The 115,343-nt window shown below is 43.9% G+C and carries 84 protein-coding genes and 2 pseudogenes (1 of these 86 cut by a window edge); 14 read left to right on the top strand and 72 right to left on the bottom strand.

Features of this window, described 5'->3' with window-relative positions:
* From QFZ81_RS09760 to QFZ81_RS37290, 16 genes and pseudogenes are all read right to left on the bottom strand, one after another.
* Window positions 1-439, bottom strand: the 5' portion of a protein-coding gene (locus QFZ81_RS09760; RefSeq protein ID WP_307444996.1) for an ATP-binding protein. It extends 767 nt beyond the left edge of the window; the window shows 439 of its 1,206 coding nt (coding positions 1-439); it begins with the start codon at window positions 437-439; its stop codon lies off the left edge, out of view.
* Window positions 440-588: 149 nt separating this feature from the next.
* Complete coding sequence (locus QFZ81_RS09755; protein ID WP_307444998.1) at window positions 589-1,308, bottom strand: ThuA domain-containing protein; 720 nt, start codon at window positions 1,306-1,308, stop codon at window positions 589-591.
* Between the two features lie 32 nt (window positions 1,309-1,340).
* Window positions 1,341-2,399 carry a Gfo/Idh/MocA family protein gene (locus QFZ81_RS09750; protein ID WP_307602541.1) on the bottom strand — a complete coding sequence of 353 codons (1,059 nt, stop codon included), beginning with the start codon at window positions 2,397-2,399 and terminating at the stop codon, window positions 1,341-1,343.
* A 28-nt stretch (window positions 2,400-2,427) separates the two neighbouring features.
* Window positions 2,428-3,459 carry a LacI family DNA-binding transcriptional regulator gene (locus QFZ81_RS09745; protein ID WP_307602539.1) on the bottom strand — a complete coding sequence of 344 codons (1,032 nt, stop codon included), beginning with the start codon at window positions 3,457-3,459 and terminating at the stop codon, window positions 2,428-2,430.
* Between the two features lie 33 nt (window positions 3,460-3,492).
* The gene (locus QFZ81_RS09740; protein ID WP_307602537.1) at window positions 3,493-4,047 is read right to left on the bottom strand and encodes an HAD family hydrolase; all 555 of its coding nucleotides are present in this window, start codon (window positions 4,045-4,047) and stop codon (window positions 3,493-3,495) included.
* A complete protein-coding gene (locus QFZ81_RS09735) occupies window positions 4,040-5,056 on the bottom strand; it encodes an ABC transporter ATP-binding protein (RefSeq protein ID WP_307445004.1) in 1,017 nt (338 codons plus the stop codon). The genes QFZ81_RS09740 and QFZ81_RS09735 overlap by 8 nt, the downstream gene beginning before the upstream one ends.
* Window positions 5,057-5,058: 2 nt before the next feature.
* Entirely contained in the window at window positions 5,059-6,102 is a 1,044-nt protein-coding gene (locus QFZ81_RS09730) for an ABC transporter ATP-binding protein (RefSeq protein WP_307445005.1), read from the bottom strand.
* A gap of 29 nt (window positions 6,103-6,131) precedes the next feature.
* A complete protein-coding gene (locus QFZ81_RS09725) occupies window positions 6,132-7,277 on the bottom strand; it encodes an ABC transporter permease (protein WP_307445006.1) in 1,146 nt (381 codons plus the stop codon).
* Between the two features lie 3 nt (window positions 7,278-7,280).
* Window positions 7,281-8,279: an ABC transporter permease gene (locus QFZ81_RS09720; protein WP_307445007.1), complete on the bottom strand. Its 999-nt coding sequence runs from the start codon at window positions 8,277-8,279 to the stop codon at window positions 7,281-7,283.
* Window positions 8,280-8,368: 89 nt separating this feature from the next.
* Window positions 8,369-10,333, bottom strand: coding sequence for an ABC transporter substrate-binding protein (locus QFZ81_RS09715; RefSeq protein WP_307602534.1), 1,965 nt, complete (start codon window positions 10,331-10,333; stop codon window positions 8,369-8,371).
* Between the two features lie 520 nt (window positions 10,334-10,853).
* Window positions 10,854-11,750 carry a GGDEF domain-containing response regulator gene (locus QFZ81_RS09710; RefSeq protein WP_307602532.1) on the bottom strand — a complete coding sequence of 299 codons (897 nt, stop codon included), beginning with the start codon at window positions 11,748-11,750 and terminating at the stop codon, window positions 10,854-10,856.
* A gap of 5 nt (window positions 11,751-11,755) precedes the next feature.
* Window positions 11,756-12,202 carry a response regulator gene (locus QFZ81_RS09705; protein ID WP_307445017.1) on the bottom strand — a complete coding sequence of 149 codons (447 nt, stop codon included), beginning with the start codon at window positions 12,200-12,202 and terminating at the stop codon, window positions 11,756-11,758.
* Window positions 12,199-14,007: a sensor histidine kinase gene (locus QFZ81_RS09700; protein ID WP_307602530.1), complete on the bottom strand. Its 1,809-nt coding sequence runs from the start codon at window positions 14,005-14,007 to the stop codon at window positions 12,199-12,201. Before QFZ81_RS09700 ends, QFZ81_RS09705 begins: the two co-directional genes overlap by 4 nt.
* A 13-nt stretch (window positions 14,008-14,020) precedes the next feature.
* Window positions 14,021-15,307 carry an ABC transporter substrate-binding protein gene (locus tag QFZ81_RS09695; RefSeq protein ID WP_307602528.1) on the bottom strand — a complete coding sequence of 429 codons (1,287 nt, stop codon included), beginning with the start codon at window positions 15,305-15,307 and terminating at the stop codon, window positions 14,021-14,023.
* A gap of 17 nt (window positions 15,308-15,324) precedes the next feature.
* The gene (locus tag QFZ81_RS09690) at window positions 15,325-15,588 is read right to left on the bottom strand and encodes a discoidin domain-containing protein (protein ID WP_307602526.1); all 264 of its coding nucleotides are present in this window, start codon (window positions 15,586-15,588) and stop codon (window positions 15,325-15,327) included.
* A gap of 36 nt (window positions 15,589-15,624) precedes the next feature.
* A pseudogene (locus QFZ81_RS37290) lies at window positions 15,625-15,828 on the bottom strand (discoidin domain-containing protein); the annotation flags it as partial.
* Between the two features lie 787 nt (window positions 15,829-16,615).
* Here QFZ81_RS37290 and QFZ81_RS09685 point away from each other — a divergent pair.
* The 3 genes from QFZ81_RS09685 to QFZ81_RS09675 all read left to right on the top strand — a co-directional run bounded on the left by QFZ81_RS09685 (window position 16,616) and on the right by QFZ81_RS09675 (window position 19,238).
* Window positions 16,616-17,827: an MFS transporter gene (locus QFZ81_RS09685; protein WP_307445028.1), complete on the top strand. Its 1,212-nt coding sequence runs from the start codon at window positions 16,616-16,618 to the stop codon at window positions 17,825-17,827.
* Between the two features lie 18 nt (window positions 17,828-17,845).
* Complete coding sequence (locus QFZ81_RS09680; RefSeq protein WP_373463662.1) at window positions 17,846-18,325, top strand: LLM class oxidoreductase; 480 nt, start codon at window positions 17,846-17,848, stop codon at window positions 18,323-18,325.
* A gap of 73 nt (window positions 18,326-18,398) precedes the next feature.
* A complete protein-coding gene (locus QFZ81_RS09675; protein ID WP_307445031.1) occupies window positions 18,399-19,238 on the top strand; it encodes an aldo/keto reductase in 840 nt (279 codons plus the stop codon).
* Window positions 19,239-19,348: 110 nt separating this feature from the next.
* On the opposite strand, the gene QFZ81_RS09670 is transcribed toward QFZ81_RS09675, so the two are convergent.
* From QFZ81_RS09670 to QFZ81_RS09655, 4 genes are all read right to left on the bottom strand, one after another.
* Window positions 19,349-20,221 carry a LysR family transcriptional regulator gene (locus tag QFZ81_RS09670; protein ID WP_307602524.1) on the bottom strand — a complete coding sequence of 291 codons (873 nt, stop codon included), beginning with the start codon at window positions 20,219-20,221 and terminating at the stop codon, window positions 19,349-19,351.
* A gap of 300 nt (window positions 20,222-20,521) precedes the next feature.
* Entirely contained in the window at window positions 20,522-21,316 is a 795-nt protein-coding gene (locus tag QFZ81_RS09665; protein WP_307602522.1) for an SDR family NAD(P)-dependent oxidoreductase, read from the bottom strand.
* Between the two features lie 63 nt (window positions 21,317-21,379).
* Entirely contained in the window at window positions 21,380-22,039 is a 660-nt protein-coding gene (locus QFZ81_RS09660) for a type 1 glutamine amidotransferase domain-containing protein (RefSeq protein WP_307602520.1), read from the bottom strand.
* Window positions 22,040-22,214: 175 nt separating this feature from the next.
* Complete coding sequence (locus tag QFZ81_RS09655) at window positions 22,215-22,871, bottom strand: YheC/YheD family protein (RefSeq protein WP_307602518.1); 657 nt, start codon at window positions 22,869-22,871, stop codon at window positions 22,215-22,217.
* 193 nt (window positions 22,872-23,064) lie between these two features.
* Between QFZ81_RS09655 and QFZ81_RS09650 the strand changes: the two genes are divergently transcribed.
* A complete protein-coding gene (locus tag QFZ81_RS09650) occupies window positions 23,065-24,429 on the top strand; it encodes an MFS transporter (RefSeq protein WP_307602516.1) in 1,365 nt (454 codons plus the stop codon).
* Between the two features lie 326 nt (window positions 24,430-24,755).
* Here the strand turns inward: QFZ81_RS09650 and QFZ81_RS09645 are convergent, their stop codons facing one another.
* From QFZ81_RS09645 to QFZ81_RS09620, 6 genes are all read right to left on the bottom strand, one after another.
* The gene (locus tag QFZ81_RS09645; protein ID WP_268613448.1) at window positions 24,756-25,640 is read right to left on the bottom strand and encodes a carbohydrate ABC transporter permease; all 885 of its coding nucleotides are present in this window, start codon (window positions 25,638-25,640) and stop codon (window positions 24,756-24,758) included.
* Between the two features lie 17 nt (window positions 25,641-25,657).
* Complete coding sequence (locus QFZ81_RS09640; protein ID WP_173186227.1) at window positions 25,658-26,548, bottom strand: ABC transporter permease; 891 nt, start codon at window positions 26,546-26,548, stop codon at window positions 25,658-25,660.
* 74 nt (window positions 26,549-26,622) lie between these two features.
* Window positions 26,623-28,338: an extracellular solute-binding protein gene (locus tag QFZ81_RS09635; protein ID WP_307602514.1), complete on the bottom strand. Its 1,716-nt coding sequence runs from the start codon at window positions 28,336-28,338 to the stop codon at window positions 26,623-26,625.
* 160 nt (window positions 28,339-28,498) lie between these two features.
* On the bottom strand, window positions 28,499-29,620 hold the full coding sequence (locus QFZ81_RS09630) for a response regulator (protein ID WP_307602512.1): 1,122 nt from the start codon (window positions 29,618-29,620) through the stop codon (window positions 28,499-28,501).
* Window positions 29,613-31,373 (bottom strand): sensor histidine kinase, encoded by a 1,761-nt coding sequence (locus QFZ81_RS09625; RefSeq protein WP_307602511.1) that lies wholly within the window; start codon window positions 31,371-31,373, stop codon window positions 29,613-29,615. Before QFZ81_RS09625 ends, QFZ81_RS09630 begins: the two co-directional genes overlap by 8 nt.
* Before the next feature lie 57 nt (window positions 31,374-31,430).
* Window positions 31,431-32,327, bottom strand: coding sequence for a helix-turn-helix transcriptional regulator (locus QFZ81_RS09620; RefSeq protein ID WP_307602509.1), 897 nt, complete (start codon window positions 32,325-32,327; stop codon window positions 31,431-31,433).
* Between the two features lie 128 nt (window positions 32,328-32,455).
* Here QFZ81_RS09620 and yicI point away from each other — a divergent pair, with 128 nt between their 5' ends.
* Complete coding sequence (gene yicI / locus QFZ81_RS09615; protein ID WP_307445059.1) at window positions 32,456-34,777, top strand: alpha-xylosidase; 2,322 nt, start codon at window positions 32,456-32,458, stop codon at window positions 34,775-34,777.
* Between the two features lie 153 nt (window positions 34,778-34,930).
* Window positions 34,931-35,539 (top strand): TetR/AcrR family transcriptional regulator, encoded by a 609-nt coding sequence (locus QFZ81_RS09610; protein WP_307445063.1) that lies wholly within the window; start codon window positions 34,931-34,933, stop codon window positions 35,537-35,539.
* A 162-nt stretch (window positions 35,540-35,701) separates the two neighbouring features.
* On the opposite strand, the gene QFZ81_RS09605 is transcribed toward QFZ81_RS09610, so the two are convergent.
* The 23 genes from QFZ81_RS09605 to QFZ81_RS09495 all read right to left on the bottom strand — a co-directional run bounded on the left by QFZ81_RS09605 (window position 35,702) and on the right by QFZ81_RS09495 (window position 68,163).
* Window positions 35,702-36,346 (bottom strand): FMN-dependent NADH-azoreductase, encoded by a 645-nt coding sequence (locus tag QFZ81_RS09605; protein WP_307445065.1) that lies wholly within the window; start codon window positions 36,344-36,346, stop codon window positions 35,702-35,704.
* A 387-nt stretch (window positions 36,347-36,733) separates the two neighbouring features.
* Complete coding sequence (locus QFZ81_RS09600) at window positions 36,734-37,705, bottom strand: Gfo/Idh/MocA family protein (RefSeq protein WP_307602507.1); 972 nt, start codon at window positions 37,703-37,705, stop codon at window positions 36,734-36,736.
* A 5-nt stretch (window positions 37,706-37,710) separates the two neighbouring features.
* Entirely contained in the window at window positions 37,711-39,399 is a 1,689-nt protein-coding gene (locus QFZ81_RS09595; protein WP_307602506.1) for a glycoside hydrolase family 2 protein, read from the bottom strand.
* A 24-nt stretch (window positions 39,400-39,423) separates the two neighbouring features.
* Complete coding sequence (locus tag QFZ81_RS09590; RefSeq protein WP_307445075.1) at window positions 39,424-41,748, bottom strand: helix-turn-helix domain-containing protein; 2,325 nt, start codon at window positions 41,746-41,748, stop codon at window positions 39,424-39,426.
* Between the two features lie 111 nt (window positions 41,749-41,859).
* The gene (locus tag QFZ81_RS09585; RefSeq protein WP_307445078.1) at window positions 41,860-43,404 is read right to left on the bottom strand and encodes an extracellular solute-binding protein; all 1,545 of its coding nucleotides are present in this window, start codon (window positions 43,402-43,404) and stop codon (window positions 41,860-41,862) included.
* A gap of 34 nt (window positions 43,405-43,438) precedes the next feature.
* Window positions 43,439-44,305: a carbohydrate ABC transporter permease gene (locus QFZ81_RS09580; protein ID WP_307445080.1), complete on the bottom strand. Its 867-nt coding sequence runs from the start codon at window positions 44,303-44,305 to the stop codon at window positions 43,439-43,441.
* Window positions 44,305-45,240 carry an ABC transporter permease gene (locus QFZ81_RS09575; RefSeq protein WP_307449947.1) on the bottom strand — a complete coding sequence of 312 codons (936 nt, stop codon included), beginning with the start codon at window positions 45,238-45,240 and terminating at the stop codon, window positions 44,305-44,307. The genes QFZ81_RS09580 and QFZ81_RS09575 overlap by 1 nt, the downstream gene beginning before the upstream one ends.
* A gap of 648 nt (window positions 45,241-45,888) precedes the next feature.
* Complete coding sequence (locus QFZ81_RS09570) at window positions 45,889-46,398, bottom strand: hypothetical protein (protein ID WP_307445083.1); 510 nt, start codon at window positions 46,396-46,398, stop codon at window positions 45,889-45,891.
* Between the two features lie 196 nt (window positions 46,399-46,594).
* On the bottom strand, window positions 46,595-49,744 hold the full coding sequence (locus QFZ81_RS09565) for an alpha-mannosidase (RefSeq protein WP_307602504.1): 3,150 nt from the start codon (window positions 49,742-49,744) through the stop codon (window positions 46,595-46,597).
* A gap of 211 nt (window positions 49,745-49,955) precedes the next feature.
* Window positions 49,956-51,428 carry a glycoside hydrolase family 32 protein gene (locus tag QFZ81_RS09560; protein WP_307445089.1) on the bottom strand — a complete coding sequence of 491 codons (1,473 nt, stop codon included), beginning with the start codon at window positions 51,426-51,428 and terminating at the stop codon, window positions 49,956-49,958.
* Window positions 51,415-52,383, bottom strand: coding sequence for a carbohydrate kinase family protein (locus QFZ81_RS09555; RefSeq protein WP_307445092.1), 969 nt, complete (start codon window positions 52,381-52,383; stop codon window positions 51,415-51,417). The genes QFZ81_RS09560 and QFZ81_RS09555 overlap by 14 nt, the downstream gene beginning before the upstream one ends.
* 38 nt (window positions 52,384-52,421) lie before the next feature.
* Window positions 52,422-54,665 (bottom strand): GH32 C-terminal domain-containing protein, encoded by a 2,244-nt coding sequence (locus QFZ81_RS09550; RefSeq protein ID WP_307445094.1) that lies wholly within the window; start codon window positions 54,663-54,665, stop codon window positions 52,422-52,424.
* Window positions 54,666-54,688: 23 nt separating this feature from the next.
* Entirely contained in the window at window positions 54,689-56,353 is a 1,665-nt protein-coding gene (locus tag QFZ81_RS09545) for a type 2 periplasmic-binding domain-containing protein (protein ID WP_307602502.1), read from the bottom strand.
* Between the two features lie 120 nt (window positions 56,354-56,473).
* Window positions 56,474-57,370, bottom strand: a complete 897-nt coding sequence (locus QFZ81_RS09540) for a carbohydrate ABC transporter permease (RefSeq protein ID WP_307449950.1) — start codon at window positions 57,368-57,370, stop codon at window positions 56,474-56,476.
* A 12-nt stretch (window positions 57,371-57,382) separates the two neighbouring features.
* On the bottom strand, window positions 57,383-58,297 hold the full coding sequence (locus QFZ81_RS09535) for an ABC transporter permease (protein ID WP_307602500.1): 915 nt from the start codon (window positions 58,295-58,297) through the stop codon (window positions 57,383-57,385).
* A gap of 85 nt (window positions 58,298-58,382) precedes the next feature.
* On the bottom strand, window positions 58,383-59,387 hold the full coding sequence (locus QFZ81_RS09530; protein WP_307602497.1) for a LacI family DNA-binding transcriptional regulator: 1,005 nt from the start codon (window positions 59,385-59,387) through the stop codon (window positions 58,383-58,385).
* Between the two features lie 152 nt (window positions 59,388-59,539).
* A complete protein-coding gene (gene rhaS / locus QFZ81_RS09525; RefSeq protein ID WP_307602495.1) occupies window positions 59,540-60,598 on the bottom strand; it encodes a rhamnose ABC transporter substrate-binding protein in 1,059 nt (352 codons plus the stop codon).
* A 212-nt stretch (window positions 60,599-60,810) separates the two neighbouring features.
* A complete protein-coding gene (locus QFZ81_RS09520; RefSeq protein ID WP_047677831.1) occupies window positions 60,811-61,803 on the bottom strand; it encodes an ABC transporter permease in 993 nt (330 codons plus the stop codon).
* A 4-nt stretch (window positions 61,804-61,807) separates the two neighbouring features.
* Window positions 61,808-62,842, bottom strand: a complete 1,035-nt coding sequence (locus QFZ81_RS09515) for an ABC transporter permease (RefSeq protein WP_307445110.1) — start codon at window positions 62,840-62,842, stop codon at window positions 61,808-61,810.
* A 46-nt stretch (window positions 62,843-62,888) separates the two neighbouring features.
* A complete protein-coding gene (locus QFZ81_RS09510; protein WP_307602491.1) occupies window positions 62,889-64,388 on the bottom strand; it encodes a sugar ABC transporter ATP-binding protein in 1,500 nt (499 codons plus the stop codon).
* Between the two features lie 187 nt (window positions 64,389-64,575).
* Window positions 64,576-66,063: a sugar ABC transporter ATP-binding protein gene (locus QFZ81_RS09505; protein ID WP_307602489.1), complete on the bottom strand. Its 1,488-nt coding sequence runs from the start codon at window positions 66,061-66,063 to the stop codon at window positions 64,576-64,578.
* A gap of 50 nt (window positions 66,064-66,113) precedes the next feature.
* A complete protein-coding gene (locus QFZ81_RS09500) occupies window positions 66,114-66,890 on the bottom strand; it encodes a DeoR/GlpR family DNA-binding transcription regulator (RefSeq protein WP_307445119.1) in 777 nt (258 codons plus the stop codon).
* 124 nt (window positions 66,891-67,014) lie between these two features.
* Window positions 67,015-68,163 carry an MFS transporter gene (locus tag QFZ81_RS09495; protein WP_307602487.1) on the bottom strand — a complete coding sequence of 383 codons (1,149 nt, stop codon included), beginning with the start codon at window positions 68,161-68,163 and terminating at the stop codon, window positions 67,015-67,017.
* A 191-nt stretch (window positions 68,164-68,354) separates the two neighbouring features.
* On the opposite strand from QFZ81_RS09495, the gene QFZ81_RS09490 reads away from it, so the two are divergent.
* Entirely contained in the window at window positions 68,355-69,008 is a 654-nt protein-coding gene (locus QFZ81_RS09490; protein ID WP_307606861.1) for a putative bifunctional diguanylate cyclase/phosphodiesterase, read from the top strand.
* 112 nt (window positions 69,009-69,120) lie between these two features.
* Complete coding sequence (locus QFZ81_RS09485; protein ID WP_307602485.1) at window positions 69,121-71,535, top strand: beta-propeller domain-containing protein; 2,415 nt, start codon at window positions 69,121-69,123, stop codon at window positions 71,533-71,535.
* 6 nt (window positions 71,536-71,541) lie between these two features.
* Here the strand turns inward: QFZ81_RS09485 and QFZ81_RS09480 are convergent, their stop codons facing one another.
* From QFZ81_RS09480 to QFZ81_RS09455, 6 genes are all read right to left on the bottom strand, one after another.
* On the bottom strand, window positions 71,542-72,759 hold the full coding sequence (locus QFZ81_RS09480; RefSeq protein ID WP_307445130.1) for an MFS transporter: 1,218 nt from the start codon (window positions 72,757-72,759) through the stop codon (window positions 71,542-71,544).
* A 263-nt stretch (window positions 72,760-73,022) separates the two neighbouring features.
* Window positions 73,023-74,660 (bottom strand): type 2 periplasmic-binding domain-containing protein, encoded by a 1,638-nt coding sequence (locus tag QFZ81_RS09475; protein WP_307602483.1) that lies wholly within the window; start codon window positions 74,658-74,660, stop codon window positions 73,023-73,025.
* 29 nt (window positions 74,661-74,689) lie between these two features.
* Window positions 74,690-75,559: a carbohydrate ABC transporter permease gene (locus QFZ81_RS09470; protein WP_307445134.1), complete on the bottom strand. Its 870-nt coding sequence runs from the start codon at window positions 75,557-75,559 to the stop codon at window positions 74,690-74,692.
* A 12-nt stretch (window positions 75,560-75,571) separates the two neighbouring features.
* Complete coding sequence (locus QFZ81_RS09465; protein WP_307602481.1) at window positions 75,572-76,534, bottom strand: ABC transporter permease; 963 nt, start codon at window positions 76,532-76,534, stop codon at window positions 75,572-75,574.
* Between the two features lie 111 nt (window positions 76,535-76,645).
* The gene (locus tag QFZ81_RS09460) at window positions 76,646-82,609 is read right to left on the bottom strand and encodes a rhamnogalacturonan lyase family protein (RefSeq protein ID WP_307602479.1); all 5,964 of its coding nucleotides are present in this window, start codon (window positions 82,607-82,609) and stop codon (window positions 76,646-76,648) included.
* Between the two features lie 288 nt (window positions 82,610-82,897).
* Window positions 82,898-83,518: a glycoside hydrolase family 183 protein gene (locus QFZ81_RS09455; RefSeq protein WP_307602476.1), complete on the bottom strand. Its 621-nt coding sequence runs from the start codon at window positions 83,516-83,518 to the stop codon at window positions 82,898-82,900.
* Window positions 83,519-84,097: 579 nt separating this feature from the next.
* Between QFZ81_RS09455 and QFZ81_RS09450 the strand changes: the two genes are divergently transcribed.
* From QFZ81_RS09450 to QFZ81_RS09430, 5 genes are read left to right on the top strand one after another with little or no spacing between them, the layout of a single operon-like run.
* Window positions 84,098-85,510 (top strand): GMC oxidoreductase, encoded by a 1,413-nt coding sequence (locus QFZ81_RS09450; RefSeq protein WP_307602474.1) that lies wholly within the window; start codon window positions 84,098-84,100, stop codon window positions 85,508-85,510.
* Between the two features lie 34 nt (window positions 85,511-85,544).
* The gene (locus QFZ81_RS09445) at window positions 85,545-87,794 is read left to right on the top strand and encodes a GMC oxidoreductase (protein ID WP_307445148.1); all 2,250 of its coding nucleotides are present in this window, start codon (window positions 85,545-85,547) and stop codon (window positions 87,792-87,794) included.
* A 29-nt stretch (window positions 87,795-87,823) separates the two neighbouring features.
* A complete protein-coding gene (locus tag QFZ81_RS09440; RefSeq protein ID WP_307445151.1) occupies window positions 87,824-88,426 on the top strand; it encodes a DUF3298 and DUF4163 domain-containing protein in 603 nt (200 codons plus the stop codon).
* Between the two features lie 53 nt (window positions 88,427-88,479).
* Complete coding sequence (locus tag QFZ81_RS09435) at window positions 88,480-90,111, top strand: GMC oxidoreductase (RefSeq protein WP_307602471.1); 1,632 nt, start codon at window positions 88,480-88,482, stop codon at window positions 90,109-90,111.
* Between the two features lie 34 nt (window positions 90,112-90,145).
* Window positions 90,146-91,627: a GMC oxidoreductase gene (locus QFZ81_RS09430; RefSeq protein ID WP_307445157.1), complete on the top strand. Its 1,482-nt coding sequence runs from the start codon at window positions 90,146-90,148 to the stop codon at window positions 91,625-91,627.
* A gap of 24 nt (window positions 91,628-91,651) precedes the next feature.
* On the opposite strand, the gene QFZ81_RS09425 is transcribed toward QFZ81_RS09430, so the two are convergent.
* The 5 genes from QFZ81_RS09425 to QFZ81_RS09405 all read right to left on the bottom strand — a co-directional run bounded on the left by QFZ81_RS09425 (window position 91,652) and on the right by QFZ81_RS09405 (window position 96,725).
* Window positions 91,652-92,755: a GerAB/ArcD/ProY family transporter gene (locus QFZ81_RS09425; protein WP_307445159.1), complete on the bottom strand. Its 1,104-nt coding sequence runs from the start codon at window positions 92,753-92,755 to the stop codon at window positions 91,652-91,654.
* A 62-nt stretch (window positions 92,756-92,817) separates the two neighbouring features.
* Window positions 92,818-93,060, bottom strand: coding sequence for a hypothetical protein (locus QFZ81_RS09420; RefSeq protein WP_307445162.1), 243 nt, complete (start codon window positions 93,058-93,060; stop codon window positions 92,818-92,820).
* A gap of 38 nt (window positions 93,061-93,098) precedes the next feature.
* Entirely contained in the window at window positions 93,099-94,271 is a 1,173-nt protein-coding gene (locus tag QFZ81_RS09415) for a Ger(x)C family spore germination protein (protein ID WP_307445164.1), read from the bottom strand.
* 3 nt (window positions 94,272-94,274) lie between these two features.
* Entirely contained in the window at window positions 94,275-95,864 is a 1,590-nt protein-coding gene (locus tag QFZ81_RS09410) for a spore germination protein (RefSeq protein WP_307602469.1), read from the bottom strand.
* 99 nt (window positions 95,865-95,963) lie between these two features.
* Window positions 95,964-96,725: a GerAB/ArcD/ProY family transporter gene (locus QFZ81_RS09405; RefSeq protein WP_307606859.1), complete on the bottom strand. Its 762-nt coding sequence runs from the start codon at window positions 96,723-96,725 to the stop codon at window positions 95,964-95,966.
* Window positions 96,726-96,986: 261 nt separating this feature from the next.
* On the opposite strand from QFZ81_RS09405, the gene QFZ81_RS09400 reads away from it, so the two are divergent.
* Window positions 96,987-98,117 (top strand): NADH:flavin oxidoreductase, encoded by a 1,131-nt coding sequence (locus QFZ81_RS09400; RefSeq protein WP_307602467.1) that lies wholly within the window; start codon window positions 96,987-96,989, stop codon window positions 98,115-98,117.
* Window positions 98,118-98,256: 139 nt separating this feature from the next.
* Here the strand turns inward: QFZ81_RS09400 and arfA are convergent, their stop codons facing one another.
* The 12 genes and pseudogenes from arfA to QFZ81_RS09340 all read right to left on the bottom strand — a co-directional run bounded on the left by arfA (window position 98,257) and on the right by QFZ81_RS09340 (window position 115,335).
* On the bottom strand, window positions 98,257-99,759 hold the full coding sequence (gene arfA / locus QFZ81_RS09395; RefSeq protein WP_307445170.1) for an arabinosylfuranosidase ArfA: 1,503 nt from the start codon (window positions 99,757-99,759) through the stop codon (window positions 98,257-98,259).
* Between the two features lie 59 nt (window positions 99,760-99,818).
* On the bottom strand, window positions 99,819-100,778 hold the full coding sequence (locus tag QFZ81_RS09390) for a glycoside hydrolase family 43 protein (RefSeq protein ID WP_307449956.1): 960 nt from the start codon (window positions 100,776-100,778) through the stop codon (window positions 99,819-99,821).
* A 45-nt stretch (window positions 100,779-100,823) separates the two neighbouring features.
* Window positions 100,824-101,651 (bottom strand): annotated as a pseudogene (locus QFZ81_RS09385) (glycoside hydrolase family 43 protein); the annotation flags it as partial.
* A gap of 102 nt (window positions 101,652-101,753) precedes the next feature.
* Window positions 101,754-104,201 carry a right-handed parallel beta-helix repeat-containing protein gene (locus QFZ81_RS09380; RefSeq protein WP_307445173.1) on the bottom strand — a complete coding sequence of 816 codons (2,448 nt, stop codon included), beginning with the start codon at window positions 104,199-104,201 and terminating at the stop codon, window positions 101,754-101,756.
* 150 nt (window positions 104,202-104,351) lie between these two features.
* Window positions 104,352-105,455 (bottom strand): peptidylprolyl isomerase, encoded by a 1,104-nt coding sequence (locus tag QFZ81_RS09375; RefSeq protein WP_307445176.1) that lies wholly within the window; start codon window positions 105,453-105,455, stop codon window positions 104,352-104,354.
* A gap of 9 nt (window positions 105,456-105,464) precedes the next feature.
* Window positions 105,465-105,671, bottom strand: coding sequence for an aspartyl-phosphate phosphatase Spo0E family protein (locus tag QFZ81_RS09370; protein WP_307445180.1), 207 nt, complete (start codon window positions 105,669-105,671; stop codon window positions 105,465-105,467).
* 129 nt (window positions 105,672-105,800) lie between these two features.
* Window positions 105,801-107,117, bottom strand: coding sequence for a carbohydrate ABC transporter permease (locus tag QFZ81_RS09365; RefSeq protein ID WP_307445182.1), 1,317 nt, complete (start codon window positions 107,115-107,117; stop codon window positions 105,801-105,803).
* Between the two features lie 21 nt (window positions 107,118-107,138).
* Entirely contained in the window at window positions 107,139-108,047 is a 909-nt protein-coding gene (locus QFZ81_RS09360; RefSeq protein ID WP_307602465.1) for a carbohydrate ABC transporter permease, read from the bottom strand.
* A 67-nt stretch (window positions 108,048-108,114) separates the two neighbouring features.
* Window positions 108,115-109,485, bottom strand: a complete 1,371-nt coding sequence (locus QFZ81_RS09355) for an extracellular solute-binding protein (protein ID WP_307602463.1) — start codon at window positions 109,483-109,485, stop codon at window positions 108,115-108,117.
* A 129-nt stretch (window positions 109,486-109,614) separates the two neighbouring features.
* Window positions 109,615-111,243 (bottom strand): response regulator, encoded by a 1,629-nt coding sequence (locus tag QFZ81_RS09350; RefSeq protein WP_307602461.1) that lies wholly within the window; start codon window positions 111,241-111,243, stop codon window positions 109,615-109,617.
* A gap of 22 nt (window positions 111,244-111,265) precedes the next feature.
* Window positions 111,266-113,026 carry a cache domain-containing sensor histidine kinase gene (locus QFZ81_RS09345; RefSeq protein WP_307602459.1) on the bottom strand — a complete coding sequence of 587 codons (1,761 nt, stop codon included), beginning with the start codon at window positions 113,024-113,026 and terminating at the stop codon, window positions 111,266-111,268.
* A gap of 338 nt (window positions 113,027-113,364) precedes the next feature.
* Window positions 113,365-115,335 carry a glycoside hydrolase family 127 protein gene (locus tag QFZ81_RS09340; RefSeq protein ID WP_307602457.1) on the bottom strand — a complete coding sequence of 657 codons (1,971 nt, stop codon included), beginning with the start codon at window positions 115,333-115,335 and terminating at the stop codon, window positions 113,365-113,367.
* Window positions 115,336-115,343: the final 8 nt, after the last annotated feature.

Here is a 115,343-nt window from a genome sequence, read left to right as displayed (position 1 = left end):
TTTTATTCGTAACCTCATAGGTATCCAAATTTTTCGAATGAATACGAATGGTATACGTATTTTTAAGAAGGCCATCCAAATAGGTCGTTTTCCATGTTGCATCTGAAGCAAAGTGATGGAAGGTTAATCGACCGATTCCATTCTTTCCATGCATGGCAGAAGTCGTTCTGACTCGCTTTTCAGGATCAACTTGCTTCTCTGATTCAAAAAATGGCGTAAACTTCCGATCTAATTCTCTCCTATCTATGCCATAACCATTATCAGCAATGACAATTTGATCTATGCCGCCTAGAATATTCTTATGAAGCTTAACATCTACAACAGTAGCTTGAGCGTCGAATCCATTCCAAATATATTCAGAAATTGCTTGCAAATAATCAAACTTACGAAGAGTTTTTTCGATACCTTTTGAGGATATTTCTATTTTGCTTTTGCCCAAAACGATCAACCCCTTCAATGATTAATTAATCACTCCATTATCTACAAATCTATCATATTCCAAATCTTTCATTCCGTATGTCGATTCATGCTTACCTGAAGCAAATCTTTTTCGACAAAAAAACGACACCTCAAAGGTGTCGTTATCAATTACTTCTTAATTTCCTCCAGAGGAGAATGATGTCCGTAAAACGTTTTTTCTCTTATAACCGGGGCTGTCCATTTTACCGCATTGGCGATCACGCGCTGAACATCTTTGTTGTGATAGGTAGGATAAGTCTCATGTCCTGGACGGAAATAGAAAATTCGGCCTTGACCGCGACGGTACGTACAGCCGCTGCGGAACACTTCGCCACCCTCAAACCAACTGACGAAGATTAATTCATCAGGTACGGGAATATCAAAATGCTCTCCGTACATCTCCTCTTCTGGCAAATCTATGAAGGGGCCAATTCCTTCTACGATAGGGTGCGATGGATCAACAACCCAAAGCCGCTCTTTCTCATCCGCTTCTCTCCAAAGCAGATCGCAAGAGGTCCCCATTAGCTTGCGGAATAGCTTGGAATGGTGGCCTGAATGCAGGACAACCAGCCCCATCCCCTTATGTACACGGTCACAAATGCGATCGACGACATCATCCTGAAAGCCCTTATGATCTACGTGGCCCCAATAAATGAGCACATCGGTAGCATCCAGCTTTTCTTGGGTTAGTCCATGCTCAGGCTCATTAAAGGTTGCAAAACCAATCTCAAAGCCATCCTGCCCGATACCATCAGCAATGGCTCCATGCATTCCTTTGGGATATATCCGGGCTACCTCTTCTTTTCTTTGCTCTTGCAGAAATTCATTCCATATCGTTACTTTAATCATACAACTCGCTCCTTTTTTAACAATGAATGCAGTTATATGCTTCTCGTTACTCCGTCTTTAGCTGATTCTATGATCGCTTGCAGCACTTGTTGATTACGGTATCCGTCTATGATTGTCGGAAGTAATCGAGAGTTAGCCTGTTCCAAATAATCCACAAAATCCTGCAGCATGGGTTTCATCGTTTTCTCGTCCAAGTGAATTACTTTTTCTGTAAGCTCCAGCTTTTCGCCTTCTCTAACCGTTAAATGAACTTCATTCGGTTGTTCGACTGAAATCCTGACGGTGCCCAGATCGCCAAACAACGTAACATGAAATTGGTTTTTCGCTCCAATTGCATTTTTATGGGTATAAAACGTTCCCATTACACCACCTTCAAGCACACACTGGAATCCGGTAAAGTCATCAACGTCTACTTCAACGAGTTGCTGCGTTCGCAGATCCGTTCGGTGATCGATAAAGGTGCTCATCATACCGGCCACTTGCGTGAATTCTCCTACAAAAAAGCGTGCCGCATCCACCATATGAGAGCCTATATCCGCTAATATACCTGACCCTGCCATCTCTTTATTAAATCGCCAGGTGTACTCCTTATTAAACATTGGCGCGTTTTCCTCTTGCAAATAGTGAGCGGCAATATGCCGAATACGCCCTAAAGTCCCTTGTTCTACAAGCTGTTTAACGTATTGAAAGCAAGGTCTGTAGCGGTAGGAAAATCCAATCATGCAAGGTATCGGATTTTTTTCATACAAGCTTAATAATTCATCTGCTTCTTCCATCGTTCGTGTGAAAGGTTTTTCAGAAAATATCGGTTTACCGCATTCTATCGCATATTTTAAGATGTCATAATGGAATTTATTCGAGACACCGGATATGATAAAGTCAACATCGGTATCAGCAATAATGGCTTTATAATCGCTATAGCGCTTCTCAGCCAATAAGTTCAATCGATCACCGACCTCTTGAACGGCCTTCGTATTCACATCACAAATGGCTGCTACTCTCGTATTCGCGATTCTCGAAAGATGGTTCATATGATAATCGCCAATTCCTCCAAGGCCAATAATGCCTACGTTCCATATTTCTTTATTCATCCTGCTGCCCTCCCGATATAGTCTTCAACTACTTATCAATCGTCAGACAAGAATTTCTTTCTATAATTTTGCTTTCAATAATCATATTTTCCGAGAAATCCCCTTGCAGAACACCTAGTTGGTGCATTAACAATCGGACAGATTGAGCCCCTAATTCCGAAGGCTGCAAATCCATGCTAGTCAAAGATGGGTTCGATTGAACCATCATGGAGAGATCTCCGCATATGACAAACAAAGATACGTCTTCTGGTACTCTGAGATTCAAATCCTTGAGTGCCTTAAGGACACTGAATGCCGTGCGGTCGTCATCTGCAATAATCGCGGTTACTTTCATCTTCTGGTTACCAAGGATTTCAATTGTTTCTGCATAGCCATAGTCCATGTATTCACTTGTATGTAGGGCGGGCTTATGATGAATCATGTGTTCTTCCACGTCAAGCTGATGATCTTTCATCGCCTTAATGAAGCCTGCTTTTCTATCGATGGACACGGTCATAAGTTCATTTGCATTTAGAAACATAATGGCTTTATGACCCTTGTCGATCAAATACTTGCAGATGCTGTCAATAATCTTGTGATTGTCGTTATCCACGCTGAAAGCTTTATGAATATGGGTATTCATGACTCTACCGACAGTAACAAAAGGGATTTGTTCACCATGCATAAGGTTGATACGGTCATCATCGGTCGTTGGACTCATCACAACAGCACCATCAATCGGATAACTCGACAGGAATGGTGTTTTCACCTTTTGCACAGGAATCATATCAAGCAGAACCCTATATCCATAAAAGGAAGCTTCCAAAATAACGCCATTGATGAACTGCGTATGAAATGCGCTAAAAAAGAAGCTGCCATGCGGGATGGTCAACCCGATCGCCATGGTTTTCTTCGTAGCCAAGCTTCGCGCAATATGATTAGGCACATAATTTAATTGTCTGGAGACCGTCATGACTCTCTCTTTCACTTCGTCGCTTGTAGGTCTTTTTTGGCTAAAAACATTCGATACTGTCCCTTTTGAGACTTTCGCTAATTTTGCTACTTCATCAATTTTAGCCATATATGATCAAACATCCCTTCAACAACCATCCATTTATCCTAACTCTTCGTTGAGTTTTTCCACCAAGTCGATTAATTCCAGCGGATGGTTGATCGTATAATCAGGTATTTCACTTTCGTCTGCGTGCAATTTCGGGTATCTAGGCGTCCAGCTAAGGAAGATACTCGTAATCCCCATAGCATTGGCTCCTTTAATATCGCGGTTCAGGTTGTTGCCAACCATGACAATACGGGAGCAATCCTGCTCACTGAGATCCAATGCTCCAATCGCGGCTTTAAACATACGGGAACTTGGTTTAGAAGCTTTAATGGTCTCTGAATAAATCATCGTAGTAAAATAATCATACAATCCATTTTGTGTTAAAATATTTTTGAACGATTGCGCCCTACCGTCGGCTACGATGGCTAGTATATATCCACGTTCGGCAAGCGTCTTCACCATAATATCGGCCCCTGGAATCACATTGGCACTAATGACAATATCATGGTCATCTCTAATTTCGGTTCCTTCATCAATGATGGTATCTCCGCAGTCCAGAAAAACAATAAGCTTCTTAGCATTAGGATCAATCGTTGTCGTATCACTCATGAATTACACCTCGTAAGTTTAATTGACTCGCATAGTGGCAGGCAGCATAATGATTTTCGCCGACGGCCTGCATCTCTGGTTCTTCCTGTATACATTTATCGGTCTTATACGTACACCTTGGATGAAAGTGACATCCGCTTGGAGGATTAGCTGGATTAGGAACTTCTCCTTCGAGAATAATTCGATCCTTTTTATAATTCGGATCAGGCTCAGGTACAGCCGACAATAACGCCTCTGTATAGGGATGCTTGGGATGATCAAATAACGAATCCACCGGCGCCAATTCCACAATTTTCCCTAAGTGCATAACAGCTACTCTGTCGGATATGTTTTGAACGATGGATAAATCATGAGAGATGAAAATATAAGTGATCTGCAGCTGCTCTTGCAGGTCCTTCAGCAAATTAATGATTTGTGCTTTAATGGACACGTCTAACGCTGAAACAGCTTCATCACATACAATTAGTCTCGGTTGAGAAATAAGCGATCTCGCAATAGCGATACGCTGTCTTTGCCCTCCGGAAAAGGCATGAGGATACCGTTTGAGATAGCTGACATTTAATCCGGTCTTCTCTGCGATTTGGGTAACTTTGTCGTCCAATTGTGCTTTCGACAGCTTAAAGTTGGCAAGCAGCGGCTCAGCAATAATATCGTATACGCTCATTCTCGGACTGAGAGATGAATAGGGATCCTGAAAAATCATCTGAATATCTTTCCTATATTTCTTGAATTCTTTGCCTCGCAGCCCTAAAAAATCTACTTGGTCTTCACCTTCAGGTTGATACATCACTTGCCCTGAAGTGGCATCCATCCCTCTCACAATACAACGGCCTAGCGTCGTTTTTCCACAGCCTGATTCGCCGACAATGCTTAGGGTCTCCCCTTCCAACAGTTCAAAAGAAACGTTGTTCAAAACACGAATAGATGAAGGCTTGCTAAACATCTTATTCTTCGATTTCACTTGAAAATCCTTATTTAGATTATTTACTTTCAGTATAGGTTTAGACATCCTTATTCTCCTTCACCCTCATCCTTATAAAGAAAACATCTAACCATATGGCTATCGGATATTCGAGTTTTCGGCACGGCCTGTTTATTGCATACACCATCAATCCGATCCTTACACCGTTCGTAAAATCCGCACATTGGAGGCATATTGAATGCCATCGGAACTGTTCCTTCGATCGATTCTAGACGTGTATGTCTATTTCCGCCTAATCTTGGCATCGATTTGAGCAGACCCTTCGTATACGGGTGTTTCGGATTATTGAAAATTTCTTCTACTGTCGATTGCTCAACAATTTTCCCCAAATACATGACCGCTACTTCGTCACACATCTCTGCTATGATCCCAAGATCATGAGTCACCAGCAGAATGGCCATACCAAATTCCTGTTGGAGTCCCTTCATAAGCTCTAACACTTGTGCTTGAATGGTTACATCCAGCGCAGTCGTGGGCTCATCGGCAATTAACAGTTCCGGATTGCAGGATAAAGCCATGGAGATCATCGCACGCTGGCGCATGCCGCCGGAAAACTCATGCGGAAATTGGTCAAACCGCTTCTCTTGATCGGAGATCCCAACTTTACTGAGCATTTCTAGCGCTATCTTTTTGGCCTCTTTTTTATTTTTGGTGCGGTGGATCAAAATGGATTCCATGATCTGATTCCCGATTGTATACATCGGCGAAAATGCCGTCATGGGTTCTTGAAATATCATGGCTATTTTTCGTCCGCGAATCGATCGAATCTGTTTTCCTCGCGAATCTAGAGCTAACAAATCCAAATCGTTTAACGCCTTCTCAGAGGTAGAGTGATAAACAATCTTCCCTGAGGTTTCACATTCTTTGGGATTAATACCGATGATAGCTCGACTGGTCAGACTTTTTCCACAGCCGGATTCGCCAACAAGACCCAATGTTTTACCCTTTTTTATTTCAAAATCAACGCCATCAACAGCTTTCATTTCCCCATTATCCATTTGAATGCGAATTTTGAGGTCTTGAACGGATAGCAGGGGCTGTTCGGATTGTGAAACAGAAGCTTGAGATGTCATAATATCTCCTCGCCTTACGCTAATATGGATTATTTCTTGTATGGATCGGCTGCATCGCGCAATCCATCTCCTAGAAAGTTAAAGGTTAATACGGTAACGATGACAAATCCTAAGGGGATTAGCTTCCATGGATACAAAGCGACATTCTCGATCTGTTGAGCTTCCTGAAGCAGAACACCCCAGCTGGTAGCAGGAGAGCGAATACCGAGTCCAAGAAAGCTCATTGCTGTCTCCCCGAGAATCATACCGGGTATGGCTAGTGTCGTTGCCACAACCAAGTAGCTGATAAAACCAGGCAGCAGATGTTTAATAATGATTTTTGCATCGCTAACGCCGGCTATTTTTGCTGCTAGCACATATTCTTCATTTTTCAACGAAATAAACTTTCCTCTTGCTACCCTGGCCAGCTCCGTCCAACCAATAAAGGCAAAGATAATGACAATATAGATATACATCGTTACGACGGGCACACGCGGTGGTATGGCAGCCGATAGTGCCATCCATAGAGGAAGCGTCGGAAATGAACGAATAATTTCAATGAAACGCTGAATGAGCGAATCGAGCCATCCTCCGAAATACCCTGATACACCCCCGATAAACAAACCTAGGACAAAGCTGATCGTTACGCCAATGAGAGGGATACTTAATGAAATCTGACTTCCCATCACGATTCGCGATAATAAGTCTCTGCCCATCCCGTCCGTACCGAATATAAATACACGACCAGGTTGATCTACGCCAAATAGATGTCTATTCGTTGGAATCAAGCCAAGAAATTTATAGCTTTCACCCTTGACAAAAAAGCGGATCGAATGGCGAACCTTCTCATCTGGAACAAAGACTTTACGAAGTGTAACCGGGTCTCTGGCTGACTTTAGGTCATATACAAACGGTCTAAATTGAAACTTGCCCTCGGCATCTATGAAGCTTACTTTAGCAGGAGGCGCATTCACATATTTACTGTCGTAGCTCTCCAACCCGTAAGGCGCTATAAACTGAGCAAAGATGGCTGCTATGTAGAACAAGGCTAGAATCACTAAGCTGATACGGGCTAATTTATGCTTCTTTAACCTGTGATACATAAGACGCCACTGTGAACTGTAATAGACATCGCTGTTTTTTTGAGGCTTGATCACGTTTAATTTCTGTTTCCCTGCTATCGGAATTGTTTTCATAGGTTATGTACCTCTGAACTCTGTGCGAATTTTTGGATCGAGCCATGCCAATAAAATATCCGAAATTAATGTCCCTATAACCGTTAACACAGCCATAAACAATAACCAGGTGCCAGCCAAATACATATCTTGGGCTAATAATGCGTTATACATAACGGGGCCTTGAATGGGTAGATTCAATACGATTGCCGTAATCGTCGAACCTGTGAAAATGGAGGTTAGTGACCACCCAATAGTACTTACGATCGGATTCATAGCAGCGCGCGTCGGATATTTAAGCAATATTTTCGTTTCCGATAAGCCCTTTGATCTTGCTGTCACCACATTCGGCTTATTCAATTCGTCCAGCATTTGACCTCTCATGACTCGAATCAACTCTGCCGTGTTCGCCAAGCCAATCACAAGAATAGGGATAATCATATGCTTCAGCAAATCAAGAACCTTGTCCATCGACCATCCTGCATTGACGAATTCACTCGAAAATAGTCCTAGTAAGGGATCGCCAAAATACACATAAGAGAGGTACATTAAAATAATAGCCATCAAGAAGTGAGGGGTAGCCATGCCAAGAAAGCCTATGGCTGAAAAAATATAATCACCAATCGAATATTGTCTTACCGCACAGTAAATACCGATCGGGATCGCCACCGCATAGGTAAAGGCCATCGTTACCAAAGAGACGATGATCGTTAACCCCATGTACTGCGATATGACGTCCATAACAGGCCTGTTATAGCTGAACGAATACCCGAAATCGAAATTAAAAACAATATTTTTCATCCACGCTAGGTATTGCATAAACCATGGTTGATCCAATCTTAAGCTTGCTCTCATTTCATCCATATCCTGCTGCGTCATGACATCGCCAGCCACAGACATCTTAGCCGCATAAGTCGATACATAGTCACCGGGCGGCAGTTGAATGATGTAGAAAACGATCATTGATATAAAAATAACGACGGGTATTACCAATATGATTCTTCTTAAAATATATTGGAGCATCTCTATCCAATCCTCTCCGCTTCATTCGAAGATGCTGCTGAAGACAATAAGGGGGAAGTTAAGCTCCCCCTATTGGTTACAGGTTTAACTTATGGTTTGATATAAAATTGCGAAGGATGACCATGCCCTAAAGTGCGGAATTCATCGGCATGAACCAAATCCTTCGGTACGTTACCCATTTTATTGGAAGCGACAACGAGCTTTGGTGTTGGACCGGCATAACCAATAATCCATTGATTTTTTTGGTGAAGCTTAATGATCTCATTACTCCATTTATTGATTTCTTCTTTGCTTGGAGATGATTTTACTTTGTTCCAGTAGTCAAGAATTAAGGCTACATCACCTTCTGGTTTGACGCCTTCTTTTCCATTGGAAGATGTATACAATCCGTAATGTCCGAACCATGGGGTCAGCACTCTCAGAGGAACAAGCGTGTCAGGCCGGAAGGCTAAATTGACTAACGAAATATTTTCCGTGGTTGCTGGGATCTTATTCGAGTACTTAAGTTCCTGGTGTGTTCCTTTATCCACAACCTTTACATCCATCTTAACGCCGACTGCTTGATAATACTTTTTAACTAATTCTAGAAAAGTTGCTGTATTCGTATCGCCTTCAATAACCGTGATGGTTAAATCCGAGCCGTCTGCATGTAAACGGAAATTATTTTTATCCCGCTTGGTCAGTCCTAACTCATCCAATAATTGATTGGCCCGATTCACATCGAATTTACTCCACTGGTCCGCCCAGCCTTTTTGGAAGCCAACTAAGCCATCCGGAACAGATGCCTGCTGAGGTAAACCTAACCCATTCGTAACGATCTCGGATATTTCTTTACGGTCAACTGCAACGGACAGCGCTTCTCTGAATTTAATATCCTGGAACAACTTGCGCAGGTTAGGATCTTCAATAGTCTGATTGAGTTGAAGGCCAGCACTTGACCATGTTGGCGTGGTCCACGGCAATACGCGGAACCCTGCTTTCTTCTCATTTTCTTTCAATACGGTGAAATCTTTAAAATCAAAATCAAGAAGATTATAATCTCCTGCTAGTGTGCCAAGAACTCGTTGAGCAGGATCCTGAACTTTGGTAGCGACAATGCGGTCCATATAGGGTAGTTGGTTGCCTTCGCTATCCACTTTCCAATAGTAGGGATTGCGTTCCATAATAAATTGATCACTATTCGGATCGTTTTTAGCGACCCAAGCTCTTAAAGTCGGGATTTGAGGGTTTACCCAATAATAATAGCCCGTTGCTACCAAGAAAGACTTAACATCCTCAAAGCCCCATTTTTTTGCGATCTCAAGAGCTTTCTCTTGACCTACAAATTCGGGCAGTATCGTTTTTTGGAAATGTGCCGGTGCAAAGAACCATTTGTTGTCAATGGCAACGCGCTCCAGGAACAGCACACTTGGATACTTATGTACAACCTTAAAGCTGTAATCATCAATTTTCGTAACTTTAGCTAAAGCTTTTTCCCCTGTCACAGGATCGACGGAGTAATAAGCGTCATATATTTTTTTGCCGAAGGTTTCTTTCGTTAGCATGTGCTCCCAGTAGAACAGGACATCATCGGCTGTGAATGGCATGCCGTCAGACCACTTCATGCCCTTCCTTAAATAAATAGTGAATTCGGTTGAATCTTTATTCACGTCAAAACCTTTGGCCACATTAGGTTCAACAGCGCTTCCATCCTTGTTAAACCGGAAAAGCGACTCCTCTGTCGGTTGACCGACTGTCCAACGATCATTAGGTCCGGTCCAAGGCAGCTTCCAATCGCCGCCGTATTTGCCGATCTCATCGGTTACTTTTTCCACCATGATATCTTCCTTAACTGGCATACGTTCAATCACAGATTTCAATGTGCCTGCACCGACGAGCTTAGTTAACATGGGGGCCTCTTTGTAGCCGTCAGCCTTTACTGATGCAGATGCCACAGGCGCTTTCGTTGCCTGAACATCTGAACTTGGCTTTGGATCACCTTCACTCTCACATGCTGCAAAAACAACGGCAAAGATCAACATCATCCCTACAAAAAACAACTTATTCTTGTTCAAACCTATCCCCTCCATGATTATACTGGTACTTCAATCTTCTTCACCAAGCTCTGAAAATTGTTTCCCTTCACCTCCTAGCTAAATCACGCATTAAACCGGTTTAATACAGATAAATGAGCAGAACGGTCGTAATCAAGTTAAGTATATATGGTGTTAAACCGGTTTAATTGAATTTACAAAAATAATAATTGTAAGCGCTTAATAATTTGTAAGTATAGGGGACATAGTCCCCTTACTCTTAAACCGGTTTAATACAGGAGCGGCGGACGTGTAAGCGCTTTATCATTTGTAATATCGTACATCGGATTTAACTCTGTTGCAACACTTTTTTTGGAAGAAATTAGGGGGAGTGAAAAGCATGGATCTCACGTTCCGAAGCCTATAACAAGTAAACGCGAAAACCGCGCTTACAGCGAGAGCTCTGCGAGCCGACAGAGTCTGAGAAGCTGAAAATCGACTTCTCAGCAGTCCCATCCTGCTCGTTCGCACTCAATAAGCTCGGAAATCAATCCTACTTAGATCATAGGACTTTGACTTTTCCTTTTTTATGGGTATACATGCGATGATCCGCTTGGATAATTAATTCGCCTAAGGTTACTGGCATAGCAGGATTATAATGAAATAATCCGAGACTAATCGAAAGATGATAGATTCGGCCAGCGCTCAAATTAAAGCTATGTATCATTTGCTGGATTTTCAAGATGATTTGCTGTTCAAATACATCTAAGCTGGGTGAATGTCCATGAGTATCCGGTAAAATAACGGTAAACTCATCTCCACCCATACGGGCAATAATATCAGAATCGTAGAAAACTTCTTTCAATATACTCGCCGTATCTATTAAGGCCAAGTCCCCCATATGATGACCATAGGAATCGTTGATTTGTTTCATGCCGTCCAAATCGGCAACAATCAAATAAAAGCCATTGCCTTCCTGAGCACTCGCATTCATAACTTGCTGTGCCTGGTTAAAAAAACCTCGACGATTGTAGAGACTCGTCAGCTCATCAACAATAGATAAGTTATAAAGCTCATCCTGAAGACGATGACGTTCAATTGCATAACGCATTGAACGCATAATCACCGAACTGTTGACTTGTCCTTTAATCAAATAATCCTGAGCGCCATGCTGTACGGCATTTATTGCAACCTCCTCATCATCAAGCCCGGTCAGTACAACAATTGGGATTGCAGGCGCTTGCTCCCGAAAGCTGATGATCGTTTCCATGCCATGACTGTCCTGAAGTGAAAGATCAAGTAAAACAACGTTAAATTCATCCTTGGTTATCAGTTCAATGCCCGTCTCCAACTGATCGACCCATTTCAACTCAATATTCTGATTATCTGTATCCGATAAAACTTCACGAATCAATCGAGCATCTCCCGGATTATCTTCAATTAATAAAACCCTGATCACTAGTTTTACCTCCTGGGGAGCTTAACAAGCGTAAGCCAAAAATTTTCAATCGATCTTACAACTGTTAAAAACTGCTCTAGATTGACAGGCTTGGTAATATAACAATTCGCATGCAGATCATAAGCTCTTAAAATATCTTGCTCTGCTTCGGACGTCGTTAAAATAATGACTGGAATATACTTCAGCAGCGGATCATTTTTGATTTCGGCAAGAACTTCGGTGCCATTGATTTTGGGAAGATTTAAATCTAATAATATAATGTCCGGCACAATCGCTTCCTGGTAGCTGCCTTCGCGCCTGAGATAAGCCAAAGCCTCCTCACCATCTTCAACCACGCTCAAATTATTGTTTATTTTCCCTTCCTTCAGCACTTCGACAATCAAACGAATATCTCCGGGATTATCTTCTACTAAAAGAATTTCTACATTTTGACTCAGCTTATTTTCGATCATGTTATATGTTCTCCTCTATCTGGCAGCGTGAAGTAGAAGGTTGTCGAATGACCCGCTTCTGAATCAACCCAAATTTTCCCGCCATGACGTTCTACAATTTTTTTACAAATGGATAACCCTATGCCAGTACCCTGGTATTTTGTTTTATTATGGAGCCTTTGAAAAATGAGGAAAATTCGGTCCCGATACTTCGGCTCAAAACCAATTCCATTATCACGAACTGAAAATAACCACTCATTACCCTGCTGTTTAATCCCGATATGAATGATGGGTGCTCGGTTGGAATCGCGAAACTTAATGGCATTACCAACTAAATTTTGTAATAATTGCACCATTTGTGTAGGATCAGCCAGCAATGTAGGCAAAGGATCATGCGTGACCAACGCATCACATTCTTGAATCGCATGCTGTAGATTCGTAGAAACATGTTGCAGCACCACTTCAAAATCAACCGACTTAAGCTCCTTCCCCTTCGTACCCACCCTGGAAAAAGCCAATAAATCGTTGATCAAATTCTGCATGCGCTGCGCACCATCAACGGCGTAATGAATAAAATCATCCGCGTCCTGATCTAATTTACCTTGGTATCGCTTCGCCAATAGCTGTACATAACTGGCTACCATACGTAAAGGCTCCTGTAAATCGTGCGAAGCGACATAAGCAAATTGCTCCAATTCCGCATTGGAACCAGCCAAATCTTCCTTTTGCCGCTTAAGCTCAAGCTCATTGTCATGAATATTTTGCGCCATTTGGTTAAATGCCTCACATAGCTGCAACAGCTCGACGGGAGCTGACTTCATACTGCTGTAATCGATTTTATAATGATAATCGCCTTGCTTCAGTCGCTGAACCCCTTTCAATAAACGCTGAACGGGATGTTCAATGTGATACGATATTCGCAACATCACGATAAACCCAAAGGTAAGCACAATACAAATGATTATAATCATAACAATTAATTGCCTGTTAAAGGTTCGATACACTTCATCTCGCTCAATTTCGTTAACAGCGATCCATTTTCCGTTATTCACCGACTGGTAAGTCCCGAAAACTTGCTTGCCGCGGTAGCTCTCATAAGTCGAGGTTGCTTGTATCCCTTGCTTCGCTCGTTCGAGAATATCGCTGTTCAATTGAAATTCTAACCGTTTCCAATTTCCCTCGAACCGTAATTCAGTGATCAGATAACCGTTTCGATCAATTAAATAGGATTCACCGCTATCTCCATAGCGAAATTGCTCCATGAGCTTATCGATTGTCTTTAACGTAACTGTTCCATAGATAACACCCTCAAATTGCTTCTTTCTATTCATAACAGGAGCAGAAAATAAAATCATCGGTTGATTGGTAACCTTACCGAGCAGCACATCAGAAATATATTCACTGCCTTTGGCGGCTTCTTCCAAATAGGTTCGTTCGCTAAAATAAGCGCCAATTTGGTTCATGGTGCTAAATTCCACAATACCCTCTTTATTAGCAAAAGAGACCGCTTCAAACTCCTGTTGATGTGACGCAAAAAAAGTAAAGTTGTTTTTAATATCGTCAATATCAAGCTCTATGGTCGATTGTAAATTAGCTAGATTGCGGATTTCGGAAGCTCTTGCAGCTACCCAACTATCTATGGCTGTTTGCTGAATCGCACTATCTTTTCGCATCGAATTAATCTGATTGCTTTCCGTTTGGCGATACTCTAAAAAGGAATAAGATGAAATTGTAAGCAGTCCAACCATAAGCACTAAGGTAATTCCCAAAAACCGCAATCGTGCTTTTAAGCTTTGAAGTCGAAGTAATCGCAATAAGAGGTTCATCGGTTCTTCACCATCAATCCAGAATAAGGGTCGCCTTATCCTTTATATAGTTCACATCGGCTTCTTTCAATTCATTTTGAAGTACTTTCCCTGACAAAATATGATTTAACGCTGCATTTATGGCGTCATTCGCAGAATTGGTAAACAAATGTCCCGGGTTGATTGATGTGGGATAAAGCTGCAGTGCTTTCTGCACATCTTTCATCGCCGGATTGGTGTATTCAGCAATCACATCTTTAAAAGCAGATAAGGCAACGTTTTTGCTATAAATCGCCAGCATGTCTTTATCGAGCAAAAGGGACAATAAATATTTAGCTTTTACTGGGTATAGTGTCTTTGCATTAATCGACACCTGTTTGTCCGGAGCTGCTGCCATTACCGTTTTTCCATTCTGATCTGGAAGGGCGAAAAAACCCATTTTGAAATCAGCCGTCTTACTATCAACAACCCCTGGCGTCCAACTGCCCATCAACTGCATAGCGCCTTTTCCATCAATAAATTGCTGAGTCGACTCCTCATATCCTATTTGTAAAGCATCCGAATTATAAAAACCTTTATGTGCGAGATCGGTAAATTTCTTCATCGCGTCGTTGACCTCAGGACCGTCAATTTTCACTTTGCCCGCATATAAATCCAATTCGAAATTAGGGTTTTGGAGAAATTCTGACGTTGCGGCAATGGGTATGTAAACACCCTGAATCGTCCATACATCTTTAAATCCACCTATGATCGGCGATAACCCAGTCTGCTTAATTTTGACGTTCAAGGCCATAAATTGATCCCATGTTTTGGGCGGCTCCAACTGCAAACGATCAAAAATAGTTTTATTGTAATACACGCCAAAGGTGCTCACATCAAGAGCCGCTCCATAGGTTTTCCCCTTGTAGGCAACCGTTTGCTTAGCGGAATCAATCATTCGCTGGGTCCAAGGCTGATCCGATAAATCCAGCAAATAACCCGCTTTGGCATATTCTTTGATCTTCTGATTAAATAGGATATCGGCGGCTTGGCCTGATTTCAACTGGTTTTCTGTGACCTCGGCAAAATTTTTCTCATCCAATTTGTCCCAATGGATAGTAGCTTTCGGATATTTCGCTTTAAACTTCTTTTCTACCGAATCAAAATATCCGTTTTTATCTTGAGCCCAATAGGATACGCGCAGCGTAAACGCCTCATCGGTTCGATCTTCCTGCTTTTGAGCTTGTCCATTCGATGGAACTGGTTGGTTAGCCGCTTTGCTGCACCCTGCCGTAGTAATTATAAAGGACAATGCCGTCAGACCAATGATCCATTTACGCATCCGTTCATTCCTCCTGATTAGTTATAAACTTCGATCTCATAAATTCTGGCGTACCCGTCAAATCCTGACTGCGTCCCCTGTGTAATGTACAGTCTGACGTATCTTCCGGTTGCATTTACATTGCGATCCGTAGAGTTCGCTGTATTCCCAGTCACCGTATCGGCATATGTAAAGTTAGTGCCGTCATTACTCACCTGCAATTTGTAATCCTTGGTATTGAAATTGACGGATTCTCCATTAACAGCGGCGTGCTTGACGACCCAACGGCTTATATTAGTCACAAGCCAGGGTCCATCTTTAACCAATTCGGGGATGTCGCCATAACCGACTTGTGTTCCTTGCTTTATATACAGTCTAACATATCTGGCGTTCGTATTGATGCTGCGATCTGTAAAATTTGTCGAATTTCCTATTACCGTGTCGACATCCGTGAAACTAGTGCCGTCGTTGCTTACCTGCAGTTTAAAATCACGTGTATTATAAATCGCTGATTCTAAACCATGGACTTCGAAATCGACAATTACTTTATTAAATGTCTACTGGGGATCACATAGTACAGATTCCTTTATCAGAGCTCTTATGTAAATCCATCCAAGCCATGTCCGCCCCTCGAAATGAGGCTGTCCCAAAAGTAAATAAATTAACTTAGTGGCACAGAAAACAAAAAAAAATGAGGCGGCAAGTTATTGCCTTCTCATTTTTTTGTTTTCTGTCGATTGCAAAGGAAAGTCACCTGACTCTAGTAAGCGGAACGTCGCTATTTCGGGAAATCTGTGCTTGAAATCGAATGAGAGGAACGTGCATGCGCTATTTGATCAAAGAAACGATCCAGAGGAAAAAAAACGGCCAAAAAAGGCATTGTCGTTTCTCTTCAACATGATTTCGGGTGTTTTCGTCCAAATAACGGATAGACGTTCCCTCGATAACTTCTGGTTATCATAGCAAAAACGCTTCCAAAACTCGTTTTTTTCTAGAGATTATTAAACAGGATCCTTTTTATTTACAGCAGCTGATTCAAGTGCATTTGGGCTGCGCTAAGCTGTAGTATTCCCCGAATTTATAGCACCATACTTTGTTTTACCTGCCTAACCACTTCGTATATGAGTAGTACCTTTGAAGCAGGACAAAATAAAGCTTTAACTTATTCGCTCCGAAGGGTACTTCTAAGTACCTATATACCTTAAAAGTCCCTATAGTACTTAAAAGTACGTACTTATCAAAAACATCTGAATGGTTTTATAATAGCACTTGTGAAGCGTAAGTAAAGCATTACTTCCGTTCAAAATACATGTAATTAGGAGGCATAATATGAACCAGTCCTTATCACAATCTCCAGCACAACATAAAGTGAAGCAAGATACAGGAACATGGGCACTTCTTGCCCTTGCAATTAGCGCATTTGGTATCGGAACAACAGAATTTGTTCCAGTAGGACTGCTCGCGTCCATCGCGAATGATTTAAATATTGGCATTACGCTAGCTGGCCTTCTTATTTCTGGTTATGCAATTGGCGTCGCGGTCGGAGCCCCGATCCTTACCGCGCTTACTAATCGGATGAGCCGGAAAACTTTGCTCATGTCGCTGATGGTTGTTTTCATCATCGGTAACGCTGTCGCGGCACTTTCACCGTCATTTGAAATATTGCTTATTGCACGTTTCATCACAGCATTTTCTCATGGTGTCTTTTTCTCCATTGGAGCGACCATTGCTGTTCAGCTCGTATCTCCAGAGAAAAAGGGCAGTGCCATTGCTCTCATGTTCACTGGTCTTACCATCGCCATTGTTACCGGCGTTCCTTTGGGGACGTTTATCGGGCAAGCCTTCGGCTGGAGAGCGACTTTCTGGGGCGTTGCCTTACTGGGTGTAATTGCGATCATTTCCAGCGCCGCACTCATCCCTAAGAATCTTAAGCAATCACCACCTGCTAAATTTTCAGATATGTTCCGTCTGCTCACTAATGGCCGTTTGGTCCTGGGCTTTCTTATCACGGCATTCGGTTATGGAGGGACGTTTGTTGCTTTCACTTATTTAACTCCACTCCTGCACGATGTGACTGGCATAAGTTCTGGCATGATTAACTTTATCTTGATCATTTATGGCGTGGCTGTTGCATTCGGTAACTCCGTTGGTGGTAAATTAGCCAATAACAACCCTTTACGCGCACTGTTTTGGATGTTTATTATGCAAGCAGCCGTTCTAATCCTTTTAACATTCCTTGCTCCATTTAAAGTGGCTGGCGTGATTGGTGTTATCTTAATGGGCTTGCTTGCTTTCATGAATGTGCCTGGTCTTCAATTATATGTCGTCCAACTTGCTGAAAAGTATGTACCTTCAGCGGTCGATGTTGCATCAGCGATCAATATTGCAGCATTCAACGTCGGTATTGCTATTGGCTCGATCGTCGGTGGGGTTGTTATCGACTCCATGGGACTTGTTCATACCCCATGGGTTGGTGCTTTAATGGTTCTCGTTGCCATCCTACTCACTGGCATTTCTGCTAAGCTGGAACGGAAATCATAATAGGAGGCATTTATATGTTTGAGCATTATCAAACAAATTGACTCCAGCTATGGTCATATCGAGCAAGCGACATTCGTGCCAAAACTGGAGAATAGAATTCCTACAATGGTCACAGGTTTTGCACAGCAAGAGCTCGATTGGCTTGGACAGAACGGCGATGGATGGATGTACTATCCACAAGGACCTATGCGGCAGCTAGAAGCCATAACGGCATGGCGAGAGTCTGCTGCCCGCCAAAACCATACGGTGTTTAGTCCATTCTCTATGCCTATACATCTCGATTTAGCAGAAGATCCAGATGAACAAGCAACACCAATACGGCTTGGTTTTCGAATAGGAAGGAATAAACTAATCGATTTGATTGATGTTTACAAAACTATTGGTGTTAATCATCTCTTTTTCGCTCTCTTTGACAGCCATCGACCAGCTGACGAGGTCATACATGAACTTGGAGAATACGTGCTGCCGCACTTCCCACCGCATCCAAAAAGTCTTTGAAATCATAGGTCTAATCAATAAAACAGAAACCCGGTGGACATTGTTTTCACCCCAACATTAGGAGGATAATCAAATGAAACACTTACAAGATACAATTCAATTAAGCCATGGTAAAGCTTTTCCTTGGCTAGGTCTAGGCGTCTTCCAGGTAGAGGATGGCGATACCGTCATTGCAGCCGTTGAAGAAGCCATTGTTGTTGGCTACCGACATATCGATACTGCAGCTATTTATCAGAACGAAGAAGGCGTTGGAGAAGGTATTCGACGTGGCTTGAAACGCACCGGTCTTCAACGTGAAGACTTGTTTATCACCTCGAAATTATGGAATGCAGACCAAGGCTACGATAGCGCAATAGCAGCTTATGAGAACAGCTTAAAGAATCTAGGATTAGATTCCCTTGATTTATACCTTATTCACTGGCCGGTTGAAAATAAATATCTGGAAAGCTGGAAAGCGCTCGAGTTTCTGTATCACGAAGGGCGTGTCGGGGCTATTGGGGTTAGTAACTTTAACATCCACCACCTTGAAAATCTGCTTAAACAAGCAACTATGAAGCCGGCTATTAATCAAGTGGAGCGCCATCCGCGACTCGTTCAGAATGAACTTAAAGCTTTTTTAGATAACAACGGGATTCAAGCCGTCGCTTGGGCACCTCTGATGCAGGGAGAGATTTTGCATGAACCCGTCATCCAAGCCATCGCAGACCGCGCGGGAAAATCAGTTGCCCAAATCGTACTGCGTTGGCAGCTGCAAAGCGGGTGGGCAACGATTCCAAAATCCATTCAAGCTAAACGCATTCAGTCCAATGCAGAAATTTTTGATTTCTCATTAAATGATACCGATATGGCAGCTATTTCTGGCCTTGATCAGCATCGCCGTGTGGGTCCAGACCCTGATAATTTTGATTTTTAAGTTTAAATTGAATAAGATTTTATATTAGATTTAACAAGCACCCGGATATTATTGATATTCGGGTGTTTCATTTTCTTAATTACTTTGACCCGAGAGTTAGATCAATAAATTCACATATATCCTTTAAGAGCTTCTATCATCATTCTTAATTTTGGCATTGCTGAATTTTTGATTTTATAGGCAAAATATAAATCATTAGTTACTTTATATGGTTCACAAATTATTTTCACTTTGTTTTCACGCAAGGAGTTCGCCAGCATATACGTTGGCAATAAACTAATTCCAGCCCCATGCTCGATAGCTGACAAAATAATATGCAAATCAGGCAATACGTGTTCTGGTTTCATTTGAGGACGTTTTTGAAAGTTCTCTCTCCAAAATCTTCGGATAATGGGCAATTCTAGACCGTAACTAAGCCATGTTTGTGAACACAGCCAAGCTTCTAGCTGCTTCGAGTCATTGAAATCAGGTTCCTCATAATCAAAGGGTGCAACTACAACAAACTCTTCTTCTACATAATGCAGATATTCTATACCAGGTGTTGAAAACTTTTGTGAGGTCACGATGATGTCGACCTTGTCTTCCGTTAATAGGTCTAAAATATACGCTGCAAGCCCGTAATAGGCAATTACACGCATATTAAAGTTACGGAGGTATGGAGCCATTCTTTCTCTAAAAAACTCTTGCGCTGTGCCGATTTTTACAACCGGAAGCGTAGGCGATGAGACGGCTTTGAAACTTAACGTTGTCTCCTCAAGTGACTCAATAAGAGGTGCCAATTGTGTATAAAGTTCTTTGCCGCGTTCAGTCGGAACCATTTTCCTCGCAGTCCTTGTAAACAAAGGTTCACCAACCTCAGCTTCTAATGAAGCCAGATGTTGACTCATGGCAGGTTGTGTCATAATCCGCGTTTTTGCTGCTTCCGATACGGAACTATGTTTGTAAATAGTGATAAAACTTCGATACCATTCAAAATTCGCCATGAACAAGATCCCCTCATACAATACTTTCTCTTTACCCTCTATTATATATCCACTTCGTTCTGTTTTTCCTGTTTTCTTATTCTGTCAATGACAGACGGATTAACAAACTATAGTGTGATCGACAAGTTTAAGGGAGTGCCCACTTAAAGTCCGAGAACTTTAAGTGGGCACTCCCTCATCTCGCAAACGCTTTCCTTCCAGAGTTCTCTAGCTTAAAGATACCCTACAACTGACTCAGCAATTGCTGGCTCCTCTAGCATTGAAATGTATTCATTGGTACTCCTCCATTTGTTTTTTTTATTATAAGATACTTTGGATAATCCCACCCTCTACTCTTTGTGCTGCACCGTTGATGGCTGATGCTTTATCGGATGCAATGAATACAACCGTATCAGCTACTTCCTCAACTGTAGCGAAACGTTGTATCAGAGAAGTCGGTTGGTCTTTTTTAAAGTATTCTTCTATAAATGTATCCAAGTCTTTTCCGTTCTCTTTAGCAAGGTCTGTAATGAATGTTCCGAACCCTTCTGTCCATGTAGGTCCAGGAAGAACTGAATTGACAGTTACATTTGTTCCTTTTGCCACTTCTGCTAAACCTCTTGATAACGTAATGAGAGCTGTTTTAGATACACCATAAGGAATGAGTTCCGGATATGGTTTGATTCCGGCTTCACTTGCAATGTTAATGATTCGTCCTGCATTGCGTTCCATCATTTTTGGTAGAAATGCTCTAGATAGTCGAACGGCGCCCATTACATTGATTTGATAGTACTCGAGCCATTCTTCATCCGTCACATCAGCAAAAGGTCTTACGGTAAAAACGCCTGTGTTATTGATCAATACATCTAAATTACCGATTTCGTTCACTTTGTTAATTAGTTCATCACTTTCTGCCTTAACAGCAACGTTTGCTCTAATTCCATAAACGGTTCCTAATACAGAAAGTTCTTTAACCGTTGTTTCTACATTTTCCTCAGATCGACCATTAATAATAACTTTAGCTCCTTCTTTCAAAAAACTAATGGCTATTGCTTTACCAATTCCAGCAGTAGATCCTGAAATGAGGACTAATTTATTTTTTAAGTTTAATTCCATTTCAACCATCTCACTTTCAAAATATTGTACTGACTAATATAAAATTTATAATGGACAATTGCGTTATTTCAATTTGGCAATAACTTCTGTCGTCACACTAAGTGTTGATTGCGGATTTTGACCTGTAATTAAATTTCCGTCAACTTCATAATGATCGCTCCAATCAGGTGCGACAACAAAGATCGGGCCCGCCTGACGAAGCCTGGACTCTAATAGGAAAGGCATAACTCGATCCAAACCAGCCGCTTTTTCTTCCGTATCTGTAAAGGCTGTAATTCGTTTACCTTCCACTAAATATTTTCCATTTGATAACTTTGCATTAACTAAACCTGCTGGTCCATGACATACCGCAGCTACAATTTTTCCGGCCTCATAAAATTCACTGAGTAAGGATTGAAGCTTTTCGTTATCCGGTAGATCAAACATCGTTCCGTGACCGCCTGGTAAGAAAATCACATCATAATCCGCAGCCTTAACCTCATCTAGTTTGATAGTATCCGCTAGAAATTGTTCAGTATCCAATATTTCTTGATGCAAATCAGCACTCAAACTATTTATATCGATAGGAGTTTTACCGCCTAAAGGACTAGCTACTGTGATATCAAATCCTTGCTTTGAAAACTCAATATAAGGCTCAGCAAATTCCGAAAGCCAAAGTCCTGTAGACTTTTCACTGTTTATTTGATTGGCTGAAGTGACCACGATTAATATACTTTTTTTCATTTTGTTTCCTCTCCTTTGTATCTGTTTTCTTGTTACAAGCCCTATTGTATCTTTAGATAATCTATAAATCCAATTAGATATTTGAGGTTAATCCATAAAAATATTTATATCATAACCATGCAATCAAAACAAAACAACCTGAGCCCAATTAATAACTTGGCTCAGGTTGTCGATTCTAATGAGGTTTTGTATTCACTTCAAAAATCCATACATTTCCCCGCTTATCGATACCGAAATCGTAACCGAGCATTCCAATGCCTGGATAGCGAGATTCAAGCAGCATCGTACATGTTCGGGCCACTCCGCACATCGTGTCAATTTTGGATTTGACTAGCGAAGCAGGGAAAGTCTGCCGCAGCGCATGAGCACCTTTAAGTAACGTGCCACCTCGGCAAAGGTTTGTGACGAACAGTCCTGGGCGCGCTAATCGGCCGACAACGGCTCGGATGACCCAAGACCGACCTGCTTTTTTCAGTTTAACACGATAATCTACGGGCCTACCTTCAATCGTAGCTAAGTCAATGCCCTGCTGCAGCATAAACGGGCGGTTTTTACGAATCTGGTTTAACGTGGAAAATAGCTCATTCCAAGTGCGAAATGTTCTTTTCGTCCCGGAGTCGTGCAGTAAATAGCCGTTGCCCGTTTTTTGGATTTTTACTACACTGCTTCCCCCAGTTCCAATGATCGGCTTTGCCACAACAAATACATATTGTCGCAGCATGGCCTGCAGGTTCGAAGCGCTAAAGCGGCGCATGTCAGGAATATGCTTGGCAACGCCGGCATGCCCCAACAAAACGGAGAACTTCGACCATTTATTAGCAACCATACGCATGAGGGATTCCTCCTTCCGTACAAGGCTTCCTCTATGCTAGAGTATTCCTCTTCCGTCAGAAGGGACAGGGACAATCAATTGAGTGATAACTTATTTTTTCACATTCTTCTTAAAATCCCAACCGCCCGTAATCGCATGCAATCCAACTTAAATAGGACTATAATCAATAAAAAAAGAGAAAGAGAGATATGATATGTTTAATAAGAACAAGCAGCTTTGGCTAATTACAGCCGTAGGCCTTGGAGTTCTCTTAAATCCGCTGAATACGTCGATGATTTCAGTTGCATTCTCACGGCTGCAGGCCGAATTTCATGTCACTTATAGTGCTATCTCATGGCTGATCGCTACTTATTATGTGGCAAGCGCCATTGCTCAACCAATTATGGGTAAAATAAGCGATATTTTTGGCCGCAAGCGTATCTTCCTATTTGGACTTGGACTCGTTACAGTATCATCCTTGTTAGCTCCACTGGCACCGAGCATTGGCTGGCTTATTGGCTTTCGCGTCATTCAAGCGATAGGAACATCTTCGCTGTACCCAGCCGGCATGGGTATTATTCGTAGCAGCATCACGGATAATCAAGCTAGGGCACTAAGTGTGATGTCGATTTTTTCTTCCACGTCGGCGGCCCTCGGTCCATCTATTGGCGGGTTTTTGATCCAATATGGGGATTGGCCAGCCATTTTCGTTGTTAACTTTCCAGTTATCCTCATTGCTTTTCTGCTTTCTATCAAAATTCTTCCGAAAGACGGCCCGCGCAAGTTACTCGCCAAAGGCGGACTGGACTTATGGGGAATTGCCTTTTTTGCAGCACTTATCATCAGTTGGCTATTTTTCTTCCTTTTCTTCGAAAAGGGGGTCAACTTCTGGTTTCTTTTAACCAGCATAGTGCTGAGTTATTTATTCTATAAATTTGAGTTAAAGCGCACCCAGCCATTTATTGATGTGATCTTTTTGAAAAAAAATCTCAACGTTTGTCTGGTCTATATCCAGTTTATTTGTGTCAACATCGTGTTCTACTCGATCATGTTCAGCATTCCCTCGTATTTACAGCAAGTCAGGCAATTTGATGCGCAGCAGGTTGGCATGATGATGCTGGCCTTATCCGGATTAGGGATATTCACTACGCCGCTGGTTGGCAGATGGATTGACAATTCCGGTTCCAAAACACCGCTAATCACAGGCTCGCTTATCGTTATAGCGGGTTCACTGCTTATATTACTGATTCATGAACATTCCGCTTCCTTGGCGATATTTGCAGTCCTATCCGTGTTCGGCTTGAGCAGCGGGTTCCAAAATCTCGGATTGCAGACGGCTTTATATTCATACGTATCCGCAGCAGAGACTGGGATAGCTTCGGGCTTGTTCATGACTTCCAGATTTATGGGAACGATCCTCTCCTCCAGTTTACTTGGCGCCATCTTTAGCCATGAAATCACCACACAGCGGCTGCACGGTATGGCCATCGTATGTGCAGTGATCAGCTTAGCAACACTCATATTATCGATATTAATGCCAAGTAACTCTATCCGCACAAAAGCAGTTCAAGGCAGATGAACACTTTATCGGTGAGGTAGACAACGAAAAGGCTGTCCCAAAGTAGAAAAATCTACTTGAGGACAGCCTTTTTTGAACTTTGAAAAGACAGCTGAGCTGCAGGGTTATACCTGCACAACTGTCCTCGTTTTTTGCATTCTGCTGCTTTCTTATGCGGATTATCAGCAAGGAGAAGCCACCCGACCTTTAGTCAGCGGAACGATTTTGCGTGTTTTCGTCCAAATAACGCCCCCTCATTCCACTTCTTTACGATTTCAGGTGTTTCATACAAGTAGCGCTTCAACGTTCCATCAGCAATTTCAGAAGTTCTCAAGCCTGAGATCTGATTATTCTTTGACAGACCCTAACGTAATCCCATGAATAAAAAATCTCTGGAGAAACGGATAAATGATGAGAACAGGAATCATAGCAATAAAGATTTTAGCCGCGTTCAAGGTTTGATTAGAAAGCTCACTCATCTTCTGTATTTGTTCGGCGGTCATGGTATTGGCATCCACAATAACGACCAATTGCTGAATGTAGGTTTGCAACGGATAATGATCCGCATTCGACATCAACACAAGTCCATTAAAAAACTCATTCCAATGATAGACGATACTGAACAAAGTTACGGTTGCCAGCACGGGAACTGCCAGCGGAATGAAAATCTTAACAAGCATATACCAAGGCCCTGCACCGTCTACTAGTGCCGCCTCTTCCAATTCCTTAGGCAGATTACGGAAATAGTTAATGACCAGAATCACACTGAAAATCGGTACACTGTTCCCTAGGACAAGCGCCCAGATGTTATTGATCAAGCCTAAAGATTTAACCGTTTGATACCAAGGGATTAATCCTCCATTAAATAACATGGTAAACACCAAAATCCACATCAGCACATTTCTAAACGGCAAATCTTTCGCATTTTTGGATAAAGGGTAACCCATCAGAATAATAATAACGAAGTTAAGACTAGATCCTAGAACGACTCGCTGTATCGAAATCCAAAACGAATTGAAAAATTTACTGTCACCCATGATTTCATGATAAGAATTAAAATTAAAACCCACCGGCCATAAGCCAACTTGCCCCGAGGATGCTGCTGCGTTATCACTTAACGAAACAGCAAGGGTATACCATAAAGGAAGAACACATAATAACGCTATGCCAACCAGCAGCACGATAAGGAAAAGATCGAATACTCTGGAGCCGATTGTTGTTTCTTTGACCATTTTCATGCTCCTTTATATTAAAAAATACGATAATTTGCAAACTTAGCAGCTAGGAAATAGGAAGTTGTAATGAGAAGAAAACTGATGACTGATTTTAATAGTCCCATTGCCGTTGCCAATCCATACTGGAGATTCAATAAACCTGTCCGATAGACCCATGTGTCAATAATATCCCCGCTCGAATAGACAAGAGGATTATAAAGGTTGAAAATTTGGTCAAATCCAGCATTTAAGACATTACCTAGGCTGAGCACTGAAAGTAAAATAACTGTTGTCATAATTCCAGGAAGTGTGACATGAACTAATCGCTGCCAGCGAGTGGCGCCGTCAATTGCAGCCGCTTCGTATAGAGCAGGATTGATTCCCGTTAAAGCCGCCAAAAATATAATCGTGTTAAATCCGAATTCCTTCCACACGTCACTTCCCACGATGATAAAGGGAAACAATTCCGCCTTGGCAAAAAACAAAGTAGGACTTATACCGAATATGCCCAAGATCCCGTTAACAGGTCCTTTATATGACAAAACATCCAACAGAATACCCGAAAGAATTACCCATGATAAAAAATGCGGTAAATAAACAATCGTCTGTACCCATCTTTTCAAAAACGCAATACGTAATTCATTCAGCAATAAAGCGAAGATGAGCGGTACAATCATATTCGCGATAATTTTCATGACCGCAATAAATAACGTATTAAAAAATACCGTTTTACTATCGTTAAGCGTGAACATATACTTAAAATTTTCCAAACCGACCCAATCGGAATGAAACATGCCTAGACCCGGATTAAAATCTTGAAAAGCAATGACAATCCCGAACATAGGAACGATACTAAACAGCGTCAACCATATAAATCCAGGAAGAAGCATGAGATAGTAATGTTTGGCAAACCCCTTCGTAACCATCCTACCGATCACTTCCATTCTCTCTATTGTAAGGGAAAGGCGCCAGAGTTCTCTGACGCCTCCATGCTTTCTTACTATTTGATACTCTCATCGATTTCAGCCAGAATTTGATCTCCGCCTTGCTTTTTCCAATCTTGTACGAACTTATCAAAGGAATCCAGCGGCGCAGCTCCCATGATTATTTTGAGGAATGTTTCCTTCTCTAATTTATCAATTGTTGCCCATTTGCTTTCCATGGTTTTCGTCTGCGAATAGGTCACGCTATAGGTTTTCTTAAACGGCTGTTGCAGCGGGGATATCCCTACGAATGTGGAATACATACGCTTCCATGTCCCTAAATCCGCGTTAGGATCCCAGTATTGAATATCATTCTTGTCATACGGTTCGAGTTTTACTTTTTTCACTTTTTCAGCATCGGCTTTTAGTAATTTATATCCTGGAATATCTAGATCCTCTGGCTTTTTGGTGCCTGCAAGAACCTCTTTCATCATCTTATATGTGACATCCATCTCATCCATTGGGGCAAAAACAACACGTAGCGGATAGTTTCCAATTGCCACTTTGACATCGAATTTGGATTCATCGCGCAGCAAAAGGTTTTCCATTTGAATGGCGGCTTCCGGATGCTCATAACCTTTCCGAACAACCAGATATTGATTGGACGGGTTCCCCATATGCGGTGTAAATTCACCATTCACATCCAAAGGTGCCGTATACGCTTGCCAATTTGCCTTCGGATTATTCTTAATCGCATCGGCTAATGGACCATACCCGCCAGCCCACCATAATCCAAAATAAATGCCTGAAGTTCCATTCTTGATCAGTTCCTGAGCATCCTTCCGAATGGTCATTTCCTTATCAATCAAGCCTTTGGAATAAAGATCACGCAGTTTCGAGAGAGCTTGCTTCGTTTCCGGCTGAAGGGAGCCATAGGCTGTTTTACCATCTGCACCTTTTAGCCAAAATCCTGGGTAGGAATGATACGAAGAAAAGATAGGGTCGAAACCATAGTTATTATTATTGGGATTGATAAAATCGGCATTCAGTAAACCGCCTAATTGCGGACCTGTTATGCCAATGGTATCGGCTTTTCCATTCCCGTCAGGATCTTGTTCGACAAAAGCTTTGGCTACTTTTTCTAATTCGTCGATGGTTTTAGGCGGTTGAAGGCCTAATTTGTCCAACCAATCCTTGCGAATCCACATCATATGAACCATATCTGACTCTGTCGTTACGTTAGGAAGGGCATACATCTTCCCATCTACAGTAACCGATTTAAGCGCAAGCCCTTGCGTCGTTTCAATGATATGTTTGATCGCTGGCGAGGCGTATTTATTATAAACCTCGGTTAGATCCGCGAGTTGACCGCTTTTTACCATTTGTCTGAACTGTGTATCTTTCACAACCAACGCATCCGGCAAATCGTTACTGGCAATGGATAAATTCACTTTTTGGTCGTAATCCTTACCGCTGGCAGCCTGCCAAACAATTTTGGTATCGATATTCAAGTTTTCTTTGATATAACGGGTATACGGGTTGTTTTCAGGCGAGTCTCCCGCTGGCAAGCTCTTATCGGAAGCATCTACATCTTTACCAATTTTAATCGTAATCGGTTTGGCCGATTTGGCGAATGGCCCCGCTTCAGTTAGCGCAGCTGCTGTTTGCGCTGCTCCCGTTTGTGCAGGCGCAGTCGAAGCTGCTGGTGATTGCTTGGCCTTCTCTGAGCATGCGGATAATACGACTAGCATCCCGGCAAGTAACAGCAGCATGCTTTTTTTAGATCTTCTCATATAAAGCCCCTTCTTTCGCTTTCAGAATTTATCTACACCCTAAAAGTATCACGAAACATCACGCTGCTAGGATGGAAAACGGTTACAGCTTTAGAGGGGTAAATGACCGAGAATTCGCAGGTAATCACCTTTTTCTCATGAATTCGCAGCATTTGACCCTCTAATTTTCGGACATTTCTCTACCCGTTACATTCTTCTGCCGATACTCGCTTGGTAACAGACCAGTTTGCTCCCGGAAGGTGCGGCTAAAATACTTTTCATCCATATATCCAACGTTCTCAGCAATCCAGAGAATCGTTTTGTTCGTATAAAGCAGATACTCCTTTGCTTTCTCAATACGTTTGTGACGTAAATGCTCACTAAAATTAATGCCTACAATTTCTTTAAAGCACTGGCTGAAATAGCTTCTACTCATATTAACCCGTTTCGCAATACTCGCGGCCGTAATTTGCTCTTTCATTTCTTCATTAGCAATGTAAACAGCTTTCATCACGCATTCTACAACCTCTTGTGAAAAAGAAGGTTTATCGATCGCCTTGCGAATCATTTCACGAGTAGCCATCAACCATTCCTCAACCTCATGCCAGCTTTCAAAAGAATCAGGCAATTGAATTGTCGCCAAATCAACTGGATGAAATAAAAGATTCCATTTATCGATTAACGCATATAACAACCCGATCAGCTTCGTTTGAGGTAAACGCAGCTGCTTCAAATCATGGATATGTGTTGTAAACAGGTTATCTTGATAGACCCATTCATGACCCGACCATTGCTCTTTCACTACGTTTAAGTCTTTTTGAGCTGCCGCCAGCTGATTGTCCCCTTCATGAACCGAAGAACCTATGCCATGAGAGGACTCATTATCATAAAAGATATCATGTGGATTAGGGGCATGCTTCTGCTCCTCCATAATCCGGTTGTAGATCCGCTCCAGCACTTCCTCAAAGCGCTCCTTTTCAAGCTGAACCTTGGCAATATAATCAATAGCTCCAAGTCTCAATGCCTCTTGGATATATTCAAAATCCTGATGAAAGGTTAGCACGACGGTATAAATGCTTGGATATTGCTTTCTCACGATTTTCAGTAATTCGATCCCTGACATAACAGGCATCGCTAAATCAGTCAGCAATAAATCTATCGCGTTCGCTGCTATAAATTCCAAGGCTTTCTCGCCATTACTGGCTTCCCCGACAACCTCCATGTCAAAATCGTGCCAAGGCATGGCTGATATAAGACCTTTGCGAACCAATTTATCATCATCGACAATCATCACTTTAATCATGACGGGGGTTCACCTCCATAATTGGTAAGGAAACAAGGATGGTTGTCCCTTTTCCAATAACACTCTTGATACTCAGGTCCGCCTGCTCGCCATATTGGGATTCAAGCATTCGCTTAACATAATTTAAGCCAATCCCCATACCAACCTTTTTGTTTTCAACTTCCGGATTGTGCAATAGGTTATGAATCGTTTCCTCCGACATCCCAGAACCGTTATCATGAATCGAGATCTGAATCGTCTTCGTTAAACTGACATCAACCTTAATATACCCGTCATCACTTAACCCGTGATAAAGTGAATTTTCGACAAGCGGCTGGAGGATAAAACGAGGAACCGGCATGTTCCATACCTCTTCATCGACATTCATCTGAACATCAAACTTAAAATCATAGCGAATTTGCTGTAAAATCAAATATTGCTTTAAGGCTTCTATTTCTTCATAAATGGTTGACGCTTGTCCCAGCTTGCCTAAATTATAATGCAGAAGCTTATTTAATGAGGATACAAGACGATCGATCTCATTCTGTCCGTTCATAACGGCTAACCAATGCACAGTATCCAACGTATTCATTAAAAAATGGGGATTAATTTGATAGAGCAGCTTTTCTACCTCAAGATCCACTCTTCGCTTCTCTTTTTGTTCGACTTCGGCGAATAAATTCCATATCTGTTCTCTCATTTGCCTAAATTGATGCAGTAGAAAATCAAACTCCGGTATTTTTGTTCGTACTGTAACAGCCTGGACTCGATTTTGTGCCATCAGCTTGATTTCTCTATTAAAGCCATTCAAAGGGAGGTATACCATCTTCCATAAGAGCCAAGCCATGAGTAAACTCATCCCTAGAAAAAGGAGCGAAAACAGCATTATTTGAACAAACCACTGGTTCATTTCTTTGTTGTAATCTGCTTTTGGAATGACAGACACGATACTCCAGCCTTGGTTGCTTGCCTGCCTAAACCAGTAAAATTCATTATAGGTGCCAAAGGTTTTTTCTTTAGAAAAGTTGGGGAATATCGTATCTTTCACAAATGTATTGGGAAGCTCGCTATACGCGATTCTCCCGTCATTATCTAGGAAAACATGGGAATTCGTTCCGCCAAATTGATCATTATTCAGAATGTTTTGCGTGAGATGAAACCCCGTTTCAATGTAGACATAGACATCATCACGCTGCGGTAAATCCACTTTCCTTCGTGCAGATAAAACAAAATTATTATCAAATTGATTGTTGCTTAAATGAGGACCATAATAAGAAATTCCCGAGTATTCTGCAAGCAATGGCAACTTCTCAGGGGAAAAATTCTCCTTTACGCCCGAATTTTCGAGATCATACGTATGGTCATTTTGAAAATAGTATAAGGTTAAACCAATATTAGGGTTGGTAAAGGTGACTAATCTTAATTCATCTTTTAAATCGCTTATCATTTGCGAGCGTTCGAAAGATTGACTTGCGGGAAGCGATAACATTTGATCCAACTTATTACCCACACTTCCTGTAAAAGCAAGCTGTTGAGAGACATGATTTAGATTGCTTATCGTGCTTTCTAAGGAAAGCTCTACTTGTTTTAAATTACTTTGAATACCGCTCTGAATTTTATTAGTAAGTATGGAATAAATCGTGTAATAGGAGATAAGAACGATACAAATAAATGGAATTAATGTACTGCATAAGAAAATAATAAAGATCCTCTTTTTCAACGTTAAATAATCGTACAGAAATGACTTCATATTCTCCTGCATCTTAACAAACATCTACAATCACTCCCCCCGATCAGGCTAGATTCAACTAGAACCAATGATTCGTCAATATCAACCCATTCCCTCACTTGTCCTTAATTTTTTTCGATATTCAGAAGGTGTATAACCAAAATGCGTTTTAAACACACCGATAAAATAACTCAACGTATTGAAGCCGACATCAAGCGAAATCTCTGTAATCTTCTTGTTGGTATCCTTCAGCATTAATGCCGCTCGCTGTGCACGCAATTGGTTTAAGTACTCCAGTGGGCTTTTTCCTGTAAAACCTTTGAAGTATCGGCAGAAATAAGATTCGCTAAAAGAAACGATCGCCGCGAGGTCCTCCAATCGAATCGGACTGCTATAGTTTACTTGCATATATTCGATAATCAGCTTTAATCGATCTATGTGCGTAGGGTTGACAGAAGGCGGAAGCTCACGAAAAGCAGGACCTCCCAGCATAATTAGCTTTGAAATGATCAATTGAAGCAATGCTTTTGTAGAAAGCTCAAATAACGGCCTTTCATTAATATTCAAATCGAACACTTGCAGTAACAACACCAATAGCTCCCTCTCCTCAGCAGTATGATGGGTGATGTGGGCAGGAGTGACAAATTTCTGCTGGATTAGCGGATTAATATATTTCTCACGAACGAGATCAAACCTCTCGCCTCCCAATATATCCGAATGAAACACCACGGCGGTGAAGCAGCATTCTTCGTTTGCGGATATACGGCCAGAATGAAGCTGACCGGAATTCACGAAAATCGCTTCCCCGGCTTCCAATTCATAGTCATCCATAGAAACACGGAATACCGCCTTACCCTTGGTAAGCAAGAGAAACTCCAGTTCATCATGCCAATGGAGTTCAAGCAGTTCTTCCCCCGGCTGGCAGCAGATTTCATACACGCGGATTGGATAAAGCGGATCACCGTGAATGCGGTCCTCTTTTAAACTGGCTTGCTGCATGGCGGTAGTCCCCCTTTATTGAAATTCAAAATATGTCAAAATACTGATATTTTTTCACAATATAACGAAAGGAATGGAGTTTTTAAATCAATATAATTATATTACAACATTTTGAAGGGATGATGGTAATGAAATTTTCTAACGGTTATTGGATGGCAAAAGAAGGGTACACCGTCCTTAATCCTGTCGATGTCCGCGATGTTCATCAAGAAGATAGCAGTCTGACTGTATATGCTGCCGCACGGAAGATTCAGCGAAAAGGGGATACTTTAAATGGTGCGATGCTGACATGTGAACTGAGCTCGCCTCTTCCTGATATCATCCGTGTACGCTGGACTCATCATGCAGGTAAACGATCGCAAGGGCCTTCTTTTGAATTGTTCAAAAACCCGCAGACTCCAGTTTCAATCGATGACAGTAACGATCATGTGACCATGACATCCGGCGGATTAAGCGTAAAAGCCAACAAACATAGTACGTGGGGAGCTGAATTCTCTTTCGAAGGCCGTCGTTTAACTGGCACCAACAGCAAAGGTGCGGGGCATATTACGACAGCTAACAAAGAGATTTACTTTCGCGAGCAGCTTGAGCTTGGCATTAATGAGCATATTTACGGATTGGGAGAACGGTTTACAAATGTAGTGAAGAACGGGCAGACCGTAGATATTTGGAACGAAGATGGCGGCACGAGCAGTGAACAAGCTTACAAAAATGTGCCCTTTTACTTATCCAGTAAGGGATACGGTGTTTTCGTCAATCATCCCGAACACGTATCGTTCGAAGTCGGCTCTGAGGTTGTGTCCAAAGTCCAGTTCAGCGTACCAGGCGAAAGTGTGGAGTATTTCATTATTGGCGGCAAAACGCTAAAAGATGTTCTAAATAATTACACGAAGCTTACCGGCAAACCCGCTCTGCCGCCAGCATGGTCGTTCGGTTTGTGGTTAACAACCTCCTTCACGACAGATTATGATGAAGCTACCGTAAACAGTTTCATTGACGGCATGTTTGAACGAGACCTTCCGCTGCATGTGTTCCATTTTGATTGTTTCTGGATGAAGGAATATCAATGGACCAACTTTGAGTGGGATGCCGATATGTTCCCCGATCCGGTAGGAATGCTGGGACGGCTTAAGGACAAGGGACTGAAAATATGTGTCTGGATCAATTCGTACATTGGCCAGAAATCACCGCTCTTTCAAGAAGGCATGGACAAGGGGTATTTGGTCAAAACCTTAGATGATCACGTTTGGCAGTGGGATCTCTGGCAGGCCGGCATGGGGCTTGTCGATTTCACCAATCCGGAAGCCACGGAGTGGTACAAAGGTCATTTAAGACGGCTGATCGATATGGGCGTGGATTGCTTCAAAACAGATTTCGGCGAGCGCATCCCGACCGATGTCAAATACCACGATGGTTCGGATCCATTCAAAATGCATAACTACTATACATTCCTATACAATAAGGCCGTATTTGAAGTACTGGAAGAAAAACTCGGCAAGAACGAAGCCATGTTATTTGCCCGCTCCGCTACGGCCGGAGGGCAGCAATTCCCCGTACACTGGGGCGGCGATTGCTCGGCCAACTACGACTCCATGGCGGAGTCGCTTCGCGGAGGCCTTTCACTCGGTTTATCCGGTTTCGGATTCTGGAGCCATGACATCAGCGGTTTTGAAAAAACAGCCCCGCCCGATATTTATAAACGCTGGGTAGCCTTTGGCCTGTTGTCTTCGCACAGCCGTTTGCACGGCAATGAATCTTACCGTGTTCCATGGCTGTTTGACGAAGAAGCAGTCGATGTTCTCCGACATTTTACAAAGCTAAAAAGCACGTTAATGCCCTATCTGTTTGCAAGTGCTATCCAATCTACAGAAATGGGTATTCCGATGATGCGCGCAATGGTGCTGGATTTTGCATCAGACCCGTCCACTCATCATCTGGATACGCAGTACATGTTAGGAGATGACCTGCTCGTTGCCCCAATCTTTAATGAGCAAGGAACTGTGATGTACTATGTTCCCGAAGGACGTTGGACTGATTTCTTCAGCGGAAGAGTTGTTGAAGGCGGGAAATGGCAGGAGGAAACGCATGGCTATATGACGCTGCCCATGCTAGTTAAACCGAATACGCTGCTTGCCATAGGAGCAAATGAGCAGAAGCCCGATTACGATTATGCGGATGGCGTATCTCTTCATTTATTTGAACTGGGGGATGGAGCAGCCGCGGAAACGTCAATTTATGATGTACAAGCTAATCTGCAATTAACCGTAAAAGCAGTCCGAATGAATGAGCTGATCGACATCTCTATTCAAGGCGGAACTAAACCTTACACCCTTGTAGTAAGAGGCTTCAATCAAATCTCATCCGTAGAAGGCGCATCTTGGACAAGATCAGCAATCGGCATCGTGCTAACTCCCGAACCCGGCACGTCAAAGATAGCAGTAAGATTGTAATAAATAAAACGGCTGGCCCTGTTATTCATACAGGGTCAGCCGTTTTCCACTTCTGCAAGGATTAGCAGTTATACACCGTTCCATAACTACTGTATAATATAAAAGGAATTCACATTCCGCTTACTAACAAGACATACAATAAGGAGCTTGCAGATGCCATTAAAGGGTTCGGATTTATCAACGCCAAGCAATCGTAAAGATGCCAATCAGAATACACTTAAAGTTCTAATAGCTGCTTATAAAGTTTTCGCTTTGAAAGGCTATGACGCCACCATCGAAGAAATCGCGAATGAAGCAGGGGTAGGCGTAGGAACTGTCCATCGGCGATTTTCCAACAAAACCGTGTTGGCCACTGCTGTAGTCACCGACATTTTCCAAAAAATTAAAGAGAAGCAATTGCAGGTCGTCAAAATGGACATGCCAGCTGATCAAAAAATCCGGCTATTATTTGAAATCTTCTCAGCTTCTCACTTACAATATGGAAAAATACATAGTATGGGGCTTCATTTGGCAACGATAGGTGAATTGGGCGAAGAAATGAGGGCCTCCCTATTAACCGCTCTAGAGGGCAGCGTACTTGATATTATTATGCAAGGCCAAGAAGAAGGAATATTTAGAGAAGGCGATCCGAAACTGCTGGAATTACTCATTATCAATATGATTAACCCCCATCTCATTCTAAAATTAAAAGAACATGTTCCTGTGGAGAAGATTACAGAAACGGTTTCCGACATGATTCTATTAGGGCTTATCAAGAAATAAAAAAGGGGCTGTCCCAAAAGTAGATAAATCTCTACTTGAGGACAGCCCCTTAAGGCCTATTGACCTTCTGGGACATTCGAATAGGTATTCAGAACGACATTCATACTTCCATTGGTTTTTCCAATGGAATCGACTCTCAGGCTTATTTGAATACGATTTAAATTACACAGAAACACCAGATAAACGTTCAGCAGCTTTTTCAGCTTCTTTGTTGGCATTTGCTAATATTTCATCTCGATTTAGGAATGCAGTTCCTTGAGCTCTAATGATTTGGTAATCCTCAAGTCCAATGAAATTAAACATGGATTTGAGGTATTTATGTGAGTATTCAACTTCTGTATACCAATCATTATTGGTATATACCCCGCCGCTTCCTTGAATGACAAGAATGCTGCGGCCGTCTTTTAACAAGCCCTCTGAGCCGGTATCCGTATATTTAAAAGTTTCACGGGCTATAAGGATATTATCCATATAATCTTTGAGCTTGGATGGAATGTTAAAGTTATGCAATGGCATGACAATGACATATTTATTCGCGCTTTTGAATTGCTTTAGTATTTCAGACATCCGACTAGTAACCTCTTGCTCTTCGTCAGTTAACTGCTCTCCTTTTGCCAACTTCTCCCATGCACTTAGGACCGTACGATCAACGGAAGGAACATGATCATCATAAAGATTAATTTGTTCAATGGTCTCCGTTTGATTTTGTTCCTTATACGCCTTCAAGAAATGGTTTAAAACCTGCAGACTAAAAGATGATGTAGAATCTACTTTGGGATGAGCATTAATAACAAGCATTTTATTCATCAAAATCTCTCCTTCTAAGTGATCATTTGAATATTCCAGCAAAAATAATTGCCAAAAGCCAAATAAGCGTTAGATTTCTATCGGTTATTGTCTTTTTATAATGCAAGATTGCGGAAATCAGAAATATAACAATAATGATGATTATTATCATAAAAGCCCAAATCCTTATTTATATTCTTTGCTAATTAACAATAATATACTCTTCCATGAATGATAATTAAACCCAAAAGGAATTAACATTCCGTATTACACATTGATAATATCATACGACTTGATTAACCGTCAATTAAACGGAATATGAATTCCGATTCTATAGATTTACTATGGCTTTATCAAAAAAAAGCATGCTTAACAATGATATTTTCACTGTTAAGTATGCTTCTTTACTTAAACAATGCGAACGGGCAATCCCGATTTCGCTGATTTGAGCGCAGCAACAGTTACCTGTTGTGTCTTAAAAGCATCCTCATAATCAGAAAGAATACGCCCGGTATCCCCTGTTTTCAGTGCATGGATGAAGGCTTCATTTTCTACGTAATAGGGATTAACCAATCTTTTAATTTCAGAGGTTGCATGAGCTTCGATCAATTTCAAACGCTCCGTATCCCACTCCAGCATGCCCTCCTGCGTATAGCAGGTAATACCCACTTTGCCCAAACCGCTTGGCAGTACACACGTATTAGAAATATTAGCGATAACACCGTTGCTAAATTTTAGGGTCACCGTTCCTACATCAGCTGCTGTTACCCCATCAAATTGCTTGTGCATCACTTGATTGCCATACAAAGCGTAGACTTCTTCAATCTCTCCAATACAGTAACGCAGAATATCGACCAAATGTGTGCTTTGTTCTATGAATTGTCCGCCTGATCTCTCTTGATCTCTCCACCATGCAACCTGAGGCATATTTCCCATCCAATTGCCTGTAATCATGCCGACATTTTGCTGGCTCAACAATTGTTTCATCTGACTTACTGTATCTGTATAACGAAAATGATAGCCTACGGACGTAATCAGAGGTTTCTTGCGTAATTCGGTTAATATTTGATTGGGCTGCTCGATATTGACACCAAGTGGCTTTTCCACAAAAAAAGGAATGCCTCTATCAATAAGCTGCATTTCAAATTCCCCATGTGACATTGGCGGCACTAAAATGTATACGGCATCCAAGCGCTCGGCGTCCAACATCCCACTAACCCTTTCATAGCTTGAGGGAATGCTGTATGCCGAAGCGAACTCCTCCGCTTTTGCCTTACTCGTCCCGCATACCGCTTGAATCTGCACGTCTTCCATCTCTGATAAAATTTTTGCGTGCATCTTACTGAAGCCACCTGTACCGATAATGCCGATATGTAACATGATTACTAGCTCCTGTTCTTATAATGTTTTTGCACAACCGAATAGGCTAGCTTAGGACGGCGGTATTCATCTACAATACCTTTGCTGTTTTTGGTACATGACCTCGTCATCAACCAACCTAAAGCCTCAACAACCCTGCAATCGCAAAACTGCCAAATAAACATGCCAGAGAGGAATGGCCGGGACGTATAGGCTGCCAGATTTTGCTCGATAATATCCGATTGCCGCTCTTCTGAGCCTTTCACTCTTGCCGGAGAACGGTGTCCGTAGAAGCCGTCGGCTCCAAATTCACTCATGATCATAGGCTTGCCTTTACCGCCTGCCGCATTGGCCCACCCTCTCGCTGTATCGCAGAGTTCACCTGGATCTTCATTTCCATACCATAGCGGATACAAATTGAAGGAAACAATGTCAGCCAAATCAAAGCAGAGTTCTCTCTCTCGATGGTGGGAAGCAAATGTCAAAGGACGGCTTTGATCCATAGAACGAATCTGCTCAAGCTGCCTTCGGTAATGCTCTCTTCCCTCTTCCGTATCGCTTGCGCACTCGTTCAAAATAGCCCAAATAATAATGGACGGATGGCTGGCATGCTGCTCGACCATCTCACGGTTAACATCCTCACATTGCTTGATAAAATGGGGATTCTGCATCTGCTCTAGGCTTAGGCCACGCGCATGATTCTCTTCCCACACATAGATACCACGCTCATCACAAAGATCTAAGAAGCGCTCATCATTCGGATAATGGCTTGTGCGTACTGCATTTGCGCCCATATCCTGCATGAGATCGAGATCCTGAAGCATTAAAGCTAGAGGAAAGGCGGCACCTACCAGTGGATGGTCCTCATGACGATTAAAGCCCTTCATGACAATCGCTTCACCATTAACTCGAATTGAGCCATCCCCAGTTTCAATAACTCGGAAACCAACACGCTCGATAAAATCATCGACAGGTCTTTCTATCCCATTGATAAAGAGTTCCATCCGCAATTCATAAAGCCTCGGACTGCTGGCGGACCAGGGAGAGATACCTGGGAAGTTGAAGGTTTCGGTAATGATCCTAATTTCATTGGGTGCAAGCTCCAAGCTGCCAAAAGAGAAGCTGTGTTCTTCCATGGTGCCCTTCAGTTGGAAAGACTGCCTTTGATGAGAATCGTTGCAAACCGCTACGCGGACCTCTCCTTCCCAGTCTTTATTTTCAAATTTAGGCGTAAAGCGAACATTTTCGATATACAAATCACTGATTTCTTCGTAGGCAGCTGGTCTTATTATACCACCATACGTATAGTAATCATTTGGAATATGCAGAGAGGAGTGCTCGCCAAACGAATTGTCGACCCATACAATAAGCTCATGCGTTCCTGGCGATACATTTCGAACTTTCGCGGTAAAAGCCGTATACGCATTGTAATGCTCGGCAATCAAAACGCCGTCAAAAAAAACCTTAGCCGTATGGCTGACCCCTTTAAATTCAAAACGCAAAGAAGTCGGACGCTCGATTTGAATGGTTTTTCGGTACACACCTTCTCCGCGGTAAGTCAGGAGATCGGGGTGCATCTCCCAGCAGCCAGGAACCGCAAGCTTATAGGGGTATCGATCCACGGAAGGTGTTTCCTCATCCACGATGGAGAAATCCCAGGTTCCTTCCAAATCGGTTACTTTACGAATATGATGGGTTTGAAATAATCGAAGCATGATAATTAGCCTCACTTTCGCTCATTAATTTTTGAATTTTTCACGATATTGGGTAGGTGTGAGTCCTTCGCTGCCTTTAAAGATCTTGTTAAAATAAGAGTGCTGATAGCCGACTCGTTCCGCGATCTCACTTACTTTGAGATAAGTCGTACTGAGAAGCTCCTTCGCTTTATCAATCCGCAGCTTAGCTATATAATCCACATAGTTAGTTCCTGTAATCTGTTTAAAAGAACGGCTTAATGAAAATGGGTTGGTTGCGAATAACTGTGCGCACTCATCCAGCGACAAGTCTTTCATATATTGTTCACTCAACAATTCAATGACCTGACCTATCAACTGCTTCGCTCTTACATTTTGCTGTTTATGAAAGTCTTCCAAATAAGGAGCCATAATTTTTTGCTTAACCCACTTTTTTAATACCGCAGGTTCCCGCTGTATCAGCAATTCTTCCAACAAATTCGCCTCAGTAAAAACAGGATGATGGAGAAATCCAGATTCCATAAACATATGACGCATACTAGCCACTAGCTGAAACAAAGACTGCTGAATCATCATTTCTCTGTCCGCTTTATGCTCAAGTTCCTCCAGAAAGGAATCTAGCCTGCTATACGATTCTTCTTCCATACCGAGCCTCATGACTTGAAGCAGTTCCTTTTCCTCTGTAAATGGATAGAAGGCTTGCGGCAATTCACTGGAGGTCACTTCCTCCATATCGATGATTTGCCTGTCTTCTTGAAGATCTCTGTATCGTGCAGCTTGCCTAGCTTGTTCAAGGATATCGGGGATACCGCCAGCTTGATGGGCTAGCTTTCCTACAATTACGGTGATATTCGTCCCCAGAACCTTGTGCAAAATATCCATCAGTTCCTTGGCTAGAACAAATAACTCATTGCGAATATCTTCCTTGGATTGTTGATCGGGGTGAAAGCTCAAAAGTCCCACAGAGAGGTCTTGAAAATTGATCACATAGGATGGGCATTCCAATCCTCCAGAAAGCTCTTGAATGATGTTAGCTGCCGCGAAGGTGATGAGCTGTGTATCATTTTCCCGAAAACGTCCCGATTCCTCGCCAACGCCAGAAAGCCGAATCAAGAGCAGCGAAAATATGCGGTCATCCGCTTGCCAACCCAATTGCTGCATACGGCTCTTTAATTCGGTTTCCCGCAGCGCATAGAGATGGCCCTGGGCAAGCTGAAGCAGAAAGCTTTCCCTTAACAAAGGAAGCGATTGCGTCAGTTTGTGTTGGAGAGAAAGACTTTCTTCGGTCAAATACGTCCATGACTCCTCAATAAATTCCATCTCGTGCTTCACATTTGCAGGCAAGTCATTGCGGTTGGCTTGGAACACGGAGACCAATCGTTTGATGGGCCGATATAACCGATTTGAGGCATACCATGCCAATATAATAGAAGCAAGGATTCCTAGAATTCCTGCGGAGAGGATCAATTTGGATGTCAACACAACCGGTTTGGTTAGTTCGGTCAAGGGACTCGCCGTTGCATAAATCCACCCCGTTGCTGATACCTGCCCAGATGAAACGACATACGTGCCTCCCTGCCATTTCAATTGGAAAGCGTCATCCTGTCCCGCTCGCTCCATAATGTTGGTTCTAATCATTTCTTGAAAGCTCTTCGTACGTTCATCTGGCTCGACCACCCATTCCCCCGAGGGCCGTATAAGCAGGGCAATGCCTTGTCCATCAGTTAAAAAATGATTCATCGTTTCTCCCAAGGCCGATTGGCTGAAATGAAGCACGAATGCCCCAAAGGGCTCCTGGGACTGCCAGGGCAGCTTCAACAAGATGGATGCTGAATAAGCACTGTTTATTGCCGAAAAGTCGGGCATCCCATACTCCCAAACGATACCTTTCGGATTTTTCAGGATAGCTTGGTAACGATTGAGCTGCTGCTCATTTAAATAATGAATCCCATCCCATCCTAGAACGGCTTTTTGTCGTGTCAGAAACAATTGCGCATCTTCGATTAATGAGTTGGATCCGCTTACAACCAGCAGAGACTGCATCAAATCATGTGTTTGTGAAATATGGTCAATAAACACTAGGTTTTCTAACTGATCGCTAAACATTGAATTGGTCGACCATCGGCTCATGACAAGCTCAATCTGAGCAAATTGCTCATTCATAGAATCGGAAAACTGTTCAATTTTAAGCTTATGTTGTTTAAATACTTCTTTCTCGATTTGCTGAGTACCAATGATATAATTGCTGAGTGCAATCAGAGTAGATGGAATACTGGTGATAAGCAGAACCAATATTAAACTTTTACGAAAATAATTGCCTTTCACGAGTCCATTTTGCTTAAAATTTAAGACTGAACGTATGCTTTTCACAATAATCCCCCCGTTGCACCCATTATACCAGCTTGCCTGCAAAAGAAAATTACCCTCATAAGTCAGGGGCAGACCGATGAGGGTAACCTGTATAACATGCCATCGTGCTGTTTACTTAGCGCTTACTCTTTTTTGATACTCCGTATTGTATTCCTCTTGTATCTTTTGATAATTCGTGTCTGCCTTCAGATCATTTACGAATTTATCCCAATCCGTCATTGAGGCTTTACCCATGATAACTTTTGTTTTCATATCTTGAATCTTCTTGTCGTAATCACTACCCATTTTCGTCGCTGTTTCAGAGATAAGTCCATCCGTCGGATTCGGAATACTGACTTCCGCAGCTTGATCAATCAGTTTTTTATCCCGAGCCATCTGTTCTGGCGTTAACCCTACTGTGGAGACATTCGAGTATTTATCATATTTCGAAAATATATTTTGCAAAAATTGAAAGCTCGGGTCATTTTTCGCAGCATCCGTGAGAACGTAATTGTTGTCCTGCTTGGTGAAATGAACGTCTTTGATTCCGTAATTGGTAAGTTCATAGCCGTCGTCCGTTGCACCATAATCTAGGAAGTCCAAAAGCTTCTTCACTTTATCTTCAGGTACTTTCTTCGAGATCACGAATACACCGAAATGACCGTTGCCTTTGGAAGCGAATTTACCAGTTGGACCTGACATGTAAGGCATCCAAACAAAATCTGGTTTGGCATTAGGATTAATCTCTTTGACCTGCTTGTTGTTGAGCGTTCCTTGATTCGGTTTATCTGGAAAAATCCCTGCTTTTCCTGCATAAACTAAATCTTTGGCTTGATTGTGCTTAAGCAGAGCAAAATCCTGCGGAATCAAGCCCTCTTTATAGACTTTCTGGAACCACTCGAGTGATTGCTTCATCTCTGGGAGGAATAATACATTCTCAAGCTTGCCATTTACAGCTTTGAATTTACCATTTGTACCTGTAAATGTGCTTTCGATGAACCCGAATTGACCCATGTCATTCGGGTTCACATAACCGGACATACCAATGGTGTCTTTTTGACCATCTGGACTGCTCGCTTTAAACGCTTTCAGAACATTATACAAATCATCCGGTGTTTCCGGCATCTTCATGTTAACCTTTTCAAGCCAATCCGCACGGATGAGCGGCTGTGCATTACCTTCTGTAGGTCTTACACGCGGTACGCCATAAAGCTTTCCGTCGATTTTGTTGTTGAGGAAGGTTATTTCTGGGAATTTCATCAGATTGGGATAACCCTTGATCATTTCCGTCAAATCCCAGAATGCCCCCTGCTTTGCCATATTGCGATAAGTCGCTCCCCCTATATCGGTGACCATCATTAAATCAGGCAAGTCGCCGGAAGCAAGAGTAACATTCGCTTTATCCGTAAAGCTGTTAGGTGTAACCCATGTGAATTTAAGTTTTGTATTCGTCCGCTTCTCTAACTCTGTTATAACGGCATTATCAGCTGCCGGCGGTTCTTTTTGGTAATAAATCGACATAATGTTGATTTCTGTGGGCTTAGCATCTGCTTTCGGGCTTGCTGATCCTGCAGTAATGCTGCCTCCTGCTGAATCCTTACCCCCGCAACCGGATACAACCATGGCTGTAGCTACCGTTAACGTTAGCGGAAGCAGCCATTTTCTTTTACTAGACATTTGTTTTCCTCCCTGTTTTCATATGCTTATGCTATCATTCCTTCACGGAACCAACCATGGTACCTTTTGCAAAGTGCTTCTGAAGGAATGGGTAAACCAAGAGAATAGGCAGCGTTGATAAAACGATGGCGGCCATCTTTTTTGTTTCCGGCGGTATATTCTGCAGGTTCAGATCGACGAATGAATCGACACCGAGCGATGTGGAAGAGTCGATCAACAAATTTTGCAGAAAAATTTGCAGCGGCCACTTTTCGGTATCATTGATGTAGAGCACCGCCGTGAAAAATGTATTCCAGTACCCGACTGCGTAAAATAAGCCAAAGGCCGCAAGAGAGGACATCGACAGCGGCAAAATGATTCTAAACCAGACGCTAATATCATTGCAGCCGTCAATCTTGGCGGATTCTTCCAAGCTCGGCGGAATGGAATCAAAGAACCCTTTCATGAGCAACACGTACCACCCGCTAGTGAGGACTGGTATAATCAAGGATGATAGACTGTTGATCATTCCTAACTCTTTTACTACCAAATACCCTGGAATAATGCCTGGGTTAAACAAAGTCGTCAGCATAATAAGCAGCAGGATCGACCTTCTTCCTTTAAGCCTCTTTCGCGATAAACCGTAGGCAAGCGACGAGGTCACCACTAAACTCGCAGCCGTCCCAACAGTTGCTAAAAATAAACTGACCCCTGCCGATTTCAGAAAGGTTTTGGTTGCAAGAATGTACTCATAGGACATTAACGTCCATTTATGTGGGAAGAGGATTAACCCTCCCTGCCTAAATTCAGTTGGTGTCGCGAAAGAAACGACAAACACGTAATAGAAGGGAAATAAACATAATAATCCAAGGAAGGAAAGTACCACAACATTGAATAACTGAAACATTTTATCGCTTACCATTAGTAGACTCCCTCCTCTCCAAATCTTTTCGCAAGCCGATTCGCCCCGATGACAAGCAGTAAACCAACAACCGATTTGAATACGCCAACAGCCGTACTGTAGCTGAAATCCCCTTGCTGAATGCCAACTCGATAGACATAGGTATCAAAAACATCCGCTACGCTCGACACCGCCCCGTTCATCATCAAGTACACTTGCTCGAAACCAACGTCCATGATATGACCAACGCGCAAAATCAATAAAATAATGATGACGTTTCGAATTCCCGGAAGAGTCACATTCCACATCATTCGAAACCGCCCGGCGCCGTCCATGCGAGCAGCCTCATAGAGTTGAGGATCCACGCCCGACATAGCTGCAAGAAATATGACTGTCCCCCAGCCAAGCTCTTTCCAAATGGATTGCAGCGTAAGAAGCCCCCAAAAATACGTGGGTTCCGTTAAAAAATCAACCCTGTCATACCCCATGCTCACAAGCAGTTGGTTGAGAATGCCTTGATCCTTGGATAGCATCAGGAAGCTAAGACCTACAATAATGACCCACGATAAAAAATGAGGTAAATAAATAATGGACTGCAGGGTTTTCTTAAACCATCCCGCTTTCAGCTCATTTAAGAGAAGAGAAACGAGGATGGGAAGCGGAAAGAAAAAAATCAAGTTCAGCAAATTAATGGCCATTGTATTACGAAAAAGAATCGAGAAATCATTGTTCGAGAAGAACCGCCGAAAATGCTCAAAACCGACCCACTCACTATGGAGTAGTCCCGTAAAAGGCGAATAATTTTGAAAAGAAATCAATATCCCCCACATGGGCACATACTTAAAAATCAAAAAGTACAAGACGCCTGGTAAAATGAGCAGGTATAAAAACAGGTCCCGACGAATCGGGTTCCAAATACTTTGACCCAGCGTTCTTCGCTCGGGCTTAGCAGACATATTCTTTTGTAAGTTTGCAGCAAGTTTCAAATGTTCCCACGCTCCTATCCTTTTTTCTCTGGTTCCAGTCTCTGTGCATCCCTTACTTTACCTGTACGCGCTTTTGAAAGCATTAAAACATTCTTGCAATTCCTTGTTTTAAGCTAGTAAATTCTTGCGAATGGCTGGAAAACAGAAAGAAACCTTCGATACACAGTGGTATGGAAGGTTTCTTCGCTTGATGCTGACGGAGCATCTCATTTATGAAGTTCTTTCTACAAGATCAGCTACTCGTACCATGGCAAAATCCAAGGTTCCCCTAACCGTCGTAGTATAAGCAATGTACTCATCGTTTAAGACAAATTGAGGATGAGGATGTGCATGGAAAAATCCACGTTTGGTTACTTCGGGTGGAGCTGGCATTCGGCTAACGATGGTGACCTCTTTCTTTGTTATCGTATTGTAAAAAGCTACTAATACCGAGCGTTGATCCCATTGATAGGTACCGATATCTCCAGTAAGGAACTTGTCATCCTTGGAGAAATGGGAGTGGCAGGTACCGTTCGGCCAAACATTGCTATGCTCGTCAGTGGTTAAATTGTAATATTCCGTTCCATGGTCATAATCGACGAACTAGATACCCTTGCCATCGTTTGCCCACCATTCATGTCAGTGTCGGTGTACATTTTTACCTGAATCTTCGGCGAAAAGGGGGTTTGCCCTATCTCCCTTACATATAAGCCATATCCGGTTCTTGTAACCGAAAGACTCACCGGTTTTGATATCTTCCCAATGATCCTGAGCAAGCATAATCGTATCGGGATCCGTAGGGCTGAATTGGGCATGTTTATAACAAACCTGGAAAGATTGCCACACGGGTCCTCTCCTATGTACATTTGCATCTATCGCCCAATAAGCACATCCAGTAATCGAGTCGATCCAGGGAGACTCAGAGATAAACCGTGTCTCCGGATAAACACGAACCTCCTGTTCGACCATATCGATGACTCCTAAGCATTGACCGAGTGAGGGAGGATAAGAGGCATAAAACCACATATATTTGCCATCATTCGTAACATTAGCGTTTGTAAAATAGAAAGCTTGTTGGAACGGTGCATGATGTTCACTTAGAATGTAGCTTGTGATGCCGGATTCAGGTGTCAATTGTTCAAGAAGCATAAGGGAATGACCTCACAGAAGTACAGGGCCAGTGTTCGTCGAGCATTCGAGTAACTACCAGTCGTCATGATCGATCGATTTATCTTACATCGAGATAACATTTTTGTAATCCAATCGTTCTGTGCCCAACCACTAATTTAAACAAAAAAACGAAAAAACGGCTTCTCCGTGACCGGAAAAGCCGTTCCTCTAAGCATCATTCCCATCCACGAATTCGAAATGTTTTAATTTCATAAGGCTCTATCTCGCAATGAATGGTGCCCTGGCCGTTCTTCCCTTCTCCTGAAAGTGGATTTTCAAGCAAATCAGTCTCCTGCCACAGCATGATAGCAAGACCGCTTGAAACCTCCAATGGCCCCCTCGCTCCGGCATACTCATGCAGACGAACGATAAATCCCTCGCCCTCCTCTGCAGGCTTGACGGCATCAATACATACATTAGGAGCATTGACACTGAAAAGAGAGAATGCCTTCCTTTCCGGTTGGCCTCGCATCACCAATAAGGGATTATTCAAATGCCACGCCTCTTGCACGGTATCACCAGCAAACCAGTCACCCTTATGTGGGAATAGCGCATAGCTAAAAATGTGCTCCCCTTGGTCTTGCGTAGGATCAGGCACCATTGCCGACTTAATCAGTGTCAGTCTCATTTTGTGATCTTTAATGTCATAGCCGTACTTACAGTCGTTCATTAAACTGACGCCGTATCCCCTTTCAGATAGATCGGCCCATTGGTGCCCTAGCGTTTCAAATCTCGCGTAATCCCAGCTTGTGTTCCAATGCGTAGGTCGTTTTACATTCCCGAACTGAATATCATAGGTTGCCTCGGTTGCCCTTATATTTACTGGAAAAGCTACCTTTAACAGCTGGCGCTGCTCATGCCAATTCACTACTGTGTTAAAGTCGATCCGCCGACTGTCTGAGTAAAGAACCATCTTCTGCGTCAGCTCGGAATCCATGTAGCTCCATGAGAATTGAACAACAGCGCGCAGCGGACCCATCTCAACCATTCGTATCTGCGTACACGTATCAACAATCCTTCTTTTTTCCAAGTAATACAGATCGATATCCCAAGCCTCATGCCGACTTTTCGGTTTATCCTCGAATACCTCGAACACGTTGCCGAGTTCTTTTGACTTCAGCACTTCTCTAGCGGCTTGCTTATCGAATATTCGGGTAAGATGACCTTGCTCATTCCAATTTAGGATGTAAAAAGGAGTTTCAATTCCCTGCTCTAAGCTTTGAAAGGGAACTAATCCTTCCATACTTTTGGATTCTTCAGTCATTTCCTTCGTAATCGTGGCAAAGCCCATAGGCGGCAAGTTTTTCAAATGCACAAGCCAACCTTCCTCCGTACGCTGAGACGGGCAAACTTCTCCTGTATCCCGAAGCCATCTCCCCTGACCTGGTGTTTGCGTAAAAGGAATCAAAACGAGATCGTTCCGGCTCCACGAAGCGCTGTTAAATACCGTCCAGGTTTGTTCGTTTTGCTGTAAAATGGAAATGCCTGCTTCGTTGTTGCTCTGATTCGCAAGCTCTAGAGCCTCGTTGTATTCCACTTTACTGTCCTCATAAACTTCCTTAATCGAGGAGCCGGGAATAATATCGTGAAATTGGTTTCGCAGTATGATTTTCCAGCCATGAGCTAAGTCCGTAGAAGGCACGAAGGAGTCGTTAAGCAATCCGCCCAGAACCTGCATAAATTCGGCATCCCGGTATAGAAGCTCAAGCTTGCGGTTCATTCGTTTATTGTATGCCTGACTCGTGAAAGTACCCCGGTGCAGCTCTAAATACAGCTCTCCATCCCAGGTATGTACGTATTGATCCGTATCACGGATGGTTTCCTCCAGCTCGGCGAAATAGTGATCCGCCCTGCCCGTCGTAACTTGAGGAAGTCCCGGTATCTCGGACAATCTTCTGCGCATTTCCAGCATCTCTCGATTAACGCCGCCTCCGCCATCTCCATATCCGTAAGCAAGCAGCAGCTTTTGGTTAATCCCTTTATCCCGGTATCCATTCCAAATACCTTGAATTGACTCAGCTGTAATGCCCCCGTTATACGTGTAAAAAAACGCCCCGTTTTCCGCTCGACCCGGATCCGGAGTTGTAATGAAATGTGTGATGATTTCGGAGCCGTCAATGCCGCGCCACAAAAACGTATCATTCGGCATTCGATTATATTGATTCCAGCTGATTTTGGTCGTCATAAACGTGCTGATCCCGCTTTTCCTTAAAATCTGCGGCAGCGACCAGCTGTAGCCAAACACGTCGGGGAGCCATAGATATGTGCAGTTGACCCCAAATTCCTTTTGGAGAAACCGCGTTCCGTATAAAATATGCCTGACCAGGGATTCGCCTGACGAGAGGTTGCAGTCCGCTTCGAGCCACATCGCACCCCCGGCCTCCCACTGTCCCTCTGCCACTCGATGGCGAATTTGCTCATAGAGCTCTGGATAATCCTCCTTCAAGTATTCATACAACTGCGGCTGGGTCTGAAGAAACACATAGTCCGGATATTGCTCCATTAATCGGAGTACGGTGGAGAAGGAACGCGCCGCCTTCTCCCGAGTATGCTGCAGCCTCCACAACCAAGCAACGTCGATATGCGTATGACCTATACATTGAACGACGACAGCGTGGGTTTTAGGCTCCTTTTGCAGCTGTTCACGTAACAAATGTGCGGCTTCTTTGACCGATTGATAAAAGGAGTCCGACCCCGGCCTCGACCAGTCGATACATAAAAATGCGCGATCAACCATTTTAAGAAGCGTCTGATATTCGGTCCGATTTTCATCCAGTATTTTTACAGTTTGCAGCACCGCTTTGGCCGTAAAATAAAGGTCGTCCGTCGGTTCATCAAGCCAACAGAGCTCCAAGCGTTGAATGGTATATGCGATCGGGGAAGTGGAAGGGTTATATCCGTTTAATCCAGTCGACATACGAAAGCGTAAAGCGACTGAAGTACCGGCAAGTTTTGAATCTAGAAATACTTCTCGATGATTGTTATCTAATCCCTGATAGGGAGAGCCATGTACGAACAATAGTGCCTCGAAACCGCCACTCCCCCCACTTCCGCTTACCCCCATGTGAAAATGTCCCAATACCTTGTTGTCTTTCCACTGCTCCGGAATTTGAACATCGGCTGCCAGCCAAAAGTATTGATCGTACCCCTGCCAGCTTTCACCGCAATGTATTGGTTTCCACTCACCGCCCTCTTCCGGATAAAGACCGATTTGCGTATTCATCTCTTCCTTTATTCGAAGTCCCTTCAGCTCCAGCTTATCTCGATATCGAAATGGGTCCAATTCTTGGAGACGCTTTTCCAACTTTTCAATCGTAAAAAACATACGTTTCCTCCCTTCATGATTTCGGCCAGTGCCAATTCAGCAGGTCGTCGCTCCAAGCAATTCCGATGCAAGCAGTCTAATACGAATCCTACTGTAATTCTTCCACGTGCCCAAGCCCATTCCTGCTGACCGAGCGTGAATAAGACCCAATTAGCTTATAAAACAAGCTAATCGGGTCTTCTAGGAAAAAGGAGTTGCCGTAGAGCAAGCCTTAATCAAATATAGAATGAAGAGTATGAATCGTTAGGGATTTAACCTTAACGCTCCCATCTTTCGCATACAGTTTTATCCCTGTTGGCGAGGATAATGGGAAAATCTGATCCGTCATGACGAGTTTCCCGTCATTCGCAAAAACTTCGATGGACGATCGGTCCACGAAAATATGCAGCTTAACGTTTCCAGTCTCCGCTTTCAATAAAGCGCTATGCTTGCAAGCAAAATCACTATGAAAATCGATAGCTCCAGAACGACTGCGATCAATAAAAAGCAGTTGCTCACGAGTGCTATAACCAACGATTGTTTCCTCGGTTTCGGAGGCTCTTAGCTTCAAACCTAATTCTAAATCTTTGTCAAACTCAAATTCAGCGATGATTTCCAGTAAATCGCCATGCGTTACCGTTAATTCAGAATTGTTAAGCTCAAAAGCTGCCCAATTCTGTTCACTCCGCCTTTGAGTCTGTAGCTCATGAATAGGCTTCTGAAGGAGCCGGACTCCCTCCATTTCCGCTGTAAGTGTTAGCTCTCTAGGAAGCGTCATCGCTCCTCTCCAATTGGAGGTTGGAATCACATTGGCATATTTCCAATTGTTCATCCACCCGATAAACAGGCGTCTTCCCTGCTGTTCAGGCACGTCTGACCATGTGACGCCCGCGTAATTATCTCTCCCGTGATCCAGCCAAAGAAGTGGAGCCGGAGATTCCTCTGGAACAAAAGTATCCCCATTGAAAGAACCAATGAAATACTGCGTGCGTGATCCTTCCACAAAGTTGGCATCTTCTCCAATACTAACAATAAGCACCCATCTCCTGTTGATGGTATCGCCATCTACAGGCAGTTCGAATAAATCTGGACATTCCCAAACGCCGTCATGGGAGCCTTGTCCATACCCAAATTCACCAGAATAGGTCCAATCTTTCAAATTCGGTGATTTGTAAAATCGAATGGCGTCGCCCGCAGCAATGACCATCACCCAGCTTTGCTGAGGATTGAACCAAAATACTTTGGGATCACGAAAATCAGGCAGTGCTTCTTCTATAAGCACGGGGTTGTTTGCGTATTTTGTCCAGGTTCGCCCACGATCTGCGCTGTAAGCAAGACTTTGTCTTTGCCTAGTTAAATCTGTCCCCGGCTTCGTATCATGATGTGTGAAAATAGCGACTAGACCTGACTTGCCACCAAAAAAGCCACTCGTATTGTGTTTATCTACTACTACGCTGCCTGAAAAAATAGCACCGTGTTCATCAGGCGCAAGCGCTATGGGAAGATGCTCCCAGTGAATCAGATCCTGACTGACAGCGTGACCCCAATGCATAGGTCCCCAAACCGTACTTTCGGGGTGGTATTGATAGAAAAGATGATACTCCCCCTCATAAAATACCATCCCATTCGGATCATTCATCCACTGATCTTTCGGTGTGAAATGAAGCTGCGGCCGGAATTTTGTTTGATTATTAGCTGTTATCATGATGCTTCGTCACCTTTCGTATCTCTTCTAGGCTCGGCATCGCCGGTATGGCTCCTCTTCGGGTTGTTGCTAAGGCACCTGCTGCATTGGCGAAGCTGATCATCCTTCGAATTTCCGCTTCGCTTAGCACGTGAATGGCTTGGTTAGAGTCTAACCAACTGTTAAGGAAACCTCCGAAGAACGCATCCCCCGCACCTGTAGCGTCTATGGCATCTACTGCATAACCACTAACGCTTCCCGTTACTTGACCGAAACGGTAAAAAGCACCTTTTTCGGCCAGCGTAATTAAAATGACAGAAGGGCCAAAGGCTTCATGCAGCATGCGTGACCCCTCTTCAAGATCCGTAACACCCGTTAGGAATATGAGTTCTTCTTCGGATATTTTCACGATGTCAGCATGCGTCAAGCCATATTCCATCATACGTTTGGCATGTTCCAAATCGTCCCAAAGCATAACTCGCAAATTGGGATCAAACGATATCGTGCAGCCATTTTCTTTGGCGAACAGGAGGGCTTTCCTTGTCGCGGAGGCCGATGGCTCATTCGTCATGGACAACGAGCCAAAGTGAAATAACTTCGACTGTGCGATCATATCCAAGAGCACCTCATTTTCCGTCAGCAAGGTGTCGGCTCCAGGTTTACGATAAAAGCTAAAGGAGCGGTCACCACTCGCATCCAATTGAACAAACGCCAGCGTCGTATTTGCCTCTTTGCTCATGACTACGCCCTGCGTATCAATTCCGCACCGCCTTAACGTATCCACTAGATAATGTCCGTGAATGTCCGATCCGACTTTGCTGATGAAGCCAGTCCGCTTGCCCCACTTGGCTAAGGCAGCCAGCACATTGGCTGGCGCACCCCCAGGATTGCGTTCAAATAAAGCATAACCTAGCTCTGAGTTTCCAGCTGGTGTGAAGTCGATTAACACTTCACCTAATGCAACGATATCATACATCGCTCTCTCTACCTCCCGATATTATTCATCACTTTTCTCTATACCGACACCTGAAATGCCGGTTTCATCTCCCACATTTGCATGGACGTGATTCGAATGTCTCGATCCCCGTGCAAAAGTAACCCTAGCGCGTCCAGTCTAGATGGGTAGGCGCGTGTCGTTAAGCTTTTTAGCCCGTTGGCGTAGACCTCGATCAATGAACGATCTACGAACACCCGCAATTGCAGCGGTTCCCCTTGAAGCTCAAGCAGCCCCTCTTGAATGCCAGTCGTTCGTTCACGCGTATCTAACGTTGTTTTATTTCGATTCACGCCAAGCCGCTCTCGATCCTGATCATAAAAGAGGACGGTCTCCTCTTCTCCGTCTGGTGTTCGTCTTAACGAGATTCCATATTGGTGCTCTGCTTCTGAACCAAATGTTAGTTCTACCTCAAACGTATCACTCCGTATGTGCTGCAAGTTCTCATTCGCTTCATCTAAACTAAGATCCCGTACGTTCAGAAGCTCCATACCCCGGAGTTGACGTATTTCCTCAATGGGTTCGATCCCGAGCAGCCCATCCTTCCTTAGAGTCAAGCTGATCGGTATGCCAGCGCCGTGCGACCACCCGCAATCGTAATCGATTTCAGGTGTACGCTCACCTTGTGCAATCGTAAATAGTAGCGATCTTCCTGTTATGGGATCAACCATGCCGCTCGGACCTGTGAAATGGAAATCACCTACATCGATGAGTCTCGGCTCTTCATGATCGGGAATGAAACGGTAACGCGCACCTTCCCATCTCCCGATCCAATAATTCACTTCTACTTTAGCCTCAGGCCCCCATGGGCTAATCAGCAAAATATGTTTGCCTGTTTCCTCACCATTACGCTTTAACGGCAGCAGTACTGGCAGCTCCCATACAACGCCAAGGTAGGGATATTTCTGATAATTACTTACATACAGCGGGCCTTCGCACGTCCAGTCGGTCATGTTCGCAGAGCGATAGACCATCGCGGTTCCGCCTTGGCCCTCAATCCCCGTGCCGACAAGCATGATCCATTCTTCATTTTCTTTCCATACATAGGGATCACGGAATTCACCAAAGTATCCAACGCCAGGCTCCTGAACCACGATTGGCTCTGGATGCTTCACCCAAGTCTTCAAATCTATGTCTCCGTCCCGCAGATAAGTCGTTCGAGCCAGACCCACCGATTGATTTGGAGAACATGCGTTATTCCCTGCTGTATAAAATAATGCCGGATAACCGTGTTCATCATAAGCTGCGCTTCCTGACCAGATTCCATCCGGATCAAGGCCGGGCTCCGGCGCCAAAGCCGCTGGAAGATCTCGCCAATGAACTAAATCTTCACTCACCCAATGTCCCCAATGAATGTAATGCCAAAATGGGCCGTTTGGGTTGAATTGGTAGAACAAATGATACTGTCCATTGAAATAAATCGGCGCATGCGGTTCGTTCATCCAGTGCCCCGGCGAAGTTAAATGATACACCGGACGATGCCGATCCTGAGCAAAGTTAGCTCTAGATATGGCCAGATCTTCGTAAGGAATAGCGGGTGCAGCTCCGCCGTGTTCGCTTAAATAATCCCGGTAAGCTCTCGCGATGTCATCCTCAGACATCGCGAGATCATATAGACAAAGTTCATCCATCAAACCGTCGAACATATTCATCGTGAAGGCTTCTGCTAAAATAACCCCCTTGTTATTGCGCCCGATTATCAAATCTTCTTGACTGGTAGTAATCAAAGTATCCTTCTTCGAATGCTGCTTAACCGCTACCTCACACCCGTTTAGATATAACTTCAGCAGTCCAGTTACCGATTCGTAAGTAGCGCAGACGAATGACCACACTCCCTTAGGGAGTGGATGATCATAGCACCCAACTTCAACCCAATCTTCGCCAAGCGCAAGCTGGAGCGACCAAGACCCATGGCGAGATAATCCGAATATATAACCCTCGCAGCGTTCTCTGTCATGTTGATTGACGATGGCGGCGAGTCGCCGTTCATCTCCGAAGTCATAGCTGCGAGGAGCTATCCAAGCGGTAATCGTTAATGCTCCCGACAAGCTAGGGCATTGGTCTGCTGGGCGCTGCAGCCATGTTGAATAACCATCAAATAACAGCGCACACCCACGAATCCCTTTACGCCAAACCGGATCTTGCGGCGGCTGAAACCGACCTTTCGTAAGGGCATATTGAATTGAATCCCCATTACCCGAATACGGGTCATGCGCTATGCGCCCCTGCCCCTCATCGAAGGACCAATAGGCAATAGGTTCCATGCTCGATACCTCCTGCTTTCCCATTACTTGGCCGCTTTATTGTAGCGGTCCAAGGCATCCTGATAGATTTTCAATAAGTCATCTAATCCCATTTTCTTTAGTGTGGTTAAATACGTATCCCATTCCTTCTCAACGCCGCCTTCCATCAACCATTTGGAGCGTTTTTCATTGGTTAGCTTGGCAATATCGGGTTTAACTTTACTAATTTTATCTAACTCTTCCGGCGTAAAGAAAATACTCGGGTAATTTTCTTTTTCCATTTGCGTTACAAAAGTATCCTTGATCCGATTCATTCTTTCCAATGCGCGAGGCTCGGCAGCGACGAGATTTTGAAAATCTTCCGCCAAGATGACGCCGGTCATGTTCGGTGCTACTTTTTGACGGAATTCGCCTGCTGCTACGCCTGCATCAAGCGGTTTCTGCACCAGTTTGCCGTCTTTTTCATCGAATACGACGCCAATCGGTCCCCAATGAAGCTGAGCGGCCATCTTTGGCTCATATTGCAAATCTAACCATCTGGCTGTGATTTCTGGATTTTTGTTCACTTTCGTAACGACAGGACCCCCACGACTCCAAGGAGAGCCATTGTTGTATTTCACGACCATGTCCTTGAAAGGAGGTACAAGTGCATAATCCTTGGCGCGATCCGGTCCAACAATTTCCGTCTCTTCCCACCAGAGGTAGGAACCTAGCGTTATATCCTTCGTTTTTCCTTTTGCAAAGTAGGGTGCCGGATTGTTATTGTAAGTGAATGAATCTTTATCAATGAGACCCTCTTCGACCCATTTGTGGAAATAGACGACCGCATCTTTGTATTTCGGATCGATTGCCGCATAATTCACCTTGCCATCTTTCACATTCAAGTGTTCGATAAACGAGTTATCGCCAGGCTGATACGTTTTGTCTGGGACGCCGAAAGCTCCGAACAAATAACCGATATCGCCGGTCCAGAAAGTATTCATGAAGGACATCGGCACTTCATCGGCCTTGCCGTTCCCATTAGGGTCTTTCGTTTTAAAAGCGGTAAGCACATTATGCAGCTCTTCAATGGTCGTAGGCATCTTCAAACTCAACTTATCCAGCCAAGCTTTGTTCAAGAAGAGAAAATCTGGATTCGAACCGATGCCGGCTTGCCCTTTACCCAGCTCTTCCGCCACAGGAAGCGAATAAATTTTCCCGTCAGGGGCGGTAACGAACGCTTTCAGCTCCGGTCTTTTTTCAAACAGCTTCTTCACGTTAGGCATATACTTATCGATGAGGTCATTCAGAGGGATGATCGTACCGTCTTTGCTGTATTTCACCAAATCGTTATCCGTGAAGCGAGCACCATAGAAGACATCCGGTAAGTTGGAGCTAGCTAGCAGTATGTTCTTCTTATCGTTATAATTCGCTTCTGGGACATTATCCCAATCTACATGTACGTTTGTCTGTTCTTCTAGACGTTTGAATATTTCCATCTCACCGTAATTTGGCGCAAGCGGTGCTTTGGGCGATACCATTTTCAGCGTAACTTTATCCTTTACAATCGGGTAACCGCTTTCGTTGAAGCTTTTGGAGGCTGCTTTCTCACTGCTTTGCGGGGATGCAGATGCGGCATCTTTCGCTGCCGGTGCTTTGTCACTGCATGCTGCCAATACCAAACTTAAGCTCATCGTTACCATCGTTAATGTCGTTAGTCTTTTTTTCATTTGTCGTCGATACCCTCCTCTTTGTATGTAACCCATTACGCTCATGTCTGATCCATGGATGCACTTCTTGATATCACCGAAAGACCCCTACCACCACCTTTCATATTTACCTTCCGTTTTCTAACCTTTTACAGATCCAATCAGAACACCTTTAACGAAATACCGCTGTAAAAATGGATATAAAAGGAGAAGTGGTGCCGCCGCAATGAGGATGACCCCATATTTGATCAACTCAGAGACCCTTTGTTTAGCTAAAAGAGAGTCAATATCCGATACCATGTCGCCAATAGGCTGGCTCTGAATCAAAATATTACGGAGGACCAGCTGCAGCGGATACAGCTTTTCATTTTCCAAATAAATTAACGCATCGAAGAATCCGTTCCACTGGCGAACCACCGCAAACAGCACAAGCACCGCAATAATGGGTTTGGATAATGGAATTACAACACTCCATAGAAAGCGCGTATTTCTGCAGCCATCCATGAAAGCCGCTTCCCGAAGCTCCTCGGGTATTGTTGATTGGAAGAACGTCCGGGCAATAATAATCCCAAAAGCATCGACGGCTGATGGCAGGATAACTGACCAAATCGTATTCACCATACCCAGATTTTTGACCAATAAGTAAGTTGGAATTAAGCCTCCGGAGAAAAACATCGTAAATACAAAGAACAGCATGAACGTATTGCGTCCATAAAAATCCTTACGGGAAAGCGGATAGGCCGCTCCGATCGTTAAGGAAACACTGATTAGGGCACTTGCGACTGCATACAGGATCGAATTTCCATAACCAGACCAGATCTGAGGATCTGATAAAATTCTTCTATAACCTTCGAGTGTAACTCCTTTGGGCCATAGCCACACATTGCCGGCATAGATTTGATCTGGCTCGCTGATGGAAGCAATAACGACGAAATAAAGCGGATATAGAATCAACAATGCAAAGCCACTCAACACAAGCATGTTTAAAGCGTCGAACCATTTATCAGCGGTACTCTTAGCTGTAATCATTGGACGAATGCCTCCTCTCTTTTAAAATAGGCCGCTGCCATTTATTTTTTTGACGATGCGATTAACGGATAGCAGTAGAACGAAATTGATCAAGGAATTGAATAAACCCACTGCTGCAGAGAAGCTGTATTCCGCTCGCTGCAAGCCGATTTTGTACACGTACGTAGCGATAATCTCAGACGAACTGGCATTCAGGTCATTTTGCATGAGAAAAGCTTTTTCAAAGCCAACATTCATGAGATTCCCAATTGCCAATATGAACAAAATGAGAATCGTCGGCTGAATGCCAGGAATATCGATATGCCAGACCCGATGCCATTTCGTAGCTCCATCTACAACCGCCGCCTCGTGAAGATGCGGATCGATACCGGCTAGCGCCGCTAAATAGATAACGGAGGCGAAGCCGGTTTCTTGCCATACACCCGAGAACACATAGAGGCTTTTGAACCATTCTGCCTTCGATAAAAAATAGATCGGCTCGCCTCCAAAAAGTTGAACGATGTGATTGATTAGTCCACTGCCCGGCGATAAGAACACATACAACATACCAACGAGGACGACTGTTGAGATGAAATACGGAGCATAAATGACCGTTTGGATAAAGCGTTTGTACCTTTCATGGAGCAGCTGATTGAGCATTAGTGCGATGAGAATAGGCACAGGAAATGAAACCACTAAAGAGAAAACACTAAGTCCTAACGTATTCTGAATGACGGTCCAAAAGTTGAAAGAATCGAAGAACCGCTGAAAATGCTCCATACCTACCCAAGGACTACCCCAGAAACCTTTGGAAGCGATAAAATCCTTAAATGCGATTTGAACCCCATACATAGGCCAATATTTAAAAATGATAAAATAGATCACGGTGGGCAAAATGAGAAGATATAACTCATAGTTGGTTCTGATCTGTTTAAGTGGTTCCTTGAACTTGTTCATTCGTTGTGATACAGCCCCTTTCTTTTTCGGGAAATCGTTTACGTAAACGTTTTTCTGATGTTCAAAAAAAAGCTGGAATAGCTTTTTAACAGGAATCTCGCAGAATTAACGAGGTTGGCAGTCTGTATTCCTCGCTTATTGTGCTTGGCTTCTCGATCCGTTCTAACATAATCTCTGCTGCTTTCACGCCAATCTCGTAAGAAGGCTGCCGGATGACCGACAAAGGCGGACACGTAATTTGTGTCCAATCATAATCGTCAAAACCAATAATAGCCAGCTCGGTTGGAATTTGAATCCGTCGTTCTTGTATGTATTTCATAGCGCCCATTGTCAATACGTTATTGGCAATAAACAGCGCTGTAATCTTCTGCCCGCCAAGCAGCGCCTTAACGCTCTCGTATCCGCTCTCAAAGTTAGATTCCGCCATCCTCACAATGGATGAATCAAACGGAATATCGTGATCTGCTAATGCTTTTTTGTACCCATCAAAGCGCTCATTGCTCGTTGTAATACCGAGTTCTCCGGTTAACAGCCCAATTCGACTATGACCTTTCAGGATGAGCGTTTTTACTGCTTCGTAAGCGCCTCCAATTCCGTCGGCCAACACACAATCCCCGTTATAACCCGTCGGTTTGCGATCGATGAACACAACAGGATAATGAGAACGCACGATGTCGTTTAAATAACTGACGTCTTCAGCGATTGAAGCAATAAATAACCCGTCAATTAATTTGGAATTAAACAATTTAATCTGTTCTTTCTCATCTTCAATTTGTTCCGTTGTATTGTTGCTCAGCAGCAAATGATAGCCATGCTGCTTCAATGTATACTGAATACCTTGCGCTACCATCATAAAGAAGAAATTAGAGGTATCCGATGGGAGAACTGGTACGATGAGGCCAATTGTATTCGACTTCTGACTGCGCAAGCTCCTTGCTGCCGAATTTGGGCGGTAATCAAGTTCTTCCATCGCTTCATAAACTTTGCGCTTAACTTCATCCGACACATAGCGGGTGTTATTAATAACATGTGACACTGATGCTATCGAAACGCCCGCTTGCTCGGCTACCTGCTTAATACCCGATCGCATAACATTCGACCCTCTTCTCTCAGGAAAACGTTTACGTAACCGTTTTCTTTTATTATATGGTTGAATTCTTTGCGTTGTCAATGACTTTTTGAATTAGAAAAATCCCAAAGTCCCCCTTTGAGGGAATTTTGGGATTTCGATTTTTTATGCCTTTAGTACACCTTTTTCCACTCCGCAATGTTGGAAGCTTCAAATTTAAACGGATCTCCAAGCATGATTTGGGTACCGTCGCCATCTTTCACAATTTGTTTCTCGCCGAGTCTACCAGCTTTGAATTTCTCGCCTTCTTTACCTGTTAACGTACCTTTCACTAACGCGTCAGCGGTAAAGCCAGCTAAATATCCAACATCAATCGGATTCCAGAGGTACATCCATTTACTAACGCCGCCTTCAATGTACTGAGCCATCTCACTTGGAAGACCAAGACCTGTCAGCTGTACTTTATCTTTCAGACCTTTGTCTGTAAGCACTTTACCCGCTGCAGCAATTCCAACCGTTGTAGGTGAAATAATACCTTTCAAGTTCGGGAATGATTTCAGCAAAGCCTCTGTCTCGGATACGCTTTTATCGCGAAGATCGTCACCATAGGCCACTTTAACAAGTTTAATCTCTTTGTATTTCGGGTCCTCAAGTTCCTTCTTCATCCACTCAATCCATAAATTTTGGTTGGTAGCTTGGGAAGTAGCACTCAGAATCGCGATCTCGCCTTTACCACCAATCATTTCGGAAATAGCTTGCACTTCTACGCGGCCAATACGTTCAGGGTCAGCTTGGTTGATGTGCACCAACCGGCTTTTCGAGTTAACAGCGGAATCAAGGGAAAGAACTTTAATCCCAGCGGTCATTGCTTTTTTCAAAGCAGGCTGGAGCGCATCTGGATCATTGCCGACAATGGCAATAGAAGCCACTTTCTGCGAGATAAGTTCCTCAATCATTTTGATTTGCGCTTCAGCCGTTGGTTGATCGGGCGCTTTTAGAATCGGCTCACCGCCAAGCTCGGTAATCGCATTTTTGAAGCCTTCCATCTGTTTTTCGCCGTATGGATTTCCTGTGTTTTTGAAAATGATGGCATATTTTTTCTTGCCGCCTGCTGAGCTGTCAGCTTGTTTGGCCGCATCTGTCTGTTTAGGAGCCGAAGTCGTTGATGCGCAAGCGGCTAAAAGAGATAACGAGAGCACCGCGGTGAGGCATGTTGCAAGTACTTTTTTCATAAGATTTGAATCCTCCCTTTTTTCTCATATACATATTTCAGCATCAGCGTTAAATAGGAATCCACACCCCAACATACTATACCCGGGTATTCTATAGTTGTGGGTAGATGATGCCGCTACAAGCATCGAAGGTTATGAAATCTACAATACTTTTAGCGGCATCACCTTATATGTGTCTTCCGTCTTCGACTACCTCAACTGGTGTATGACCATCACGAAGTTTTGCGAAGTTTCTTCTTGTTCCATTTCAATTTCGGTATAATAACCGCGAAAATAAGCAGCAAGCCCACAATAATGAGCAAGACTTGGGCTGGCACATTGACGAGACCTAATCCGTAACTAAGCATACCAACTAGGAAAACAGCGATGATGGCGCCAATCATTCTGCCCTTGCCTCCTGCGGTAGAGATGCCGCCAAGGACAACCATGGCAATCACATCCAACTCGTAACCTGTTGCTACATTGGGCCGTGTGCTCCCCATACGTGAGGTTAAGAAGATCGCGGTTACTGCAGCCATCAGTCCTGTTAGAGCAAAAACGATGACCTTGATCTTATCAACTTGAATCCCTGAAAAACGCGAAGCGGTTATATTATTCCCCATCGCATATACTCTTCGGCCGAACGTTGTCTTATGTAAGAGTAAGGCGAAGACGACCGCGAAGACGATGAAAACAATCAGAATAAAAGGAATACCCTTCACATATTCCCATCCAAAGAAGCTGAACCAGTCCGGGAATTGCCCTTTCGCTTGATCTTCTAAGAGCATATAAGCGATTCCGCGATAAATAATCATGGTCGCAAGTGTAATAATGACCGACGATAGCTCTTTAAACTTGACGATAAGAAGTCCGTTTACAAGCCCGCATACAGTTCCAACTACCAGACAGATGAGCATGGAAAGTCCCATTGGTACACCTTGACTGTACAGATCCGCCATAATGACAGATGATAAGGCAACTGTGGAGGCGACTGAGATATCAATCTCACCAAGAATCATGACCAGGACCATGGGAAGTACGATAAAAGCTTTATCGAGAAAGCCCATTGTTGCATCTCTTAAACTATCGACATTCATATAATAGGGGGACAAGCTGGCATTCAGAATGTTGACCCCTATGAAAATAATGACTAACAGCCATTCCCATTGAAGGAAGAACGTTTTGTAATTAAAATCTCTTTTCGCTTGAATCGTTCTAAGTTCCATAGGCTTAAATCTTCCTCCTCATGAGGTGGTTGCGATCCACGCCCCTCTTCACCAAGGCATTCACAAGCACAGCTATTAAAATAATCGTTCCTTGAATGGCCATCTGCCAGAAAGGAGATACATTAATAAGCGGAAGCGCGTTGTTCAAAATCCCAAGTAAAATTGATCCTAAGATAATACCCGAAATTTTGCCAGAACCGCCTGCAATGCTAACGCCTCCCAGTACACATGCAGCAATAACGCTTAACTCGTAACCCGAAGCTGTATCGCCTTGAGCGGATGCAAACTTGGATACCCATAACACGCCAGCAAGTCCTGCTAAGCTTCCCATAATGGCATAAACCATCCATAAAATTTTATCGTTGTTGATACCGCTAATTTTGGCAGATTCCGGATTGCTTCCAACGGCATAAATTTGACGGCCTGTTCGCGTATGATTGATGAAGTAGTAAAAAACGATGTAAATGATAATAGCGATAAAGATAAGTGTGTTGATGCCGAAAATAGAACCTGTTGCAATCGCTTTGAAGCTATCCGGCATTTGGTGGGCACTCACCCATTTCCCACCGCTAACGGTAAAAGTAAGCCCCCGGATTACGTTCATCATCCCGAGTGTGGCGATGATGGGCAGTACGCCGGTTCTCGAAATAAGGAAACCAATGATGACGCCGCTGATCAGACCAACTGATGTACCCAGCAGCATAACAACGAGCGGATGTAAGCCTGGGAAGGCGCTGACCGTCATGGATGAGATCATCCCAGATAGAGCGAGTGTAGCCCCTATTGAAAGGTCGATGCCCCTCGTAATAATAACCAGCATCATACCGACGCTTAATATACTTAGAATGGCTGTATTCGTAACTAAATCATTGATATTCTCCAGCGTTAGAAAGCTGTTATTGTTCAACTGTACAATGATGGAAAGAACGATAATGAAAGTCAGCAAGCCGAGTTCACGGAACTTTGCGATGCTGGCGCCAAACGTTTTTCTTTCACCAGCTGGACTGAATGTTCTTTTCTCTATAACTTGGTTGCTCATGTCCTGATTTCCCTCCCCCTTGTTTACTGAAGCAGACACGAGACTTTTATGCTAGCTGATCACTCATCGAAGCTTCAAGAATGGCTTCCTGCGTGACCTGTGTTCGATCCAAACGCCCCGTTATTCTACCTTCTCGCATAACGATGATGCGATCGCTCATCCCAATGACTTCAGGCATATCCGACGAAATCAAAATGATACCGTACCCTTGTGCAGCGAGGTCGTTCATAATTTCATAGATCGCAAACTTGGCCCCCACGTCGACGCCTTTGGTCGGTTCATCCAGAATGAGAACGTCGAGTTCCGCCGTAAGAAGCTTGGCGAATACGACCTTTTGCTGGTTTCCTCCAGATAAGGAGCTGACCAAGTCATAAATACTTTGAGCTTTAACACTAACCTTTTCGGCTAATGACTTGGAAACTTCCGTTTCTCTGGCTTCGCTTAACCAACCGCCATTGGCATAATGCTCAATATTGGATAGCGTAATGTTCCGCCCAATATCCCAATCCAGCACTAATCCCTGCTTCTGCCTATCCTCCGGCAAATAACCAATGCCCAGCTTCATCGCATCTTGTGGATTACGGATGTTCGTTTGTGTTCCTTTCACATAAATGCTCCCTTGATCGGCCTGTTCGATACCAAAAAGGGTTTGGCACACTTCCGTACGTCCCGCTCCGACCAATCCAGTAAGCCCGAGGATTTCTCCTTTGTGCAATTGGAGCGAAATATCTTTGAAATATCCTGTTCGTCCAAGCCCTTCCACCCGAAATACTTCTTCGCCAATCTTCGCTTCCTTTTTGGGGTAGAGCTGTGTAATTTCCCGCCCAACCATAGCGACTATGAGCTTATCGGTTGAAATATCGTGTACGCCCCAGGTTCCGATGTATCTAGCATCTCGGAATACCGTAACTTTACTTGCTAAACGGTACATGTCTTCAAATCGATGCGAGATGAAAATAATCGCAACGCCTCTGTCTCTTAGCTGCTCGGTAATGCGGTAGAGCTCCTCGCTCTCCCGCTTCGTAAGTGCAGCTGTCGGTTCATCCATAATAATAATGCGAGCTTCCGTTGATAACGCTTTCGCAATTTCCACAATTTGCTGCTGCGCCACACTTAAAGTCCCCATTTGTGTGCGTGGTTCGAAATTCGCTCCCAACGTATCGAGCAATTTTTTCGCCTCAATGTGCATCTCATTCCACAAGATTCTTTTTGTTCGTTTGTGTATCTTTTCATGACCCATGAAAATGTTTTCCGTCACACTAAGGTCTGGATAACAGGTCACATGCTGATAAATGGCGGCAATACCGACTTTTTTGGCATCATTCGGATTATTAAACACCACTTTGTTACCGTTTACATAAATGTCACCTTGATCCGGTTGATGAACACCTGTAATCACTTTAATAAAAGTTGACTTCCCTGCGCCATTCTCTCCCATAAGTGCATGAATTTCACCGGCTCGCAGTTGAAAATGCACAAGATCGAGAGCTTTGACTCCTGGAAATGTTTTTGAAATCGCTCTCAATTCAAGAACAAATTCACTCATTGTTATCCCCTACTCGCTTGGATATTCTCTTCTCTGAATAGAATATACCATAGGAATAAGCAGTTGGCTATACTTTTTTGTTTCTTTTGTTTATCTTTATGTTCGTTTGTGATCGTTTCATATAAAAAGCCGCACAATGCTTAAATTCTATGAGGCTCCTTTACTGGCTTTCACGCTTACCTACAGTCTATTTTCCTCCTGAAGCATAATACAAAATTTTCTCCTGCGTCGCCTCTTCTCTTTGGAACACGTTACGTATTTCACCGTTATACATCACGGCAATACGATCAGACATCCCCATAATTTCCGATAAATCCGATGAAATCATAATGATAGAGGCTCCTGAAAGCACAAGTTCATTCATCATGTTGTAAATATCGATTTTGGAACCAATATCAATGCCCGCGGTAGGTTCCTCTATGATCATGACTTTCGCATTAGCAAACAACCATTTTGCGAAAATCACTTTCTTCTGTTTACCGCCACTCAAATTATTGACGTTTTCATCATCACTCGATTCAATGTCCAGTCTTTCGATCAGATCTTGCGCAAACCAGCGTTCCTTTTCGGTGTTCAGGAAGCCGAAGCTTGATATTCTCTCAAGATTAGTTAATGAAATATTTTGACCAATTGGTGCGTTGCTTAATAAGCCTTCTTCTGTGTTAATTCCCGTCATATAGCAGAGCCCGTTCTTCTTTGCTGTGTGCGGTGTCATGGATGTGTAAGATTTACCCTGCAGTACCATACTGCCTTCGAAAGGTCCATTAATTCCGAACAGCACTTTAGCAAGTGTCCGTCTTCCGGATCCGCTTAGCCCCGTTAATCCGATAATTTCCCCGCGTTTCACATCCAAATTGATATTGCGAATACGGCCATAGTAAGACATATTTTCCAAGCGTAGCACTTCTTTACCCAGCTTTACCTTGAGCTTAGGAAATCGATCTGCCAGCTCTTTACCAACCATGACTTTAACAAGATCGTTAAGCTCCATTTCATTGACACTGCATGTCTGAACAGACTCACCATCGCGAATTATCGTTACTTGATCAGCGATTTGAATAATTTCTTCTATACGGTGAGAGATGTAAATGATAGCGACACCTAACTTTTTCAGATCGCGAATGACTTTAAATAAGGTCTCTATTTCCTGCTCGGTTAACGCGGCCGTAGGCTCATCCATGATAATAATTTTGGCATTATGGGATAGGGCCTTTATGATTTCAACAAATTTCTGTTGGCCCGAGCTTAATGATTTCACAGGCGTTCGTGCATTTATGTTCAAGCCAAAATCATCTAAGTATTTACGTGTTTCACGATATGCCTTATCCCAATCAATTAAACGATTCCATCTCTTAATCGGTTCCCTGCGAATGAATACGTTTTCAGCAATGTCGAGATCTTGAAATAAGCGAATCTCCTGGTAGATCATCGCGATACCCAGCTCCTGGGCTTCCTTCGGATTGGGGATCGAAACAAGCTCTCCATCTATGTATATGCTTCCTTCATCAGGCTGAAACAAGCCCGCCAATACTTTCATTAGTGTTGATTTACCGGCTCCATTCTCACCAATTAAGGCGTGAACCTGACCCGCATCTGCGCTGAAATCGATTTGGTTCAACACCACATTGTCATTAAACCTCTTCGTTATGCCCTTCATTTGCAAGAAATTTTCCACCTTATATGCCCCTTTACTTCTCTATAGAATCAGCGTGTAGACAACAGGGATTACCGGAAATCAAAAGTTGTATAAAGTTTGACGGCTTGCTCAAAGTAATACTTTTTATAGTCATTTGGTATTTGTGTGTTTGTAATTACTTTCTTAGCTATCGTCAGATCGCCAAGTCTGGCGAAGCCTTTGACATTGAATTTGGAGTAATCCGCAGCAATAATGATCTCGCTGGAAATTTTCGCAACCTCCTGCAGAATCATCGCTTCATCATAGTGACTAACCGTATACCCAGAGTCCAACTGTGCACCCTTTACACCTAGAAAAGCTTTATTCACATAAATGCCTTTGAGCATTTGCAGAGCGAACCCGCCAACGAGCATTGTTGACAATGGTACCAAATCGCCTCCGATGACAATTGTCTTCACACCAGACGCATCTTTCAATTCAAGACCAATGGCCAAGTCATTCGTTAAAACGGTAATTTTCTTTGCTTTGATATTTCTTGCGATCTCCAGACATGTCGAGCCAGCGCTTAAGAATATGGCTTCTCCATCCTCAATCATTTGAGCTGCGATTTTACCGATCATTCGCTTCTCTTCTACGAATTTCTGTTCGGTATCCCCGCTTGAGGCAGAAGGAAGCGAATTCAATTTATCATTCAATACGGCGCCGCCATACGTTTTAACTAGAAATCCTTTTTGTTCTAGCTTATCGAGGTCTCTACGAATCGTCACTTCCGTAACGGAAAACTTCTCACTGAGCTCGTATACATCGACCCGCTTCTCCGCCAGGAGCAGCTCTTTAATTTTATTCAATCGTTCAATCGCAAACATGATAAAAACCCCTTATAAGTAGAAAGGTGCATTGATTTATTAGTTGTGTGTATTATATCATGTTTCTTTCGTTTGTGTTCGTTTCCGATTTATATGCAAAAACTCCCATTTACCCGCATTTCATTTAGTATGAGCCAAGAACATTCTGTTTTCTACGAATCCATATAACAAGTCCAAACACGATAACACACGTCATGGATACCCATGAACTATATAAAAAAACTTGTCTCATCCCGTAAGCCGAGCTCATAATTCCACCCAAAAAGCTGCCGATAATACGGGCGGCTCCAAGGCTGAGCAAGCCGTTGAGTGTTTGACCACTTGCCTTCCATTCTGAAGGCACTTCACGGTTGATAAACGTGGCAAGCGTAACAGAAAGCACGATGAAAATAAGTCCGTGCAGCAGCTGCACCGGTAATACCCAAAGTGGATTCCCAATTAAGGTAAACAAGAACCACCGGATTGAGGATGCAAGCGCGGCCACAATCAGAATTACTGAAATAGGGACGCGTTTGAAAATCCATCCGGAAAACAGAAGAAACGGCAGCTCACTAAGTGAAGAAATCACCATCGACCAGCCTAGCAGCATACTGTCTCCACCCATCTCCTTGAAGTAGATTGGGAAGAATGCGTAATAGTAACCCAAGGTGATTTGAACAACAAAGTTGATACCCAAATAAAACATTAGCTTACCGTTTCGGAAGAGCTCACGGAAACGTTTACCAGAAACGTTAGTCTGGCGGCCGGCAGCTGGCGGAAAACGCCAGAGGAACAGCAATGCGGCGGCCATGGTTCCGGCGTAGACCGGGAACATCGAGCCAATGTGCGACTTGGCTGCGATGCCGAAAGCAAGAGACATGATAGCGAAACCCACTGTACCTCCCAGGCGAATCCAACCAAAACTCCATGTGGGACGCCGTTCCAACTCCTCCAACGTAATCGCATCGCTGATTGCAAATATAGACGTCTGAAAAAACGTAAACACACATATTAACACAAGCAGGTAAATGAAATGATGTGAGAACGGGAAGAACAAAATGGAAAACCCGCTGCCAATCAATAGAAAGCGAAGTACGCTATTCTTCGTCTTGGCTCGGTCACCCAACGCCCCCCAAACCGGTTGGCCAAACATTGCAACCAAGGGCCCAAGGCTGAGAAGCATCCCGATTTGCTCCTGAGAAAATTTTGCGCTATGCAGGTAAACCGGCATAAATGTGCCATAAACAGCGTTTCCCATGTATATGACTACGTAAAACAGCAAAAAAGAGTTCATCTTCGTTGTCAGTCCCTTCTTTCCTTTTAGAATAATACGTCATTTAAGAAGCAATCTCTTACATTTCACGAACGAGAAGTCGGCAGTATAAACTGTACGACAGTGTAGTGTGCAGTTCAAGAACTATTTTTCAAAAAATTCGAGATGTTGGTCGACCACTAAGTGCGACGATGTAGCGTGTAGAAGCATTAATCCGGTGGAATCATCCCGAGAAGGGAATCATCTCTCCATTGCAATTTATTCCATTTGCCGAAGAAGTTGGACTCATTGTTCCAATCGGGAAATGGGTCTTGCATGAGGCCTGCAAACAATGGCGTTTATGGATGGATCATAACCATTTTGAACACACATTTAAAATGTCCGTCAATCTATCCTCGAGGCAGATGTATGAACCGGACTTAATTGAATTGATTTCCAAGATTTTGAATGAAACAGGTATGGATCCCCATTTCTTGGAAATTGAAGTTACGGAAAGCATTACTATGAATCTTGACCGCGCAACGATGCTGCTTTCCAAACTGAAAGGCATTGGAGTAAGCATTTCGATTGATGATTTTGGTACGGGGTTTAGTTCGTTGGCGTATTTGAAGAACTTCCCTATCGACCGCATTAAAATAGATAGAACATTTATTAAAGACCTATCTAATGATATAAGCGATCAAAACATAGTGAAGACCATCATCGCCTTGGGTATCAATTTAAATCTAAAAGTAATCGCTGAAGGCGTCGAGTCTGAGGAGCAGCTTAATCTTTTAAGAAACTATGGTTGTCATGAAGCACAGGGATATTTTCTGGGCCTTCCGATGTCTGCGGATAACATCGCTAAGATTATTTATTCGGAATAGGGCAATTAAAAAATATTTTAAAATCGTTGAAACAAATCGGAAAGCTCATCCGTTATGAGGATATAGATGAAAATAATGGAAACCCTCAAAACTCAAGAAAAGGATGAAGAAGATGAAGAAAAAAGGTTTGGTCGCCGGCCTCTTGCTTTCCGCTACAATCTTAACGTCCGCAGTTGCTCCCGCTGCCACTAACGCCGATCAGGAACCTGTGATCCGGTTTGAGGGCCAGCCGATAGCTTTCTCGCTGCAGCCTAAATTAATGGACGGTATTCTGATGGCGTCTGTTCGGGATCTGGCAAAGGCTTTAAGCATGGAAGTGACATGGAATGAAGCAGAGCGGCTTGCGGTTGTTACTGGTAACGGGTACGAGCTGAAGCTGCCATTGAATTCGGATTATGCCTACGTGAACGGTAAAGCAAACACCATTTACGGCAGCACGCAAATGGTTGATGGTTCTACTTACGTTCCTCTACGCTTTTTTATGGAAAGCGCAAATCATGTTGTTCGCTGGGATTCGGCCACCGGCACAGTAAACGTCACGAAACAGGCTGACAGCTTGCCGGTAGTCGGTACCTATGACCACTTGGTCACACTTTTGACGCAAAATGAAAGCAGTGGATCCGCCAGAGTTAGTTTACTAACCAAAGAAGCTAAATCTGAATCCTTCGGTAAAGCTTCGGCTCCAACAAGTGACTTTGTTTCTGTTGAAGTCCAAGATTCGGCCAGTGCAGCGGCACCCGGCTACTCCGGCACGAACGTACAAGTGCAAGGCGTGGATGAATCCGATGTCGTCAAGACAGATGGAACGTACATTTATACGGTAAACAAGCAGCGGATCGTAGTCACTCAGGCTTATCCCGCCGACCAGATGAAAGTGCTGAGCATTCTCGATTTCCCGGGAAATCAAGACACTCAGTTCCAGCCAAGTGAAATCTACGTGGACGACAAGCATCTGATCGTGCTTGGTAATTCTTATCAGAACTATAAACCGGTCCCTTATAACGGGGCAGGCGGCGTCACAGAGAAGAAAATGATCCTGCCTATGAGGTCCCAGGGAACCGCGAAGGTTATCGTTTACGACCTCACCGACCGGAGCAGCTTGAAGCTTCTGAAGGAAGCTGAGCTTGAAGGAAACTACGTTTCTTCCCGCAAAATCGGATCGTCGCTCTATTTTATCTCCAATAAGTACGTGAATTACTACCAATACCGGGAAATGGCGGATAAGGAAGAAGCGAAGACCGGGCTAGCTCCTGCTTATCGGGATTCGGCGGCAGGCGATTCCTTTACCTCTATTCCGCTCAATCAGGTCTATTACTTGCCGAAAGCCCTGGATCCTAACTATGTGCTCATCGGAGGCATCAACCTGAATGAATTGAAGCAGACGATGAATGTCACTTCTTACCTCGGCTCAGGCCAGAACGTGTACGCATCCGAAGAGAACTTATATATGGCCGTAACGAATTATGAACAGATGGGAATCCAACCAATGAGGATGCCTGCTGGTGATCCTGCTCAAGGCATACGAATCGGCGAGCCGAATGGATCCAGCCAACCTTATGAGCTTCCTAAGCAGGAAACGATTATTTATCAATTCGGGCTGAACGCAGGTAAAGCAGCGTACAAGAATACAGGCAAAGTGCCCGGACGCTTGCTCAATCAATTTTCCATGGATGAGCATAACGGCTACTTCCGGCTTGCTACAACTACAGGCGAAATGGGTCGGACGGATGAGGGGATTTCGAAGAACCATGTTTTCATACTTGACACGAACCTGAAAGAGAAAGGCAAGATCGAAAACATCGCTCCAGGAGAGCGGATTTACTCCACCCGCTTCATGGGCGACCGGGCTTACATGGTTACTTTTAAGAACACCGATCCGCTATTCGTCATGGATTTAAAGGATCCCGCTGAGCCGAAATTGTTAGGCGCGTTGAAGATTCCTGGCTACAGCGATTATCTGCATCCTTATGATGAAAACCATATTATCGGCTTCGGGAAAGATACAATCGAGGTCGACATCAAAAATCCGAATGGACCGCAGTCCATTGCTTATTACCAAGGCATGAAAGTGGCGCTGTTCGATGTAACCGATGTGAATAATCCGAAGGAGAAATTTAAGGAGCTGATCGGGGACCGCGGTACGGATTCCGAGCTGCTGCACAATCACCGTGCATTGCTCTTTAACAAGGAAAAAAATCTACTTTCCTTCCCAGTTAACGTAATGAAAATCGACCCCAATCAGACGACAAACAATCCGAAGATGCCTGCTAGCGCATACGGCAATTTTGCTTTCCAAGGCGCGTACGTCTACAACCTTGATTTGGAAAAAGGCTTCCAGTTCCGCGGCGGCATTACCCATCTTACTCAGGAAGATCTGCAAAAAGCCGGGCAATACGTTCATGCCGGCGACAAACAGGTACAGCGCGTTCTTTATATCGGCGATACGCTGTACACCGTCTCTAACGGATTAATCAAAGCGAACGACCTCAGCACGCTGCACGAAAAGAACTCGGTGATAATTCCGTAGTCCTTTTCACGTGTCGCTAGTGATCGGTTGCCGGACGTCCATTGATTTTCGTTTGGCAAGGAACAATGTCAAGATCCCGCTTGATATGGTAATTATGGCGAGCGTCAGTAAGAATGTGGAGATCCCGAACCAATCGAGACAAGCGCCGGTCGCAAGCAGTGAAATCTGGAACATGACGCGGTCAAGCATTCCTCGAAATGAGAAAAAGCGTCCTTGTGCTTCTTTGGGCACTTTGATTTGGAATAGTGTCGATACCATCGGAAAGAAAAAAGCGACTGCGCAACCGAACATAACGAAAGAGCCGAGAACCGCATAGCTGCTCTCGCTGAAGGACATTCCTGCAAAAGAAAGCGCAAATAATAACATGAACAGCGTAGAGCTCGTTACCAGATTCCGCATGCCGATCACACGCTTTGCGAATAAGCCTGCAATCAAAATGCTAGTGCCTTCTAAAGAATAGATCCAGCCCATCAGTTCCGGTTTGTGCTGGATTTGACTAAACTTCAGTACAAGTAAATTAAAACCGCCTAGAAATAAGGTAATAACCCCGCTATTGATAAGTGCGATGAATATAGACGGTTCTGCTCGAATGAGTGGAAACAACTCCGTAAAGCGGATTTTCTCTTTCTTTCTTGCAGCCACGGAATCCGCAGTATTGGGAATCCTCAACTGCGTAATGAGCATCACGAGGATGACGTAAAAAACAAGCGACAGCGCATAAACCGTGTACAAATTCATCATGGATACTAATATGCCTGCTGCAGCAGTGCCGCCTATTCTTGCTACAGTAATCACGTTAAAGTTTACACTGTTGGCCTTAAGCAGCTCGGAGGCTGGAACGACGGAAGGCAGCGCTGCTTGCACAGTAGGCATATAAACAGTAGCTGCTACTTGCATGATGACGACGGACAACAGCATGATGGCGACGGATTGGTACTGTATGGCCGCAAACATGACAATCGGAGCCAGACAACGAACAAGCCCTGATATAAGCAATATTTTTTTCTTATCATAGCGGTCTGCCCACACCCCGGCTTGCGGCGAAATGAGTACACCGAGAAATAAACCGCACATCAGGATCAAGCTCTTGCCTAAATCAGACGGAACGTGGCTTTGCATAAATTGCAAATTGGCAATGATGCTTGTCCAAATACCTGCGCCTTGAATGGCTTCTCCGATCATCATGAAAACAAATGTCCGATTCCGAAGTAACGAATGATTCATACCTAATCTCCAATCTAAATGTGATACTCAGAATCTTCCAATTATAGCACGTACGTTCGTGTGGTGTCTATTAGAACACGAAGCCGATCTCCTGACAAAGTACGAGCGATGGCGATACGCTGTTGCTACCTTCACACCAACACAAAAAGCAAGCCTAATCCGCGAGTGACCACGGATTAAGCTTGCTTCCCCATTGCATAATCAACAATAATAACCTGCAAAGCTCCTTATTAGAGCTGTGTCCTCGTCAGACGTACATTCCGCTACCGTTTCAAATACCGATTGTAGGAATCTTGGTAAATCTTTGTTGCTTGATCAATGCCCATCCCCTGTATCGTCTTAACAAATTTATCATATTCGGTCATCGGCGTTTTCCCCATGATGAAACTGGTTTGCATCTCGTTTATGTAGGTGTTGACCTGACCCATAACGGAAGCAATGGTCTTCGATTCATCTTCGGTTGTTCGAATGGCCGGCAGCGTCAGTGATGAGTTGCCTTTCATCCATTCCGCATTTGCGTCCTTTTGTCCTTGAAAGGTCATCAGGGCGTCTAAATATTTGCTATCCTGATTGATCGGTCCATCCATAATCGACAACGAGTAAGTCGCAAGAGCTTGGTCGTAGGTTAAGCCTTTCGGGTTTTTCAAAATTTTGTCCGTAAACTTGATCGCATTGCCATCTTTCGTGTAGCTATCACCTTCAATTCCAAAATTAAACAAATCGTGTCCTTGCTGGCTATAGTTAAAGTCCATCCATTGCACGAGATACTTGATTTTATCCGCTTTGGCGCTGGATGTTATCGCTTCACCATACGAAAGTACTTTCTGGTTCAACGAGAACGTAGCGTATGTCTTGCCGTCTGGTCCTTTCGGCCATGGAGCGCCGGTAAGATCGAATTTGGCATCTTTCATCAGGTTGAAATATTTGGCCATACCGCTGAAAACGCCGCCATAAAAGGAACCGGCCACATTGTTCGTGACCTTATAGTCAAATGCTTTGCCGTCATTGGTCATGATTTCCGGATCGATTAAGCCTTCCGCGTACCATTTCTTCATCGTTTCCACGAAGTTCTTGTATTCCGGCTGAAGCGGACCGAAGGCAACCTTCCCGTCTTTCATTTCAAAACCGCCAAGAACGCCGAAGCCAGGTGAAAAATCTAACAACTTCGTCAGGTTGCCGGGACCCCAATTGCCGGTAAAAGGCAGTTCATCCGGCTTGCCGTTTCCATTCGGATCTTTCTCTTTGAAGGCTTTAAGTACGGTATACCACTCATCTATCGTTGTAGGTGTTTTCAGATTTAACTTTTCTAACCAATCTTTTCTCAAAATTAATCCAGAGGTTCCATTCAATTTAATCGCATCGAGTTTCAATAAAGGAAACATAAAGATGGTACCGTCATCCAACGAGATTTGCTTCTTCACATCCGGATCGGAGTTGATTATTTTTTTGAGATTAGGCGCATATTGATCGATGTAATCATTTAATTTAATAATTCTGCCGTCGGCCAGCATCTTTTCCGGACCGCCTGACGCATCGTTCCAGTTATAGTAAATAATATCCGGCAAGTCTTTGCTGGCAATCAACAGATTGAATTGGTCCTTTTGCTGACCGAGCGGTGGATGCGTGAAATTAACCTTCATTCCCGTCAATTCTTCTTTTTTCTTGTAAGCAGCTATTTCGCCGAAGTTTGCCAAAGAAGCGGTAAGCTTAGGATCGTTCGCCCGCCAGTAGTTGATGGTTAAAGGATCTTTCGTAATCGGCAAGGGGATCTCGGCCAAAGCTTTCTCCTTCATATCTGCGGGTTTCAGGGTACTTGGGCTTTCACCCGACTTTGAACACCCTGCAACCACACTTGCTGTAAAAATCACACTGCATAAGATGGGAACTATTTTCTTTTTCATGAAAAGACGCCTCCTTGAAATTAAGTTTTCTATTGTTTGACGGCACCGATTAAGGCACCTTGAACAAAGTACTTTTGGATAAACGGATAAATCATGAGGATAGGCAGGGTGGAAATAATAATCGTGGCATACTTGATGTTTTCGCCGATCGCAAAGCCCGTATCCGTACCGCCCCCCATTGCTTCCGTACTGTTGCTTAGCAGGATATCTCGCAGCACGATCTGTATGGGGTATAATTCTTGCTTTCTTAAGTACAGGAGAGGACTCATGAAGTCATTCCAATGATCAACAGCATAATAGAGCGTCATCACGGCAAGGATTGCCTTGGAAAGTGGTAAAATAATTTTAAATAAAATCGAAAAATCATTAGCCCCATCCAGTTTGGCAGATTCAATTAGGCTTATCGGAATATTTTCAAAACTGGTTCTCATGATGATAAAATAAAATGTGTTGATGGCCGCAGGAATGATCATAGCCCAACGGGTGTTGACGAGGTCTAAGCTTTGCACCAACAAGAAAGTCGGAATCATCCCTCCGCCAAAAAACATGGTGAAGGTGATGATCTTCATGAAAAACTTCCTACCGAATAAATCTGGTCTTGAAAGCGCATAAGCCGCAAACGATGTCATCAACAGATTAAAAAATGTGCCTACGACAACATAGAACAAGGTGTTCATATAGCCGGTATAGATCTTGGGATTATGAAACACACGTCCATACGCATCCCACTGAAAGCCTTTCGGCAGCAGCATCAAAGATTGGCTCCTCAAGAGCTCATTGGGATCGCTAACAGAAGAATTGAATACGTATAGGATCGGATATACCGATACAAGAATGATCAAGGATAGAACGGTAACATTCATCCAATCAAACAAATGTTCTCCAAATGTTCTTTTCATATGTTCACTCCCTTACCAGAGACTCGTAGCGTTGATTTTTCTGCTGATCGAATTCGCCACAATGAGCAGGGTAAAGTTAATTACGCCATTAAATAGACCGATAGCAGTGGAATATGTGTAATTCCCTTCCAGGATACCGGACCTGTATACGAAGGTGGAAATAACGTCAGACGTCTCATAGGTGGGAGCTGTTTGCATAAGTAGAATCTTTTGGAAATCCGCGTTCATGATAGCCCCGAAACGTAAAATCAACATAATAACGATCGTTGGCGCAATCCCGGGAAGAGTAATATGCAGCAGCTGTTTCCACCTGCCTGCCCCGTCCATTTTGACCGCTTCGTATAACTGGGAGTCAATATTGCTTAATGCAGCTAGAAAAATAATGGAAGCCCACCCTGCCCCTTGCCATACATTCGATAAAATATATAGCGGCCTGAACATATCCTTTTCTGCCAGGAACATGACCGGACCCAGATCGAAAAAACTGCGAATGACGTTAAATAAACCACCATCCAAGGAAGAAAAGGTCTTCAGCATACCGACGACCACGACGACAGAAATGAAATGCGGTAAATAAGAAACGGTTTGAACGGTCCTTTTAAAAAACTTGCTTCTAATTTCATTTAATAATAAAGCAAGGATGATGGGTGCCGGGAAGCCGATAAGTATGCTGTACAGACTTAAGATCAGTGTGTTTTTTAGCAATCTCCAGAAATAGAAGCTCTTGAAAAACAAAATGAAATTATCAAATCCAACCCATGTTCCTGCTAGAATGCCTTTTGTCGGGGAGTAGCTTTTATGAAACGCCATTAGCAAACCATACATTGGTCCATAACAAAAGGTTAGGTAGTAAGCAAGTACTGGAATCAGCATGATATACAGATACTTATTCCTCTGCCATTGCTTCCTAAAGAAGGAGAACCTGATACTTTGGCTCTCAACTAGCTTCGTAGCCAACTGATGATTGACTTCCATACTCTGAGCCTCCTTACAGGATTGCGATTTAATGCCACTTTTTGGGTGAGAAGTTAAACAAAAAGCTCACCGAATCCGCCTTGGATTCGGCGAGCTTTCTTCCTGACATTCTTACTTGTTATTATGAGGAACTGTAACAGTAGCTGTTTGAGTCATTGTGTTTCCTGCTAAGTCAGTAGCCGTATAGGTGATGGTGTAAATGCGCCCATCTCCTTTACCTGATCTTTCAGCACGAAGCATAAATTCCGTGTCCAATGTGCCGATTTGCGCTCCTTGAATGTCAACTGACGTATCTCCGTCGCCTAACCCATTATCAAGCTCGTTGCTTGTAATGGATGTAAGAACAATAGATGAGTTGCCAGAAAGACTATCATTTGCGCTAATCGTTACTTTCACGTTAATCATTTTATGATTTGGTGGCCACAAAGCAGTTTGATCCAGAACCAGATTTAATGTAGGTGCCGTTTTGTCAATTTTTACGATTACCGTATGTGGAGATTCAGCGTTACCTTTCTTGTCAACGCTCCAGTAAGAGATAGTGTGCGTGCCATCTTCTGTAATGATAATTGAATTGCCTTGCTGCTCTGCACCGCCATCCACCGTGTAGTAGGTGCCGGCCACGCCGGATCCGCTGTCACTGACCGTGAGCTTTACCGTGACGTCTTTATTCACCCAGCCTACAGGCGCATCATCAGTAGTCGTTGGTGGTATTGCGGGTGCCGGCTCGTTCACAATCGTAAGATGCGGCGCAGCCGGTTCCTCCATGCCACTTCCAAGATAGAAGCTTGTATGAGGCGGTTGGTTGTATCCGGTATTTTGCCAAGCGACCCCTAAGCGGTAAATCGGATCATGCATCAGTGTACGAAGTCGTGTATTGGTCAAAGTGGTAGTTGTATAAATGCGCAGCTCTGAGCTGTCTGTGTTTCTCCATACAATTTCTTCACGCCAATCGCCGAACAGGTCGGCCTGCAGGTTCGGTGTTGCTTTTGTTCCGTTGTTTGACAACGCCTCTTCAGCTGTAAACAATCGGTTCGTCGTATGGTTTACATAGTCCCATTTATCAACATGGTTGGCGTCCAACAGTTCGCGGTTCAGGTCGCCGTCCCACCAGATGCCGAAGTTCGTGGAGCCAGGAATGGTTGTGCTGATCAATTCACCTTTGGCGCTGTAAAGACCTGAGAGAGGAATATGCTGAGCATTCGTTATTGTTGCAGCCCATACTTCTTCACCCAAGTAGTTCGGATCGATGTCTGCTGACATGCCGCGTCCGGTATCAATTCCCGTCCAAACGCCCCAAAGAATTTCGCCCGTTTTCGCATCCCGAAAGTCTAGCCCATAAGGAGAATCTAGATGCTCATGCACATTAAAGAATTCTAGCCCCGGTCTAGAAGGGTCCAGGTCACCTAGATGCTGCGCGTCCCCGTGACCGAGTCCGGTGTTGTAGAGCGGTGTACCATCATCATCGATGGCCATGGCCCCGAACGTGATCTCATCCTTGCCGTCGCCATCTACGTCGCCGATGGACAAGTTATGATCTCCTTGTGCTGTATAAGCTGCGCCAAGACCTTCATCATTCGTATCGAAACGCCATTTTTTCGTCAATGCGCCATTCTTGTAATCGTAAGCTACAATCACCGTTCTCGTATAATAGCCACGGCTGACAATCAAGCTCGGATGCTCGCCATCAAGGTAAGCAACTGCTGCCAGGAAACGGTCCACCCGGTTGCCATAAAGGTCGCCCCAATCCGAAACGACTCCGCGAGGCGGATCGTAATCCGTCGTTGCGATTGCTTTTCCGGTCAAACCATTAAAAACGGTTAAATATTCAGATCCTTCCAGCACATAACCACTGCTGTTCCGGTGATCGGCTGTTGCATCACCAATAGCAATGCCTGTTCCGTCAATCGTGCCATCGGCTGTTTTGAACGTGACTTCCGCTTTGCCGTCGCCATCCAGATCATAGACCTGGAACTGCGTGTAATGCGCTCCAGCGCGAATGTTCGGTCCAAGGTCGATACGCCACAGGCGAGTACCGTCCATCTTGTAGGCATCGATGTAAACGTTGCCGGTATATCCAGCCTGAGAGTTATCTTTGGAGTTGGACGGATCCCACTTCACGATCAACTCGTACGTGCCGTCGCCATCCACATCGCCGACACTGGTGTCGTTCGCGCTGTAGTTATAGGCTTCTCCGGATTTCGTGATGCCGCCCTCCGGCTTCTGAAGTGGTATGGCCATATCATTGTTTTGCCATACAGATGCTTCTTTCGAAGCCACTTTCTCACTACCGCCGATAACGGTTTTCAGAAGATAAACAGACGTATCCGATCCCGCTTCATCGAGCAGATTTGTTGCGCCTGTGATCGGTTCTGCGTTTACTTTGACACCGCTGCGGTACAGATTGAATGCGATATTAGATGGGTCTGTGCCAAGCATTTTCCAGCCTACATAGACACCATTATCCTGTTTGACCGCTACAAGCGCGCGATCGAGATATTCAGCTTGCCGATTCAGTACGGTTACGACTGGCGTTGCCAGCGTTTCGGACTGCCCGGATACTCCGCCTGCGCTTACGGCTGAAACTTTGTAATAGTAAGGGATCGTCGTAAGCACTGACGTATCTGTATAGCTGGATTGACTGGCTTTGCCAATCAACTCAAAGGTGCCATTGTTAGACTCAGCACGGTAAATGTTATACGTCTTGGCTCCTGCGACCGCATCCCAGCTGATGGTAAGATCGTTCTTGTTCACCGTCCCCACATGAAGATTGACAGGTATTGCAGGAATAGGAACATTGGGATCAATCATGGATACTGTGAGAGATGTGGATGGACCGGTTTCCGTTGAGGCCAAGTCCACTGTTGTCACTTGGTATACGTACTCCATCCCCACATCAACGGTGCTATCAACGTAAGCGCTCGTTGTTGAGCTGCCCAGCAGCTGGAATTTCGACGTACCGCTAACCTTGCGGTAAACATTATATTTCGCGACGTCCTCTACCCCGGTCCACGACAGGGAAACGGAAGGACTTTCCGGGTCTGTGTTCTTCGCATCGATTTTCAGAGCTGTAGGCGCCATTAAAATCGGTGTAATTTCCAAACCATTTACGATCGCGGTTGCACCGCCGAACTTGAAGTTCATTTGTCCATCACTAACGGAAGTCTGTGAAATAATCTTTTCGACAACGGATTTATTGCCCGCCGTTACGGTCCCATAGTCCGCACCTTCGATGGCAACAGTCGTTCTTGCACTTCCCAAATAGTCGCCTACGTAAAGCTTAACGGAATAAAGACCGTTCGGCAGATCCACCATAAACTCCCAGCCGACATTGAAATAGCCGAGCCAATCACGGAGCAGGTCCGTACCGGCAGCACGATCCCGTCCAATCATGCCTGTGGGGTCCTTGATGCCATAGCCTTTCTCCGCCGTGTATTTGGAAGAAAGGTTAACGCCGGTATAGCCATCTTGAACCGGTGAGGATGCTAAACCGAAGTCGAACTTGATTGTCGCGTGCTTCGTTTTGATGATGACGACATCTGACTGCTCGGACTCCCCTTTGCCGTTAACTGCTGTAACGACTACGTCATAGGTTTGCCCTTCCGTCATACCTTGAATCGTAGTCGTCGGAACAGTCGACGTACCCACTAAGACGTAATTGATGTCAGATGCTGACTTTCTATATATCTTATAAATATCCGCACCATCTACTGCATTCCATGTCAACACAGCTCCTGCATTGCTCACACTGCTTGCCACAACGCCGATTGGCTTCGATGGAACCGCAGCAGGCGGCGCAACGTCCGTGACATAAGCGGAAAGTGGAATGTTCAGGTCCTTAATCCCGCCTGACAGAAGACGCGCGATTTGGATTGCGCCATATTCCTGGAAGTGCGTATCGTCCGCATTACCGCTCGGGAAGGCAGTGTAGGTACCTACAGGTACATGGAGGAAGACCGCAAGCGTTCCAATTGGCCCGATGGTGTCATAGTACGCACGACTTAATGCGCTGAGATCCGCGAGTTTTACATCCATTTCTTGTGCCAGGTCTTTCATAGCAGCTACATAGGTCGGGAAGCTGACATTGAAGATACCGGTTGTTGCGTTAAAGTCCCTGCGGCCGACAGGCGTTACCAGAATCGGTACAGCCCCACGCTGCCTAGCGCCATTGATATACGTCTTTAGATAATTTTTATAATCCTCGGGAGATGCATACCGTTCTGGAACGGAGATTGTCGCATCATTATGACCGAATTGGATCAAGAAGTAGTCATTCGGCTTGATCGCCCGCAAAATGTTATCCAAACGGCCTTCCGTGAGGAACGTTTTGCTGCTGCGGCCACCGATGGACTGGTTGCTGAAGGTTATATCGGAAGTGAAGTAGCGGGAAATCATCTGCCCCCAACCGGCTTGAGGCTTCCAATACGAATCGTAGGTCTGTACCGTAGAATCCCCCGCGATATAGACCGTAGGCATTTCTCCAGCCACCCGATCCGCTAGCTTTGAAATGACAAGCCCATTAATTTTGGGCGCAGAACCCGAGAAGCTGATATTCAACTGACCATCAACCAGTGCGATTTCGAACGTCTGCTCCAAATATTCACCAGCTGCCTTAGGCGTGAGCGCAATTTTGTTTGCCGTCATTCCTTCTACGGAAACGGCCACTTCAGTTGCTGCATTGGCATCACCTGCCGTAACCGTAACAGCGTAATCCCCGTTCGGCAGATCCACATTGAAGGAGGTGCCAGCCGGCATTAGGTAATCGGATTTTAGTGGATCCGATGTGCCGCTGTTACCAGAGCTGACGAGCGCAGGATTGGCAAATCCGTATTTCAGCTGGGCTGTGTAGGCCACTGGAGCCGTTATACCGAAATAGCCGTCAGCTACGGCCCCAGGACCGAAGTCTAATTTCAACGGCAGTCCGGACGGAAGACCATTAGGCGCAGCAAATACCGTGCTTGCTGCCACGCTCGAGGCTTCAGATACTCCTGCCGCATTCGTTGCTTTTACCTGATAGTAGTGAACAGCCGAAGTGTCGGCCGTGGAATCTGTGTACGTTGTCGATGTTACCTTGCCGAGCTCGGTGTAAATTCCGGCAGCAGAATCCGAACGGAATACCGTATAACCCGTTGCTCCATTCGATGCTGACCATTGCAAGGAAACTCTGTCCGAAGTGACACCGCTTACAATCAAGTTCGAAGGAGGTGCAGGAATTGTTGCTGTTTGTACTATTTCCGCCGTTACAGAACTGCTTGCTGCAGATTCAAGACCACCTGCACCCAGAGCAGTAACTTGATAGGAATATGTATTTCCTACAGAAACGGTCGTATCGGTATAAGAATTTACCATCACTTGTTTGATAAAATCATAATTCGTGACGCTATTTGTCGCACGGTACACGTTGTAATAGACCGAATCCGTTACGCTGCTCCATCCTAGTGATACGGAGGCTGCACCAGGAGTGGAATTAATATTGGTTACAGCGAGTGATTGAGGAGCCGAAGGTGCCGTCGCCACTGGCACCTGTTCAATGACGAGACCGTTCAAATAACCAGCGCCTGTGCCGCTGTAGCCTGTAGTGATGCCAACTGTCAATTGGCCATCAGTTACCGTGGTGCTGTAGGTTGCTTGTGCAATAGCTACCTTCGTTGAAATCGTTCCTTTCGTCGCCCCTTCGAGAGCAACCGTCGTTTTCGTTGTGGACGTACCTGCGAGCAGATCGCCTGAATAAACCGTCACGTTATAATTGCCGTTCGGCACATCCGCTAAGAACGTGAAGGGTGTTCCCAAAATAAAATCGTTCGTCAAATCCGTGCCGCCTGATCGATTCCTAGAGGCCCCTGCTGGCAGTGCTGTTTCAAGCCCATATCCCCGTTCCTGCGTATAGGTCAACTGATCATGAACTTGATTATAGCCTGCCATGACCGGACTGCTCGCAGGACCGAAATCAAATTTCTTTACCAACGCCTCTGCTGCATGGGCAGTAGATTCACCATAAGGCAGAGTTGGGAGCATATTGTAAGAAATCATGAGACCACACAATAGAGTTGCTACTATTCGACTTGCTCTCATTTTCATAATACTAAGTCCTCGCCTTCTATGTGTTTTTTCTTCTCCTATGATGCCTGTTCACGTCGCGTAACGTCTCACCTCCACCCCGTTGGGAATGTTTTCCTCTTCACATCATAGATGGTTTTTTTCTTCTTTCCCATGTAAAAAAACGTTCTCTTTGTTTAAAAAACAGATATTTTGAATGCGCTTCCAAAATGGCATGACTTATTTAATACATTTTATTTTACTTCTGTACTGTTTCAATCCATCCCAATACCCCCATTTGCATCCTCGACATTTCTTAGGTTGCCTAGGTTATATTTCAATGCTCATATATTTCCCCCTGTCGAGACCGTAAGCGTATACATAATTGTCGAACGTATTCCACGCTGAATTTTGTCCATAATCGAGGAACATAATCGTAGTAAACGTATGATTGTTAAACATTGGAGCCGTTGTGTTCCATGTCCAAGTCGAACCGTGATCTGTCGATTTCGCGATCGTCGCATTCGGAGCGTCATTGAAGTCGAGGTTTAAGTCCTGCACGGCCAGATAGATTTCTCCGTTCACGCACACCATCCCGGTTGGCTTGCGGTTGTAAGTGCCACTTGTGTTCCAAATTTGTCCAACAGCATTATTGCTGGCAAGCGTCGCACCGCTAAGGCTGCCAATGCTGCCGGAAATACGATTAACAGCGATGTCAGGGTTCGGTGGCGCAGGCGGTATGCTGTTTGGGGATGTCGATCCGAGCGTAAAGCCTTTTCCGTCTCCGTTGGCCGCATATAGATGGCCGTCATCACCCCAGCAAGATGCCCACAAATCGCCTTGAGAAGCCGTGTTGACCGTATCCGACGACTCGTTCGATGAAGTGGAGAAAAAAGTGCTGTCCTGCGGCACAACAGCATGCGCCGGTAATGACGGCGAACTTGTAAGCATCCAGCAAGTAGCCACTGAAACCAGAATTACGAATTTGCTTTTTTCCTAAATATCTTCATAAGCCACCTTCTCCTTTAAAATGCTCTCGAATTTTCTGCTAAAATTCTATTCTCCAGTCTTTCATCGACTGGACATGAACCACCTCCATCCGGTTACCGCAGCTAGGCCTTGTCTACTTTGTTAATGTTATCAGACTAATCCCATATTTTCTTTGTTGGTATTTGTTATTCATTATCCATTCTTGCTATTCACGCATTTAATATTGTCGTTGTGGGTAATCACTTTTCATGGCAATAATATAATATAGTTTTAGCTCATATACTCCTATTGAAATCATAAGAATATAGGGATGTGATGCCTTTGTATATATATGTCACTGAGCATGGGGATACTTTAAGAAAAATTGCCGACAAATATTATTGTAAACTAGAAAACCTCCTGTCACATAACCCATGTATTTCCAATTTAGATTTAAATTTGTCTGCAGATGTTCAAATAAAACTGCCAGCCCCGCTGTTACATGTGCGTAGGATCAATGATGCCGCTGTTTCGCGCCCTCCCGAACCATCAGGCCCCCCTTTGGATCAATGGATTCCCCTAACTTCAATCGAGCAAATGGCGAAGACCGATTATGATGTGCTTATTATCGGCAGCGGGGCTGGCGGTGGAGCTGCTCTTTGGAGACTATGTGAACAATGGGGGCAAAACGGCAAGAAGATCGGAATGATCGAGGCCGGAGACTTGCAATTGCCTACGCATGCATTTAATTTGCCTACTTTAGATGAACAACGTGCTTTAGAATACTGGGAACGTATTGCGGAAAGACCGGGAAAGCGTTGGCCGGATTATCCAGGTACAAAAATGGTAAAAGCCTTAGGCGGTAGAACCCTTTTATGGTATCTGTTTTCTCCCCGATTCAACCCTTCGGCTTTCCGTTCTTGGCCTATCACTTATAAGGATCTTATACCCTATTATCAGATATCAGAAAGAATAATGAATATAAGTAGTAACTATACCAAAGGATCCTCACTGCAGGAAATGCTTCTCGATCGTCTTCTTATGGGCGGATTTCCAGAGGCAACTGATATACGTATGGCAGCTGATCTTATAGGGACGAAATATGGGCAGGTTCATTCGAATGTCTTTTTCAGTTCCATTATCTTTCTTGCATATGCCTTGAATATCCGAAAATTCGATTTGGCTGTAAATACGAGGGCCGTACAGATTTTAACCGAAAATGGAAAAGCTGCAGGCGTCAAAGTCATGACTTCCGACAAAAGATCGTATACCTTAAAAGCCAGGAAGATCATCGTCTCGGCTAGCACATGGGAAACCCCGCGCCTTCTGCTAAATTCAAATATCCCGAACGAAGCCATTGGGAGATATATCGTGCATCACCCCGAGTATGTGGCAAATGGATTCCTAAACAGGGATCAATTCCCAGAGGTTCTTGGCGTTGCCACTATCGTCGTTCCGGGCTCATCTGAGCGAAATTATCAACTCATAGGTTTTTCCGATTTTTTTTATCATTACACGGAAAGGCCGCTGCTGAAAACAGCTCGGATTGTAGTGAAGAATTACGGCATCGTGGAGCCGCGGTTTGAAAATCATGTCAGCCTCGACCCATTAGAACGGGATGCTTACGGCGTGCCTCTGCTAAATATTCAGTTTTCCCACAGCGATAAGGATCGGGCTCTTCTTCACGAAATGTACGATTCCCTATTAGCTTTTTCTGCAACAATGGGACTATCTCTGGAAAGCCCGCCCTTGATGAGTCCTACCGGTTATGACAATCATGAATGCGGCACGTGCCGAATGGGCGATGATCCCGCTACTTCTGTAACCAACCGCTTCGGTCAAGTCCATGGCATATCCGGCCTTTATATAGCAGATAACAGCGTCGTGAATCTGTCTTCCCCGGCCAATCCGACGCTAACGACGATCGCTTTGGCCATGCGTACAGCCGATTACATCATCGAGCAAATGAAATAAAGCGTCTATGCTGCCTGAAAGGAGCACGATCGAATTGTCGGAAAACCAACGATCTTTGAAATCGTTTCATATTGTGTTTATTGCTGCCGAAGTCGAATATGATTCCGAACATTCCTTATCTGAAATCGCCAGAGAGGCGCAGCGGCTCGGGGCTCGGACGACATTGTTAACGGCTTATCCGTCTCCTGCAAATCCGGCTAATATTCCAGGGTTGGAAGTACTTGCCGACGCGGATTTAGCCGTGTTCTTTATCCGTTATCGCACTTTGCCCGAAGAGCAGTTCCGTCATATTCGGGATTATATTGAACGAGGTAAACCGATCATTGGATTTCGCACCAGCACGCATGGATTTCTGTATCCGAAAGGTCATCCCCTTGAAATATGGAATAAAAAGTTTGGCATTGACGTGTTGGGAGCTCCATGGATAAAGCATTACGCCTATACATCAGGTACGGATGTATTCGTGGAACCTGGAGCGAGACTGGATCCAATTTTAAACGGGGTTCCGGATAAATTCCATGTACGATCATGGTTATATGTTGTTTTGCCGTATCCGCCAAAAGGATCGAAAATATTGCTTTGGGGACAGTCCGTCGATCCGGAATTCAAACCGGAGCCAGGTGCCGAGATCAATCCCGTGGCATGGACTTGGAGCAATTATGCCGGGGGACGCACCTTCATGACGACGATGGGACATCCCGAGGACTTTCAAGTCCCCGCTTTCCGTAAGCTCGTGATGAACGCTATTTATTGGGCGTTAGGTGTAAATCCGAGTTTGGATCGGACGGAATTGCAAGGCAGAGTACCCATTCAAAGCGGTAGTGATGCCCGCCCCCCTGCGTCTCTCCCAAAGAAAGTGCCATGGATTCCCTTGACTCCGGCCGAGAAAATGGCACAAACCGATTATGATGTGCTCATCGTCGGCAGCGGGGCTGGCGGCGGGGCTGCTCTTTGGAGATTATGCGAGCAATCAAAAAAAAGCGGTTTGCGGATCGGCATGATCGAGGCCGGAGATCTATTATTGCCGACCCATGCACATAATTTGCCTACATTCGATCAAACACGGTTTGATCAATATATAGAGAGTCCGCCATATGTAGAACCTGTGGGGAATTTATGGCCGGATTATCCGGGTGCGCGAATATTCAGAGCTCTAGGCGGTAGAACCCTGCATTGGTATTTAATGAGTCCCCGTTTCCGGCCTGAAGAATTTATTAACTGGCCGATTTCCTATCAAGAACTACTTCCCTATTACCTTATCGCTGAACAAATCATGAATGTAACCGGGCAATATACGGAAGGTTCTGCTCTCCAGGAAACGCTTCTTCATCGTCTAAGATTTGGCGGATTTTCAGATGCGACGAGTATTCCTTTAGCTGTTGACCTGAATGTTACTCGATATGGGCAAGTCCATTCGAATGTCTTTTTTAGTTCCATTATATTTTTAGCATATGCTCTAAACAAAAGACCTTTTGATCTGGCTGTAAATACGCGTGCCGTGCAGGTTCTCACCGAAAGCGGAAGAGCCGCAGGTGTGAAAGTAGTTACTTCGGACTACCAGGCCTATACCATCAAAGCGAAAACGGTCATCCTTTCCGCCAGTACGTTTGAAACGCCGCGAATTTTATTGAATTCCCATATACCTGGAGAAGCCATCGGTAAATATTTGGTGAATCATCCATCTGTTTTAGCGTACTCAAAAATAAACCGCAATCAATTTCCCGAAGTATTGGGAAATGCCGCAATCATGGTTCCAAGCTCTGTAGAACGGAAACATACATTTTTCATTTTAGGAACAGATCCCGTGAATTACTGGTGGTACCATTATGAAGAAAGAAAGCTTCTGGATGAACTGAGGTTCAGAATGCTCGGCTTGACAACCATGGAGCCGCGAGTTGACAATCATGTCAGTCTTGACCTGAGCAAACTAGATTCATACGGCATGCCTTTATTGAAGGTGCAATTTTCTTACAGTACTCAGGATCAGGCCAAAATCCGTGAATTGACGACTACCATTCATGCTGCTGCCAAAGCCACGGGACTGGAATTTTACGAAAATCCTTGCCTCCTGCCTCCCGGTTTAGATAATCATGAAGCAGGAACGTGCCGAATGGGTGATGACCCCGCTACATCGGCAACAAACAGGTATGGGCAAATCCACGGTGTACCTGGTCTTTATGTGGCAGATAACAGCGTTCTTTCTCTTACTGGCGCTGCGAACCCGACACTTACAACCGTTGCTTTAGCGATTCGCACCGCGGATTATATCCTGGGGCAAACTTAGAATTTTACTGGCGAAAAACTCAGAGGAGGATGACAGTGTTTAATCTCCCTATTCATATCAAAACTTATCGGATGTCCGGACCCAGGTTGAATGTGTTTTACCCGGCCATCGTGGAACTATCGGATAGTGCCATGCAGCAGCAGATCAATCAACTCATTGTGGGTGAAGTTAACCGACAGATCCATCAGCAGGGATATCCGCAAAATCCGAAAGGATTGTCCGGTTATTATGAAATAAAAACGAATGAGCGAGGTGTATTCAGCTTATCTTTATACAATGAGTCATACACTAGTCATGCTCACAGATGGACGCTGCAAAACTCGCTTACCATTGATGTACAAACCGGAAAGTTATACACCTTGCAAGATTTATTCGTTCACGGTGTCGACTATGTGAAAAGCGTGTCCGAAATCATCGGGCAACAGATCAAAGATCGTCGTATTCCATTACAGTCCGAATTTAAAGGAATAAGGCCCGATCAAGATTTTTATATCGCCGATAAAGCTCTGGTCGTTTTTTTTCAACTCGAAGAAATCACAGCATATGTATACGGATTCCAATATTTCCCGATTTCAGTCTATGAGATTCAGAATATTATTAATGAGCAGCCTCTTGGTACAATGATGTATTAGGGAGTCTGTTAACCCCTATATTGAAAACATCTGGATAAAGGAAGTGATGCCACTTGCATATCTATGTCACTGATCATGGGGATACTCTGAGGAAAATTGCCGACAGATACTATTGTGATTTAGAAGCCCTCCTATCTCTCAATCCGCATATTCCCAGCACCGATTTGATTATAGTTGCGGATGTTCAAATACAACTGCCCGCCCCGCTGTTACATGTACGGAAGATCCATGATGACGTTGTTTCACGTCCTCCCGATTCATCAGGCCCTCCTTTGGATCAATGGATTCCCCTAACTTCAATCGAGCAAATGGCGAAGACCGATTATGATGTGCTTATTATCGGCAGCGGGGCTGGCGGTGGAGCTGCTCTTTGGAGACTATGTGAACAATGGGGGCAAAACGGCAAGCGGATCGGGATGATCGAGGCCGGCGATCTGTTATTGCCGACCCATGCGTTTCATATACCCACATTTGACGAACAGCGCGCACTCGAATACGTGGAGCTGGTTACGGATCAAGTCGGAGAAAGATGGCCGGATTTTCGAAGCGCGAAAATAGTCAGAGGGTTAGGCGGAAGAACCCTGATATGGTACGGCTGGTCCCCCCGTTTTGATCCTTCTGCGTTCAGAACATGGCCAATCACCTATAAGGATCTTGCTCCCTATTATCTGATCGCAGAAAAAATAATGAATGTGACCACCAACTATACCAAAGGTTCCGCTCTGCAGAAAATACTTATCGAACGCCTTCTTACGGGCGGTTTTCCTGAGGCAACAGATGTTCCGCTCTCCACCGATCTAGAAGGTACGAAGTACGGGCAGGTCCATTCGAATGTTTATTTCAGTTCCATTGATTTCCTTGCACATGCCTTAAATATTCGAAAATTCGATCTGTCTGTTAATACACGCGCCGTGCAAATTTTAACGGAACAAGGAAAAGCTGTAGGCGTCAAGGTCATGACCTCAGATAAAAAAACGTATACGCTGAGTGCTAAGACAATCGTCGTCTCCGCCAGCACCTGGGAAACCCCGCGCCTTCTGCTTAATTCCAATATCCAAGGCGAAGCAATCGGAAAATATTTGGTTTTCCATCCTGTATTCGAGGGAAATGGAACCGTTGACCGAGATGTATTCCCAGAGGTATTTGGTGTTGCCACTGTCTTTGTTCCGGGTTCGGCTGAGCGAAATTATCAGCTCCAGATCTTCTCCGATTATTGGTATGACTATAAAGAAAGACCTCTTCTGAAAAAGGAGCCTTTGGAAGTACACGGTTACGGAGTCGTGGAACCGCGGGCCGACAATTACGTCAGCCTTGATCCGGTTCAGCGGGATGCTTACGGCGTACCTAATATTAACGTACAGTTTTCCTACAGCGATAAGGATCAGGCACTTCTTCGCGACATGCACGCTTCCCTGTCAGCCTTCACCTCCGCGGCGGGTTTATCACTGGATAGCCCACTCCAGCTGCGCCAGCCCGGAAAAGACAATCACGAGGCGGGAACATGCCGTATGGGGGACAACCCGGCTACTTCCGTCACTAACCGCTATGGTCAAGTGCATGGCATTGCTGGTCTTTACATAGCCGATATGAGTGTATTGAATCTTACTTCACCGTCCAATCCGACGCTAACCGCTGTCGCTTTAGCCATTCGTACAACAGATCATATCGTCGAACAAATGAAATAGATCATCTATTTTGTCTGAAGGGAGGGCGATTAAATTGACCGAAAACAGCGATGCTCGTACTTATTCGTCACAGCCTGCTAAGGTACCGTGGATTCCCTTGACTCCGCTCGAGAAAATGGCTCAAACCAATTATGATGTGCTTATTGTCGGCAGCGGTGCTGGAGGCGGGGCCGCACTCTGGAGATTAATCGAACAATCGAAACATAACGGCATGCGGATCGGTATGATCGAGGCCGGGGATCTCATGCTACCGACCCATGCTCATAATTTGCCTACTTTCGATCAAACGCGGTTTACTCAATTTATAGAAAGTCCCCGCCATACCGAACCAATCGGGAAATTATGGCCGGATTATCCGGGGGCGAGAATATTTAGAGCTTTAGGCGGAAGAACCCTTCATTGGTATTTAATGTGTCCCCGTTTGCTGCCCGAAGAAATCAAATCTTGGCCGATTTCCTATCAAGAACTAGTTCCCTATTACCTTACCGCTGAACAGATCATGAATGTAACCGGTGCATACGCAAAGGGATCCGCCCTTCAGGAAAAACTTCTCCATCGCCTTCGCTTCGGCGGATTTCCGGATGCCATTGACCTTCCTCTGGCTGTTGACCTTGATGTTACCCGGTATGGTCAGCTCCATTCGAATGTCTTTTTTAGTTCCATTATATTTATGGCTTACGCTCTCAATATTAAGCCCTTTGATCTGGCTGTAAAAACGCGGGCTGTACAGGTTATCACCGAGAGAGGAAGAGCCGCAGGCGTTAAGGTGGTTACTTCCGACAGTAAAACCTGCAACATCAGAGCTAAGACGGTAATCCTTTCCGCCAGTACCTTTGAAACGCCGCGTATTTTGCTAAACTCCAATATTCCCGGAGAAGCCATCGGCAGATATTTGGTGAACCAACCGACAGTCGTTGCGAAAGCAAAAATAAACCGCAATCAATTTCCCGAAGTGTTGGGAAATGCGGCTATTATGGTTCCAAGTGCTGCAGATCGGAAATATATGTTCTTCACTTTAGGGACTGATCCTTTAGAGTACTGGTGGTACCATTATGAAGAAAGAAAACTTCTTGACGAACTAAGACTTGGATTTTTCGGCTTGGCGACCCTCGAACCGCGATTTGAAAACCATGTCAGCCTCGACCCTACCCGACGTGATTCATTCGGAGTACCTTTATTAAAGGTGCAATTTTCGTACAGTTCTCAAGATAAGGCCGTTATCCGCGAGCTGACGGCTTCCATTCGAAGTGCTGCCGCAGCAATGGGGCTGGGTTTTTACGAAAACCCTAGTCTCCTACCTCCCGGTCTGGACAATCATGAGGCGGGAACGTGCCGATTGGGCGATGATCCCGCCACCTCGGCAACAAACCAGTATGGGCAAATACACGGCGTACCCGGTCTCTATGTGGCCGATAACAGCGTATTGCCGCTTACCGGAGCAGCTAACCCGACATTGACAACCGTTGCTTTAGCGATTCGAACAGCGGATTATATCCTTTCGCAATATCATGAATGAGCAGCCTCTTGGTACAACGATGTCCTAACTTGACGCTTGCTTCCGCCGACTCTTTAACGCTGTTACAATCGTTAGCAAAAGGATAGGAACAACGCCTGTAACCGTTATAAATAAAGGCCAAACGGTACCTACATGTCCCATGAATTCCAATTCGTTCCGGAACATGGTCAGTGAGATCATTCCCGTAAAAAATGCTATAGGGAAAATCAGAATCTTGTCATCCTGCAGTTGGAATAATTGGGTTAGCCCCAAATTGATCACAAACAGCACAATGGTTGCTTTCATATAGGAGCCAGCGATCAATGTCATGCCAATTACTGATTCGACCCGTTCAATGATATCCGCGAGTTCAATCAAGCGCGCAAGTGTAAATAAGGAAAATTTGATATTCCCAGCCATCGGCCCCAGCGCCATGATCGTGCATACAATTACCAAGGTTAGCGAGAGCCCGCTGATTAGAAGCGATGCAAACATAAATTTACCTAGAGGTTCTTGGTCCTTTCTCACAAACGGAAGAACCATCGAAAACAAGATCAGCTCTGCATATGGAAATCCATAAGCGATATAGGCGCCATGCAGAACCGGTTTGAAACCTTTTGGAAATAAAGGCATTAGCAGTTCCACACGATAGGCAGGCAGTGTTAAAAGCATAACTATGGCGCTGAATATAAATATCGTGATCAGCAGTAAAGTAAACATCCTGGCCATGACTTCAATACCTGAACGAACAGTCAGTGCCGCTGTGAAAAGTATTAAAAAGTGAAAGACATAGGTCGGCGTTTCCCTCATCATCGTACTCTTGAAAAATCCGCCGATGTCCACCACGATATTGGCAAGCATCATGAAAGATAACAAAAAGAAGGGAATGACTAAAATAATGGTCAATACTCTTCCAACGGCCTGCCGACTGTACTGGATGAGCGTCATTTCGGGATATTTCCGGTACAGATAGAGAATACAGCTCAACAAAAGCATCCCTAATCCGTTCGCCATCCACAGAGACATCCAAGCGGCATTTTTTGCCGCTCCAGTTAAAGGCGCCGGTATATTTACGATTGACGAACCGGTCAGAAATGAGAGGAACAGCGTCGCCATTTGCCGCGAACTAACCGTTATCCGCTTTTTCATATTGACTGCCCCCTCTTTGGAGTTTTTGGGGATACAAATTAGCTTCAGAAGCATAAGTTTGGTTAAGATGGAACTTTGATAGACTCCACAATTTTCTCAGCCGGATCTTTCAAAAAGAAATGAACCAATTCGTCCAGATTCGGCCAACGCAGATCCAGCACATAAATAAGACTTGGATATAGAGAAGCGATCATTAATATACTATGAACGAACCTCTCCCTACTGCTTGCTTGCTTCAGATTCAGACCATCATGAGCAAAAATGGCGGTGTATGCCACAAGCAAAATCAAGATTTTCTCGATCATCGTTTTCTCCCCGTTCGCCCGTATTGCAAAGATCGGGACTATTTGGCAACCGGTTCGCCAAGGTTAGCTCCTGTATTGAATATATTTGCTTTAACCTCAACGGTAAATGCTATACCCTGAAATCGTTCTTCCCAATCCGGCTTCATGCGATACCATAAAGCTGGATCCTTGCGGTATATGCGATTTCCGATTCCAAGCACATCCATTTTTTGCTTCTGGATAAGAAGCAAGGTACTTTTCATATCCTGTTCGATAACCTTTTGGACTCTTTTGTTAAATTTCTCTACGTCCTCCGGGGTTTTCAGATTCGTACAGATAAGTTCGCCGAAATACCCATCAATTTTGGTCGAAACATGGACGGCCACCGAATCCCCCTTGATTTTCAATTTGAGTTTCGTCTTTAGTGTCGAGACTTCAACGGCTTCCACCTTCTTCATTTTCTTTTTACTCTCACCCGGGCATTCGACTTGGAGAATGCCTGATTGATATTCGTCCAACAGCATTAATAAGCTTTCGATTTTTTTTGGTGGCAGCACATTAACCAATTTTCCTTTCTTCATCAGCGCCAGTCCGGTAACGGGAGAGCTTAGCGGCTTATTCTTCGGGTCAAAATAGACATACGGTACAGCGGCAACGCCTGTTTCGCTTTTCAATTCCAGCATCAGATCAATAAAGGAGGCTTTTAAAGACTTCCCTGTAAACTTATATGCCACTAGTTCAGACTCGCGCAATTGCTGACCCATGGACGTTTCGACAAACGGCTTGCCTTTTTTCAAATATAGCTCCGCCCTATCTTTGCCGATCATAACGCTTATCGTTGCCCGTGGTTCGTGATCCCGTGAGAAAAAATCCAGAATCTCCCCGATATTCCTTTTCCTGGCAATTTCTTCTCCGATGATTAGAACCCGCATATGGCTCCACTGCGCCTTCCGGCCGATATGAATGGTCATATCGCGGATCGCTTCAAACAAGGACTTATCTCTTGTTTTAATATTGATATAGCTTTCTCTAGATGGTCCTCCTTGTGTTTGTTTACTTCCCGTCATCGGCCTATAGAATTGGATGGTCAGTTCAATATCTTTCCCGTCTTCCGACTCATCAATTGCAACTCCCTGAACAAAAGCAAGGGTATCCAGCTCGACTCTATTCCAGCATCCGGTTAAGAAGACAAGAACTACAAAAGTTAATGCAGCAGTTCCAAATGTTCTCACCGTTCATCCTTCTTTCCTGTTATCTGTAAGCCGATTATGCTTGTGACGATTTCTCGGCGAGCGAAGTTGAGAAATCAGCGGCGCCCTGATAAACACATCGCGTAATTGTCGTGGGCGAAGTGGTCCTAACGAAGCCAGATAAGGCTGACCGAGCGAACGTAAACTCATCATATGCAGCAGCAGCAGCAGGATCCCGATCATCAGCCCAAACCCCCCAAAAAAAGCGGAAATGCACATCACAAGTATTCGCAGGACTCGGACAGCAGTTTGAAGACTATACTGCGGGAGCGAGAATTTGGCAATCCCGGTAAGGGCCACCACGACGACCATGATCGGGGAGGCTATGCCGGCATTAATGGATGCTTCCCCGATAACCAAAGCACCTACGATACTGACGGCAGAGCCGACGGGGCGCGGCAATCGAACCCCCGCTTCGACCAGAATTTCGAAAAAAAAGACCATGATCAACGCCTCTATAAAGGCCGGAAATGGAATCCCTTCTCGCGTATTGAGAACCGCTAGCAGCAGCACAGTTGGAATCAGCTCGGGATCAAAGGTAGTCAAAGCGATATAGATGCTTGGAAGGAATACAGTCAAGAAAAAAGCTATGAATCTTAACCATCTGATAAAGGACGAAAAAACCGTTCTTTGGTAATAGTCTTCAGGAGACATCAAAAACTCGAGGAATAAACCGGGACAGATCAGAATCGACGGACTTCCAGAAACCATCACAATGATCTTGCCGTCCAAGAGGGCAGCAGCAGCTACATCAGGACGCTCCGTAACCCGGGATTGCGGTAATGGCGAGTATACCGACTCCTCAAGCAGTTCTTCAATATAGGAAGTTTCCAATACTTCCATTTCTTTGGCTGGTGTGATCCGCTCCTGAAAATCCGCCAACGTTTCCGGATTCACGGCTCCTTCTATATAAGCATAAGCAACCTCGGAATGCGATTTCCCCCCGGCTTTGAAGAGTTCCAGTTTAAAGTCAGGGGTTTTCAAGCGAATCCGTATCAGACCAATATTCTGACTCAGATTTTCTACCGTGCTCTCGTGCGGACCTCTCACCACTGGCTCAATCAGGTTCTCCGTCACTTGTCTCTCTTGAAGCGTTATCGCTCTGAAGCTCAGTGCTTTGTCCCAATGATCGAAAAAGACAACAACGTTTCCTTCCAATATATCTTCAACCGATCTGTTCAAATCTCCTATCGTATGTGCGGTTTCAACGGAAGCCCCATGACTCTCGAAAAAGTTGATCACATCGTCTGGTTTGATATCTGTGGCCATTCCTATTTGATGGCGAACCAGATCCTGCATGACGGTTTTAAAATAATTTTCCTTTTTGTCTTTAACCAATGTTATACAATAAATGCCCATCGCCTCATATTGGAGATTGGGTCCATAATACCACGGAATGAAAATGATATCTTTACAGTTCGCAAAAATTTGCTCCAACCGCTTTCTGTTTACAGACAGGCTCGACGAAATCGCTTCATGCACTTTCAATAGTTCCTGCATAGCTGCATCCTGAATTATGTTAGGGGAGGATGAACTTTTCATGTGATTTTTCTTGAAAAATTTGGTTATATTCATTCTGACCCCCCATCCTTTCTGCAGCATAGTCGGAAACTAATTTTATAATCTCCCATAATATGTATAGTTATACACCAACGAGGATTACATATCGGTCATTCATTCGCTATAATCCATTTTTGCTAACTTGCAGTTTTTTTCTTCTGCCGGATTTTCCCTACAATAATCAGCAGCAAGGGCAAGCCGATCATGTTGACAGGAAGTACAAATGGAACCCAGTAATGGTAACCGGATCATGTTCTTCCAATTTTTCACTTGTAAAAACTGAGCTGTTCCGTAACTGGTAACGAACATATAAATAGACAATTTAATGAATACGCTGGCGATCCAGATGACAACGGCAATGGCGTCCAAGTTTTCAATGAACCCAAAAACAGCAATCTTTTTTGTCATTTCAAAAAATGGATACCACATTTTGGAGGTGAGATTGACGCCTACCGTTAAAATGACCATAATCATCGATAGCAGCACGCCAAAACTGGCAATGGCAACACCCCAAATCACGTAGGGGGATCCCTTGCGTGGCGTAAAAAGAAAAGATGAAATCATGACAAATTCAACCGCATGTACAAGGTAGGAAGCGGGGGGAAGCGAACCCTTGATAATAGCCCCCATACCGCTGTCCGCATAAAAGGGCAGCAGACGGTTCCATTGTATATTGGTGACGCTTGTGGTCAAGACCAGCAATACCATCAAAAAAATAACGGGTCCCAATATTTCGCTGACACGTCCGATCCCATCAATCCCTCCGGAATAGGTCACATAGATAACGATCAGAACCATAGGCAATATGATAAATATTCCCGGAGTTGTATTAAGAAGCAGAACTCGGAGCAGATCACTGAATTGGCGTAGAACAATGGGAATGATGGTATACCATTGGACAAGATAGACAACGATGACGATCTTGCCGAGCCATTTTCATTATCCTAAATTCCTCCAATCTTTATATATGTAAAATGAGTAAATCAATTATGTATAATGACTCTTCTTATTCTGTTAATTATCACATTTTAAATATATTGTATTCCAATGAATTTAGTGTGGATTTATGATATTCTAAACTTATCACCGCAGGATCAAGTTCCTTCGATGAAATGAAGTTCTAAAGGAGATAAACAAATGACAAATCAGAATAGCCCTGCCAGCTCCGTTTCGGCTCTTTCCTTGTTCGAACCTTTCCGTTCGGAACATTTGGAATTGGCCAACCGAATTGTTATGGCCCCCATGACACGTGGCTTCTCGCCAGGGGGAGTTCCGGAACAAAACGTTGCGGATTATTATCGCCGTCGTGCCGAGCACGGTATAGGACTCATTGTGACAGAAGGAACGCTCATCAATCATCCGGCAGCTGGTGCAAGCCCGAACTGGCCGAATTTTCACGGAGAAGCTGCCTTGCAAGGTTGGGCAAGAGTAGCAGCCGGCGTACACGAGGCTGGAGGTAAAATCATTCCACAGCTATGGCATGTGGGGACGACACGCAAGGTAGGAAGCGAACCGAATCCTGAAGTGCTTCCCGTAGGCCCGTCCGGACTCGATCTGACGGGAGAGAAGGTATCTGAGCCACTAACGGTAGAAGAAATTGCCGAGCTTGTCGCGGCATATGCGCAAGCCGCTGCCGACGCCAAACGAATCGGATTTGACGGTATCGAGCTGCATGGCGCACATGGTTACTTAATTGATCAATTCTTCTGGGAGAAAACGAATCAGCGTACTGACCACTACGGTGGAAGCTTGGTTGCCCGCACCCGATTCGCAGTTGAAGTCATCGAGGCTTGCCGGCATGCAGTCGGCCCTGAATTTCCTATCGTGTTCAGATTCTCGCAATGGAAAGGTCCTGATTATGCAGCCAAATTAGCGAACACACCGGAGGAACTTGCGCAGTTCTTGGCTCCATTGGTTAAAGCCGGGGTCGATGTGTTCCACTGCTCAACCCGAAGATTCTGGGAGCCTGAATTTGAAGGCTCTACTCTGAACCTTGCGGGCTGGACCAAGAAACTGACAGGCAAACCGACCATTACCGTTGGCTCCGTCGGATTGGATGTTGAATTCACGAAGCTTTTCCGTGAAGGCGCTGGTGCGAATGCTGTGCATCTTGGGAATCTGGTGGAGCGATTGGAACAAGGTGAATTTGACTTGGTAGCTGTCGGCCGCGCTTTGCTGCATGATCCCGAATGGGCTAACAAGATTCGCGATGGCCGCATGAATGAACTGCTGCCCTTCACTCCAGAATCTATCAATACACTCTATTAATGGTAAATTAATACAAAAACGCCCTCCATGCCATATTCACATGGAGGGCGTTTCTATTACATAGTAAGAAACGAGCTAAAAGCGGCTTTTGCAGGAGCATTGAATCATTTCCTACTATCTGCCCGTACGGTCATTGAAATCATCGATTATCTCCGTTAGTGGAAAATCTCAATACGTTCCATGAAAGCTTAGGAATTACAACATTTCGCACTTTATCCCCATGCTCAATCATACTTGCTATTCGTGGTACAACCTTATTTGGTTCATCAAATGAATTCTTAGCTTCCAGATCTTGACCATCCATAATCATATGTTCAATTCCTCTTACCCCTGAAAATGACCTCAAGTCCATCGTTAACTCGACATCCTCTTTATCGCAGTTCAATACAAATAATGTTAAACTGCACGTCTCTTCATTATAAGTTGCAGCGCTTTGGATAATTGGCGCCTCCCCATAAAGATTACTCTCGAACTTAGGGCACGCTATCTGTGTTTGAATAGCTTTTCCTCTGCCATATAACGATACCTGCTGGAACGGGTAATAAATGGCTTGTTTGATTGCTTTTCCGCCCTTTTGCGTAAAAATAGGCGCAATGACATTGACCAATTGGGCGAGACAAGCCATTTTGACCCTATCCGCGTTGTTCAAAAGCGTACAAAGCATACCGCCAAAAACAAGCGCATCCAGCAACGAATAGTTATCTTCGAGAATCGGCGGTGCCACTTCCCAAGGGAACCGTGTTTGTTTCTTTTGATACCAAATATTCCATTCGTCAAAAGATAATTTAAGTGTCTTTTTACTGCGGGTTTTGGCTTTTACATAGTCAGCCGTAGACGCTACAGTTTTAATAAAATCGTTCATATCTACAAATGAGGCTAGGAAATCTTCGACATTGCCTTCGTTCTCGTAGTATCTGTGCAAAGATAAATAATCAACATGTTCATAGGTGTGCTCTAGAACGACCCTGTCCCATTCCGGGTAAGTGGGCATCAACGGGGAGGAGCTTCCGCATGTAACCAGTTCCACGGACGGGTCAACCCATTTCATGATCTTTGCAGTTTCACGCGCTTTTTTACCATAATCCTCCGCATTCATCGCACCGATTTGCCAAGGTCCATCCATCTCGTTGCCCAAGCACCAAATTTTTATGTTATGAGGGTCTGAATGCCCGTTTTTTCTTCTTAAGTCACTCCAGTAAGTGCCAGAAGTATGGTTGCAGTACTCAAGCATGTATCCCGCTTCCTGAGGCGTTCCCGTACCCAGATTAACAGCAGCCATTACTTCTGTATCTGCCTTCTTACACCAATCGACAAATTCATCGATCCCAAACTCGTTCTTCTCTACAGATAACCATGCGAGGTCAAGCCTAGTTGGCCTATTCTCCTTGGGTCCGATTCCGTCCGTCCAGTTATAGCCTGAAACAAAATTTCCTCCAGGATATCTGACAATCGGGATATGCAGCTGCTTTACTAATTCCAATACATCTTTTCTGAAGCCTTGTTCATCTGCTATAGGATGATCGGGCTCGTAAATGCCCGTATACACGGCTCTGCCCATTTGTTCGATGAAGGAGCCAAATAGCTTCGGATCAATTTCCGCAATCAAATACTCTTTATCAATCATACATTTTGCATGCTTCATCCTGTATTCTCCATTCCGATTATAAAATTCTTCTCTGTATGATTCGAAGCACCCATGTCTTAACGATCTGCAACAGGTATGCCGAAATTCGGAGTTCCGTCCTCATTCCAGTCTAATTTTTGTGCTCGCGCATGGCGATTGGGGTCAAACAGCGGATCACCGATTATTTCCTTATAGCTTCGGGAATGATAAATCATAATATCCTCTGAACCGTCTTCCGATATAGTAAAGCAATTATGGCCAGGGCCATATTGTCCGGCTTCGTCATTGCTTTTAAACACGGGCTCCGGGGACTTGATCCATGATTTCGGGTCTAATAAATCACTTGTATCCAAAGCTGTCAATAGCCCCATACAATAATTGCTATCCGTGGCGCTCGCAGAATAACTGATAAATATTTGACCGTTTTTCTTCAATACAGCAGGCCCCTCATTGACCCAATAGCCTACTATTTCCCATGGATACTCCGGTTTTGTAAGCAAGATCTGTTTGCCTTTAATCGTCCATGGATTAGACATTTCAGCTATATAAAGATTCGAGTTCCCTTCGATTTCGGGATCTTTTTGTGCCCAAACCAGATACCTTACTCCTTGATGTTCAAAGGTTGTAGCGTCCAGAGCAACGGATTCCCAGTTTGTTTGAAGCTGGCCTTTTTCCACCCATGCCCCTTCTATCGGATTCACGGATTCATTTTCAAGAACATACATCCGGTGGTCCCACACCTCGTCCAAGTTCTCATCCGATCCTCCGGCAGCAAAATGGATATACCATTTACCATCGATAAAATGGATTTCAGGCGCCCAAATAAGTGAACTCATTTTACCCGCAGCATGTTTTCTCCATATGATAGTCGGAATTGCGGATTCCAGTCCCTGGATGGTTGCGGCTCTTCTTAGTTCAATGCAGTCAAATGCCGGAACTGATGCCGTAAAATAATAGTAACCATCTGTATGTTTATAAATCCATGGGTCTGCACGCTGCAGGACAATTGGATTTTTATACTCCCGTTTAATTTTCAATGTTCCATTTTCCTCAATTATAGGCAGAAATACAGTCCTTTCATCCGGAGTACGATTAGGTCTATGGATGGTTAGCATGAATGTCCCGTCAAAAGTTGTAAACAGCATGCCATGCCCGCCATCTTTGGCAAATAACGGCTCATCATCATGCAGCCATGATCCCGTAATTTGTCCTGTTGCAGAACGCGCAATCCCAATTGCGTATCCATCAGCGCCATGGCTTGACCACAGCATCAGGAGTTCGCCATTTTCCGCCCGATACAAGAAAGGCCCATCTGTCACAAAGTTATTTTTTTCGGTTGAAGCGGCACTTCTTGCAAATCCACAAACCCACGATGCTTCTGATGCATGAAATAAAATCACTGGTGCGCCAATGACAGATTTGAAATCCTTCATTAATTGGACAGCACACATTTCGCCATCTTGCACCTGCAGCCATTCATGACAAAATACCATCCAGGGAATCCCTAAATCATCAACGTATAGAGTTCCGTCCAGACACTCCCAATCAGAAGGGGTAATAGGACCATCCGAATGCGGAATAAACGGCCCAAGTGGATGCTCTGAGACCAGGATTTGCGTTCCCCTGCATCTGTTATCTGCCTTAAAGCTGGCAAACATATAATACTTGCCCTCATAACGGTAAACTTCAGGGGCCCAGTAATTTTGGTCCGCCCAGAAGTCGGCTTCCGGCCGAAAAGCAGGGAACGGTCCTTCCCAATTTTCAAGATCCTCGCTCACATACACATCAAAGCCCGTCGCTTTTCCTTCCCATGCATTTTTATCTGTAGTTCCATAGAGGTAGTACTTCATTTCATTTGTATCCGTCAGTATGAAAGGATCACGTATTTGAATTTCTTCTCTCTTTAACATAAGCTGCTCATGCTCCTTATCCTTAATAAGTGCCTAAAGAAGATGGCTAAGGCCATCCCCTTCAGGAAATATTACTGCACCTGAAATTAAATCATAAAAATCTTATTGAAAAGCTACAGTCGGATTCCAGGTCGTTTCATCAACGTTAATGTTTCCGTTTTTATTCACAATAAAATAAATCATATCATTAGCTGCAACACTTGTCGTAATATCGTGCGTGACCCCAACGGTATCTGTTCCGCTAATATATTGCCATCCGCTTGCAGGCCAGATCTGCGTACCGTTTTTCATTATCTTCACATTTACGCCATCACCGCCGCTGTTCCCTTTCTTTGGATTGCCGGTGATTCTTACCGATCCAGCTACAGGAGCTGTCCATGCGACCACGGAATCGTTAATATCCGGATGTATTTGTGTCGGAGTCCAGATGCGGTTATACGTGTACGTGCCTTTCCACGCGTTAATGGACGCATTCCATGTCATATTCGAAAAAGCTCTCCCATTTGATTCCATATAACTCCAGTATCCAGAACCCTGAGTCGTTGAAAAATCATTGGAAAGTGTAGACGCGTATCGGACCATAGGGTCCCAATTCGTTGCATCGTTGTTGGTGGTCGAGTTTTTATTTACTATAAAATAGATCATATCATTTGCCGCAACATTGATTGTTACATCGTGCGCCACTCCTGATATGTCTGAAGCACCGATTGCCTGCCATCCGCTTGCTGGCCATAGCTGCGTACTGTTTTGCATTAGCTTAACATTCACGCCGTCACCGCCGGTACCTGCTTTCCTTGGTTTACCTGTGATTCTAACCTGTCCTGCCTTCGGTGCCTTCCATGCCAATACGGTATCATTGGTGTCAGGATGAAGAACTCCTGCGGACCAGATCCGGTTCCATGTTCCTGCACCCTTCCATGCATTCAGGCTTGAATTCCAGGTCATATTCGAGTAAGTGCTGCCGTTATATTGCATATAGTTCCAGTTTTTCTGACCTTGTGTCGTTGAAAAATCCAGTGAAAACTTATTCGTCGTATTCGCATCATAAGTGCCATTCGTACCGTACTCTTGAGCTCCAATATCCGGCATCAGATTATACAGCGTGCTGCCCCAGAAATCTACCCCGCCATTATCGGCAGTTGGTATACCTTTATCAATAGCTGCTGAAGTCGATTGAAGCTTGTAATTGTCGGCATAGCTCATACCGTCGCCAACAACGCCTGGATTCACAAATGCAGGATCTCCAGTCACTGCATTACCGTCGGCAGAGTTTGCTGCTTCAGGATAGTACAAATTATTGTCATATAAGGAAGATGCCCAGTTAGGACTTGTTTGGAAATTGAAGATGTTGTTCCAGAATCTATATGAGCTGCCGTCAGCGCCTTGACTTGCATCAAGTGAACCGCTGGACTTATAGAACGTATTGTTGTAGAAGTCAGCTGGCCTATCGTCAGTTCTTGCTATATACCCGAGATCATCGACGCTAACGTTATATCTTAGTACTGTTTTAATATAGCCATTCGGGGTGATATGCGCACAATCAAGCCAGAATCCGCCTTCGTTCCCATGGGTATAATTGTACTGGAAGTAAATCGTTCCGCCTGTTCCTAAATCCGTATCAAACCCTGTACCGTCAGCATCAAACAGTTTAGTTCTGGCTACCTCATTGTATTGAAAAACAGTGTTTTTCGAGATAATTTCCCACATACCTGCAATAAGATGTGTATCGGCTTGGTTACCGTTGTAACCGGCATCATAAACCGAATTATGTTCAATAAGTGCGTTTAGGGTACTGCCAATAACCGTACCGTCCGAACCTGTTTTACTAATAATATTGTTTCTAACAACTACATTGGTAAACAATTGGTCAGCAGTCGTACCACCTGTTGAATCAACCTTAATACCGCTTGTCAAAACATCATGAATATTGTTATTTTCAATCAACACATCATCAAACATGTCCGTCGGTGTAGCGTCACCATCAAATCTGATAAGAATTCCCGAGTTATCATACATACTTTGACCCGCGGGCATTGATCTTCTGTTTTCTCCGGTTACATCGTGGATATTGTTGTTTGCAATGTGAATGCCATGTGTAATCCCTGTTGTTTTAGCAACCACTTTGATCCCGCTTCTTACGGCTCTGCTTGCCGCAATGTTGGTCAATTCCAGGTTGTTAATTGTCCAGTATTCCTGACCATTCAGCAAAACCGATGCCGCAACACCGCCTCCTGCTATCAATGGTTTATTACCGGTTCCATACATGTCAATGGTGATTTGGTTGGTACTATTCCCTGAACCCAGAGGGCTCAGCATTCCCGACCATGAGCCTCCGGCTTTAAATAAAATTTGGTCGCCCGGCTGGAAGGTAATACTGTTAACCTTGGTTAATGTTTGCCATGCAGCGGATGTGCTTGTACCGCTGTTGGAATCGTTTCCTCCTGAAGAATCAACATAATAAATAGTACCTGCCGCCTGTACGGTCGCTACTGGAATGGTTATTGCCATCAGCATCATAATGAGGAGCCATGCACTTGCAAATTTTTTCACAATTTGTATCCCCTTTCAACGCTAGGTTGTTTGATTATTTAAATTATTATTCCATGACCTCAGCTTTACTCAGCTATGCTATGCTCAGCCGTCTCACAACAGCCCTCCCTTCAATCTAAACTGAGGTCTGGATAATAATAATTTACAAGTTTATGAAATGCTGTTGTACGCTTTGTTATCCACAATTAACTTCGATTCATGAACAAGCTTATTTATGAACTCATCATACTTGTTGTCAGCTAATTTCTTCTTAACTTGCTCTCTTACCTCATCCAGTGTTTTATAGCTGGGAATGCTTTTTTCCAGCACTTTAACGATATTGAAGGAAGCGTTTTCTTCGATAACGTCGCTTATCTGGCCATTCTTTAGCTCATCCAACTTTATTGTCAATTGCTTATATATTCTGGAATCCGACTTGTAAGTGCTTTCATTAAATTCCAGTTCCTTGTATTCTATATCTGATTTATCTTGTTTCTTATAGGCGCTAACGATATCCTCAAATTTCAAACCCTTATTTGTATCTTCCTTTATTTTTGCAGCCATACTAGCTGCAATTTTTTTCTTATCCGGCGAAGGATTACCTTTTTCATCCAAAAAAGGTATGACTATTTTTTCATACTTAATCGAATCTATCTTTTTATACATTGTTTCTTTATTTTCGTCATACGCATTTTTTATTTCTTCCTCATTGGAGGATAGCTCTTTATCCGCCAATTTGTTTTTTAATTCTTCCATCCTATTCCCATGGAGAATGTCATAATATCCTGTTGCATCAAATTGCTGGGGGCCGTATATCACTTGTTTTTTTTCTACTGCCTTCTTTCGCCTTTCGTTTTCAGCTTTGAGGTTATCGAGGAAACCGGAATAAGATATATCGCTGGCTATTCCATTACTTTTCATGACGATCTGCTCTGTTTTAATTCTTTTCAACTTATCCAATGTCTTTTGCTTAAGAACTTCAATAGGTATTTCTCCCTGAAAGGTTGTTGTCCAGAATTTGGCGCTGTCCGTTACTCCATATTTTTGAACAAAATAGGAAAAGACATTTGCTCTTAAACCTGGCATGACGTTCAAAAATTCATCCTTGGATACCGGCTCTCCATTTACCGTAAATACGGTTGCCTCACCTGAATATTTGTTTGATTGAAATACAATCAAGGAGACTGAAAGCAGCACCACCGCCAACAGCGGCAATAGGACGGCAAAAAATATTTTCTTTTTAAAAATACGATTTATCCGCTTACTTTTCTTCATAAGTACCCCTCATCTCGATGATTTGCAGCCTTCGTCTAAAGCCGTATGATCCCCCATTCCGATCTTCTTGCCCAACTTCTGATATTCAACAATATATCTATCAAGTAATTGACTTAATTGAACAAGTCTTTCGTCTGTCATACAGTCTGCAATCATGGCCCGGCCCACCAAATAAGAGCGTAATTGCTCGATTTGATATTCCAATATCTTCATCATTATCTCCATTTCTGATAGTTCTGATATTTTCCTTATCATCTAAACAAATGCGTTTGATCATCTCCCCGATCTGCTCTTTTAGTTTTTGCAGGCTCGTTCGACAATAGCCGTCGAGCCTGACAAATGTGTTTAACCTTTTACACCGGTAAAAGATGCACCTTTTTCAATAAGTTTCTGGCAGGTTATGAACACGATTAATAAAGGAATCATACTAATTACACCGCTAGCCATGAGCATGTTCTCCGAGACTATACTTGCTTGATTTTGCAAATTGTTTAATGCTACCGTTAAGGTCCAGTTTGCGGATGATCTTGCCACGACCAACGGCCACAAGAACTCATTCCATACGGGTAAAAATGTCAATACCGAAACAACGGTAAAGATCGGCACGGACATCGGAATCACAATTTGGTAAAAAGTCCTGAATTCAGAGGCGCCATCTACTCTTGCGGCTTGGATCAGCTCTCGAGGCAATTGATCAAAAAAACCTTTGAACAAGAAAATAACGATACCCCAAGCGGTATGAGGTAAAATGATTGCCCATAATGTGTCTACCAAATGCAATTGATTCATCGTTAAATAAAGCGGAATCAAAAGCGCGATATCAGGAATCATAAGTGTTGCCAGAAAAAACATCACTAGCCCCAGCTGAAGCTTTTTATTCTTTATCAAAAACGAAAGCGCATATCCAGCCAAGCCACCAAACAATAATTGAGAAACAATGGTGACAAATGTAACGATCAAACTATTGAGAAAATAATGACTGATTCCATATCCATCATTGGATGCTGCTTTGGTAACCTTGTTGAGAACCAAATAACTATCGAATATGCTCCAAAATCTAGGTTTTTCCTCAATACTCAACACCTTGCCGCTCACAAACTTCGAATTTGCATAAAAATCTCGAAAATGAGTTGAAACAAGCTCCTGTGAATTCCCACTACCCTTTTCGATACCGCCACTATCACCAAGCCATTGGAATGAAGATAACTTTTTCTCATGGATGATTGGTAATTTGACATTCATCAGATTATCGTTAAAAAGGGTCGTTGGAACAACAAGATTTCTTCCATAATGGAAGGAAGATCCCGTTGTATTCGCGGAATAAATCAACTTTCCATCCTTTATCCCTTTGACTACAACTTCCCCGATTGAATCGCGAATATTCGATGCCCATGGGTACCAAGTCGCTTTCATCGCATCTTTTTCGTAAAACTGGGCATCCTTCAGTTCCTGACCTGAGTAATCGACCTCAACCTGAACCGAATGGGGTATGGCAGGCAGCCACTTTGGCGGATATGCCAAGATAGACGACTCGTCCTTCAATGAAGAAGCGAGCATCCAAACAAGTGGAACAAGGGATAGCACAATAAATAAAAAGGTAATGCTATAAGCAATAATTTTAATCGACCGTTGGCCTTTTTCTTTAATGGTATTACGGATCATCGCTCTCCACTCCTCTCTCTATCAATCAGAATCTTTGGGAAATTTGAGTTGTATAAAGGTGATCAAGCCAATCAGTAGAAATAAGAATACCGATATAGCCCCCGAGGCTCCAAAGCGAAGTTGTTGAAAAGCCGTATTGAAAACAAACATCGATACAACCGTTGTACTGTCGGCGGGCCCCCCTTGAGTCATCACATAAATGTTATCAAAGGTCAACAGGATCCCTGTCATAAAACTAATCAATTGAATAAAAATAATGAACTTCATATTTGGTAAAATCATCGTTAACATGCGTCTCCATGGACCCGCCCCGTCCATTTTAGCAGCTTCGAGAATATCCGTTGAGACTGAGCGTATCGCAGAATAATATAAAAGAATGGCTATGCCTTGGCTTGCTATAAGCGAAGGGAGGACGACTGCGAACTTCGTCACATCCAAATCGTTTAACCAGAGGTAAGGACCTAAACCTATCTTCCCAAGGTAATAATTCAACATTCCGTGGTCAGGATTATACATCAATCGCCAAATCAGAACATTAACGACCACAGGAACAGCGGAGGGGAGCTGATAAAGGAAGCGAATGAACATATTCCCGTGATGAATTTCACTAAGAAGCAATGCCTGAACGATAGGAACCCAGAATGTCATGAGCAAATACAGCAATGCGAAAATAAAAGTAATCTCTATCGAATGCCAGAAGGAAGCTGAATTCAAAAATTCAGAATAGTTATCTAAGCCCACAAACTTTCCGGGAGGATTTCCAATTTCATAGTCAAAAAAACTGATATAGATCATTTTAAACAACGGATAATATTTAAATAAGACAAAACTAACAAGCGAAGGAATTAAAAAGATAATTGGCATCCAGCTAATACTCATGCGGCGTTTCATTGTGACACTTTGCAATCCAGTCTCTACTCTTGTTTCCATTCCACTCACCCTCTTTAGGTAGTTATCGGGATTCCCATCTGGGAATCCCGATTTCTACGGTCTCTATTTATTTTTTTACTTCAGCATTGTACTTGTCTATCACTTCTTTTTGAGCCAAGTCTTGTTGCTTTTGAAGCTCGGCTTTTGGATCTGCATTTTGATCAAGCAGCACTTTTTGAATCGCGCCAACGACATACTTACTGAGACGGTCCTTTAAGAAATACTCTAGATGTGTATCTGAAGCGGCCTTCTTAATGTTATCAACAATATCAACAGGGATACCCTCATAAATCTTTGAGGTGTCCAGATCTGAACGGAAATTAAGCAAGTTAGGGAATTGGCCAATTTCTTTGATATAATTCAATCTACCATCGTAGAAGCTCTTTGATGACATGAATGTAATATAGGTCCAAGCTGCATCCTGCTTCTCTTTCGTACTTTTCGCATTAATTGTCCAATACGAACCTCCGACTTGCGAAGGCGATTTACCAGATGGGCCAGCAGGAAACGGCATAGCGCCGATATCTTTAATATCCATGCCTTTAGCAGTAAACCAATCCACCCAGCCTACGGTCATTCCCGTATGTCCTGTATAGAAATCCTTGTTATTGTCGTCCAGTGATTGTACAACGTTTTTCTGCACGACTTTATGCTTCCATTTTAAGTCTTTATAGAATTGCAGCGCAGTTACTGCAGGATCTGAAGTGAATGTCAACGTAGCTGTTCCGTCATCATTTTTCTTGGTGAGATCCCCGCCGGCTTGCCAAACATAATATTCAAAAAACCAATCTGCCCAATCCATTCCCAAAATATCATAGCCAATCTGACCTTTGCTTGGGTCTGTTAATTTCTTTGCCGCATCAACAAATTCATCCCAAGTCGCAGGTGGCTTGGCAGGATCAAGACCGGCTTCTTTAAAGAGCTTTTTATTATAGACCAAAGGTGTTACATACATATCTTTAGGAACGCCATAGACCTTTCCATCCCTTGTTCCAGCTACCATGGAAGAAGGAATGTAGCTCCCCTTATCCGCATAACTATTCCATCGATCAGTAATATCTAATGCAAAACCTTGCTTAATATATTTTTCCATATCAGGGTAAGGATTATTCGGTGTTGCATCTGGTCCTTGCCCGCCTGCCATTGCTGTCAAATATTGCTCGCGATCCTTACCTCCTGTTGCAAGCTCTTCATGCTTTACTTTGATGTTCGGAAATTTCGCATCAAACGCTGCAAACTGTTTCTCAAGATACGGCTTTACAGGATCATCAGCAGCTGGCTTATCCCATACGGTAATTTCTACCGGTTTGGCTGATGTAGCTGCTTGCGTGCTGGCAGGGCTGCTGCTAGGGCTTGTTGTGGCTGTTTTGCCGCCACATGCACTAAGCAAAAGTACAGAAGAGAGAGCGACTGCAATTACGTTAAGTTGTTTCTTCATTTTTCAATCCCCCTGAGATATTCTTGATTACGTTTTCATTATAAGATGAACGGAAGAGGGTTAGAATCCAATAATTCAAGGTTATTCTACAAATAATTCAATGAAAATGTTAAATTTTTTACACCCTTCTTACATTGTTTGTCGATGATTTTGCCTGTATTCTTTCGGTGATAAGCCGTGCGATTTTTTAAAAACACTGCTAAAATAGGCCGCGCCCTCAAAGCCGACCATCTCCGCTATTTCCTGAACCTTCATATTCGTTTCCCGTAACCATTCAGCCGCCTTTTCCATCCGTTGCTGGGTCAGAAAATCAGAATAGCCTTGGCCATACTTGTCTATAAACCGCTTAGAGAAATAAGTAGGGTGAATAAAGAAACGATCTGCAATGGACTGCAGGGATATGTTTTCATGTAAATTCATAACAAGATACTGCTTAATCTCATCCATGACATCCTTAACAGGATGATCTTTGTTTAAGAAATGGATGATATTGGTAACTTGACTTTGGATTTGTTGGACAGCTTCACGCCAACTCGTCAGATTTTGCAGCCAATAATGCAGATCGTCCATTTCCCCAATAACCAACTTGGTATCCTCTGTTTTCTCCAATAGATATTTCCTTAAGAGAAGATACATATCTGCGCAGAACCATTCTAGCTGAGAATAAGTAGCTGTCGGGAAGTCCACAAGGCTCTGAATGCGATGCGCAATCCATCGATGTAATGCCGTTTCATTCCCTTCATTAAGAAGACTAAACAGCAGTTCTTCATCTTTCTCTTTCATGAATTGTTCTCTCGAGTTCGAATGGCTCTGAATCCAGCCATAATCATAAATTTTATTGGTGCCGCTAATGATTTTATTACGAAGTGACAATTTGGCTAACTGGTATGATTTCTGCATCTTATCCAGGCTATCGACAATACTGCCAATAGCGATCGTCACTTCCAGACGCATGTAATGATTCACTCCAAAAAGAACGCCTGTTAGCCATTCTTTTACCGCGGTATTTTCATTTAGATTCTCGACTCCCAAAATATAAACCATCTCATTCTGGTGAATAGCGTGTTGAAATATAACTCCGTCTCTACCCGCCAATTTCATTTGATCCGACATCATATTTTCGATGGCGAACCGGATGAGATCTTCATCGCCCGTACGAAATGAATAATGTGGAAGCTGGTAGGGCTCTAACACAAGTACGATGGCCAAAATGTAGGGAAATCTCTCTATAAGATCAGATACAGTCGTTATGCTTTCTTGCGAGGAAGCCGACTGTTTGGGTTCTTGAACCATTCTCGTTAATAATTGTTGGCGAAGACTTTCCAGATTCATCTCTTTATCTTGCTTCAACTTTTCCATTTCTAATCGGGATTTCCGCGTCTCTTCAATTTTCAATATGATGTTTGCTAAATTGCTGCGCAGCTCCGCCTCATCAATAGGTTTCAACAAATAGTCGGATACGCCGTACTTAATCGCCCGTTTGGCAAAATCAAAATCACTATATCCGCTAATAATAACAAATACGATTTCAGGATTGAGCTCTTTGGCCCGTTCTATAAAATCTAATCCGTCCATTCCGGGCATCCGAATATCTGTAATCACAATATCAGGCTGCACGCGGAGGGCCAACTCAAGTCCTTCTATGCCATCACCAGCTTCACCTACAATGGTAATAGGTAATCCCGATATGTTCATTTTCGCAATGATCCCTTTTCGTTGTTTGGGCTCATCATCTAAAACCAGTACTTTAAAGTTCATACGAACTCGCTCCTTCAATCCTTTATTTCATTAATCGGATGGTGACTTGCGTGCCTTCGCCAAAAACACTTTCAATGGCTACGCCATATTGTTCACCGTACAATAGTTTTAATCGGGCATGAACATTAACCATACCAATCGATGTCTGTTGATTGTTCGACGAATAGCTGGATGCTGACCAAGTATTTAACCTAAGCTGTAAAGCTTTGAGTTTATCCGGATCCATACCGCCCCCATTATCCGTCACCTTAATCATGGCATCCTGCTCATCAATTGATACCGCTTCAATTTGAATCGTCCCGCCTTTTCGCGAACGCTCTATGCCATGGATAATGCTATTCTCCACAATGGGCTGAAATAAGAGCTTTGGTATTCTCATCTCCATGAGTTCAGGATCGACAATAATGTTATATTCAAGCCGGGTTTCATAACGAATTTTCTGAATCGATAAATAGACTTCAAGCTGCTCAATTTCTTCTCCTAGTGTAGAGAAGCTTGCTCCATTGATATTATAACGAAGCATTTGGGCAAGAGATCGGCACATGACACTAATCATCTGGCCCTCACCTTGAACGGGTGCCAAGCTCTCAATTGTGCCAAGTGTATTATACAAAAAGTGCGGATTCATTTGGGATTGCAGCGCTTTGATTTCCGCATCCTTCTTCAACAGCTCTGTTTCATAAACTTGTACAACCAGATGATTGATTCTATGAGTCATTTGATTAAAGCTTTGGCAAAAGTAACCGATCTCATCTCTAGTTTCAACAGGTACAGAGATATTATAATTACCTGTCTCGATCTGCTTCATCCCTTTTCTTAAGCGCTTTATCGGGATGAGAACCCGCGAGGAAAGAAAACTGGCAAACAGCATCGTACTGAGCAAAGCGCTGAGGCCAATCAGAATCGTCCTTTTGGCAACGGAATTGACTTGAGCAAGGAGCACGTTCACAGGAACTTTACCAACCAACATCCAGTCTGAATTCATAAAGCTCTTGTAAACAATCAATGTTTGACTGTTATCTTCATTAATAAAAAAATAAGGTTCGGGACGCGTTTTTTCGAATTCAGAAAAGTTCTGTTCATTAAGAAACGGTTTTCCGGCGGATGCTCGATCAGGGCCAAGCACGATCGTTCCATCCTTCTTATTGATTAGATAAAAATCGGCTTGATCATTCGATTTAAGGGATTTTATCCACTCCTGCAGCTTTTCATTCGAAAATTGTATCGTCAGCATCCCGATAATAGGTTGGAAATCCCCAAATACATCCTTGAGCGCTTGTGTATAAGCTATTGTTCGATAAGGTTGATTTTTCGGGTCATAAGTGTTAGAAAGAACCCATGCCCCTTTACCATCGTTTTGAACCGCTATTTTACTCAGTCTGTCTAATTCTTTTTCAAAAGAGGCCAATTGGCCAGGGTTTGTAAAATAACGGAAGGCTCCGGCTGACAGTTTGCTTAAACCATTCGAATCACGGACGACGATGGCATCGATGAATGGATTATTGTTTGCAAGGTCCATTATTCTAAACGTAAAATAGCTCATTTTCTCCGGGTACTTGGAATAATCTTTCATGAGTGACTGCAAATCCATATCCCTAAAGAGATTCCATGTTTCTTTATTCGTGTAATCCATGTGGGATTCCATCGTTTGAACGGATTGGTCTACCAGTCGTTCCATATTGGATATCGCGTTTTTCTTTATATCCGCAGAGGTTTGAACATAGAAATTGATCCCTAGGCTTAATACGGTAATAATGATGATTGTGAAGAAAGACAGCAGCATTTTCCTGTAAAAAGATCGTTTCACATAATCGATTGGAGTAAAAACCCAATTTTTTAAAAATATTCAAGAAGACGCCTCCATTTCGTCAATGTTCGACATTTCTTACCATACTATCATAAGAGTAAATCTTGTTCTATATGCCGAGAATGGATGTTTTTTGAAAAAACAAAAGATCATCAACTTATAAAGAAATCATAAAACCATTGATCCCACTAACATAAAGGTTCGTGTCAATAAAAAAAATACCGTCAAAACTTTGACGGTATTTCAATCATATCTTCTGATATTTTTTTATCATCATGATTATTAATTACTTTCCTTTGGAACAATATTGATAATTATTCTGAATCTCTCACCCAAACTGTCATCTCACCTATACCTCTGTTTGCCCATGCGAAATAGGGAATAAAGGTCAAGTTCGCGGTTTCATTCCGGATATCACTCGCAGGCTTGTAGAGCTCGTCCGCCCATTCCTTGATATTCATTCGTTTGGCAGCCGTTTTGATCACTTTAACCTCTGCCCCTCCCAAAAGCTCATAATTAGCCTCTACTTCTAAAGAGCTAATCTTTGGAAGCACCAATTGATGCAGCTGTTTCCCATTATCCGCCTCCTCCAAGCAATAAACCAAAGGCCCCCTCTGCAAGGCTACCTTACCAGCAGTTTGTCTAACCAGAGGATGTCCTTTCATGCGATGAATCGGCATATTAAGGGTCAGTTCTACCACATCGCCACGTTGCCATATCCTATTTAGCAGGGCATACCCATCTGCAACTTGAGCTTCAATGGCGTACGCGTCTCCATTTATTTGTACACTTGCCCCGTCACACCAATCAGGGATGCGCAGCGCCAATGTAAATTGGGCGGCTTCGTCCATGGTTAATTCGAACCGTACCGCACCATCCCATGGATAATTGGTTTGCTGTTCTAATTGAATAGACTTGCCTCCAAGCTCCAAATCGGCTTGCCCACCCACATATAAATGTGTATAAACGGTTTGATCCTGAACGGTGTAAATATATTGTCCTAGTGATGCCAACAACCTGGCAACATTCGGCGGACAACAAGCACAGCCGTACCATCCTTGACGAACAGGCTTAATATGATCATAATTCTTATTTTTCCCGCATGCCTCGGGGTAAACCTCGAGCGGATTCACATAGAAGAAGTGTTTTCCATCACGTGACATACCACTAATTACCGTATTGTATAAGGCGCGTTCCATCGTATCCGCATACTCGCTTTTCGGTTCTAATTGCAGCATTCTTTGCGCGAAAAAAATAAGTCCGATAGAAGCGCAAGTTTCCGCATATACCGTATCGTTAGGCAGATCGTAATCTAGGGAGAAGGCTTCTCCACGAGCCATGGAGCCGATCCCGCCTGTTATATACATTCGTCTGGAGACGATATTTTTCCATAATTTCCGGCAAGCTTCAAGCAGTTCGCGATCACCGGTCTCAGCAGCAACATCCGCCATGCCCGCACACATATAAACGAGGCGCACAGCGTGGCCATCTGCTTTGCCCTGCTCGCGTACAGGCAAGTGAGCTTGACTGTAGTCCTTCTCCTCAACCATCATCGTATCTGGCCAATGATGCGTTTTGCCTCTCTTTTCCCATTCCACATCGTAAAAATGCAGAGGCTGCTGCCCTCTTTCATCAAGAAAATACTTGCTCAGCAGCAAATATTTTTCCTGCCCGGTGACATGATATAGCTTAACAAGCGCAAGCTCGATTTCCTGATGCCCGTCATATCCTTTTAACTTGCCTGCTTCATCCCCGAACACAGCATCAATGTTATCTGCAATCCCACATGCGACTTCTAAGATTTTACTCTTCCCTGTTGCCCGGTAATAAGCAACAGCCGCTTCAATCATATGTCCGGCACTGTATAACTCATGGCACTCTGCTAAATTCGTCCATCTCCGGTCGGGTTCTTTCACCGTGTAATACGTATTTAAATATCCGTCCTGCTGCTGTGCCCTTGCTATAAGATCAATCACGTCATCCGCTACCCGTTCCAATTCCGAATCTGCTTCTGTTTCAAGCAAATAGCCAACAGCCTCCAACCATTTGGCCACATCGCTGTCTTGAAAAACCATGCCATAAAACTCACCTTCCACATCCCCTGCTGCGATCTTAAAGTTGCGAATGGCATGGCTGGGCTCTGCATCTGGTACCCGGTCGTTTAATGCTTCCCATTGATAAGGCACAACGACGTCTCTCACCAATCGGATATATTCAGACCAGAACGCGTCCTTAATGCGTACGTTTTTTAAAGGCAATGCCTGTGTAAGTTTTCTACTCTCCATTTTCTCTC

Origin of the sequence: Paenibacillus sp. V4I9 (assembly GCF_030817295.1) — a bacterium.
GTDB lineage: Bacteria > Bacillota > Bacilli > Paenibacillales > NBRC-103111 > Paenibacillus_E.
Note: the sequence above shows the minus strand (reverse complement) of the source record. Positions and strands in the feature narration are given on the sequence as shown.

Excerpts from the sequence above, each read along its gene's own strand:
- QFZ81_RS09755 (WP_307444998.1), bottom strand. The coding sequence starts at position 1,308 with ATGATTAAAGTAACGATATGGAATGAATTTCTGCAAGAGCAAAGAAAA.
- QFZ81_RS09750 (WP_307602541.1), bottom strand. The coding sequence starts at position 2,399 with ATGAATAAAGAAATATGGAACGTAGGCATTATTGGCCTTGGAGGAATT.
- QFZ81_RS09745 (WP_307602539.1), bottom strand. The coding sequence starts at position 3,459 with ATGGCTAAAATTGATGAAGTAGCAAAATTAGCGAAAGTCTCAAAAGGG.
- QFZ81_RS09740 (WP_307602537.1), bottom strand. The coding sequence starts at position 4,047 with ATGAGTGATACGACAACGATTGATCCTAATGCTAAGAAGCTTATTGTT.
- QFZ81_RS09735 (WP_307445004.1), bottom strand. The coding sequence starts at position 5,056 with ATGTCTAAACCTATACTGAAAGTAAATAATCTAAATAAGGATTTTCAA.
- QFZ81_RS09730 (WP_307445005.1), bottom strand. The coding sequence starts at position 6,102 with ATGACATCTCAAGCTTCTGTTTCACAATCCGAACAGCCCCTGCTATCC.
- QFZ81_RS09725 (WP_307445006.1), bottom strand. The coding sequence starts at position 7,277 with ATGAAAACAATTCCGATAGCAGGGAAACAGAAATTAAACGTGATCAAG.
- QFZ81_RS09720 (WP_307445007.1), bottom strand. The coding sequence starts at position 8,279 with ATGCTCCAATATATTTTAAGAAGAATCATATTGGTAATACCCGTCGTT.
- QFZ81_RS09705 (WP_307445017.1), bottom strand. The coding sequence starts at position 12,202 with ATGATCGAAAATAAGCTGAGTCAAAATGTAGAAATTCTTTTAGTAGAA.
- QFZ81_RS09700 (WP_307602530.1), bottom strand. The coding sequence starts at position 14,007 with ATGAACCTCTTATTGCGATTACTTCGACTTCAAAGCTTAAAAGCACGA.
- QFZ81_RS09695 (WP_307602528.1), bottom strand. The coding sequence starts at position 15,307 with ATGCGTAAATGGATCATTGGTCTGACGGCATTGTCCTTTATAATTACT.
- QFZ81_RS09685 (WP_307445028.1), top strand. The coding sequence starts at position 16,616 with ATGAACCAGTCCTTATCACAATCTCCAGCACAACATAAAGTGAAGCAA.
- QFZ81_RS09675 (WP_307445031.1), top strand. The coding sequence starts at position 18,399 with ATGAAACACTTACAAGATACAATTCAATTAAGCCATGGTAAAGCTTTT.
- QFZ81_RS09670 (WP_307602524.1), bottom strand. The coding sequence starts at position 20,221 with ATGGCGAATTTTGAATGGTATCGAAGTTTTATCACTATTTACAAACAT.
- QFZ81_RS09665 (WP_307602522.1), bottom strand. The coding sequence starts at position 21,316 with ATGGAATTAAACTTAAAAAATAAATTAGTCCTCATTTCAGGATCTACT.
- QFZ81_RS09660 (WP_307602520.1), bottom strand. The coding sequence starts at position 22,039 with ATGAAAAAAAGTATATTAATCGTGGTCACTTCAGCCAATCAAATAAAC.
- QFZ81_RS09655 (WP_307602518.1), bottom strand. The coding sequence starts at position 22,871 with ATGCGTATGGTTGCTAATAAATGGTCGAAGTTCTCCGTTTTGTTGGGG.
- QFZ81_RS09650 (WP_307602516.1), top strand. The coding sequence starts at position 23,065 with ATGTTTAATAAGAACAAGCAGCTTTGGCTAATTACAGCCGTAGGCCTT.
- QFZ81_RS09645 (WP_268613448.1), bottom strand. The coding sequence starts at position 25,640 with ATGGTCAAAGAAACAACAATCGGCTCCAGAGTATTCGATCTTTTCCTT.
- QFZ81_RS09640 (WP_173186227.1), bottom strand. The coding sequence starts at position 26,548 with ATGGTTACGAAGGGGTTTGCCAAACATTACTATCTCATGCTTCTTCCT.
- QFZ81_RS09635 (WP_307602514.1), bottom strand. The coding sequence starts at position 28,338 with ATGAGAAGATCTAAAAAAAGCATGCTGCTGTTACTTGCCGGGATGCTA.
- QFZ81_RS09630 (WP_307602512.1), bottom strand. The coding sequence starts at position 29,620 with ATGATTAAAGTGATGATTGTCGATGATGATAAATTGGTTCGCAAAGGT.
- QFZ81_RS09625 (WP_307602511.1), bottom strand. The coding sequence starts at position 31,373 with ATGTTTGTTAAGATGCAGGAGAATATGAAGTCATTTCTGTACGATTAT.
- QFZ81_RS09620 (WP_307602509.1), bottom strand. The coding sequence starts at position 32,327 with ATGCAGCAAGCCAGTTTAAAAGAGGACCGCATTCACGGTGATCCGCTT.
- yicI (WP_307445059.1), top strand. The coding sequence starts at position 32,456 with ATGAAATTTTCTAACGGTTATTGGATGGCAAAAGAAGGGTACACCGTC.
- QFZ81_RS09610 (WP_307445063.1), top strand. The coding sequence starts at position 34,931 with ATGCCATTAAAGGGTTCGGATTTATCAACGCCAAGCAATCGTAAAGAT.
- QFZ81_RS09605 (WP_307445065.1), bottom strand. The coding sequence starts at position 36,346 with ATGAATAAAATGCTTGTTATTAATGCTCATCCCAAAGTAGATTCTACA.
- QFZ81_RS09600 (WP_307602507.1), bottom strand. The coding sequence starts at position 37,705 with ATGTTACATATCGGCATTATCGGTACAGGTGGCTTCAGTAAGATGCAC.
- QFZ81_RS09595 (WP_307602506.1), bottom strand. The coding sequence starts at position 39,399 with ATGCTTCGATTATTTCAAACCCATCATATTCGTAAAGTAACCGATTTG.
- QFZ81_RS09585 (WP_307445078.1), bottom strand. The coding sequence starts at position 43,404 with ATGTCTAGTAAAAGAAAATGGCTGCTTCCGCTAACGTTAACGGTAGCT.
- QFZ81_RS09580 (WP_307445080.1), bottom strand. The coding sequence starts at position 44,305 with ATGGTAAGCGATAAAATGTTTCAGTTATTCAATGTTGTGGTACTTTCC.
- QFZ81_RS09575 (WP_307449947.1), bottom strand. The coding sequence starts at position 45,240 with ATGTCTGCTAAGCCCGAGCGAAGAACGCTGGGTCAAAGTATTTGGAAC.
- QFZ81_RS09570 (WP_307445083.1), bottom strand. The coding sequence starts at position 46,398 with ATGCTTCTTGAACAATTGACACCTGAATCCGGCATCACAAGCTACATT.
- QFZ81_RS09565 (WP_307602504.1), bottom strand. The coding sequence starts at position 49,744 with ATGTTTTTTACGATTGAAAAGTTGGAAAAGCGTCTCCAAGAATTGGAC.
- QFZ81_RS09560 (WP_307445089.1), bottom strand. The coding sequence starts at position 51,428 with ATGATAACAGCTAATAATCAAACAAAATTCCGGCCGCAGCTTCATTTC.
- QFZ81_RS09555 (WP_307445092.1), bottom strand. The coding sequence starts at position 52,383 with ATGTATGATATCGTTGCATTAGGTGAAGTGTTAATCGACTTCACACCA.
- QFZ81_RS09550 (WP_307445094.1), bottom strand. The coding sequence starts at position 54,665 with ATGGAACCTATTGCCTATTGGTCCTTCGATGAGGGGCAGGGGCGCATA.
- QFZ81_RS09545 (WP_307602502.1), bottom strand. The coding sequence starts at position 56,353 with ATGAAAAAAAGACTAACGACATTAACGATGGTAACGATGAGCTTAAGT.
- QFZ81_RS09535 (WP_307602500.1), bottom strand. The coding sequence starts at position 58,297 with ATGAACAAGTTCAAGGAACCACTTAAACAGATCAGAACCAACTATGAG.
- QFZ81_RS09530 (WP_307602497.1), bottom strand. The coding sequence starts at position 59,387 with ATGCGATCGGGTATTAAGCAGGTAGCCGAGCAAGCGGGCGTTTCGATA.
- rhaS (WP_307602495.1), bottom strand. The coding sequence starts at position 60,598 with ATGAAAAAAGTACTTGCAACATGCCTCACCGCGGTGCTCTCGTTATCT.
- QFZ81_RS09520 (WP_047677831.1), bottom strand. The coding sequence starts at position 61,803 with ATGGAACTTAGAACGATTCAAGCGAAAAGAGATTTTAATTACAAAACG.
- QFZ81_RS09515 (WP_307445110.1), bottom strand. The coding sequence starts at position 62,842 with ATGAGCAACCAAGTTATAGAGAAAAGAACATTCAGTCCAGCTGGTGAA.
- QFZ81_RS09510 (WP_307602491.1), bottom strand. The coding sequence starts at position 64,388 with ATGAGTGAATTTGTTCTTGAATTGAGAGCGATTTCAAAAACATTTCCA.
- QFZ81_RS09500 (WP_307445119.1), bottom strand. The coding sequence starts at position 66,890 with ATGTTTGCGATTGAACGATTGAATAAAATTAAAGAGCTGCTCCTGGCG.
- QFZ81_RS09495 (WP_307602487.1), bottom strand. The coding sequence starts at position 68,163 with ATGAACTCTTTTTTGCTGTTTTACGTAGTCATATACATGGGAAACGCT.
- QFZ81_RS09485 (WP_307602485.1), top strand. The coding sequence starts at position 69,121 with ATGAAGAAAAAAGGTTTGGTCGCCGGCCTCTTGCTTTCCGCTACAATC.
- QFZ81_RS09480 (WP_307445130.1), bottom strand. The coding sequence starts at position 72,759 with ATGAATCATTCGTTACTTCGGAATCGGACATTTGTTTTCATGATGATC.
- QFZ81_RS09475 (WP_307602483.1), bottom strand. The coding sequence starts at position 74,660 with ATGAAAAAGAAAATAGTTCCCATCTTATGCAGTGTGATTTTTACAGCA.
- QFZ81_RS09470 (WP_307445134.1), bottom strand. The coding sequence starts at position 75,559 with ATGAAAAGAACATTTGGAGAACATTTGTTTGATTGGATGAATGTTACC.
- QFZ81_RS09465 (WP_307602481.1), bottom strand. The coding sequence starts at position 76,534 with ATGGAAGTCAATCATCAGTTGGCTACGAAGCTAGTTGAGAGCCAAAGT.
- QFZ81_RS09460 (WP_307602479.1), bottom strand. The coding sequence starts at position 82,609 with ATGAAAATGAGAGCAAGTCGAATAGTAGCAACTCTATTGTGTGGTCTC.
- QFZ81_RS09455 (WP_307602476.1), bottom strand. The coding sequence starts at position 83,518 with ATGCTTACAAGTTCGCCGTCATTACCGGCGCATGCTGTTGTGCCGCAG.
- QFZ81_RS09440 (WP_307445151.1), top strand. The coding sequence starts at position 87,824 with ATGACAGTGTTTAATCTCCCTATTCATATCAAAACTTATCGGATGTCC.
- QFZ81_RS09425 (WP_307445159.1), bottom strand. The coding sequence starts at position 92,755 with ATGAAAAAGCGGATAACGGTTAGTTCGCGGCAAATGGCGACGCTGTTC.
- QFZ81_RS09420 (WP_307445162.1), bottom strand. The coding sequence starts at position 93,060 with ATGATCGAGAAAATCTTGATTTTGCTTGTGGCATACACCGCCATTTTT.
- QFZ81_RS09410 (WP_307602469.1), bottom strand. The coding sequence starts at position 95,864 with ATGAATATAACCAAATTTTTCAAGAAAAATCACATGAAAAGTTCATCC.
- QFZ81_RS09400 (WP_307602467.1), top strand. The coding sequence starts at position 96,987 with ATGACAAATCAGAATAGCCCTGCCAGCTCCGTTTCGGCTCTTTCCTTG.
- arfA (WP_307445170.1), bottom strand. The coding sequence starts at position 99,759 with ATGAAGCATGCAAAATGTATGATTGATAAAGAGTATTTGATTGCGGAA.
- QFZ81_RS09375 (WP_307445176.1), bottom strand. The coding sequence starts at position 105,455 with ATGAAGAAAAGTAAGCGGATAAATCGTATTTTTAAAAAGAAAATATTT.
- QFZ81_RS09370 (WP_307445180.1), bottom strand. The coding sequence starts at position 105,671 with ATGATGAAGATATTGGAATATCAAATCGAGCAATTACGCTCTTATTTG.
- QFZ81_RS09365 (WP_307445182.1), bottom strand. The coding sequence starts at position 107,117 with ATGATCCGTAATACCATTAAAGAAAAAGGCCAACGGTCGATTAAAATT.
- QFZ81_RS09360 (WP_307602465.1), bottom strand. The coding sequence starts at position 108,047 with ATGGAAACAAGAGTAGAGACTGGATTGCAAAGTGTCACAATGAAACGC.
- QFZ81_RS09355 (WP_307602463.1), bottom strand. The coding sequence starts at position 109,485 with ATGAAGAAACAACTTAACGTAATTGCAGTCGCTCTCTCTTCTGTACTT.
- QFZ81_RS09350 (WP_307602461.1), bottom strand. The coding sequence starts at position 111,243 with ATGAACTTTAAAGTACTGGTTTTAGATGATGAGCCCAAACAACGAAAA.
- QFZ81_RS09345 (WP_307602459.1), bottom strand. The coding sequence starts at position 113,026 with ATGCTGCTGTCTTTCTTCACAATCATCATTATTACCGTATTAAGCCTA.
- QFZ81_RS09340 (WP_307602457.1), bottom strand. The coding sequence starts at position 115,335 with ATGGAGAGTAGAAAACTTACACAGGCATTGCCTTTAAAAAACGTACGC.